Here is a 113524-nt window from a genome sequence, read left to right as displayed (position 1 = left end):
ACCGCGCGCATCTTCATCCGCAGCGGCACGCCGTTCGAGGGCTACACCGACGGCAGGCACAAGCAGATCATCGACGGCTACATGTCCAGCGGCGATGTGGGCCACTTCGACGAGCACGGTCTGCTGATGGTCGACGGCCGCGACGACGACATGATCGTCTCCGGCGGCGAGAACGTCTTCCCGCAGGAGGTGGAGAACCTGCTGCTGGAGCGCGAGGACATCTTCGACGCGGCGGTCGTAGGGGTGGACGACGTCGAGTTCGGCAAGCGGTTGCGCGCGTTCGTCGTGCCCGAGCCGGGGCACCAGCCCGACGAGGAAGAGATCAAGGCCTACGTCAAGAACAACCTGGCCCGCTACAAGGTGCCGCGCGAGGTGGTCTTCCTCGACGATCTGCCGCGCAACCCGACCGGCAAGTTGCTGCGTCGAGTGCTGGTGGAATACGACGTCCCGGCCTGATCGGCGAGGGAGACGACCCCAACTGGTTACCCATCGGTAGCTGCTGTTGAGATACGTGACACACCGGGTTACAGATGGTTGCTATTGTTAGCGATAGCACTGGATCCCGAAGCTGCGGTCCGCACCACCCATAGGCTCGCACCGGGTGGGACCGCCGGAAGGTTGTTGTCGAATGGTTGTCTCCTTCCCCGCGTTGAGTGGCACTGCCCGTAAGGCCGGCGATCTCGCCCTCGGCGTGAACGTCATGGTCAAGCGGCGGCTGTTCAATCCGCTCCGTCTCGACCACGCCGCGCGTTCCGCGTTCAACGTGGTCAAGTTCGGCCCGTTCGCCGGTGTCGCCATGCACGCCGCCCAGACCAGGCCGGAAGCAGGCGCCATCGTCGACGAGCGCGGTGAGCTGACCTTCGGCCAGCTGAACGAGCAGTCGAACGCGCTGGCCCGCGGCCTCGCGGCACACGGCATCAAGCCCGGCGACGTGGTGGCGGTGCTGGCCCGTGACCACCGCGGCATGGTGCTGAGCCTGCTCGCGACGGGCAAGCTCGGTGTGCGCACGGTGCTGATGAACACCGGATTCGCGAAGCCGCAGTTCGCCGACGTGGCCGCGCGCGAAAAAGTGAAGGCGGTGCTGCACGACAGCGAGTTCGTCGACCTGATGAGCGCCATCCCGGCCGAGATCCCGCGGGTGCTCACCTGGGTCGACGAGAAGGACAACGTCGATCCGGCGGCGGCCACCATCGAGTCGATCGCCGCGGGTCAATCCACCGGCGCGCTGCCCGCCCCCGCGAAGGCCGGCGGCATGGTCATCCTGACCAGCGGCACCACCGGAACGCCCAAGGGCGCACCCCGGGACAAGGTGAGCCCGTTCGCCTCGGCCCAGTTCGTCGACCGGGTGCCGCTGCCGCACAACGGCACCATGATCATGGCCGCGCCGATCTTCCACGGCACCGGGCTCTCCCAGTTCACCATCGGTGTCGCCCTCGGCAACCGGGTCGTCTTCCAGCAGCGGCGCTTCGATCCGGAGCAGACGCTGGCCAATATCGTGAAGTACCGGGCCGATTCGCTGGTGGTCGTGCCGACCATGTTGCAGCGCATCCTCGACCTGGACGAAGAGGTGCTGGCCAAGTACGACCCCAGCACCATCAAGGTGATCTTCGCGGCGGGCTCGGCCATCGCGCCCGACGTGGTCACCCGCACCCTCGACTACTTCGGCGACAGCCTCTACAACCTGTACGGCTCGACCGAGTGCGCGGTCATGACCGTCGCCACCCCCGCGGATCTGCGCAAGGCGCCGACCACCGCGGGCAAGGCCCCGGTCGGGATCCGGATCGTGCTGCTCGACGAGAACCGCAAGGCGATCACCCAGCCGGGGGTCACCGGCACCATCTTCGTGGACAACGGCTTCGCGTTCAGCGGATACACCGACGGCCGGACCAAGGAGATCGTGGACGGCATGATGAACAGCGGCGATGTCGGGCACTTCGACGCCGACGGCCTGCTGTTCATCGACGGCCGCGACGACGACATGATCGTCTCCGGCGGCGAGAATGTCTTCCCGCTCGAGGTGGAGAACCTGATCGCGGGCCGCGAGGACATCTTCGAGGCCGCCGTGGTGGGCGTGGACGATCGCGAATTCGGCAAGCGGCTGCGCGCGTTCGTCGTGCCCGGCCCGGATTCCAAGCGCGACCCGCAGGAGATCAAGGACTACGTCAAGGCGAACCTGGCCCGCTACAAGGTGCCGCGCGAGGTGATCTTCCTCGACGAGCTCCCGCGCAACGCCACCGGCAAGCTCCTGCGCAAGCCGTTGATCGAGATGGACATCGAAGCGAGCTGACCGCACCCGCACGCCTCTTGATTCGTCGCACCGAGAATCGCCTGCCATTTCCGGTGCGGCAGATCAGGAGGCGTGCGTTGGTGATTTCTGCCGTTCTCCGGGCGTTCTGCACTGGGGAAATTGCGCGCAATTCGTCGGCTACTATCAGCGCGTGAGTATCGAGTTCGGCCGTTCGTTCGCGGGGCACCGCGGCGCTGTCGCGCGGGTGCGCGGCGGTTCGGCCGGGGCGATCTCGGGGGCCGTTTCGGTTGCCGCACACGGCTGGGCGTCCGGGGGGATGTCGCTGGACAGCACGACGCTCGCGCTGCTGGTGGCCGCCGCCGCCCTGGTCGGTGCGCTGGTGGCGGGGCTCGCGCCGCTGCGGGAAACGTCCGTCGGGCTGATCACCGCGCTCGTCGCCGGGCAGCTGCTCGGGCATCTGACCATGGGGTTCGGTTCCGGGCATCTGCATCACGGCGATGCGCAGCTGACGCCGGCGATGCTCGGCGCACACGTTGTCGCGGCCATTCTCGCCGCCCTTGTCATCCGCGGTACCGAAACCGCTTATCGGACCGGCACCGCGGTGCTCTTCCGAGTATTGCGGTCATATCGGCCCGCGCCTATTCGCGCCGATCCGGCGTCGCTGCGGACCGCCTATCGGGACCGCGTGATTCTGCGAGTTTTCGCCGCGGAATCGCTGCGGACACGCGGCCCACCCTTCGCCGTCGCCAGCTGACTTCGCCATAGCGCGCAACCCATGCAGCGCGTGTTCCGGTGTACGCATCGCGTCACCGGCATCGCCGACGCGCCGACTTCGTCGTCTCGCCGACCCGACCGTACGCCGACTTCGTTGTCGCCGTACGTGATTCCCCGACCTGCGTGGTCGACCCATCGATGCCGCTGCCGTGCGCCGCACCCGGAACACAGATCCCGACCGCTTATTCGGGAACGCCCTCCCGAGCCGCAGAAACGAAATGACCGTGAGCACAACAGAAATCATCACCCCCGACGCCGAATTACCCCCGCAGGCATCGGAACCGACGCCGAACCCGGCACGTGCCAAACCGGCGGCGCGAAATGGGTTGTACGCGTTGGCCATGCGCCTGCATTTCTATGCGGGCATCTTCGTCGCCCCGTTCATTCTCATCGCCGCCGTCACCGGCGCCCTCTATGCCATCTCGCCCACCCTCGAATCGATCGTGTCGCGCGACCTGCTGACCGTCGCCGCCGGCGAAATGCCGAAACCTCTGTCCGAGCAGGTCAGCGCCGCCGTCGCCACCCAGCCGAAGCTCGCGCTGGCCGCAGTCGCGCCCGCGGCGGGCGCCGAGGACACCACCCGCGTGCTGTTCAACGATCCGTCGCTGGGCGAATCCGAGCGCCGCGCGGTGTTCGTCAACCCGTACACCGCCCAGCCGGTCGGCGACTCCGTCGTCTACGGCAGTTCCGGCGCGCTACCCCTGCGCACCTGGATCGACCGCCTGCATCGCGACCTGCACCTGGGCGAGCCCGGCCGCCTCTACAGCGAGCTGGCCGCCTCCTGGCTGTGGGTCATCGCGCTGGCCGGCCTGATCGTCTGGGTCCGCCGGGTACGCGCCCGGCGCAACCGCAACTCCGCGCGTTGGCTGTTCGCACCGGATCGCACGCAGAACGGCCGCGGCCGCACGGTGAACTGGCACGGCTCGGTCGGCATGTGGGTGCTGCCGATCATCCTGTTGCTGTCCGCGACCGGCATGACCTGGTCGACCTACGCGGGCGCGAACATCACCGAGCTGCGCCAGCAACTGAGCTGGACCACACCGTCGGTCACCACGGCGCTGCCGGGAATCGCCGCGCCCGAACACGTTTCGGGCGGCGAGCACGCCGGTCACGTCATGACACCCGCCACATCGGCAGACCCGAGCATTCGAATCGCCCAGCTCGACCGGGTATTCGCGGCCGCCCGCGCCAACGGGGTGGACCAGGCCGCCGAGATCACCATCCCGGCCGAACTGAATCAGGCGGTCACGGTGAAGGAACGCCGGATGCCGGGCACCTACACCGTCGACGCGGTCGCGGTCGACGGCACCACCGGCGCGATCACCGACCGGCTGGCCTACGCCGACTGGCCGCTGATGGCCAAACTGACCAACTGGGGAATCCAATTCCACATGGGCTTGCTGTTCGGTCTGCTCAACCAGCTGCTGTTGCTCGCCGTCATGATCGGGCTGATCACCGTGCTGGTGCGCGGCTATCTGATGTGGTGGCGCAGGCGGCCGACCCGGCGGACCGGGCGACCCGCGCTGGGCCGGGCGCCGAAGCGGGGTGCGCTGCGCCGGACCTCGCCATGGCTGGCGGTGCCGGTGCTGGCGGCGGCCCTGGTGGTCGGCTGGTTCGTCCCGCTGGTCGGGTTGAGCCTGCTCGCCTTCCTCGCCATCGACGTGCTGGTGGGTCTCCAGGCAAGGCTGCGCGCCGCGTAATCGGTGGGCGGTTCCTCTCCGGATGAGGCGGTCTGGTTACTGGCGCTCTGTGCGGCGACCAGGCCGTCTCGACCGGAGAGGAACCTCGCGCACCCCGAGTGTGCTTGCGCGGTCGCGGAACTCGGGGTGCGGGTTCGGCGAGCGGAGTGTCAAGTGTCGGCGCATGGCATCTACCTCCATTTCCATAGTTCTTGCTCGGTCAGCCGGTGATCAGCTGTAGAGCCTGGCGACGAACGCCTGCATATTGGCGAGCATCCGCTCGACCTTCTGCTCCGGGTTCAGATTCTCCCGGTACCGGTTGCCCAGTGCGGGTGTCTTCTTGCCGCGCGCGTACAACGAACAGGCGAGATCGGTGCACATGTAGGTGCCGACCGTGTTGCCCTTGCGGCCGGACGGACCCGCCTTGGCCGCCGTCAGCAGGGATACCCCGGAGCCGGTGTGCGTGGTCAGGCAGATCGAGCACATCTGGGCCCGACCCGTGCCGCCGGTCTCGTAGCGCAGCGCGACACCGATCAGTTCGTCGTTGTCGTTCGGGATGACCAGGTAGGCCCGGCCGGGCAGCGACGGGTCGCTCCAGCCGAGAAAGTCGAGATCGTCCCAGGGCCGCTCGTCGAGGTCCTTCGGCACCGGCAGCTTCTTGGCCTCGGTCTTGGAACAGTTGATGAACGACGACCTGATGTCGCGCTCAGTCACTGGTTTCATTGCGTTGCACTCCATTCCTGATTGTTAGCTGACCAAACCGTATTGACGGTACGGGTCGCATAGGCATCGAACAAACGCATTTCGCCCAGGAATACCTGCTGGTCAGGAACGTGTGCCACGAGTCACCAGACCGTATGGTCTGTAATTGATCGATCCCGCGACAGCGAAAAGCCCCCGCCTGATGTACCTGACGGGGGCTTCGAACGCTCGCACTAGTGCTCGGCCGGCGGCTCTTCCTCGATCTCCGCGGCCGGCGCCTTCTCCGGCAGCGCGATCGGGCGCAGGACGACCCAGGCGATGAAGAGCAGGGAGACCACGCACATCCCCGCCCCCGCCCACAGGTTGATGTTGATGTTGCCGGTTTTGGCCTGATCAGCGGCGGTATTGCTGACCAAGCCGGTGATGACCAGGACCACCCCGTAGCAGCCGAGCAGGGCGCCGACGATGGTGCGGATGTCGAAAAGCATTGCGGCTCCTTATCCGACGATGATGTTGAGGGCGATGACCAGGACCAGCGCGATGCCCGCGAGCAGCACCGGGCGCTGATACCAGGGCAGGGATGCCTGATCCGGATCGGTGCGCACGTCCTTCGGGGTTTCCGAGTAGACCAGCCCGACTAGTTCGGCGACGGGTTTCGGCGTGGTCACCTGGGTGACGAGCACGCTCACCACGATGTCGACCACGAACGCGGTGCCCGCGGCCACGAAGCTCGACCCCTGCCCGGACAGGTGGAACACCTCGGTCTGATGCAGGATGAAAATCACCACCGCGGAACCGGTTCCGAAGACCAGGCCCATCCAGCCCGCGGTCGGGGTCATCCGTTTCCAGAACATGCCGAGGATGAACGTCGCGAACAGCGGCGCGTTGAAGAAGCTGAACAGAGTCTGCAGGTAGTCCATCATGTTGCTGAAGCTCGACGCGATGAAGGCGGTGAAGATCGCCGTCACCGTCGCGCCGACCGTGGCCAGGCGCCCGACCGTCAGGTAGTACCCGTCCGGGCGTTCCTTGCGCACGTACTGCTGCCAGAGGTCGTAGCTGAACACCGTGTTGAACGCGGAGATATTGGCCGCCATGCCCGCCATGAACGCGGCGAGCAGGCCGGCGATGCCGACGCCGAGCAGGCCGTTGGGCAGCACGTCCTTCATCAGATAGAGCAGCGCCTGGTTGTAGGTGGTGTCGCCGGTGAAGTCCGGATCCGCCACCTTCGCCGCCTTGTACTCGCTCATCTGCGGCACCAGCACCGCGCTGATCATGCCGGGAATGATCACGATCAGCGGGATGAACATCTTCGGATAGGCGCCGAGGATCGGGGTGCGGCGCGCCGCCGAGATGGAGTGTGTCGCCAGCGCGCGCTGCACCTCGACGAAGTTGGTGGTCCAGTAGCCGAACGAGAGCACGAACCCGAGCCCGAACACGATGCCGATCACCGACAGGATGTTGTTGCTGAATCCGCTCAGCTCGTTACCGGGCCACGATTGCAGTTGCGCACTGCCGCCGGGCGACGCGGACACCTTATCCCGCAGGCCGTCCCAGCCGCCGACCTTGTGCAGGCCGACCAGGGTGAGCGGCAGCAGCGCGGCCACGATGACGAAGAATTGCAGCACCTCGTTGTAGATCGCGGCCGAGAGCCCGCCGAGGGTGATGTAGGACAGCACGATCACCGCCGCGACCACCACCGACACCCACAACGGCCAGCCGAGCAGCACGTTCAGGATGGTGCCGAGCAGGTACAGGTTGACGCCGGCGATCAGCACCTGGGCGAGGGCGAAGCTCAGCGCGTTCACCAGGTGCGCGCCGGTGCCGAAGCGCCTGCGCATGAACTCGGGCACGCTGCGCACCTTGGAGCCGTAGTAGAACGGCATCATCACCACGCCGAGGAACAGCATGGCCGGGATCGCGCCGATCCAGAAGTAGTGGAAGGTCGGGAAGCCGAACTGGGCGCCGTTGGCCGACATACCCATGATCTCGACGGCGCCGAGGTTCGCCGAGATGAACGCGAGGCCGGTCACCCAGGCGGGCAGCGACCGTCCGGACAGGAAGAAGTCGATGCTGGACGAGACGCGCTGCCTGGCCAGCAGGCCGATGCCGAGCACGAACACGAAGTACAGGGCGACCAGGGCGAAGTCGACCGGCGCCGCGTCCAGCCGCAGCGTCGATGAGGCGTCTACATAGGTCGAGACCGACCGCGGTTCGGCGGCGAGCAGCGACAGAACAGGTGAATCGGCAAGCGGCACAGCGTCCCTCCTGGCGTGAAACAGGCGTCGAGCGAGATCTTCCTGGGTACGAGATCGTGCGTCTTCGGGTGGTACTGCGTGGCGCGCGACTCACTCGTCGCCGGCCGAATGGGTGTCGGCCGACACCTACTCTGCGTGATTGTGCCTCACTCGCGGGCCACAATCGGGGACAAAAACCTGGACGGTCGGTCAGTCTCGGCGGTGCGCGCCCGCCGCCGGGCCGACGACGAAGGTGCGCGGCGCGGCAAAGCCCGCGTCGGCGAACCGATTCCGCACGGCCGCCACCACCGCGTCGGTCTGTGCGCGATCGACGAGCGCGAGGACGCTGCCGCCGAATCCGCCGCCGACCATCCGCGCGCCGTGCGCCCCGGCGGCGAGTGCCGCGTCGACGGCGGCATCCAGCGCGGGCGTCGACACCTCGAAATCGTCGCGCAGCGAGGCGTGCCCCGCCGTGAGGATCGGCCCGACCACGCGCGGATCCGCGCCGTCTCGCAATCTTTGGGCAACTGTCAGCACGCGCGCGTTCTCGGTCACCACGTGCCGGGCCCGGCGCAGCAGCACGTCGTCGGAAAGCCGGTCGAGTGCGTCCACCGAGTCGACATCGCGCAGCGCGGGCACACCGAGTTCCGCGGCGGCAGCCTCACATTGGGCACGCCGCTCCGCGTACCCGCCATCCACATGCTCGTGCGGCTGGCCGGTATCGATCACCAACAGCTCCAGCCCGAATCGGGCCAGATCGAACGGAATCTGTTCGTGTGCAACAGCATTCGTGTCGGAATCGACACCGTCCTCGACAAACCTCCGCACATCGAGAAACAGCGCGTGCCCCGCCGTACACAGGATCGAGGCCGACTGATCCAGCAAACCGGTCGGCGCACCCACGTAATCGTTTTCCGCGGCCCGCGCGAGCTCGATCAACTCCCGATCGGTCACCGTGGGCGCGAACAGATCCCGCAGCGCGATCGCCACCGCACAGGACAGCGCCGCCGACGACGACAACCCCGCGCCGATCGGCACCGCCCCGTCCAACTCCAGATCGACCCCACCCACGGCGTGCCCCCGCCGCACGAATTCGGCGACCACGCCGAGCGGATACCGCGACCACCCCGGCACCCGATCCCGCCGGTCCGCGAGATCGGCCACCCCGACCAGCACCGATTCGTCCGGCCGCTGCCGCGAGACCACCCGCACCTGCCCGTCCGTACGCACCCCGGCCCGGCACTCGACCACCAGCGGGAGCGCGATAGGCAGAACGAAGCCGTCGTTGTAATCGGTGTGCTCCCCGATGATGTTGACCCTGCCCGGCGCAACCCACATCCGCACTCGTTCTCCTGGTCTGTCGTGTCCACTGGCCCTGCCACACGTTACGAGACACGCCACGGGAACACTGCTTTCAGCTGGCGGAGGTGCGCGATTCGCGTTCGTGCCGCACAGTCGATTTTGATGTATTACCGGCCTGCAAAATGAGGCCGGGCGTTCTGGGAGGCACTATGATTCACACCACCCCGCGCAGCGGTCTAGTGGGGCCACGCGGTCGCCTGCTCGGGCTGCCGTGGATAGATCGACTTCGACCTCCCTCGGGCAGGCAGATCTACGGGTCACCGCTGACAATTGAGATAGGCGCCGCAACAGGAGTGGGACCGACGGCCATGTCGGCCTTCGATGCGGCACTGCGCGAACTTGGAGTGGGTGATGCCAACTTGATTCGACTGTCGTCGGTCATCCCGCCACGCTCCACCCTGGAACACACCGAGCGGGTCCGCAAGCCGATCCTGTGGGGCGACCGTCTCTATTGCGTGTACGCGGTGCAGCACGCGAACGAACCAGGTCAGACGGCCGCGGCCGGCATCGGCTGGGTCCTGCGTGACGACGGTTCCGGGGCCGGTCTTTTCGTCGAGCACGAAGCGGAAACCGCCGACGAGGTGTCCGCCCTGATCCGATCCAGCCTGAACGATATGACCCGCAACCGACCGGGGAGCTTCGGACCGGTCCACCTGCGCACGACCGAAACCCGCTCGAACGGTGGTCCCGCCTGCGCGCTCGTGCTCGCCGCGTACCGCACTACGCCGTGGGGGCGACAACGATGAGCCTCGATTCGACCGACGCTCGCCCGTCCGGAATCGCCCGTATCGATTCCCCCTACGCGGGGGGATTCGAGCCCGGCGAGGAGACACAGCCGGGGTTGCACATCACCATTGAGGGCAAGATCCCAGACGACCGGATAGACCAGTTCCACCTACTCTACGAGGAGGCGTTCGGTCCACTGCGCGCTCAGGCCATTGCCAGGCAGGTTTTGCACCCGGACGAGTTTCACGCGGTGATGACCGATCCCCGGGTGGACAAGCATGTGGCCAGGCTCGGCTCCGGCGAACCCATAGGCGTGACCACGGTGACCAAGCATCTCGACACGGTCCCGTGGATCAGCCCGGACTACTTCGCCGCACGATATCCGGAACACGCGGCCCGCGGCGCGATTTACTACGCAGGTTTCACCCTGGTTGCGCCAAGTGCCCGACACGGAGCGGCATTTCATGCCATGATCAAATCAATTGTCCAGGTTCTGGTTGCCGATCGCGCTGCGGTCGGTTGGGACATTTGCTCGTACAACAACACTCGGTACTCGTTCGCCGACAGCATTCGAGTGATGCTCGAGGAACAAGCGAACGTCGAGGTCGTGGTGGCGGACTCACAAACCTACTACGCGGCTCGGTTCACCGGGGATGGAGCGACCGAGGGGGGCTGATGACAGTCAGCGGAGAGCGGAAAGATCAGCACCGTCCATTCCGAACATGGTGCTACACACTGCTTCTGGGGGGAAGCGCGGCCGTGATCGCGGTGCATGCCACGGTCGATTCCAAGCTCCTGTCGTTCCTGACGCTCGCGACCATCCTCGTGGGCACGGTCGCGATGATCACCGTCGGCCTGCGAACGTATCGCCCGGCCCGCCCCCTGCCGTGGTACCTGCTGTGCGCTTCAGCCGTGCTGTCCGGCGCCGGAGTCGGGCTGCGCAACGCATTCGAGCAGGGGCTGCATCCGCTGGATGACGTGTGCACGCTGCTCGCCTATCTCGCGGTCGGCCTCGCCGCCCTGATCTGGTTGCGCCCGCGCCAGGTTCGCTCGAACTATGACCTCCTGCTCGACTCCGGATTGATCGGCCTCGGCGCCCTGCTCGCGTCCTGGACCTTTCTGATCTCACCGATCCTGCACAATCACGACACCACCGTGAACACGATGGTGGCAGCGACATACCCGGTGCTGGACGCACTGCTGCTGACGTTGATCGCGCATTCGGTGGCCACCTCGGCCCGCTCGGAGTCCTCGCTGCGGTTCGTGCATGTCGGGCTGATCGCGGCCCTGCTCGGCGATCTCGGCTACAGCCTCGATACCGCCGGTGCCGCGACGTTCGGCCGCGAGGTGATGATGATTCCGCTGCTCGCGGCCTACGCGATAGTCGGTGTCTCGGCCTTGCACCCGACCATGACCGGTCTCGGCGCACCGCGCCAGATCCATCCGCATCAATCGCGCCAGCGCGCCAGTTTCATCGCGGTCGCGCTGATCGTCGCCTCGCTGGTACCCGTGGTCGGCTCATCGCTGGGCACCGTTGACCGCGTGGTCGTCTCGTCACTGTTCGCCCTCCTGCTCATCGGGGTGCTGGTGCGCAGTGAGCGGGCTATTGTGCGGAGTTCGCGGAGTGAGCGGCGGGCGCAGTATCAGGCCGATCACGACATGCTCACGGGGTTGTTGAATCGGTCGGCTCTGTTGCGGGCGCTGAATCTGAACAGTGAGCGGTGGGCCGAGCTGCCGTTGTGTTTGCTGTTCATCGACCTCGACGGGTTCAAGATGGTCAACGACAGCTATGGGCATGCGGTCGGGGACGAGTTGATCGCCAATGCCGCCTCGCGGATTCGGCGGGTGGTGCTGCGGGATGACGTGGTCGCGCGGTACGGCGGCGACGAATTCGTGGTGTTGTCCCCACTCGACCGGCAAGCGGCCGCGACGCTGGCCGAGCGACTGCTCGGCGCGTTCGTCCGGCCGTTCGAACTGAGCGCGGGCGAGATTCCGATCACCGCGAGCATCGGCATCGCCTGCGGCTCACCGCGCAGCACCGAGTCGACCGTCTACGACCTCATCCGCGACGCGGACTCGGCGATGTACCACGCGAAGGAATACTCGCTCGGCTACGCGTTCCACGACGACGCGCGGCACGCGCCCGATTCCGTGCGGCACATGGCGAACGACCCGGCGCGGCACGGCGCGAACGAGTCGGGCCGGCGGATCTGGCGCGCGAGCCCCAGATCCACCAGCACCGCGGTCTGACCTAGTCGACCAGCTCGTCGAGCAGCCGCCGCGCGGCCTCCAGCTCGGCCTGCAGGGCCTGCACCTTGGCCTCCTGGGCCTCCCTGGCCGCGTCGAGGATGCCCGCCACCACATCGGCCACCTCGGGGTGCAGAATCTTGGCGGCCTGCGCCACCGCGGAACTCGGCACCGCGAGCCCGCGCACGGCGCGCTTCTTGCCGCTGACCACGTCGACGGACCATTCGCCGTCGGCGGTGCCGGTCAGCGTGACGGTGACCTCGGGGGTCTTCGCCTTCGGCCGGGCCGGGGCCTTGGCCGCCTTGGCCGGCGTCGCCGGCTTGGCCGCGGGCTTGCCCGCGCCGCCGTCGTGTTCGTCCGATTCCGGGGCGCTCGCAACGGGTTTCGGGACGACCGGCGGCGGGACGGAACTGGGAGTGGTCGGTGTCGCAGCGCTCGTCAAGGTCGACGGCTGGGTCACGGGTGATTCCTTCCTGGTTGTCGACTTCGGCTGGGCAGTGGAAACAGTCGCCGCCCCTCGGGGCGGCTTGGTCAACGTCACTTCTGTCGGAGAAAAGGACAGTACATCCTTCGATCCGGTGGGCCGGACCTGCAGGAAGTCTCCGTCGGCCGGATCACCGAGGGAGATCACCTTTCCCGACCGTCCTTCCGGCACGCCCACCGCGGCGGCGGTGAACCACACCATGGGCGGGCGGCCACCGGCGATATCCGTGGCGATCCGCTGAATCTCGCTGTCCGACAATGGCTTGGGCTTGGTTTTAGGCGACGGCATGGTGACTCCGAGCAATATTCGTGGATGGCTGCGTGCACAGATGATGCCGCACCGCACCGACAGATTTACAGGCCGCTACGAAATCGAGTCCCAGAACACGATTCCCGCACGGCCAGCGAATATCGAGCTACGCCCGGTGAACCCGCGAATCGCGGTGCCGATCAACCCCGATCGGCGGGCGCCTGGAGTGCGGGGAACCATATATCGGCGAGCACCTCGGCGGCCCGCTCGGCGGACACATTGATGGTGCCCTGCACCGCCCAGCGGGTGAAGAACCGCTCGAGTTGGGCGACAAGCAGTTCCACGCGCAGCCGCGCCTCGTCGGCGCGCTCGGCGGGCCAGCGGGCCAGATAGGACGTCATCGCGTTGGGCAGCGCGAGGATTCCGTTGCGGGCGATCTCGCGGAACTCCGGCTCCAGCGCGGTCGCCTCGTCCCAGGCGGGCAGCAGCGCGCGGTATTCGTGGAACCACTCGATGGCCCGGCCCATCCACGCGACCAGCTCGTCCCGCGAGCCGGTGTCGAGCACCCGGTCCAGATCCTCGTAGAAATGCAGCGCGCTGGGTGCGGTGCTCTGCTCGGCGATCGCGCGCAGCAGCTCGAGCTTGCCGGTGAAGTGCAGATAGAAGGTGGCCCGGCTACAGCCGACCGCGGCGGCGATGTCGTCGACCCGCACCGCCGCGTAGCCGCGGGTGCTGAACAGCTCCTTGGCCTCGGCCATCAGCCGGGTCCTGGTCTGCTGCTTCTGCTCGTCCCGCAGGCTGCCGCCCGCCGGATTCGGGTTGGAACGCAACGGTTACCCCATGTCGGTCGAAAGTTCTGCTGACGTGCGACTTTCGGTGAGCAAGTGTACTGCGGGCACGCGGTCCACGCCGCCTTTACTAGACAATACGTCATTCACTAGACACGCTGTCTAGCCAGTGTTACCTTGTTGCCTACGTCACTCCGCGAGCCGCACGGCTACGGACGGATTCGGCGCCGGGCGCGCCGCCGCAGGCAGGCGACCGCCCGCCCAGCACGAGGACACGTGAATTGACTCAACCCACTCTGCCCAGGGTCTGCCTCATCGGCGCGGGCCCCTCCGGGATCACCACCGCGAAACGGCTGCAGGACTTCGCTATTCCGTTCGACCTGTTCGAGGCGTCCGACGAGGTCGGCGGCAACTGGTATTTCAAGAATCCCAACGGGATGTCGGCCTGCTACCAGTCGCTGCACATCGATACCAGCAAGTTCCGGCTGGCCTTCGAGGACTATCCGGCACCGGCGGATTGGCCGGATTTCCCGCACCATTCCCAGCTGTTCCAGTACTTCAAGGATTACGTCGACCATTTCGGTTTCCGGGACAAGATCCGGTTCGGCACGAAAGTCACCGCCGCCGAACGGCAGACCGACGGTCGCTGGCTGGTCACCGCGAGCGACGGCCGCACCCGCGACTACGACGTATTGATCGTCTGCAACGGCCACCACTGGGACCCGAACATCCCCGACTATCCCGGCGAATTCGACGGCGTGCTGATCCACAGCCACGCCTACAACGATCCGTTCGACCCGATCGACATGCGCGGCAAGCGGGTTGTGGTGGTCGGCATGGGCAATTCCGGCCTGGACATCGCCTCGGAGCTGTCGCAGCGCTTCGTCGCGGAGAAGCTCACCGTGTCCGCGCGGCGCGGTGTGTGGGTGTTGCCGAAGTACGTGAACGGCAAGGTCGGTGACAAACAGAGTGTGCCGCCGTGGATTCCGCGCAAGGTGAGCTTGAAGCTCAAGCAGCGCTTCGTGCGCAAGTTCCGCGGCGAGATGGAGTTCTACGGGCTGCCCAAGCCCGATCACCTGCCGTTCGAGGCGCATCCGTCGGCCAGCGAGGAATTCCTGCACCGCGCGGGCTGCGGTGACATCGCGTTCAAGCCGGCCATCACGGCGCTCGACGGGCCACGCGTGCGCTTCGCCGACGGCAGTACCGAGGAGGTGGACGTGATCGTCTGCGCCACCGGCTATCGCATCAGTTTCCCGTTCTTCACCGATCCGGACCTGGTGCCGGACGAGCAGAACCGCATCCCGCTGTTCAAACAGATGATGAAGCCGGGCGTAAACAACCTGTTCTTCATGGGCTTGGCGCAACCGCTGCCGACGCTGGTGAATTTCGCCGAGCAGCAAAGCAAATTGGTCGCCGCCTATCTCACCGGCAAGTACCTGCCGCCGCCCGAATCGGAGATGCACGAGGCGATTCGGGCCGCGGAGGAACGCCGGAGCGGGCGCTACTACGACTCGCCGCGGCACACGATCCAGATCGAGTTCGAGCCGTACGTGCGCGACCTGAACAAGGAACTGGCCAGGGGCGCAAAGCGAGCCGCCGCGCAGGGTTACGCGCTGCCGGTGCCGGCCAGCACCCTCGAGCGCGCGTGATGACCACCTCGGGCCACTGCACCGCTCAATTCGCCGGTGTCCGTGCGGAATTGGCCAACCGGCTCGCCTCCGGCGACGAACTCGGCGCGGCGATCTGTGTGACCGTCGACGGCGAACCCGTCGTCGACCTCTGGGGCGGGCACCGCGATCCCGGCCGCACCGTGCCGTGGACCGCGGACACCCTGGTCAACGTCTTCTCGGTCACCAAGACGATGACCGCGCTGTGCGCCCTGCTGCTGGTCGATCGCGGCGAGCTGGACGTGCGGCAGCGGGTCGCCCACTACTGGCCGGAGTTCGCGGCGAACGGCAAGGGCGACATCGAGATCCGGCAGCTGCTCGGGCACACCTCGGGGGTCTCCGGCTGGGAGCGGCCGATCGAGCTGGCCGACATCTACGACACCGAGGCGGCGGCCGCCCGGCTCGCGGCGCAGCCGCCGTGGTGGGCGCCGGGTACGGCGTCCGGTTATCACGCGCTGAATTACGGGCACCTGGTCGGCGAGGTGATCCGCCGGATCACCGGCCGCGGCCTCGGGCGGTTCTTCGCCGAGGAGCTCGCCGGTCCGCTCGACGCGGACTTCCACATCGGCATCGGGCCCGAACACCAGCACCGGATCGCGTCGTTGGTCCCGCCGCCGCAGTTGACGTTCGACCTGGCCACGCTCGATCAGGACAGCATCCTGGTCAAGACGCTCACCAGTCCCCTGCTCGATCTGCACGAGGTCAACGGCGCCGCCTGGCGGCAGGCCGAGATCGGCGCGGTGAACGGACACGGGAACGCTCGCTCGGTGGCGCGGATCCAGTCCCTCGTCTCCTGCGCCGGCCTGCTCGGCGGGCGAAAAGTGCTGTCGGAGAAGACGATCGACTTGATCTTCGAACCGCAGTCGGACGGCGCCGATCTGGCGTTGCTGCTGCCGCTGCGCTTCGGCATCGGATACGGACTGCCCCAGTCGCAGACCGCGCCGGAGGTTCCCGACGGCAAGGTCTGCTGGTGGGCCGGGCTGGGCGGGGCCATCGTCGTCAACGATCTCGATCGCCGAATCACCTTCGCCTACACCATGAACAAGATGGCGCCGGGGCTGATCGGCTCACCCCGCGCCGACGCCTATCTGCGCGCGGTCTACACCGCGGTGGGAGTCCACGCATGATGCGAGCGCTGCAACTCACCGAGCCGGGCGTGCTGGAACTGCGCAAGGTCCCGATTCCCGAGATCGGCCCGACCGACCTGCTGCTGCGCGTCGGCGCGGCCGGGATCTGCCATTCCGACCTGCACGTGCTGCACATCCCGTTCCGCATGCGCGACGAGCCGCTCACCCTCGGACACGAGGTCGCGGGCACCATAGAGGCCGTCGGCGCCGCGGTCGACGGCCGGCTGGCCGGCGAACGCGGCGTGGTCTACCTGTGCTGGTCGTGCGGCGTATGCCGAGAATGCGTGCGCGGCAACGAGAATGTCTGCCTGGCCGCGGGCCGCACCGCCATGCCGCCGTGCCCCGGGCTCGGCCCGGACGGCGGCATGGCCGAGTACATCCGGATCCCGGCAAGCTCTTTCGTGCCGATCGGCGACCTCGATTTCGCGCAGGCGGCCCCGCTGGCCGACGCCGCGCTGTCGAGCTATCACGCGATTCGTGGCGCCCGCGAACACCTTCGACCCGACTCGGTCGCGGTGGTGATCGGCATCGGCGGTCTCGGCCACGTCGCGGTGCAGATCCTCGCCGCGACCAGCGCGACCCGGGTGATCGCCGTCGACATCGGCACGGACAAGCTCGAACTGGCCGCCCGCTGCGGCGCGGCCGAGGGCCTGTCGGCCGGCCCGGACACCGCGCGCGAGATCCTCGACCGCACCGGCGGTCGAGGCGCCGACGCGGTGTTCGACTTCGTCGGCGTCGACCAGACCGCCACCCTCGCGGTGGAATCGGTGGCGCCCAACGGCGCCTATCGGATGATCGGCCTCGGCGGCGGCGCACCGGAGATCACCTCCGCTCCGGCAGGCGGACCCGGCTGGCCGTGGGGCGCCTCCGTGCGAAAGTCATACGGCGGCACCAAATCCGACCTGATCGAGTCCGTCGCGCTGGCCCGCTCGGGCAAGCTCACGGTAGCGGTCGAGCGCTACGACCTGGCGGCAGGCCGCGACGCGCTCGACCGTCTGGAGCGCGGCCTGGTGACCGGCCGCGCGGTACTGGTTCCGTAGAAAAGGAAGTGCGCTGGATGACGAAGCCTTTCGACGCGCAGGCGTTCGCCGCGGCGGCGGCCGCCCGGCTGACCGGTCCCGGCGGGCGGTTCGAGATGGTGGTCGAGGACGTGCTCGGCGCACCGGTGCCGGTGCTGCGCCACCGGGACAGGTCGCTCGGCGAGCTGGTGGCCGCGTCGGCCAGTTGGGGCGAGCGCGACTACCTCGTCACCGAGGACAGCCGGCTGTCGTTCGCCGAGCACGCGGCGGCGGTCGGTGCGCTGGCGACGGCGCTGCGTGAGCGGTACGGCATCGAAAAGGGTGACCGGATCGGCATTCTGGCCGCGAACACCCCCGAATGGGTGGTGACGTTCTGGGCGGCGCAGTGCCTCGGCGCGATCGCCGTGGGCTACAACGCGTGGTGGACGCCGCGCGAAATCGCCTACGGCGTCGGGCACACCGCCCCCTCCGTCCTGGTCGTCGACGCGAAACGCGCGGCGCTGCTGGCGGAGCTGGACATCCGCGTGCCGGTGCTCACCATGGAGCTCGACGTGCCCACGCTGATCGCCGAATATGCCGGCCGCACAACGCCGCTCGCCGAGGTGGCCGAGGACGATCCGGCGGTCGTCCTGTACACCAGCGGCACCAGCGGACGGCCGAAGGGCGCGGTGCACTCGCAGCGAAACGTGCTGGCGGTCATCGGATATCACCGGTTCAACGACGCGCTGGCCGCCGAGTTCAGCGGCGCCACCGAGCCGCCGAGCGGCCGCAGGTTCCTGCTCACCTCCCCGCTGTTCCACATCGCCAGCCTGCACAACCTGGTGGTGCCGCGCCTGGTGACCGGCGATACCTCGGTGCTGTATCAGGGTTCGTTCGACGCGGACCGGGTGTTGCGGCTGATCGAACGCGAACGCATCACCAACTGGGGCGCCATGCCGACCATGGCCACCCGGCTGCTCGAACGGGACCTGTCCGGCTACGACCTGTCCTCGCTTGCCTCGTTCTCGCTCAACTCCGCGCCGTCCTCGGCCGCGCTGCAACATCAACTGCGCGAGCAACTTCCGGTGGCCAAGACGGCACTGGTGACCAGCTACGGCCTCACCGAGTGCAGCACCGCCGCCACCCTGGCCAGCCCCGCCGAGCTCGCCGCGTTCCCGGATACGGTGGGCCGCCCGGTCATCGGGGTCGAGGTGCAGATTCGCGACCGCGCGGGCGCTCCGGTGCCCGACGGGACCGAAGGCGAGATCTGTGTGCGCAGCCAGTACGTGATGCTCGGCTATTGGGACGACGAGGCGGCGACCGCGGCCGCGATCACCGCGGACCGCTGGCTGCGCACCGGCGATATCGGCGTGCTCACCGAGGGCAGGCTCCGATTGTCCGGTCGCCGTTCGGATCTCATCCTGCGCGGCGGCGAGAACGTCTACCCCACCGAGATCGAACAGTGCCTGGAGGAACATCCGGCGGTCCGCGAATGCGCCGTCGTCGGCGTGCCGGACGCCGACCTCGGGCAGCGGGTCGCCGCGCTGGTGGTGGTCGAAAACCTCTCGGCGACAACCGAAGCGGAGCTGCGCGCGTTCGCCGCGGAACGGATGGCCTACTACAAGGTGCCTGCCCGCTGGCGGCTCACCACCACCGCGCTGACCCGCAACGCGACCGGCAAGGTCGTGCGCACCGGCATCGAGGTGTAGTCACCCCTGCGCGAGAACCGGCGAAGTCCCAGCTCATCGCTTGACAACAACGTAAAATTGCCGTGGATCGGGCGACGTGTTCGCCCGGCCGCTCGCGAGGAGTCAGTGTGGACGTTTTCGAGCATCAGGGCAGGGCCGTGGCCTTCGAGCGCTCCGGTAGCGGCGCGCCGGTGGTCTTCCTGCACAACGCGGGCACCCAGCGCCGCATCTGGGACGACCAGGTGGCGGCGCTGCGCCGCGACCACGAGGTCTTCGCCCTCGACCTGCCCGGTTACGGCGACTCCGAGCAGCCAGCGGACGGCTATCGCCTCGCCGACTACGTGCGGATGCTGGGCGCCTTCCTCGACGCCTACCGGCTCTCCGACGTGGTTCTGGTCGGCAACTGCCTCGGCAGCGCCACCTCGCTGCGCTATACGATCGGACGTCCGGACCGGGTGCGGGCGCTCGTCCTGATCAACCCGCTCACCTGGGACACCGTCAGCTCCGGGCAGTCGGCGGCGATGGCCTGGGCGGATGCCCGGCTGCCGCTCGGGCCGCTGGCCCGCAGGCTCGCGCTGCCCGGCCGCGCCGTCTCGCTGATCGTCGGCAATCAGCTCGGCGCCCGCGGTAAGCGACAAGGCCTGCAGAACTCCCCGCGCCTGCGCGCGCACTGGTCCGATCGCGGCCGCTTGCACGCCCTGCACGAGCTGGTCCAGGACTTCCCCGCCTACGCCGCGCTCGACCGTTTCGACCCGCCGACGGATTTTCCGCCGATCTGCACGATCTGGGGCAGGCAGAACCGCATTCTCTCGGCCCGCGCGGGAACCCGGCTCAATCGGAGCCTGCACGCCCAGACCGCGGTCGAGCTGCCGGACTGCGGCCACCTGCCCATGGTGGAGGATCCGGACCGGGTCACCTCGATCATCACCGAGTTCCTGGCGACCACGGGTCGATCCGCCGTCCCGAAGGTCGTCGGCGGTTCCTGACCGCCCGGCTCACAGCGGCGCCGCGGTCGGATAGAGCTCGCTGAAGCTGTCCGATCGCACACCGCAACCGGCGCACTCGAATTCGACGCCGATGGTCAGCAACCAGTGGATCCGGGTGTGACACGTGTCGCACATGAAGTCGACGCCCTCGGCGTGGCAGCACGGCCGCTTGCGGATGAACCATTCGGCGCGATGCCGGCAGGGCACGGTATCGAACCGGAAGGTGCAGCCCGGCGCGGCCGGGAGCGGAGCGACGATCGACTCGAAAGTCGTTGCGGCCGTGGTGGAGTTCATCGGCGGTACCTTCCGGCGGGGCATCTCGGTCGCGGACCGGCGGATCGGCTCGGATCCGCACCATGGTGATCGTTCGCTCAATATTTGCCGTTACCGGGTGTAGATTCTGTGTCCGATACGCCCGCTACTCCCCGCCCACCGGGTTTGATGCGACACCTTCCGGGAACCCGGTCGAATAGAGCCGTCGAGGAAAGGGATCCGTCATGTTGTTACGCCGACTTGCCCGCCCGCTTTTGGCCACTGTCTTCGTCGTGGAGGGTGTCGATACGTTGCGGCACCCGGAATCACGCGTGAAGGCGGCGACCGAGCTGGTGCAGCGAGGCCAGCGTCAGCTTCCGGAGGAATATGCCGCGAAGTTGCCGAACGATCCGGGCACCGTTGTCCGGATCAATGCGGGTGCCCAGGTAGCTGGCGGTGTGCTGCTCGCCCTCGGGAAGGCGCCACGCCTGGCCGCGCTGGTCTTGGCCGCGACCGTCATCCCCGCCACGGTCACCGAGCAGGATTTCTGGAACGAACCGGACCCCGCGCAGAAGTCGGTCAAGCGGAACGCGTTCCTCAAGGATCTCGGCCTGCTCGGCGGCCTGATGATCGCCGCGGCCGATACCGAGGGCAAGCCCTCGCTCGGCTGGCGGGGAAAGCGGGCGGCCAGGGACGCGGCCGCGACGGTCACCGCCGCACTGCCGTTCACCGGCTCCTCGGACGGTGCGACCGCGGAGATGCTGAAGCGCCGGGCGCACGAGGTCGCCACGGCGGCAGGCAGTTTGGGTAGTGCCGCGGCGAGCAAGGGCGCTGAGCTCGCCGAGACCGTGCAGCACCACGGCCCCGAATGGGCCTCGGCCGCAAAGGAACACGCCGTCCCGCTGGCCGCCGCCGCGAAGGAACACGCCGCACCGCTGGCGGAGACCGCCAAGGAGCGCGGCGCGGAACTCGCCGATGTCGCCAAGCACCGCGGCGCCGAATGGGCCGAACTGGCGCGCGAGCGCGGCCCGAAGTGGGTCGAGTTCGCCAAGGAACGCGGCGCCGAGCTGGCGGAACTGGCCAGGGAGCGCGGCGCGGAACTGGCCGACGTGGCCAAGCATCGCGGCGCCGAATGGGCCGAGCTCGCCAGGGAGCGCGGCGCGGAGTTCGCCGAGGTCGCCAAAGAGCGCAGCGCCGAGCTGGCCGAGGTCGCCAAAGAACGCAGCGCCGAGCTGGCCGAGGTCGCCAAAGAACGCAGCGCCGAGCTGGCCGAGGTCGCCAAAGAACGCAGCGCCGAGCTGGCCGATACCGCGCGCGAGCGCGCCCCGGAACTCGCCGACACCGCCCGCAAGCGCGGCGGCAAGTTCGCCGACAGCGCTCGGCACCGGGTGGAGAAGAAGCTGAACTGAGCCGAAACCTACGCCGTCTCTTCGTATCCGACGCCGTGGTGAGCCAGCGCGGCGTCCAGCGACCGCACCCTGTGGAAGCTGGGCGCCAAGCCGGTCACCTCCAGTGCGCGATCGACACAGCGCACCGCGGTGATCAATACCATTCGGCGCCTGGACTTTTCGGCCTGCGTCTGCGCATCCACCAGTACCCGGAGCCCGGCGGCGGCCAGGAAGGTGACCGGCGACAGGTCGAGTACGACCAGGACCGGTCCGGCGCCGAACAAGCGGCAGAGCTGGTCACGGAAGCTCGGCGCGGTGCGCAGATCGATCTCGCCGTCCACCAGCATCATCACGATGTCGTGGCGCGGACAGCACACCGAAAAACGAAGAACGTCAGCGACTTCCAGTACCGACCGGTCCAGAGGTGAGGCAGCGAACCGGTTGTCGTCGTTGAGGGACATATGCCGACTCCTCGGCCTGCCACCACACGGGACAGACCTGTCTACCTAGTGAAGCATGGCCGGTCAGGTCTGTACAGCGTTATGGTTAGAGGGTGACGGCAAGCGACGACACGATTGTCGGTGCCCGCGAACGGATACTGTCCACTGCTTACGAGTTGTTCACTCGCCGGGGTATCCGGGCGGTCGGCATCGATGAGGTGATCGCCAGGGCCGGCATCGCGAAGGCGACGCTGTATCGGCACTTTCGCACCAAGGACGAGTTGATCCTCGCGGTCCTGGCCCGCCGCGAGCTCGTGTGGACCTTCGACATGGTCGAGCAGCAGTCCAGCCTGCGCGGCACCACCGCGGAGGAACGGTTGCTCGCCATCTTCGACGTATTCGACGACTGGTTCGGCACCGAGGAATTCGAGTCGTGCACGTTTATCAACGTGCTGCTGGAGATGGGCCCGGAGCACCCGGCCGGACGGGCCAGCATCGAACACCTGGCCACCATCCGCGGCATCGTCCGGGCACGCGCCGAGCAGGCGGGTCTGCGCGATCCGGACGACTTCGCCAGGTCCTGGCACATCCTGATGAAGGGTTCCATCGTCTCGGCCACCGAGGGCGACCGGCAGGCGGCGCGGCGAGCCCAGTCCATGGGCCGGGCGCTCATCGACAGCCATCGCACCGAGCCCGCCGCCTGAGCGCTCAGCTCGTCGCCTGCTTGCCCAGCGCGCCCGCGAACAGCAGCCCCCCGATGACCGCGGCGGGCACGCCGAGCGCGATGGTGCCGATGATCGCGCCGATCGGGGCCGCGGCGGCGCCGGTGACCAGGCAGCCGCCGAGGAATCCGGGAACCGCCAGCACGCCGATCGTCGGGACCGCGGCCGCCGCGCCCACCAGGGCTCCGCCCGCGACACAGCCGATACCGGCGCCGATCGCGGTACCGATCAGCGTGCCGAGCGCGACGCCGAGACCGGTGACCGTGGCGAAGTTCATCACGGCGGTATTGAAGTCGGTGGACTGCGGGTCGATGGCGATGTCGCGCAGTTCGGGCGGCGCGGGCCGGGCGGCGGCCGGATCGGTGCCCGGGGTCAGGGTGGCGGAGTTCCCGTCGATCGTCGCCGTGATCGGCCACACCGCGTTGTCGCGCTGATAGCTGAGCGGCAGCGAAACGACCAGGCGTCCGGTGCGATCGCTGAGCCGGAACTGCCCGTCGGCCGCGGTCAGCACGCCCGCGTCGGTGCTCAGCACCACCGAGGTGCCGACCACGCGTGCGGTGTAGTGAATTTCGGCTGCCCCCGGGCCGGCCTGCGCGGCGCTTGCCGATCCGACCAACGCGGCAACCGTGCACGCGGCCAGGGTCATGAGTGTTGTTCTGCCCATGGGGATTCCTCATCTTCTCGCCTCGGCGCAATCCGGGCGCATGGTCGCCGGTACGCCGAGGGCGCACCGATGATTACGAAAAATGTTGCAGAGAAGCACTATTGGCGAATCAGCCGAGAATGGTCGGATCGCCGTGGCCGGCGGTGGTCGTCACCGCGAGAGGACGCTAGCCCCAGTCGGGTTCGCGGTGCAACCGCTGTTCGCCGAGTGTCGCCCAGCTCACAACGAGCGCGGCGGCGCGGGAAAATCACTCGATATTGCCGGGAACTACACGGCGTAGTGGGCCGACTTAGTGGCTATGCAGCGAACAGCCATGCGGATCAGCCCGCAGGGAGACTTCGGTGTGGTGGTCGAGGACTTCGACCCCACATCGCTCGATGACATCCGCGCGGTCAAGCGTGCCGTGTACCGCGAGCGGATCGCGGTGATCCGGGGCATCGACCTTGATCCGCACCAATTCGTCGCGCTGGCAAGCGGTTTCGGCGAACCGGTGCGGTACTACGAGCCGATCTATCACCATCCGGAGGTGCCGGAGGTGTTCGTGTCGTCGAATGTGGACACCGGTGAGCAGCGGGTCGGCGTGCCGAAGACCGGGAAGTTCTGGCATTCGGACTATCAGTTCATGGCGCGTCCGTTCGACCTGACCTTCACCCACACCCGGGTGGTGCCGACGCACAGTCGCGGCACCTACTTCATCGACCTGGCCCGCGCGTATCAGCAGCTCAGCCCCGCACTGCGGGAATCGGTGGCCGATACGACGGCGACGCACAGCGTCCGCCGCTACTTCAAGATCCGGCCGAGCGACGTCTACCGGCCGATCTCGGAACTGCTCGCCGAGATCGATCGCAAGACGCCGCCGGTGACGCTGCCCACGGTGCACCCGCACCCGCACACCGGCGAGCCGATCGTCTACGTCAGCGAGGGTCTCACCGAGTCGATCACCGCCGCCGACGGCACCGACCGGCCCGACCTGCTGCACGAATTGCTCACTGCCACCGGTCAACTCGATGAAGCCTTCGAACATCCGGCGATCCGGCTACAGACCTTCGAACGCGGCGACCTGCTCATCTGGGACAACCGCAGCCTGGTGCATCGGGCACTGCACAACTCCACCTGCGAGCCGGCCGTCTCGCATCGGGTCACCGTGTACGACGACGAGGGCATCCCGGCATGACCGATGAGGTGTTCCCGAACGATCCGCTGTTGCTGGCGCAGGTGCTGCGCTGCTATAAGCCGCACTGCCGGTATCTGCGTGAGCTGACGGTCCGGGCGCAGGGCGAACAGGCCGCCGCCACCGGCACATTCGAGATTCCCGAGTCCTGCTACATCGACGCGACCGGGCACCTCAATTCGGTCGAGATGAACATCTGCTACAACCAGATGCTCTATCAGACCATCGCGGTGCTGGTGCGGCACGGCGTCGGGCCGCTGTTCGGCGATTGGTCCATGGACGACTACTGGCGGCGTCAGCTGCCCGACATCTTGATCACCCGGCTGGACAGCGAGTTTCGACGGCCGATCGATCCGCGACGGTTCTACGGCGAGTTCGTTCTCGGCGGCAGCCGGGAACGCACGCGCGCGAGCGACGGCGCGCCGTTCACCGCGCTGGACACGTCGTTCCGGTGCTGGGACGACAACGGCGGGCAGTGCGCGGGCACCGTCCGCTTGGCCATCGTGCACGCGGCGCGACCGCTGGGCGCCGCGCGGTGAGCGCACCCACCGTGACCTCGATCCTGGCCGGGCACGCGCGCGACCGGCCGGACACGCTCGCCATCGCCTGCGCCGGAGTGGGACTCGACTACGCGCGACTGCACGCCGACAGCATCCGGCTGTCCCGCGCGCTGCGGGCCCTCGGCATCGGCACCGGCAGCCGGGTGGCCTATCTGGGCCTGGAATCCGTCTACTACTACGGCCTGTTCTTCGCCTGCGCGCGGCTCGGCGCGGTGCTGGTGCCGATCAACTTCCGGCTGACCGCGCCCGAGGTCGAGCACATCATGCGCGATTCGGGCAGCGCGCTGGTGCTGGTCGACGCCGATTCCGCCGGCATCGCCCGGTCCGCGGCACCGCACGTGCCCGCGGTCCGGCTGGACGGCGACGAGTTCGCCCACTGGCTGGCCGGTATCGCCGACCCGGATCTCGACGAACGACCGTCGGGTCGCGACGACGCGGTGATCCAGCTGTACACCAGCGGGACCACCGGGCTGCCCAAAGGTGTTGTGCTGGCGCAGCGCAGCTTCTTCGCCATCGCGGAGGCGCTCGCCGCGGCCGGGCTGGATTGGCTCGGCTTCCGCGAGGGGGATCGCAATCTCATCGGCATACCCGGCTTCCACGTCGGTGGAATCTGGTGGGCCATGCAGGGTTTCGCGGCGGGAATCAGCAATGTGGCGATGCCCCGATTCGACAGCGGCACCGCGGTGGCGATCATCGAGGAGGCCAGGATCACCACGATGTGCGTCGTCCCGTCGATGCTGCGGTTGATCCTCGGCGAGCCGCGGGTGACGCCGGAGGCACTCGGCTCGGTGCGCAAGGTCGTCTATGGCGGATCGCCCATTTCGGCGACGCTGCTGCGCGAAGCGTTGGAGCTCTTCGGCGCCGAGTTCGCGCAGATCTACGGGCTCACCGAGACCGGGAACACCGCGATCTGCCTGCCGCCCGGGGAACACACGGCGGGCAATCCGCGGTTGGCCGCCGCCGGCCGGCCGTATCCCGGTGTGTCCGTGCGGATCATCGACACATCCGGCGCGGAGCGGCCGGTCGGGGAGGTCGGGGAGATCTGCCTGCGCTCGCCGGCCGCCATGCTCGGGTATTGGAATCTCCCACAGGCGACCGCCGAAACCCTTGTCGACGGCTGGATTCACACCGGAGACGCCGGATACGTCGACGCCGACGGCTACCTGTACATCCGGGACCGGTTGACGGACATGATCATCGTCGGCGGCGAGAACATCTATCCCGCCGAGATCGAGAACGCGCTCGCCCGCCATCCGGCCGTGGCGGACACGGCGGTGATCGGCGTGCCGGACGACGTGCTCGGCGAATCGGTGCACGCGTTCGTCGCGTGCCGACCGGGCGAGCAGGTCCGGGTGCGCGAGTTGATGACGTTCTGCCGGGAACACCTGGCGTGGTTCAAGATTCCGGTGCGCTTCGAGTTCGTCGAACGCATTCCGCGCAATCCGAGCGGCAAGATCCTGCGCTGGCAGCTGCGCGACCGGTTCTGGGCCGAGCGAGAGAGACAGGTCAACTGAACGCGATGGAACCACTCACCTACGACACCGTCCGGGCGGATATCGCCGATCTGCTGTATCTGGAGCCGGACGAGCTGGACGACACCGACGACCTGTTCGCCGCGGGACTGGATTCGGTGCGGCTGATCGGGTTGATCGAACGCTGGAAAGCTCGCGGTGCCGCAGCAACTTTCGTGGATCTGGCGGAGAATCCGACGCTCGCCGGATGGTGGGCACTGCTCGCGCCGCGGTCCACGCCGTGAGTGCGGCCCGGCCGCTGACCGCCGCGCAGCTGGGCGTCTGGCTCGGGCAGCAGCTCGACCCGACCGCCACGGTCTTCAATATCGCCGAGTACGTGGAGATTTCCGGACCGGTCGCGGTGGACGCGCTGGTGACGGCGATTCACACGGCGGTCGACGAGGCCGCGGCGCTGCATGTCCGGTTCCTCGACGACGGGCCGCGGCAGGTTGCGCGGTCACCCGTATGGGAGGTCCAGGTGGCCGACGTGTCGGCGGAGCCGGATCCGCTGCGGGCCGCGCTGGACCTGATGACCCGGGATGTCGCGCGGCCGGTGTCATTGACCGACGATCTGCTGTTCGCGCACATCGTGTTTCGGGTCGATGCGCGACGGACGCTCTGGTACCACCGGGTGCATCACATCCTGCTCGACGGCTACGGCATGGCGTTGATCGCGCACCGCGTCGCCGCGCTGTACTCGGCGACCGTGGCCGGAACCGCCCCGCCTGCCTACGCGTTCGGGTCCTGGGATGCGGTCATGGCGGCGGACGCCGCCTATGCCGATTCCGCGGATATCGACCGTGACCGCCGGTTCTGGCTCGACTATCTGCGTGATCGACCGGCGCCCGTGACCCTGTCCGGCGCGACACCGCGCTCGACATCGGTTGCGGGCCGGCCACTTCGGGAGTTCACCACCCTGGATGCCGAGACGGTCGCGCTGCTGCGCGGGGTCGCGGAGGCCGCGCGGGCCAACTGGACCGATGTGCTCACCGCCGCGATCGCCGCGTACGTGCATCGGATGACCGGGGCCGACGCGGTGTGCCTCGCGCTGCCGGTCATGCTGCGCACCGGCACGCCCGCGCTGCGGGTGCCCTGCATGACGCTCAACGGTGTCGCCCTGTGGGCCGACTTCGCGGACGATCCGACGCTGCTCGAGCTGACCGGACGGGTCGCCCGTCACCTGATCCGCAGCCGGCGCCATCAGCGCTACCGCAGCGAACAGGTGCGCCGCGACCTCGGCCTGGTCGGCAGCGATCGCAGCATGTACGGACCGTCGGTCAACATCATGCTGTTCGACTACGACCTGCGCTTCGGCGAGTGCGCCGCCGCGGTGCACAACGTCACCGCGGGCATGATCGACGACCTGGTGTTCAACCTCTACGACCGGATCGACGGGACCGGGCCCACGTTGTACCTGGACGGGCACCCGGACGCGTATACGGCGGCCGAGCTGGCCACCCACCTGCGGCGCTTCACCACCTTCCTCCGGCGCGTCCTGGACCGACCGGAGCAGCGGCTCGACGCGGCCGATCTGTTCCTGCCGGGCGAGCGAGAGTTGGTGCACACCAACAGCTATGGAATTGATCGTCCTCTAGACCACAGCACCGTCCACGACCTACTTGCCGCGCAAGTGACGCGCACCTCGACGGCAACCGCGCTCGTCGCCACCGATGCCCAGGGTGCGCGGCACGCACTCACATATGCCGAGCTGGCCGCGCGGGCACGAGAAACGAGCGCCGCGCTCACCACAGCGGGTACCCGTCGCGGCGCCGCCGTAGCGGTACTGCTTCCGCGCACCAGCGACGCGATCGCCACGTTGTTCGGTGTACTCGCCTGTGGTGCAACGTATGTGCCGCTGGACCCCGGTCAACCGGCGCCGCGTGTAGCGCTGCTCCTCGACGGACTGGCGGGCAGCGGAGCAGGACTCGGCGCCATCATCACGACAGCCGCGCTGACCGTGCTGGTACCGGACGCGTTGCGAGACCGCATCGTCCGGGCCGACGAAATGGCCTTCACCCCAGCGCAATCGGTAAGAACCGGAGCTGAACCGCTCCGCGATCCGACGAATGCGGTCCGATCCGCAGCGAGCACCGTGCCCGTGCGCATACCTGCTCCGGCGCGGTTGCATCCCGAGTCTCCGGCATGGATCGTCCATACGTCGGGCACCACCGGAACTCCCAAGGCTGTGGTGATTTCGCATCGCTCGGTGGTGAATCTGTACCACCACCATCGGGAGAATCTGATCGAGCCCGCGGTGGCGGCGCGGGGTGGGCGGCGGATGCGGGCGGCGCTGACCGCGTCGGTGACGTTCGATACCGCGTGGGAGGGGCTGCTCTGGCTGCTCGCCGGGCACGAGTTGCACTTCATCGATGACGACCTACGGCGCGACCCAGATCTTCTGGTCCGCTACCTCCGGGAGCAGCGGATCGATTTCCTCGACGTCACACCAACTTTCGCGCGGGAACTGCTCAACGCGGGCCTGCTCACCGGCGCGCATCGTCCGGCGGTGATCGCGCTCGGGGGCGAGGCGGCCGATCCCGCGCTGTGGACCGCGCTCCGGGCCGAGCCGGGGCTCTCGGTCTACAACCTGTACGGCCCCACGGAATGCACGGTCGACGCGACCTGGGCAGGCATGGCGGCGCATCCCCAGCCGTCGATCGGTGCTCCCGTCACCAACGGCCGCTGTTACGTACTCGACCCGGCCCTGCGGCCGGTGCCGCCGGGTGTCCCCGGCGAGCTCTATGTCGGCGGAATACCCGTCGGGCACGGGTATCTCGGTCAGTCGGCGGCTACGGCGGCGCGATTCGTGGCGGATCCGTTCGACGCTCGCGGCAGCCGGCTCTACCGCACCGGCGATCTGGCGCGCTGGCACCGGGACGGTCACCTCGAGTACCTGGGCCGCGGCGACAGCCAGATGTCGTTGCGCGGCTATCGGATCGAGGTCGGTGAGGTCGAGGCAGCACTCGCCGCACATGCGCAGGTGGACGCCGCCGCGGTGCGCATGCACGCGGAGGTCCTCGTCGCCTACATCGTCCCGGTCCCCGGCGCGGGCGAACCCGGGGCACAGCCGCTACGGATGCACATGGCCGAGCGGCTACCGGACTACATGGTGCCGTCGGTGTACGTCACGCTGGATCGCCTGCCGCACACCGCCAACGGGAAGCTGGACCGCGCGGCCCTCCCCGAACCGCCGGATGCCTGCTTCGCCGAACGCCCCCCGCGTACCCCTACCGAACGCGCGCTGGCCCGGCTCTTCGCCGAGGCATTAGCGGTCGAGTCGGTCGGCATCGATGACGACTTCTTCGCCCGCGGTGGGCATTCGCTGCGCGCGGCACGGGTGCTGAACGGAATCAGGGCGGCCTTCGGCGTCCGCTGGGACCTGCGCGCCATGTTCGACACCCCCACCGTCGCCGGGCTGGCCGAACGCCTCGACTCGGGCCACGACGGGAGCGAACCGGCGTGGACCGCAGCGGATCTCGAGGCAGACACCCAGCTCGCGGGCACCATCCAGGCGACGGTCGAAGCCTCGCGGACGCCGCACACGGTATTCCTCACCGGCGTAACCGGTTTCCTCGGCGCCTTCTTGCTCGCAGCCCTGCTCGAACGTACCGACCTGCACGTGTACTGCCTGGTCCGAGCAGACGACGATCGCGCGGCACTGGATCGAATCGAATCCGCCTTCGCCCGTTATCGTCTCGACGACGCACTGCTCGAGCACCGGGTAATCGCGGTCGCCGGCGACCTCGCCCGCCCCCGGCTCGGCCTCACCCCCGAGCGCTACCGGCACCTGGCCGACACCGTCGACGCCATCGTTCACAACGGCGCCCGAGTCCATCACTTCGAGCCGTACTCTCGCCTGCGCCCGGCGAATGTCGGCGGCACCGAACGCATCCTGCGGCTCGCGACCACCGGCACACCGAAGCCGGTCCACTTCGTCTCCTCCATCGACACCGCCTTCGCCGTCGACGGCAATCCGCCGATCCTCACCGAGGACCGGCGGGTGGCCGCGACTTCGTTGCCGCACAACGGATACGTGGCCAGCAAGTGGGTCGCGGAAGGCCTGATCCACGCCGCGGCCGAGCGCGGCATTCCGGTCACGGTGTACCGCCCCGGCCGCATCGGCGGCCACTCCGCGACCGGCGTCTCCGGCCCCGATGACGCGTTCTGGAGCCTGATCCGCGCGATGGTCGTCCTCGCCGCCGTACCGGCGGAGATCTACGGCGCGGGCACCATCGACCTGGTGCCGGTGGACTGGGTCGCCGCCGTCATCAGTCACACGGTCGGGCATCGACCTACCGCCCGGACCCTCCACCTGACCAGCCGACGCCCGCTGACGTTCGCCACCGTCGTCGACGCGCTGCGCGATCGCGGCTACCCGGTCGACACCATCCCCGCGCCGGTCTGGCACGCCCGATTGACCGCGATGGCGGATCGCGCGTCCGCAGACAACGACCACTCCTTGACCATCGCCCTGGCCCACACCGCCCACCTGGTCCCGGCCGGCGACGCCGTCGCCTACGGCCGCAGCACACTCATCGATTCGGTTATCCCCCCACCGGATTCCGCCTCCGCACTGTCCGCCGGGATCGACTACCTGATCGAGACCCGCTTTCTCCCCGCGCCGCCCGCCATGGCGCACCGATCGAAAAGGCAGCCATGCTGATGAAACGCGCGCTCCTCCTGGCACTCGCGGCAAGCACCCTCGCCGTCACCGGCTGTACCACCTCGGTGCCCGACCCGACCGGCGACAAGCCGGCCGCCGCGACCGAGGGCGTGACCGAATACCCGGTGTCCCTGGAGAATTGCGGCAAGTCCTACACGTTCACCGAGGCCCCGAAGCGGGTCGTCGTGATGAACGGCGGTTCCGTCGGCGAGATCTCCTCGCTCATCGCGCTGGGCGTCGCCGACCGCGTGGTCGCCAACGCGCAGTCCTACGGCACCTCCGACGTGCCGGGCCGCGCCGCGGCCATCGACGCTCTCCCGACCGGCAACATCACCCCGAACAGCCTCCAGGACATCCCGCGCGAGGCGATGCTGAACCAGCACCCCGACCTGGTGATCTCCACCGGCGGTGGCGGATTCGCCGCCGACCAGGGCTTCGCGACCCGCGACGAACTGGCCGCCGCTGGCGCCAATACCTATGTGCCCCGGGCGAACTGCGGTGTGACCGGCGCCGTCACCGGCACACCGACGATCGAGGACAGCTACGCACTGCTGCGCGATCTCGGCACCATCTTCGACGTCCCGGGCCGCGCCGAGCGCCTCATCGCCGACTCCCGGAAAGCGGTCGCGGAGACCGCGGCTCGGGTCGGCGGGCAGCCGAAGAAGAACGTGCTGCTCGTCTTTCCCGGCATGGGTATGGGCGGCGACTCGGACTTCTCCGCGATCGCGGCGGGCGGCATCTGGAACGACGTGATCGACAAGGCCGGCGGGGTGAACCCGTTCAACCGCGACGACGGCACCACCTTCGTGACGATCAGCAAGGAGCAACTGGCGGTGACCCCGATCGACGGGCTCGTCGTGATCAACTACCGCAGCCCCGGCATCGACGCCGTCGCCGAGCGGATTCTCGCCCAATTCCCGCAGTGGACCGCCACCAAGACCAACAACTATGCGGTGCTGTCGGATTCGATCTACCTCGGCCCCACCAATGACCTCGCCGTGCAGCGCATCGCGAAACTGGTGCACCCCGAGCGGTTCCGGTGACCCGCGGCGCGACCCGGCCGCCGCTCGCGGCGACGCCCTTGCCGATCGCGCTCGCCGCGTCGGCGGCGGTGCTGCTGGCGGTCATGCTGCTGTCGATCGCGGCGGGCTCGGTCACCGTGTCCGCCGCTGACACCGGTCGGGTGATCGCGGCCCACTTGTCCGGCAAGACAGCCGATGTCGGTTTCACCGTCGATCAGATCGTCTGGAACTACCGGCTGCCCCGGGTCATTCTGGCCGCGCTCTGCGGCTGCGGTCTGGCGGTGGCGGGCGTGATTCTGCAAGCGCTGGTGAACAATCCGCTGGCCGACCCGTACGTGCTCGGGCTGTCCTCCGGCGCGTCGCTCGGCGCGGTGACCGTGATCGTGACGGCGGGCGGCGTGCTGGGCGGCATCGGGGTGTCGGCCGCCGCCTTCTGCGGCGCGATCGCGACGATCGCGGTGGTGTTCCTGCTCGGGCAGCAGCGCGGCAGGCTGGTGCCCATCCGGTTGGTGCTGGCCGGCGTCGCGGTCGGCTATCTGCTCCTGGCCGCGACGAACTATCTACAGCTGCGTGCCACGCCGAACGAGCTACGCGCGGTGATGTTCTGGACGATGGGCAGCGTCGCCGGCGCGAGCTGGGATCGCCTCGGTCCGGTCACCGCGGTGGTGCTGGTGACCGTCGCGGTGGTGCTCGCCTTCGGCCGCAGGCTCAACGTGCTCGGCACCGGCGACGAACAGGCCACCGCGCTCGGCGTCGACGTGCGCACGCTGCGGATCGTCCTGCTGGTGCTGGCCTCGCTGCTGACCGGCGTGCTGATCGCGGTGGCCGGCGGAATCGGCTTCGTCGGCCTGATGATTCCGCATCTGGTCCGCCTCGCCTTCGGGCAGGACCACCGGCGGGTGCTACCGCTGTCCGCCCTGATCGGTGCGGCGTATCTGGTTGCGGTGGACCTGCTTTCGCGCACCATCGACGCGCCGAACGAGTTGCCGCTCGGCATCTTCACCGCCGCGTTCGGCGCGCCGTTCTTCCTCTGGCTGCTGCGCCGCAACGGGAGCCTCGCATGAGCGAATCCGCCGAATTGTCCGTCGCCGGAGTGAGTGTCACATTCGGCGACGCTCCCGTGCTCGACCAGGTGACCCTGCACGCACCGCCGGGCACGGTCGTCGGCATCGTCGGCCCCAACGGCAGCGGCAAGACCACACTGCTGCGCACCATCTATCGCTCGCTGCAACCCAGTGCGGGCATCGTCACGATCGACGGCGCCGACCTCGCCGGGCTATCGATCCGCGCCGCGGCCCGTACCACCGCGGCGGTGCTCCAGAACGGTTCCGGTTCCACCGAACTCACCGTCGCCGAGGCGGTCGGGCTCGGCCGCAACCCGCATCACGGACTGTTCAGCCGGGACACCGCGGCCGATCACGATGCCGTCGCCGACGCCATGGACCGCACCGGCGTCACCGGCTACGCCGGCCGCGCCATCGGCTCCCTGTCCGGCGGCGAACGCCAGCGCGTGCTGCTCGCGCGGGCACTCGCGCAACAGCCACGTCTGCTCGTGCTCGACGAGCTGACCAACCACCTCGACGTCCGGGCCCGCTTCGAACTGCTCGACCTGATCCGCTCGACCGGCATCACCACCCTCGCGGTGCTGCACGAACTCGACCTCGCCGTGCGCTGCTGCGACCGGCTGGTCGTGCTCGACCACGGCGGCGTCGTCGCGGCGGGCGAGGTGCTGGAGGTGATGACGCCCGAGCTACTCCGGACGGTGTTCGGCGTACGCGCCACGGCCAGCAGGCACGACGACGGCATCATCCGATTGCACTACGCCGCAGAGCCTTTGGCGGACCCCTGAGCTACTCAGGCGCGCATGCCGCCGTCGACGCGCAGCACGGTGCCGGTCACGTAGGACGCGCGGTCGCTGAGCAACCAGGCGGCCGCCTGGGCGATCTCGTCCGGGTCCGCCGCACGGCGCAGCGGCGTGACCGCGTTGAGCCGCTCGATGACGCCGGGCGAGCCCGCTTCCCAGTCCCGGATCATCTCGGTCAACGTGGTGCCGGGTGCGATCGCGTTCACCCGGATGCCCTCCGGGCCGTAGGTGACCGCCGCCGATTCGGTGAGGCTGTTGAGCGCCCGCTTCACCGCGCCGTAGGCGGGCAGTTCCGGGTTGCCCATCAGACTGCCGACGCTGGAGGTGTTGACGATCGCGCCGGTGCCCGCGCTCGCCCGGATGGCGGCGATCTCGGCCACCATGGCCAGCCACGGGCCCTTGAGGTTCACGGCGTAGACGTAATCGAAATCCGCCGCCCGCACCTGGTCCATCGGGCCGGGCGGCACCCCGGCCGCGCCGTTGTTGAAGGCGACGTCGAGCCTGCCGTACCGATCGACGGTGTAGTCGACGGCGGCCCGCACACCCGCCGGGTCGGCCAGGTCGCACACCACGTAGTCCGCTATACCGCCCGCTGCCCTGACCTCCTCGGTCACCGCTTTCAGCTGCGCCTCCGTCCGGGCCGCGAGCACTACCCTGGCCCCCTCTCGGGCGAACAGCCGCGCGGCGGCGGCGCCGATGCCGCGGCCGGCACCGGTGATGAAGGCGACCTTGCCGGCCAGGAGGCCGGTGGTGGTGAGTGTGTTGTCCATGGCGTCGAGCCTCGGCCCGCACGTCGAGCCCAGCCAGGTACCGGCGGTACCTGGCTGGGCTCCGCGGCGTCCGCGCACACTGGAGCGGTGGACAGACGAGAACTGGCGGATTTCCTGCGCAGCAGGCGGGAGCGGATCACCCCGGCCGACGTGGGTCTGCCCGCCGGACCGCGCCGCCGCACCCCGGGCCTGCGCCGGGAGGAAGTGGCCCAGCTGGCCTTCATCTCGACCGAGTACTACACCCGGTTGGAGCAGGCTCGTGGCCCGCGCGCGTCCCGCGAGGTGCTGAGTGGTCTGGCCCGCGCGTTGCGGATGTCCGACGCCGAACGCGACCACCTGCATCACCTCGCCGGGACACCGCCGGGCCCGCCGGCCGGTCCGTCGCGCGAGGTCCGGCCGAGCATCGTCGACCTGCTGCACCGGCTGCCGCTGGCCGCGGCGGTCGTGCTGTCCGCGACGTACGAGGTGATCGCCTGGAACGAGCTGGCGGCCGCGTTGCTGGAGGACTTCTCCGCGCTGTCGCGACGCGACCGGAACCTGGTGCGGCGGGCCTTCCTCGGGCCGAGCCCGCACGGGCGGCGGTTGTACGGAGTGTCGGACGCGGACGCGTTCGCCCGCAGCGCCGCCCAGGAACTCCGCGCCACCGCCGCCCGCTACCCCGGCGATCCCGAGGTGACCGAGCTGATCGCCGAACTCCGCGCCGGCAGTACGGAATTCGCGCGGCTGTGGGCCGCGCACGACATCCGGGCCGAGCCGACGCTGTGCAAGATCTTCGAGCATCCGCTGGTCGGCCCGATCGCGGTCAACTGCGATGTGCTCGACATCGCCGACCGGGATCAGCGCGTCGTGATCTACACCGCCGCCCCCGGCTCACCGGCCGAGCAGGCGCTGCAGCTGCTGTCGGTCATCGGCACGCAGCGGATGGACGCCACGCCGTGAACGCTCAGCCGTTGGCGCTGCGCCGCGTGCCGAAACGCGTTGCGGCAACCAGATCTTCGCGGCCGCGAGCGACCCGGGAGCGGACCGTGCCGACCGGGCAGCCGCAGACCGCCGCGGCCTCGGCGTAGGACAGCCCGAGCACCTGGGTGAGCACCAGCGCCTCCCGCCGCTCCGGCGCGAGATCGTCGAGCAGCAGGTTGAGTTCGACGATCTCGGTCAGCCCGTCCCGCCGCCCCACCTGCCGGTCGGCGGCCGCGACCCAGTCGACGCCGTGCGCGATCTTCGGCCGCGCCACCGCCATCCGCACCTGATCGACCACGACCCGGCGCGCGATGGACAGCAGCCAGGTGCGCGCACTGGCGCGGCCCTCGAAACGTTTGATGCTGCCGAGCGCCCGCAGGTAGGTCTCCTGGGTCAGGTCGTCGGCCCGGCCGACCTCGGTCAGATGGGCGAGCAGCCGCCACACATCCTTCTGGGTGGCCCGGATGAAGCCCTCGAGTGCCCGCCGGTCGCCACGCGCCGCCGCCAGAGCCAGGCGGGTCGTCTCGTCATCCTCGGCGGGCGTCGGCATGGTGTCGACAATAACCCTCGCTCACCGGGGCGCCGGACCGGCCCGGCGGAGGTAACGCAGGTCACCGCGGGCTCGCAGTGAGCGGCGCCACCAATACCGACCGCCGGGAACTTCGGGGTCCGGATGGACGACAATCTGGACGTGGAGTGCAAAGTGTGCCGGACGGCGCTGTCGGCCCGGATCGACGGCGAGCGCGAAACCGTTCCCGCCGCCCGGGTGGACGAGCATCTGGAGCGGTGCGCCGACTGCTGCTCCTGGTACGTCGCCGCGGTGGAGACCTCGAAGCAGTTGCGCGGCGCCTCGTCTTACGCGCCCGATCTGACCGACGCGATCTTCGCCGCCGCCGAATTGGAGCGCCCGCAACCGTCGCCGCTGGCCAGACTGCGGGCCGCGGTGCCGACCTCGCGCATCGCGGTGTCCCGGGTCCTGCTCGGCCTGCTCGGCGTCCTGCAATGCGCGTTGGCGCTGGCCCAGCTGGCCGGGCTCGACTTCGGCATGAGCCATCATCACGGCGCCGAGATGACCCGGCACCTGCTCAACGAGAGCACCGCGTGGAGCCTGGCGATCGGCGTCGGGTTCGTCTACTGCGCGCTGCGGCCGCACGCCGCCGCGGGTGTGCTGCCGGTGCTCGGGGTGCTGGTCGCCGCGTTGAGCGCGTTCGTCGTGTCCGATCTGTACTCCGGTGTGGTTCCGGTCTCCCGGGTCCTCTCGCACGGCCTGCTGGTCGTCGCCCTGGCCCTGGTCGTGGTCGTGCACCGGACGCGCCGCCCGGAAACCTCCCCGCCGACCAGCGACCGCGTCCCGGTCGACCTGGTGCTGCCGCCGGGCGCCCAGCTCGGCCGCCGCACCCGCCACCTCCGCTCGACCCAAGATCCCGCCGCCTGAACGGAATTTCATGACCATCGAGCTCGAACCGATCGTTCGAACCGAATCCGCTGAACCGAACCGCATCTCGCTGGCCGTCACCGGGATGAGCTGTGCGGCCTGTTCCACGCGGGTGGAGCGCAAGCTCAACAAGATCGACGGGGTCACCGCGTCGGTGAACTACGCGACCGGGGTCGCGACGATCGACGCGGTCGGGGAGATCACCGCCGAGCAGCTGTGTGCCGAGGTCGATGCCACCGGCTTCGGGGCGTCGCCGATCACCGATCGCACCGAGCCGGTCGGGTCGGCGCCCGAGGACGCGGCGGTCGGCGACCTGCTGCGCCGGTTGGTCGTCGCGCTGATGGCGTTCTTCCCGCTGGCCGATCTGTCGGTCATGTTCGCCACCATTCCCAGCACCCGGTTCACCGGCTGGCAACTCGTTCTCACGGTGCTCGCGCTGCCCGTGGTGGTCTGGTCCGCGGCGCCGTTCCACCGCAAGGCTTTCGCCAACGCGAAGGCGGGCGCGGCGAGCATGGACACGCTGGTCTCGGTCGGCGTCATCACCGCAACGCTGTGGTCACTGGACACGATGTTCCTGCACCCCAACCGGTCCGGGCCCGCACCCGACGGAGTCTGGGCGGCGATCTGGGCCAGCGACGCGATCTACCTGGAGGTGGCGGCGGGGGTCACCGCATTCGTCCTGGCCGGAAGGTATTTCGAGGCGAAGGCGAAGCGCTCGGCCGGGAGCGCGTTGCGGGCGCTCGCCGCGCTCGGCGCCCGCGAGGTCACCGTGCTCACCCGCGACGATCGCGAAATGCGGGTGCCCATCGGCGAACTCGTGGAGGGGCAGCGCTTCGTAGTGCGACCGGGCGAGACGATCGCGGCGGACGGCCTGGTCGTGTCCGGTGAATCGAGCGTCGACGCCAGCGCGATGACCGGGGAATCCATCCCGGTGGATGTGCACGCGGGCATGGCGGTGATCGGCGGCACCACCGCGCTCACCGGGCGGCTGATCGTGGAAGCCGCTGCGGTCGGCGCGGATACGAAGCTGTCCGGGATGATCCGCCTGGTCGAGCAGGCGCAGACCGGCAAGGCGCGGATGCAGCGGATCGCCGATCGGGTGTCGGCGGTGTTCGTTCCGATCGTCTTCCTGATCACCGCCTCGACGTTCGCGATCTGGTTGAGCACCGGCTCCGGCGCGGGCCGGGCGGGCGCCGCCGCGCTGGCGGTGCTGGTCGTGGCCTGCCCGTGTGCGCTGGGCCTGGCCATTCCCACCGCGCTGATGGTGGCCTCGGGGCGTGGTGCGCAGCTCGGCATCTTCATCAAGGGCCATCAGGCGCTGGAAGCCACGCGCGACGTGGACACCGTGGTGCTGGACAAGACCGGGACCGTCACCAATGGCGCGATGAGCGTGGTCGCGGTGATCGAGCACGCGTCGTTCGACCCCGCCGAGGTATTGCGGCTGGCCGGCGCGGTGGAAGCGGCGTCCGAACACGCGGTGGCGGCGGCGATCACCCGGCACGCCCGCGACCTGATCGACCCGCTGCCCGCCGTCGAATCCTTCGAGGCGCTACCGGGATTGGGCGCACGCGGCGTGGTGGACGGCCGCCGGGTGCTGGTCGGCCGGTCGCGGCTGTTCGACGATCAGGGCATCGGCATCCCGCCGGAGCTGAATCGTGCGGTCCGGCAACAGGAACGGTCCGGTCGCACCGTCGTGCTGGTCGCCGTCGACGGCGCCGTCGTCGCGGTGATCGCGGTGGCGGACACGGTCAAGGCGACCGCGGCCGCCGCGATCGCCCGGCTGCACCGACTCGGCCTGCGGGTCATGATGTTCACCGGCGACAACGCCTACGCGGCGCAGTCGGTGGCCGACGAGATCGGCATCGATGAGGTGGTCGCCGAGCTGCTGCCGGAGGGCAAGGTCGAGCTGATCGCCCGCATGCAGGAGCAGGGACGGCGCGTCGTGATGGTCGGCGACGGCATCAACGACGGTGCCGCGCTGGCCACCGCCGACCTCGGCATGGCGATCGGCGCGGGCACCGATGTGGCCATCGCGGCCGCCGACGTCATCCTGGTGCGAGAGGATCTGGGCGCGGTCGCCGACGCGATCGAGCTGGCGCACGCCACGCTGCGCACGATCAAGGGAAACCTGGTGTGGGCGTTCGGCTACAACGTGATCGCCATTCCGATCGCCGCACTCGGCTTGCTGAATCCGTTGATCGCCGGCGCGGCCATGGCGTTCTCGTCGTTCTTCGTGGTCTCGAACAGCTTGCGGCTGCGGCGCGTTCGCTTCGACCGCTGAGCAGCCTCAGCGGCGGGTCCGGGCCAGTTGCTCCAGCATCGCGTTGTAGGCGGCGAGATCGGAGTCGCCGTAGTCGTCGTCCTTACGGTCGGTGCGCACCGCGGTGCGCCGGTCCTGGGCCACCCACTGGGTGAGTAGCGCGCCGACCACCAGGAGGATGGGGATTTCGCCGGAGACCCAGGCGATTCCGCCGCCGACCCGCTGGTCGGCGAGCAGGTCGATGTTCCAGGGCAGTTGCAGGTTGGTGTAGAAACGCGAGCCGATGACGGTGTTCATCGACATCACCGCGACGCCGAAGAAGGCGTGAAACGGCATGACCGCGAACAGGACTCCGAGCCGGCCGAGGTGCGGCAGCCGGCGCGGGCCCGGGTCGATGCCGATGATGCCCCAGTAGTACAGGTAACCGACGATGAGAAAGTGCACGTTCATCAGCACGTGCCCCCAGTGGTATCGGATCAGGTTCTCGAACAGCGGCGTGAAATACAGTCCGTAGAGCGAGATCACGAACAGCGACAGCGCCGTGGCGGGATGCGCGATCACCGCGGTGGGCCGCGAATGCAGCACGGACAGCACCCATTCCCGCACGCCGTGCACCTCGCCGCGCTTCGCCGCCGGAACGGCGCGCAGCAGCAGGGTCACCGGTGCGCCGAGCACCAGCAGCACCGGCACGAACATGTTCAGCGCCATGTGCGTGATCATGTGCATGCTGAACATCGCGAATCCGTAGGTGCCGATGCCGGACGAGGTCGCGACCAGCAGCGCGAGGCAGCCGCCGATCCACGACAGGGTGCGCCAGCGCGACCATTCGTCGCCCCGCCGCCGCAACCGCAGCACGCCGAGCACGTACAGCACGATCGCGGCCACGGCGGCGGTGCCGAGCACGAGGTCGAAGCGCCACAGCGTGATCAGCCGCAGCAGGTTCGGCCGGTCGGGCAGGTCGAAGCCGAGGAACACCTCCTGCGCGGTGAACGAGCGATCGGCGAAGGCCGGGGCGGGCTGCACCGCCATGGCCACGGTCGCGGCGAGCGCGACCGCGGAAAGCGCTGCGCCGCAGGCGATCAGGAAGGCCGTGCGGGCGCCGGGTCCCCGGTTCAGCACCGCGCGCATGGTCAGCGCGAGACCGACGCCGACGGCGACCACCACCAGCGCGAGCCGCCCGTAGCCGGTGGTGAACACCGACGACCAGGGCAGCAGGATCGCCCACAGCACGAGCCCGCTGAGGGTGGCGCCCGCCACGCACAGCAGGGCGATCAGCGCGCCGCGCCGGACCGCGGTCCGCGCGTGTGACCCATTGCGGCGCAGATGATCCGCGACGCACCACAGCAGGCCGGGCAGCACCGAGATCGCGAGCTGGAAGACGATCATCGCGCCGGTGCCGTAGTCGTGATTCGGCCCCTCCCCCGCGTTGCCGACCATCGCGGGCGGCAGCACGCCGATGGCGGCCACCAGCAGCAGCACCACTGCCCCGTTCCAGGACAACAACATTCGCGCGCCGAGCGTCACCACGGCGGCCAGCACGGCGACCACGATCCACGCCTTCGGCTTCTCGCTGGCGTCGATCAGCGCACCGAGCGCACCGATCCGGAACAGCCCGGAGAAGGTCAGGCCGCCGACGTTCGCCGCGGTCATCGGGATGAGCGCGAGCGCCGACACCAGCCACACCAGCCCGGCCCGCTCGGCGAGCCGCAGCCCGGAGTAGCCGTCGACGTCGAGGCGGCCGCCACCGGTGACGGCGGTGCCGCACACCGAGTAGACCAGCGCACCGAGCGCGGCCGCACCGGCCAGCGCGGCGACGACGCGCAGCAGCACGTAGGCCAGTACGTCGGCCAGACCGGGATAGGCGGTGCCAGCGGCCCGATACGGGGCATCCCCGGCTTCGATCACCGACCCGATGACGAGGGCGAGCAGAACTGCCGCCGCGACGAGCCAAACCAGGTGGACTGTCGAGCGTTTCCCCTGCACGTTGCCGTCCACCGTCCTCGAGAGCGAAGTTTGCACCTGAACCAGGTCTCGCTGATCGGTCGGATCCGGCAGCGGGAAAGTTCCGGCGCCGCGACCACTGCGACGCGGGTCACATTCGCTCACGGGTGGCGCGCCCGCTCAGATGGTGTTGGCGCTCATCCCGCCGGAGATGGTCAGGGCCTCGCCGTTGAAATGCCTGCCCCGCTCGGACACCAGCATCAGCAGCGCGTCGGCGATCTCGTCCGGCGCGATCAGATCGGAATTCGGCGGACCGGCCGCGAACATCGCCGCCACGTCCTCCTTGGTGGGATTCTCCAGGTTCGGCAGCATCATTCGATACATCGCCGGATTCTGGATCATCGGGGTGTCCACGCCGCCGGGCAGCAGCGCGTTGACCGAGATGCCGTACTCGACCACCTCCAGCGACAGCGACTTGACCAGCCCGATCACGCCCCACTTCGCCGCCGCGTAGTGGCCGGCGTTGCGCACGCCCATCCGGGCGACGATGGACGAGGTGGCGACGATGCGGCCCCAGCGGCGTTCGATCATGTGCGGCACCACCGCGCGGAAGCTGTGGAAGACGCCGGTGAGATTGATGTCGATCATGTCCTGCCACACCTCGTCGTCCATCTCGGCGATCACCGAGTTGGAGGCGATGCCCGCGTTGGCGACCAGGATGTCGATGCGGCCGAAGTCGTCGATGGCGCGCTGGGCCACCGCGTGCATCTCCGTCTGACTGCGCACGTCGGCGATGAGCGGCACGCAGCGGCGGCCGGTCTCCTCGACCAGCTTCGCCGTCTCGGCCAGATCGGCTTCCGAACTCATCGGATACGGCACGCTCGCCACCTGCTCGGCGATATCGCAGAGCACGATGTCCGCGCCGGCCGCCGCCAGCGCCACCGCGTGCGCGCGGCCCTGACCTCGGGCGCCGCCGGTGATCACCGCCACCCTGTCGTCGAGATTCCCCATATCGGGCCCCTCACCAGATCGGTATTTGTTCGGCCGAACCCATGCTTGCACGCGGGAATGACGTGAAGCTGTCGTTTACGTTCGTATTGTCCAGAACTACACACGAAACGTTCCGGGCCGATCCAGCGACGAAGGGAGTGCGCAGGCGCGCGTCCCAGCGCGCCCACAATGGTCCCAGGGGGCCAGATGACCGATTGTGAGTACTTCGCCGTGGATCTCGACCAGCTCGTTCGACCTCTCGACCACACATCGACCGACTACGACGCGACCGTGGCCCGCTCGATCGACAGCCCGCGATTGCGCAGGCTGCTGTACACCGCGGTCGGGCTCTCGAACGACTCGATCGACCTCCTGTCCACCATGAGCGATCGACTGCGGGCGGTCGAGGGCATGCTCATCCGCGATCCGCTCGATTTCTGACCGGGTTCAGGCGGTCCGGCTGGTAGCCGTGGCCCGCCCGAGCGTGGCCGGAATCCGTTGATAGCCACGGAGATTGACCAGCCCGCGCCGCTCCGGGCGGCCGGTGAGGCGCAGTTCGGGGAACCGCTCGTACAACGCCGACAACGCGACAACGCCCTCCATCCTGGCCAGGCTGGCGCCGAGGCAGGAGTGCACCCCGCTGCTGAACGACAGGTGCTCGCGGGCGTTGGCCCTGGTGACGTCGAAGACGCCGGGGTCGGCGAAGACGGCCGGATCGCGGTTGGCCGCGCCGAGCAGCAGCGAGACCAGCTCGCCCCTGGCGATCGCCCGACCGGCGATCTCCGTGTCGCACAACGCGGTTCGGGCGGTCATCTGCACGGGGCTGTCGTAGCGCAGGATCTCCTCGATCGCGCCGGGCCACCGGTCCGGTTCGGCGCGCAGCAGGTCGAGCTGATCCGGGTACTGGTGCAGGGCCATCATGCCGTTGCCGATGAGGTTGACGGTGGTTTCGAAGCCGGCCCCGGCGACCAGTGCGACGGTCGACTTCAGTTCGGGCATGGTCAGGTTGTCGCTGGCGGCGAGCTTGCTCAGGATGTTGTCGCCGGGGTCGGCGCGCAGCCGGGCGATGTGCCCCTCGGCGAAGTCCTCGCTCGCCCGCAGGGCCGCGGTGGCGCGACGGAACGCGCGCCAGGTGATGCCGACATCGAGCAGCGGCGCGCCCGCGTGCCCCATGTCGAGCATGTGGAACTGGTCTTCGCTTGGCACACCGAGGATTTCGCAGATGATCGCGACCGGCAGGCGGCCGGCGAAGTCCTCGATCAGGTCGGCGTCCCGGCGGGTGGCCAGGCCGGTGAGCAGTTCGCCGGTCACCTCGACGATGCGGTCGTGCAGGCGGCCGACCGCGCGCGGGGTGAATTCCTGCGCGACGAGCTTGCGATATCGGGTGTGTTCCGGCGGGTCGACCATCAGCATCGACGGTGGTTCGACCGGGCTGGCCAGCTTCGGGTCGGTCGCGCGCAGCAAGCGCCGCATCGGGCCCGGGAGGTCCAGGGTCTCCGGCGGCGCGACGCCGAAGTTTTTGTCGCGCAGGATCTTCCGGCACACTTCGTGATCGGCGGTCACCCAGCCGAGCGTGGTGCGCACGATCGGGCCCTGCGCGCGGATTCGATCGCCGAACGGGTACGGGTTCGCGCCGGCCCGGTAGCCGGTGAGGATCTCGGCGAACGGATCACCGCGGCGCGCCCGCGTTCTGAGGTAGGCGCGCGGTGCGGCGTGCAATATCGCCCAGCGAATCCAGCTCTTCATTTTCGGCCCCCGCCTGTGGTCTCGAGCACTTCACGTTACGCATCGAGGGGTCGCGGCGCAGCGGCCCTCGGTCGCAGACACTCCTGATACCCAGGGCGCATCATTACGGCGGTGAGCGTTCGGCCGCAGAAGCCCAGTTGGCGAACCATATTCGGCGCGCCGGGGCTAACCTTCGGCAAAGTCGATCTAGGGGTGGCGTGAGACCGCTGTCACATGGTTTGGTTGATGCAGGCCGGTGGCGCCGGCCTTCAGCTGGACGGCGGTTCGGAAGGTGGCGGCGGCTGTGAGTGTGACGCAGACCGAACAACTTCAGGCGGTACGACCGTATCCGCGGCGGATGGGGCCGAAGGGCTCCTACATCTGGAAGATGATCACGACCACCGATCCGAAGGTGCTCGGGATCATGTACCTGGTCACCGCGATGTCGTTCTTCTTCATCGGCGGCCTGATGGCGCTGCTGATGCGCGGCGAGCTGGCCAGGCCGGGAATGCAGTTCCTGTCCACCGAACAGTTCAATCAGCTGTTCACCATGCACGGCACGCTGATGCTGCTGTTCTACGCGACGCCCATCGTGTTCGGTTTCGCGAATGCCGTGCTGCCCTTGCAGATCGGGGCGCCGGACGTGGCGTTCCCGCGGCTCAACGCGTTCAGCTACTGGCTGTACCTGTTCGGCGCGACCATCGCGACCGCTGGCTTCATCACCCCCGGCGGCGCCGCCGACTTCGGCTGGACCGGATACACGCCGCTGAGCACCTTCGAGCACGCCCCCGGCGCGGGCGCCGACCTGTGGATCATGGGCCTGATCCTGTCCGGGCTCGGCACCATCCTCGGCGGGGTCAACATGATCACCACGATCATCTGCCTGCGCGCGCCCGGCATGATCATGTTCCGGATGCCGATCTTCACCTGGAACATCCTGATCACCAGTATCCTTGTGCTGCTTGCATTTCCGATCCTGACCGCGGCGCTGTTCGCGCTGGCGATCGACCGGCATCTCGGTGCGCACATCTACGACACGGCCAACGGTGGTGTGCTGCTGTGGCAGCATCTGTTCTGGTTCTTCGGGCATCCCGAGGTGTACATCGTCGCGCTGCCGTTCTTCGGCATCGTCACCGAGATCTTCCCGGTGTTCTCCCGCAAGCCGCTGTTCGGTTACAGCGCGCTGGTGTACGCGACCATCTCGATCGGCGCGCTGTCGGTGGCGGTGTGGGCGCATCACATGTATGCGACGGGAGCGGTTCTGCTGCCGTTCTTTTCGCTGATGACGTTCCTGATCGCGGTGCCGACCGGGGTGAAGTTCTTCAACTGGATCTTCACCATGTGGCGCGGGCAGTTGACCTTCGAGACGCCGATGCTGTTCTCCCTCGGGTTCCTGACCACCTTCCTGTTCGGTGGGCTGTCCGGGGTGATCCTGGCCAGCCCGCCGCTGGACTTCCACGTGACCGACTCGTATTTCGTTGTGGCGCACTTCCATTACGTGTTGTTCGGGACCATCGTGTTCGCGACGTTCGCCGGGATCTACTTCTGGTTCCCGAAGATGACCGGCCGGATGATGGACGAGCGGCTGGGCAAGTGGCACTTCTGGACGACCTTCGTCGGCTTCCACACCACGTTCCTGGTGCAGCACTGGGTCGGGGCCGAAGGGATGCCGCGTCGCTACGCGGACTACCTGCCGAGTGACGGTTTCACCACGCTGAACACGATCTCCACCATCGGCGCGTTCATTCTCGGCGGCTCGATGCTGCCGTTCATCTGGAACGTCTTCAAGAGTTACCGCTACGGGGAGGTGGTCACCGTGGACGATCCCTGGGGTTACGGCAACTCGCTCGAATGGGCGACCACCTGCCCGCCGCCGCGACACAACTTCTACGAGCTGCCGCGGATCCGGTCCGAGCGGCCTGCGTTCGAGCTGCACTACCCGCACATGGTCGAGCGGATGCGGACCGAGGCGTACGCAGGCTGGGGGTCCGGCCATCGGTCGGCGATGCTCATCGAGGATCGCGCGGCGGCCGAGGAGCGGGACGGCGCGGTCGACGAGACCACGCCGTCGCTGGAGAAACCCAGCGGGGCCGAGCCCAGCGCCGAGTAGTTGTTGCCGAACCGGCAAAGAAGTTTGCCGTTATGGTTGCGGTCGAGGCATCGTGGTTTCCATGACCGAGACACATACCCACGGCGGTGGCGGCAAGCACACTCAGGCCGGTAGCGGCGATACGGTGGAGTTCTGGGAGAACTTCTACCAGGAGCGGGAACAGGTCTGGTCGGGTTCGCCCAACTTCCTGCTGGTCCGCGAAATGGAGTCGGCCCCGGCGGGTTCCGCGCTCGACCTCGGGTGCGCCGAGGGCGCCGACGCGATCTGGCTGGCCGAGCGCGGCTGGAAGGTCACCGCGGTCGATGTCTCCGAGACGGCCCTCGCCCGCGCCCGAGCCCGCGCCGCCGAGCAGGGCATCACCGACATCGACTGGCAGCGACACAACCTCTACGAAACCTTCCCCACCGGCACGTACGACCTCGTCACGGCCCAATACCTGCACTCCCCCGTCGCCGAGATCGACGAGCGCGAGGAAATCCTCCGCCGCGCCGCCGCGGCCGTGGCCCCCGGCGGACAACTCCTGATCGTCGGCCACGCCGAATGGCCCTCCTGGGTCGAAACCCCGCCCCACGACGTCCACTTCCCCACCACCGCCGAGGTCCTCGCCACCCTCGCCCTCACCCCCACCGAATGGACCGTCGAAACCGACGCCCTCGCCGAACGCGACCACACCGGCCCCGAGGGCCAACCCGGCGTCCGCCGAGACAACGTCCTCCGCATCCGCCGCCACTGACCCCACACCACAACCGAACCCCACCCGGCCGCGCGATCACACCATCCCCAAACCCCCGATTCGCGGATCGTTGGGTAGGTGGGGTCAGTGGAGGAGGCTGTAGACGGCGGAGAGGATGAAGCCGTGGGGGCCGGTTTCGCAGTGGACGGTGCCTTGGTAGCCGACGCCGCAGGTGGTGTTGGCGAAGGTTACTTTGTGGCCTTCGGGAAGGATTTTGGCGCCGTCGGGGTGGGTGAAGGTGGGGTGGTCGGCGGTGACGAAGTGGGCGGGTTCGAAGACGGAGGCGCGGATCTGGTTGGTGCCCGCGGGTGCGTCGAGGGAGACCGCGTCGCAGCCTACGGGGCCGCTGTTCCAGTGGAAGCCGCAGTTGCGGCCGTCGGGGGTGCGGAAGTAGAGGCCGCCGCTGTGTTCGGCGTCGGTGGCCAGGTATTCGGTGTAGTCGACCGGGGTCCAGTCGTCCAGGCCGCCGGTTTGCGCGGCGGCGGGGCCCGCGGTGATGGCCACGGCCGCGGCAAGGGTCGGTAGTACGAGCAGGTGCGCGCGCTTGAACATGATGGTCCTCCCTGGTCGGCGTCCTGCGGTCGTTGCAGTGCAGCGCGGATGCGGCGCCGGTTGATAAGACTTTCGCGGGCGCGGACCGCGGCGTTAACCGCGTTGCCGAACGCGCACCGGCGACACCGGCGGCCACACCACGGATATGCGGAGGACGTGGCGGATCACCGATGGAAGGATGGTGCGGCGGACGCACGCTACACCGAGCGCTGAGCTGGCGACGCATCCCCACGACCGCCCGAGGAGGGCCACGATGACCCGGATCGCACTCGCGGCGCTGCTGAGCTTGACCGTCTTGGGAACGGTGTCGGTCGGCGCCACCACCGCTGTCGCACAACAGCTTCGGCCCGAACGATTCTCACTCACCGTGCGCCCCACCGTGCGCGACGCCGGCACCACCTACACCATCGACGGCAGCGGCTGGGCGCACGACGCCACCGTGCACGTCTACGTCGACGGCTGGACCCGCGCGCCGAGCACCCGGAGCTGGGGCCAGGCCTACACCGACGCCAGGGGCAGCTTCCACCTCAGCCGCTTCGAACCGTTCGACCCTGGCGAACAGGGCAAACTCCAACTGTCCGTGGTGGATCCGGACACCGGCCACCGCAGCACCACCCCGATCAGCCTGCGCTGACCTCGTCCAGGCGGAACACCCGGCGCGCGTTGCCGGACAGGAACAGCTCGCGCACCTCGTTGTCCAGCGCCAGATCATCGAGACCGGCGAGCGCGCGATCCGGCGTGATCATCGGGAAGTTGGTGCCGAACAACACCTTCTCCCGGCCGTGTTCGCGCAGATAGGCCACCAGTTCCGGCGGATACCGGCGCACGGTGTAGGCCGAGGTGTCGATGTGCACGTTCGGGTATTTCGTTGCGACCGCGATCATTTCGGTGGTCCACGGGTAGCCGATGTGGCCGCCGACGATGACCAGGTCGGGAAAGTCGAGGGCCACGTCGTCGAGGTACGGGATCGGCCGCCCGGTCTCCGAGCCGCGCAGCGGCCCGGTGTGGCCGACCTGGGTGCAGAACGGGATGCCGAGTTCGACGCACTCGGCGTAGAGCGGATAGTAGCGCCGGTCGTTGGGCGGCAGACCCCACAACCACGGCACGATGCGCAGCGCCTTCATCCCCAATTCGCCGACCGCGCGGCGTAACTCGCGCACCGCGGCGACCGGCTTGCGCAGATCCACCGAGGCCACACCGGCGAACCGGCCGCCGGATTCCGCGACGAACGAGGCGACCTCGTCGTTGGAGATCAGCACCCCCTCGGGCCCGTACCAGGCGCTGATCAGCGCGATATCCACGCCCCCGGCGTCCATCGCGGCCACGGTCGCGGCGACCGGCGGCTGCTCGGTCGGCAGCGGCGCACCCCACCGCCGCAGCGAATCGAACATGTCGTGCTCGACCATCCGCATGGTCGGATGCTGCGCCCACGCATCGATGATCGTCATCGCCACTCCCGCCGATCGGTCGGTCAACACAGCTCACGCTAGCCAGGCCGGCGGCACGGCCTGCCGGGTTCCGCCGAATTCACGGGCGCGATCGAATTCGCCGAGAATTCCTGGGTGACCGGCGCACCGAATGGGTACTTGTTCTCTACGCCGGATCAGCGCCGACCGGCCCGAGCCAACTGGCCCGGGTGTCCGCAGCGCAACGGCGCGGTGCGGACACCCCTGGCCGGCCCCACGCTCACAGCAGATACCCAGCTCGCTCGCAGCTCGGCCAGCGGTAGCGCGGCGATCATGGGCGCATGATCGGCACACCTCTCGCGCGACCCGCGCGGCAATCGAGCCGGCCATGAACGCGCGCGCCAGGCTGTCGCGCCGGGTGGCGTCCGTTCCACTGCGGATCGGGCTGGTGATCGCGCTGCTCGTGCTCACCGCGTCGGCGCTCATCGCCTCGGGAGCCGCGGTGACGTCTGCCTTGAGTCAGTCGCTGACCCAGCGGACCGACGAGCAGCTGTTCGACGCGGCCCGCGGCTGGGCGCAGCCGCGGCAGATGAAGCAGGTGCGGACGAACGATGGCACACTGCAATGGGTTCCGGCCGATCTGCCCGGCCCGCCGCCGCAGACCCGCTCGGCCGCCGAGCAGCCGCGCCGCTTCTTCGAGTTGCACCGGAGTGCGAGCGGCCAGGTGCTCTTCGAGGTGCCCGGCGGCGGAAGTGCCTCGGGTATACCGGATCTCAGTGCGCAGTCCGGTGACGCGCCGACGACGGTCGGGTCGGCCGACGACTCGTCCCTGCACTGGCGGGTACTGACCACCTCGAACCAATTCGGCTCGACCACCATCGCCTTGCCGCTGACCGACAATCAGGAGACGGTCTCGCGCCTGATCTTCTTCGAGATCGCCACCGGCACTATCGCTTTGGTCGCCTTGGGGGTGGTCGGTTACCTGGTGATCCAGCGCAGCCTGCGGCCGCTGCGCGAGGTGGAGGACACCGCGGCCGCCATCGCGGGCGGCGACCTGCATCGCCGGGTTCCGGTGCGGGGCGTGGACACCGAGGTCGATCATCTCGCCCGCTCGTTGAACGAGATGCTCGCCCAGATCCAGTACGGCGTCGCGGCCACCGAGGCGTCGGAGGAGGCGGCGCGCCGCTCCGAGGCCAAGATGCGCCGGTTCGTCGCCGACGCCAGCCACGAGCTGCGCACGCCGCTGACCACGATCCGCGGCTTCGCCGAGCTCTACCGGCAGGGCGCGAGCACCGACGCCGCCATGGTGGTCGGGCGGATCGAGTCCGAGGCCGAACGGATGGGCTTGCTGGTCGAGGACCTGCTGCTGCTGGCGCGACTGGACGAGAAGCGCCCGCTGGAGCGCAAACCGGTGGATCTGCTGACCTTGGCCGGCGACGTCGTGCACAGCGCGCAAGCCATGGCCGCCCGGCACCGGCCGACGCCCGGCGCACCCGAACGCCGCATCGGCGTGGTGGTGGACCCGGGCGAGGGGACGATGGACGTGATCGGCGACGAGCCGCGGTTGCGTCAGGTGCTCACCAACCTGCTCGGCAACGCCGTCGCCCATACGCCGCCCGAGGCCGCGGTCATGGTGCGGCTCAAGCCCTTTCGCGACGAGGTCCGCGTCGACGTGATCGACTCCGGCCCGGGTTTGTCCCCGGATGCCGCCGCTCGCGTGTTCGAGCGCTTCTATCGCACGGACAGCTCCAGGACGAGGGCGAGCGGCGGCAGCGGGCTAGGTCTGTCGATCGTGCACGCGCTGGTCGCCGCGCACGGCGGGCGGGTCACGGTGCAGAGCACACCGGGCGAGGGCGCCGTCTTCACCGTCGTGCTGCCCCGCGGGTCTGCCGTCGAGACCGTGAACTGACTGTCGCACAAACGATCTCACTTCGTGACGGCACGGTCGCCGCACCGGCACGTCCGGCGGTCAACGCCGGGCAGGCACGAAGATGTCGCCGAGTGGGTCGCCGGTCGGCACGGCCCCCTCTTCGATGTACCACTCCCAGTGCATCATTCGGCCCAGGATCGGGGTCGGCAGCCGGAGCAGGATCTTGGCGAGCGCGGCGAAGGTACCCGGTCCCTCGACCATCGAGCGGTGCGCGGCGACAGCGGCTTTGCGCTGCGCCGCGTACCTGCGCACATCGATACGGTGGGTGATCTCGGAACCCGAACTGTACAGCGAATCCAGGGTGGAGGGGCCGACGCGGACCCGCAGCATCCGGAGGAAACGCACGGCGCGAGCGGCGTTTTCGCGTGGCATGGTGGCGTCGAGCACCCGCGGCACCCCGGCCAGTTCGGCGGCCCGCGAACCGACCTCGTGCACCCGCACGTGATCGCGATGCCCGTAGCCACCGTTGCGGTCGTAGCTCAGCAAGATCTCCGCGTTCTCTTCGCGCAGGATGGCGGCAAGCCGCTCGGCCGCCTCGTCCACCTCGGCCCGCAGGAAGCGCACCCGGTCGGGCGGATCCGCGAACAGCACGGCGCCGTGGCCGCTGTCGGCGTAACCGAGGTGCGCCACCCTGGCGACGCCCAACTCCGCCGCACTGGCCGCCAACTCGGTCAGCCGCAAGGCTTTTCGACCGTCGAGCGCCGCCATGTGCCCGTCGGTGGCCACGACGATCACCGTCCGATGCCCTGCCGCGGCCGCCGCCGCCAATGTCCCTCCGGTGAGCAGGGTTTCGTCGTCCGGGTGCGCATGAAAGGCCACAACGGTCACCATCGCCCCAGTCTGGCAGCAGGTCGCCCGCTCGGCCAGGCGAGCGCCACGCGGCGGTCGGCGCGTCGCGCACCGCTGTGCCGGCCGGTCCGGCGCGGCGAACCGATGCCCGCGCGGGACGGGGGTCAGCCGCGCAGGATCAGCAGGAACAGCGCTTTCTGCAATGTGTCGAAGATCCGACCGACGGTGATCACGAAGTCGACAGTGCCCATCATCACGGCCTCTTTCCTGGAGCACGGCAAGCCCCGATGCATCGATTCAAGACCCGGTGCCAGGAATTAGGAAGGGCAACGCTTCATCTGCGGCGAAATCGGTGCGCTACATCCCGACACATTCGATGATCGGCGCGGGATAGTCGGCGGGATCGATGTTCTCGCGCCACGGCGTGTGCACCGCGGCACCGGGAATGTGCGCCAGTTCGGGCAGCCAGCGGCGCACGTACTCGCCCTCCGGGTCGTAGCGCTTGGCCTGGCGCAGCGGGTTGAGCACCCGGTTCGGCCGGGTATCGGTGCCGGTGCCCGCCGCCCACTGCCAGTTGAGCTGGTTGTTCGCCAGATCGGCGTCGACCAGCCAGCGCAGGAAGTGCTCGGCGCCGATCCGCCAGTCGACCTGCAGCGACTTGGCCAGGAAGCTGGCGGCGATCAGCCTGGCGCGCCCCGGCATCCAGCCCTCGGCGAGCAGTTGCCGCATGGCCGCGTCGATCACCGGGTAGCCGGTGCGTCCTTCCTTCCATGCCTCGGCGGCTTGCGGATCGTCGCGCCAGGCGCTCGGCCGGGGCCGGTAGTCCGACCACGCGGCCTCCGGCCGGGCGGCCAGCAGTTGATGATGGAAGTCGCGCCAGGCCAGCTGCCGGGCGAAGGCATGACCGCCGGGCGTCGACATGTCGACCCGGCGCACCAGGTCCACCGGCGACACGCAACCGAAGTGCAGATACGCCGACAGGTGCGAGGTGGCGTCGGCGGCGAGATCGTCGTTGCGCTCCTCGTACTCCTCGATCGGCCCGGAAAGCCAGTCCCGCAGCACCTTTCGCCCTGTGGTCTCGCCGCCGACCGCGAGCTGCGGCGAGGTCGGGCCCGCGCACATCTCGTCGGCTTCCGGTAGCGGATCGCTCGCCACCGGCGGCATCGTGAGTTCGCGCGGCTTCCCGAGCGTCTTGCGTTGATGCGTCTCCGCCCAGCGCCGGAAGTACGGGGTGAAGACGGCGAAATGGTCGCGTCCGGTGGACGGGACGAGTTCCGCCGGGTCGGCCGCCGTGATCGTGGACGCGTGCACGTGCAACAGGCAGCCGCGCTGGTCCAACCGTGCGCGCAACGCCCGCTCCCGCCGCTGGGCGTACCTGCTCACATCCGCGGCGATGTGCACACTGTCGGCATGCACCTCGGCCGCCACCCGCTCGACTTCGGCGACCACATCGCCGCGCCGCACCACCAACCGGCCACCGATCGCGCGTAGCTCGTCATCCAGCTCGCTCAGGGCCGCGGCCAGGAAGCGCGCGCGGTTCGGCGCGGCGAAACGACCGGCCGCGATGGCCTCGTCGACGACGAAAAGCGGTACCACCGAGGCGCCTTCGCGATGCGCCGCGGTGAGCACGGGATTGTCGTGCACCCGCAGATCACGGGTGAACAGGGCGATGGTGACGGTCATCTACTCCTCTTCGCGGGGTGAAGTGGCACCGCCGGCGTCCATGAGGGTGGCGCCACGGCGACGTGGGCGGCTCAATGCCCGGCACCGTAGACGCGACCCTCGCGGGCGCCGGGGCAGGGGTCAGAGCGTGCAGAGCGGGGCGATGTCCGACCGGCCGCCGGTGGTCGGCGAAATCAGGTACAGGCACGGATCCTGGCCTGCCGCAACGATTTCCGCGCGCACCCGCGACCATTCGGCCGCGTCGAGCATCGGCGCGCGGGCGAGCACGAAGCCGGAGGTGCGGCCGGGATCGGTGACCAGCGCCCACGAGTAGTCCGGGCCGAGGGCGGTCACGATGTAATTGGTCGGCCCGTCGATCCGGTCCTGCGTCGGCACGCCGGGGAAGCTGACGTGCAACTGCGCGCCGGTCATCCGGTCGTTGATCGTTGCGGTGCCGGTGATTTCGTTGTTCATGTTCGACCAGGTGGTGCAGGTGTTGCGCACCGAGACGTTGCCTTGCGGGTCGAGCGCGTAGTTCGCCTGGGTGTCCCGGGCGCAGACGAGGTTGAAGTACTGCGGCACCGCCGCGAGCTGATTCCAGGTACCGAGATACCGGTTCAGGTCGAGCGAGGGCACCGGCGCGGGCGCGGCGATCGGGGTGGGTGCTGCCTGAGCGCTGCCCGGTGCCAGCACCGCGACCGCGGATGCGGCCAGGGCAACCAGCAGGCGAACAGGGAACCGCTTCGTTCGAGATGTCACGCGAACTCCTCGGAAATCGACGATAGTGGTAATGCTAGCGGATAACGATGCACGATTGATGCATACCCTCGATTTCCAGGAGGAAACGGTGACACTGCCTTGGCTGCCCAGGCTCGCGGGCGCGCTGACCGCGGGATACGGCGTAGCGGTCGCGGCCCGGCCCGCGGTGCTGCTCGGACCGTGCGGCTGGTCCGACGACGATCCGGCCCTGCGCGCGGTCGCCAGAATGGTGGCACTGCGTGACGTCGCGTCCGGGCTGGCCATGCTGGCGGCGCCGACCACGAACGCGCTCCGGCTGGCCATCGCCGCCCGGGTCATGGCCGATCTGTCCGATGCCACGGTGCTCGGCCTGGCGCTGCGCGGGCGGCCACAGCGCGGCAAGGCGATCACCGTCGCGGCAGGCTGGGGCCTGCTGTGCGGCGCGACCGCGGCCACCACCCGGCGGAGCTGACCGGCGCCGGACACCCGGCGCGACGCGCAATCGCCCGGGCATAGTGAAACGGGCGGACCGGAACAGGCAGAATAGGACGATGTCCGCCGGTTCCGCTCCTGTTTCCGACGCGGCCGGCTACACGGTCCGCGCGGTTGCCGAGCGCCTGGGCATCCCCACCGCGACGCTGCGCAGCTGGAACCGCCGCTATAACATCGGCCCGCCGCAGCACCGACCTGGCAAGCACCGGCTCTACACCGAGGCCGACATCGCGCTGCTCGGCCGGATGCTGACCTTGATTCAGGACGGCGCGAGCCCGGCGGGCGCGGCGGCCGCGCTGCGCGGACCCACGCCGCGGCTCGGCGACCGGTTCCCGCTGCTGGCGGCGGCGTTCACGCTAGAGACGCGCGCGGTCTCCGACTATCTGGAGGCGCACTTCCGCGCCTACGGCGTGGTGGACACGTGGGATCGGTTGTGCCGCCCCGCGTTCGGCGACATCGTCGCGCGCCAAGGCGCGGGCGAGAGCTGCATCGACGTGGAGCACCTGCTGTCCTGGTGCATCACCTCGGTGCTGCACCGCACCAATCCGCCGCCCGACGCGCCGGCGCCGCGTCCGGTGGTGCTGGCCTGCACCAGCGGCGAGACACACGCGCTGCCGCTCGAGGTGCTGCGCGCGGCGCTGGCCGAGCGCGACGTCGGCGCGCACATGCTCGGCGCGGACGTACCGACCAGCGCATTGACCGACAGTCTCGGGCGCCACGATCAGCCCGCCACGGTGATGCTGTGGTCACAGCAGGAATCGACCGCGCTGAGCTCGGCGGTGCGGGTCTGTCTCGACGCGGGGTCGCGGGTGCTGGTCGGCGGACCCGGCTGGGATTCGGTGATCCTGCCCGACGCGGCCGAACGGGTCGCGAGCCTGCCGGACGCCGTCGATCAGCTGAGCTGACCGCGCGGATCCACGCCGGATCCGTTTTCTCGCCGCGCGAGCAATCCGCCGACGCCACCTAGGCGAAATCCTTCCCGAGGTCGACGACACCTGACGTCCGGCAATCCGGCCGGCGCTGCCTACCCGACGGATCGCGCGTTGCCCTCGTCATAAAACGATGCATAATCGACGCAACACACGGAACCGCACGGCGTGTCGGGACGGCACCGCCGCCCGGTCGCTCGACCGCGGTGGCAAACCGCCGGCCACTCCACTTTCGGGTGGCCGGCGACGAGGAGGAACAGATGGGCGAGCACACCGAGCCGGCCGCGGATGGAGTCCGGCGGGTCGCGGTGATCGGCAGCGGCGTGGCCGGGTTGACCGCGGCCTGGGTGCTGTCGGGGTCCACCGAGGTGACGCTCTACGAGGCCGACCACCGACTCGGCGGTCATGCCGACACCCACGAGGTCGCGGGCCGGGACGGCGCATCGATCGGCGTGGACACCGGGTTCATCGTGCACAACGACCGCACCTATCCGACGCTGCTGCGGCTGTTCGGCGAGCTGGGCATCGCGACCCAGGAATCGGATATGAGCATGTCGGTGCGCTGCGACGGCTGCGGCCTCGAATACGCGGGCGCACGCGGGGCCGGCGGATTGTTCGCCACACCGCGATCCCTGGTGCGTGGCCGCTACCTGCGCCTGCTCAGCGAGGTGCCCCGATTCCACCGCCTGGCCCGTGCCGAACTGACCCACACTGCCGAAACCGGCCGCACACTGGCGGAATTCGTGTTCGCGAACGGCTTCTCCGACTACTTCGTCACGCACTTCCTCACCCCGCTCGTCGCGGCGGTGTGGTCGTGCGATCCGGGCACCGCACTGCGATATCCGGCGCGGTACCTGTTCACCTTCCTCGACCATCACGGCATGCTGACCGTGTTCGGCTCCCCCACCTGGCGCACCGTGACCGGCGGTTCGGCCACCTACGTCCGCGCGGTCGCCGAGCGTCTGCACACCGTGCGGACCGGCACACCGGTGCGGGCGGTGCACCGGCTCCCCGACGGTGTCGCGGTGCGCGATGACGCGGACGAGGTAACGATGTTCGACGCCGTGGTCATCGCCACCCACCCGGATCAGGCCTTGCGGATGCTCGCCGAGCCGACCGGCGCGGAGGCCGAAATCCTCTCCGCCATGCCGTACTCGGTCAATCACACGGTGCTGCACACCGACGCTTCGGTGCTGCCGCGCGCCGCACGGGCGCGGGCGTCCTGGAACTACCGGCTGCCGTCCTGCACGGCACGGACGGATCGGGTGCTGGTCAGCTACGACCTGACCCGGCTGCAGCGGCTCGGCGCCGAGCCGCGCTACCTGGTCACCCTGGGCGACGAGGATCGCGTCGATCCGGGGCTGATCATCGATCGGATGGTCTATCAACACCCCCGCTACACCCCGGATTCGGTCGCGGCGCAGCGCAGGCTCGGCGAGATCGGCTGTGCGCGAGTGGCGTTCGCCGGCGCCTATCACGGCTGGGGGTTCCACGAGGACGGCGCGCTTTCCGGGTTGCGCGCCGCCGAGCGGCTCGGTGCGCGCTGGACGGCCACACCCGTCGCGGCAGTGCGCACGTCGTGAACACGACCGCACAGATCGTGCGCACGCGGATCCACCACGTGCGCCTCGCCCCGTTACGGCACGAGTTCAGCTATCGCAGCTACAGCTGGCTGGTCGATCTCGACGACCTGCCGAAGCTGCCGCGCTGGTTGCGCCCGCTCGCCGGTTTCCGCGCCGCCGATCACCTCGGCGACCCGGGCCGCACCCTGCGCGCGAACGTCGACGACTATCTCGCCGAACAGGGCATCGATCTGCGTGGCGGCCGCGTCCTGATGCTCGCCAACGCGCGGGTGCTCGGGTACGTGTTCAACCCGCTGACCCTGTTCTGGTGCCGGGACGACACCGGCGACCTGGTCTGCGTCATCGCGGAAGTGCACAACACCTACGGCGGGCGGCACCGCTACCTGGTCCGCACCGACGACCACGGCGTCGCGACCGCCGCGAAGAGCTTCTACGTCTCCCCGTTCAACGAGGTCCGCGGCGAATACCGGATGCGCCTGCCCGAACCCGCCGACCGGCTGCGGGTGGCCATCACCCTCGTCGATGACCAGCCGATTTTCGCCGCCTCGATGACCGGGCGTTGCCATTCGGCCACCGTCCGTACCATCCTGCGCGCGACAGTGGCGGTACCCCTTGCCCCACTTGTGGTCTCGGCGCTCATTCGCTGGCACGGCGTGCAGCTCTGGGCGCGCGGCCTGCCTCTCGTTCCCCGCCCTGCCCAGCACTTCGAGGAGTATTCGCGGTGAGTATTCAAACGCATGTCACAGAATCACCCTCGGCGTACTGGCCCGACGTCGAGCGGGTGCCGACCGGTGCCCGCGCCGCGATCGCCGCGGCGGTGGCGGACCGGCTGTTCCGGCGGGCCGTCCGCACGCTGCCGCTGCGGGTGGAGTATCCGGACGCAACGGTGCTCGGTAGCGGCGGGGCGGACGCGCCGCGGCTGATCCTGCACCGTCCGGCCGAGTTCGCCGCCCGGCTCGGGGTGGGCGGGCTGATCGGCTTCGGCGAGTCCTACATGGCGGGTGACTGGTCGGCGCCGGACCCGGCCGCGACGCTCACGGTGTTCGCCGCGCACATCGACACGCTCGTTCCGGCGCCGCTGCGCGCGCTGCGCCGGCTCTACGTCTCGAAGCACCCGGCCGCCGAGCGCAACAGCGAGTCGAACAGCCGGAGCAACATCGCCAGGCACTACGACCTGTCGAACAATCTCTTCGAGCTGTTCCTGGACGAGACGCTGACCTATTCCAGCGCGTTGTTCCCGGCCACCGCGCCGCCGCCGCGCTGGGCCGATCTGGCCGCCGCGCAGCAGGCCAAGATCGATCGGATACTCGACCGCGCCGGTGTGGGTCCGGGCACCCGGCTGCTCGAAATCGGCACCGGCTGGGGCGAATTGGCGTTGCGCGCGGCCGCCCGCGGCGCGACGGTGCGGTCGGTGACGCTGTCCACGGAGCAGCGCGCGCTCGCGCTGAATCGCATTGCCGCCGCAGGGCTTTCCGAGCGCGTCAGCATCGATCTGCTCGACTATCGGCAGGTGCGTGGCGAATTCGACGCGGTGGTCTCGGTGGAGATGATCGAGGCGGTCGGCTACGAGTACCTGGAGACGTTCTTCGAGACCATCGACCGGGTGCTGGCGCCCGGCGGGCGTGCGGTGATCCAGGCCATCACCATGCCGCACCACCGCATGCTGGCCACCCGCAACACCTACACCTGGGTGCAGAAGTACATCTTCCCCGGCGGCTTCCTGCCGTCCACCCGGCTGCTCGCCGATGTGGCCGGGCGGCGCACCGAACTCGTTGTCCGCGAACAACTGTCGATGGGCGAGCACTACGCGCACACGCTGCGGCTGTGGCAGCAGCGGTTCAACGCGCGGGCCGACCGGGTCGCGGAACTGGGCTTCGATCCGATCTTCCGGCGGATGTGGCGGCTGTATCTGGCGCACGCCGAGGCCGGATTCCGGTGCGGCTACCTCGATGTGCACCAGATCCTGCTCACCCGCTGACCGTCCGGGTCAGCGGCGGGCGCGGCCGAGCAGATGACGCAGCGCCGAGCCGAGATCCGGTGTGCGGAAACGATGTCCGGCCCGGTCCAGGACGGCGGGCACGACACGCTGGCTCGCCGCGGCGAGTTCGCGCGCACCCTGCTCGCCGAGCAGCAACGCCGGACCGAACTCGGGCACCGGGACCAGCGCGGGCCTGCGCAGCACGCCGGCCAGGATGTGGGTGTATTCGCTGTTGCGCACGGGTTGCGGGGCAACGGCATTCACCGGGCCGGACAGGGCGCCGTCCCACAGCGCGCGATGGTAGATGTCCACCAGATCGTCGATGGCGATCCAGGACAGCCACTGCTCGCCGTCCCCGATCCGGCCGCCCAGGCCGGTGGCGAACAACGGCCGCAGCAGGCGCAGGGTGCCGCCGCGCGGCGATTGCACGATGCCGGTGCGGATCTTGACGACCCGGACCCCGGTGGCGGCGTCGGCGGCGGACTCCCACGCGTCGACCACGTCGGCGAGGAAACCGTCACCGCGCGATGCGTCCTCGGGCAGGCGCTCGTCGCCGCGGTCGTAGCCGTAATAGCCGACGGCGGACGCGCTGACGAAGGTGGGCACTCCGGCGCGAGCGGCCAGCGCCGCGAGCCGCTCGGTCGGTCCGACGCGGCTGTCGAGGACGGCCTGTTTGTGTTCGTCGGTGAAGCGGCCGGCGATCGACGCGCCCGCCAGGTGCACCACCGCGTCCACCCCGTCGAGCAGGTCGGGCGCGGGATCGTCCGGGTTCCATTGCCGCTCACCGGATTTCGGCGCGTGCCGGACCAGGGAGAGCACCGTGTGCCCGCCGGTGGTCAGGAACGCGGTCAAGGCCGAGCCGACCAGTCCGGACGCCCCGGTGACCGCGATGGTCTTGGCCGTGAAGCCCGCTCGGGCCGCGTCGGCGTGCGCGGCCAGATCGTCGGCGAGCTGGCGATAGCGGTAGTCGAACATCGGGCGCAGCACGAAGCCGGGGACCGGCGTCTCGACCCGGTCCAGCACCCGGGTGTGCGTGTCGTCGACGACCTCGAAATCGTGGATGTGCCGCCAGCGCAGCAGCAGGCCGGCGGGCAGCGAGCCGAGACCGTCGACGGCGATCCGGTCGACGAATCGTTGCGGCGGGTCGTAGCCGCTCGGATCGTGCTTCGCCACCCAGCGCAAGCCACCGGGCAGGCCGAGCACGGCCTTGCCGTCGGCCAGCGAAGTGGCCTCGGTGAGCACCGCCGCGGGCTGCCATGGCGGCGCGAGCCGCGCGAACGCGCCCGGCCGGGTGTGCCAATCGAAGACCTCGGACCGGGGTGCCGCGACGACGCTCGAACACTCGATGCCCATGCCTCGACTCTAGCGAGGTACCGGGCCAATGCAACGTTCATGCATCGTTATTGCTCTGCGATGCGGACAGACAGGAGAATTGCTCCATGACCGATGCGTCCGGCGCGCCCACCTTTCTCGACACCCTGCTCGACCGGACGATCGTGCCGGGCTACAGCCGTCTCGGCCTCCTCCTGCGCCGCCGCGGCTGGCCCGCGGACGACCCGCGGCCGGACGCGCTGCGCGGGCGCACGGCAGTGGTGACCGGCTCGAATTCCGGTATCGGCAAGGCCATCGCGGCCGGGTTGGCCGGGCTCGGCGGCACCGTGCTGCTTGCCGTGCGCGACCGTGAGCGGGGCGAGCAGGCCTGCCGGGATATCCGGAAAGCCGATCCGGCGGCCGACGTCTCGGTCACGGTGTGCGATGTGTCCGACCCGAGTTCGGTGCGGGCCTGCGCGACCGAACTCACCGATCGGCTCCCGAGCCTGGATGTGCTGATCCACAACGCGGGCGTGCTGCCGCCCCGGCGGCTCGAAACCGCCGAGGGACACGAGATCACCCTGGCCACGCACGTCCTCGGGCCGCTGCTGCTCACCGAGCGGCTCGTCCCGCTGCTCGGCGCCGCCGACGGATCGCGCGTCATCCTGATGTCCTCGGGCGGCATGTACGCACAGCCGCTCGCGGTCGAGGATCCCGAATACCGGCGGGGCCGATACTCCGGCACCACCGCGTACGCACGCACCAAACGCATGCAGGTCGCATTGACCCCACTGCTCGCCGAACACTATGCGCCGCAGCATATCTCGGTGCACAGCATGCATCCCGGCTGGGCCGACACTCCCGGCGTCACCTCGTCGCTGCCCGGCTTCCATCGACTGATGCGGCCATTGCTGCGCACTCCCGAAGAGGGCGCCGACACCGCGATCTGGCTCGCCGCGACCTCGGCCACACTGCCCTCCGGCCGGTTCTGGGCCGACCGCAAACAGCGCCCGGAGCACTACCTGCGCCGCACCCGGTACCGCCAGGACGAGGCCTGGCGGCTCTGGCGATACTGCCGGGACGCCGCCGGAATCGCCGTCGGCTAGGCCGATCGGGCGGTCGCGGCCGCGATCCGGCAATTGAAACTTGTTCTACCATGGGACGAGTCATCGTCGACATCGGAGGATTTGCCATGCCGCTGGAACCCTCGGCCGCCGAGCTACTGACGGCCGTCCAGGCGTCCCCGCGCGCGGTCGCCGTGCACGACAAGTCCGCGTGGGTCGACCTGTTCACCGCAGACGCCGAGGTCAACGATCCGGTCGGCGCCCGCCCGCACGTCGGCCGCACCGCCATCGAGGCCTTCTACGACACCTTCATCGGCCCCAACGGCATCGTCTTCCGGGTCGAGCGGGACATCGTGGCGCCGCCGACGGTGGTGCGCGATCTGACCATCGAGACGACCATGTCGACCGGCGCGCGGGTCTCGGTCCCGATGCACCTGCGCTACCAACTGACCGAGCAGAACGGCGACTGGAAGATCGCGCGCCTGGCGGCACACTGGGAACTGGGCCCGATGATCGTGCAGTTGTTGCGCACCGGCCCCAGCGGACTCGGCGCCGCGCTGCGCCTCGGACCGCAGCTGATCAGCAACCAGGGCTTCGACGGCGCGCTCGGCATGCTGCGCGCGCTCGGCGGGATCGGACGAACCGGTCGCCGGGTGACCTCCCGGCTGTTCGCCGCCGCGGGCAGCACGGACATCGTCCGCGTGCGCGGGCTGCTCGGCCATTACGCCGTTGTCGAATTGCCGGCCGGCACACCGGTTTCGGTGGAGGAGTTCACCAATCGGGCCCGGAACATGCGCTGGGGCAAGCTGATCGCCGCCGGGCGCACGGTCACCGCTTCGGTCCGGTTCGGCGACACCCGCGGCGTCGCGTTCGTCGAATTCGCCGAGGGCTCGCCGAATATCGCCGCCCTCCGCTTCTTCCTCGACAACGGCTGAGCGGCTGCCGGACAGGCGAATCCGGGCGATGCTCGAGCATCGCCCGGTCACGCTCAGGTGAGCTGTACCGACTTGATCTGCGCGGCCGGTTCCGGCGCGAGTTCCCGGTGTTCGGACCAGCCGGGCGGGCCGAACACGTAGCCGAGGCGGCCACGCCAGGTGTCTGCGCCGCGGACGTCGCGGACGAGCCCGGCCAGTTCGTGGTAGTTGACCTTCAGCGGGTTGTCGGTGCCGATGTTCTTGGTGAGGCCGTAGCGGATGGGTTCGGATTCCGCGGCGAAGCTGCCGAACATCCGATCCCAGATGATCAGGATGCCGCCGTAGTTGCGGTCGATGTAGGGCTGGTTAGAGCCGTGATGGACGCGGTGGTGGGCGGGGGTGTTGAACAGGAACTCGATCGGGCGGCCCAGCGTGCCGACCCGCTGGGTGTGGATCGGGAACTGGTAGAGCAGGCCGACGCTCTGCAACAGGAAGATCATCCACACCGGGAAGCCGAGCAAAGCCGCAGGCACCCAAGCCATTCCGCGCAGGACGTTGGCCACCGGATGCACCCAGGGCAGGCGGATCGCGGTGGACAGATTGAAGTGCTCGCTGGAATGGTGCACGCTGTGCGCGGTCCACAGCAGCCGGACCCGATGGTCGGCGCGATGCGCCCAGTAGTAGCAGAAATCGGTGACCACCAGGCCGAGCACCCACACCCACCAGGACCTCGCGGACAGGTGCAGCGGGGTGATCGCGGCGGCCGCGACCACGGCGGAGAACGGAATCAGATACTGGGTCAACGGTTTCGCGAGCCGGCCCAGGGTGAAGGTCGCGATGTTGGACGCGGTGTCGCGCGCCGATCCGCCGTTCGCGGGCCGGTCCGGATCGCGGCGATACGCGATCCACTCCACCAGCATGAACAACGCGAAGGCGGGCAACGCATAGGTCAGCAGTTCCACTCGGTCCACGTGATCTCCTCGGATCGTCCGGCGTCGGATGTCGACGCTACGGGCGATGGCCTGGGTAAACATCGCGCCGCCGAGGGATTCGGCGTCCCCCGCGCGGGGGACGCGATCGGGCCCGGCGGCGGGCAGAGTTGGCGGCAGCCCGGTGGCCGATCTGGCTAGGATCGCCCGCGACGGCTCCGACAATCCGAAGGCGGTGGCGAACTGTTGGATGTGAGCAGGTCGCTGGCCCGCCAGTCGCTGGTGGTCGCGACGGTGGCGGCGCTGATCGACGCCGTCGCGATCGGCGTGTGCGGCATCTTCGGCGTCGCGCCGTGGTCGACGGTGGCGGTGCTGGCGGGCATCGTGGTCGTCGATCTGGCCCTGGCCGCGCCGCCGCGCACGGCCGGCCCGGTCGCGGTGGCGCAGGTGCTGGTCCGGCTGCTGGTCACCGGGCTGTTGCAACGGCACGGCTTCGACGGGCAGTTCGCCGGCGTCGGCCTGCTGGTCGCCGGCTACCGGACCGGCGCGTGGCTGGCCGGCCCGAAATCGGTGCTGACCATGCTCGCGCTGTGCGGCGGAGTCGCGGCGGCGCATCTGTTCTCGCGCGATCACGCCGGGCACGACTGGCGGCTGCTGATCGCCTCGACGACGGCGGCGGGCTGTGTGCCGTGGCTGGTCGGCCGGTACACCGCGGCGCGCGGCGCCTACATCGCCGACCTGGAGCAGCGCGAGCGGCTGCGCAGGCAGGAGCATCAGGTCGCGGTGGAGCGGGCGGTGACCGACGAGCGGGCGGCGATCGCGCGGGACCTGCACGATGTCATCTCCCATCACGTCAGCGCCATCGGCATCCACGCGGGTGCGGCGCGAATGGCCATGGCGGACAGCGCGAATGACGCGGCGACCCGATCGCTGGCGGCGGTGGAGTCGAGCAGCCGGGCCGCGATGGTGGATCTGCGGCGACAGCTCGATCTGCTGCACGGCCGCGACGACGAGGGGCAGCGCCAGCCCGGGCTGGCCGATATCGACGGGCTGGTCGAGCACGTGCGCGCTGCCGGATTGAATGTCGAAGTGGCCGTTTCCGGTTCGGTGGTCGAGTTGCCGGAGTCGTTGGACGTCACGGTGTATCGGATCGTGCAGGAGATGCTGACCAACGCGCTGCGGCACGGGGACGGCGAGCATGCGCGGCTCGCGGTGGTGTATCAGCCGAACCGGGTGGTGTTGCGGGCGACCAATCCGATTCCGCCGAGACCGTCGGTCAGCGATACCGCGGTCCCGCGGGGACTCGGCGGGATCCGGCGGCGCACCGAGCTCTTCGACGGCGATCTCGACTACGGTCCCGACGCGTCCGGAACCTCCTGGCACACCACGGTTTCCGTGCCGATCGGCGGGTCCTGACCATGCCGATCCGGGTGCTGATCGCCGACGACCACAGCATGTTCCGCTCCGGCCTGCGGGCGGTGCTCGACAGTCAGGCCGATCTCGACTGTGTCGCCGAGGTCAGCGACGGACGGACGGCGATCGCCGAAACCGCGAGGCTGCGACCGGATGTCGCGATTCTCGACGTGCGCATGCCCAAGCTGGACGGGCTCGCCGCGACCGAGGCCATTGTCGCGGCGGGCGGCACGCACGTCCTGGTGCTCACCACCTACGACAGCGACGCCAATCTGTATCGCGCGTTGCAGGCGGGCGCGAGTGGGTTCCTGCTCAAGAGCCTGCCGCCGGAGGAACTCGTCGCCGCCATTCGCATCGCGGCGCGCGGCGACGCGCTGATCGATCCGTCGATGACCCGCCGGCTGGCCGCGCGCTTCGCCGCCACCCTCGCACCGCCGCACACCCCGCCCGAGGTCGGGCAGCTCACCGCGCGTGAGCTGGAGGTGCTGCTCCTGCTCGCCGACGCGCGCAGCAATGCCGAGATCGCCGCGCAGCTCGGGGTCGGGGAGGAAACCGTGAAGACCCACGTCTCGCGGGTCCTCGCCAAACTGGGTGTGCGTGATCGCATCCACGCGGTCGTCTACGCCCACCAGCACGGCCTGGTGGCCCGGAGGCCGCCCGGATATCGCTGATCAGCGGCCTGCCGCGCGGGCGGGGACGGAACGCGGCACGCCAGGCCGGGGTCGCACCGAATCCGGCTGATCGGACGTACGGTTAACCAGACTGGCTGGTCTTCTTCCATGGATGGAGCGCTTATGCGTAGGGATCGCCCCCGAGTCGTTGTCCTGGTTGCCGCCTGCGCGGCGCTGGTTTTGTCCGGAGCCGGCGTCGCGGGCGCTCAGGACATCGGCGATCAGGCGCCCGGCGCTCGGGCGATCGAGAAGCCCGTTACCCGTGCGCTGATCCAGCAGGCACGGCAGCGAGCCGCGAGCGCTCGTGCGCGGGCCGCGGCCGCCGACCGCGCCGCAGCCCCCGGCGCGAAAACCGATCGCAAGGCGAAGGCAGGCAGCCCGCGCGCGACCATCCACACCGGAATCGACAGCGCGACGAAGGCCGCCGAGGCCGCCTCGACCGCCGCCACCGCCGCACAGGCCGCCGCCGACGCGGCCAAGGCCGCCCTGGCCGCCGTGCTCGCCACCGAGGAGGCGACCAACAGCTTCCTCGGCGCGTTCGAGGCCGATCGGGCCGCTCGGGCCGCCGACCAGGCCGCCGCCGCTCCTGAGAATGTCGAACTGGCCAATGCCGCCGCGGCGGCGGAGAACAAGGCGGTCAAGATGACCACGCGACGAACCGATCTGGCCGTCCCGCCGATCAAGCAGAGATAGGAAGGGCCGGCGCCGAAACGCCGGCCCTTCCTTCACCTTTCGGGTACCTCCGACTACGCGCCTGCCTGCGGTTCGGCGACGGTCGACGGGTCGATGACGCCGAACGCCTCACCCTGCGGGCCTTGCAGCACGCTCATCCGGCCGAATGGGCTGTCGTGCACTCCCATCAGGACCGTGGCACCCAGCTCGGTGGCCTTGGCGACGGACGCGTCGGCGTTGTCCACCTGGAACCAGGTCAGCCAGAACGACGGCGCGTCGCCGGGCGTCTTGCTCGCGTCGTTGACGCCGCCGACCGGAGCACCGTCCTGGGTCAGGCCGAAGGTGGAGTAGACGAAGTTCTGTCCGTCACCGATTTCGGTGTAGTGCCAACCGAATACGGCGGAATAGAACTCCTGCGCCTGCTTGTACCGATCGGTGTGCAGTTCGTTCCAGCAGTACGCGCCGTCCTCGTTGTAGATGCCGGCACCGGTGTGCGCCTTGGCTTCCCACACACCGAAGATCGCGCCGATCGGGTCGGCGGCGACGCACATGCGGCCGACGTCGAGCACGTCGAACGGCGCCATCAGCACCGAACCACCTGCCGCCGTGACCTTCTCGGCGATCGCGTCGGCGCTGTCGGCGGCGAAGTAGGTGGTCCACACCGAGGGCATGGTCATGCCGTCGGGCTTGGGCCCGATCCCCGCTGCAGGCCTGCCGTGGCGTAGCGCCATCAGATAGCCGCCCGCGTCCGGCGGGCTATCCACGATTTCCCAGCCGAACAGCTCCGCGTAGAACTCACGGGCCCGCGCGGTGTCGTCGACCTGACTGTCGACCCAGCAGGGCGTTCCCTGCGACCAGCTTCCGTCGTGCGTAGGCATATCCGTGGCCTCCTGACCTCGGTGTACTGAAGTGCGGCCGGACGCGGCCTGCACGCGGCCAAGTCAACCACCGGGGCCCGCCGGACAGGCCGGAATCGGCGTTCCGGACAGGCACGTTCCGGCAACGGCCGGGCAAGCGACGCGAACCGGACACACCACGCTGATGTGTTGCCGGAAGGGGGCTTGATCAGGAGTATGGCGGGATGACCACAACATCCGACGTCGGCCGGGAACGGCTGCGGCTGGACGAACTTCCGGTTCGCCCCATTCATCGCAAGCTGGTCGCGCTGGTCGGTGCCGGACTGTTCTTCGATCTCTACGAATTGTTCCTCGCCGGGACGATCACCGGGGTGCTGAAGCAGGAGATGCACCTGTCCACATTCCAGCTCAGCGGGATCCTCGCCTCGGCGTTCGCCGGGCAGTTCCTCGGCGCGCTGGTGATCGGCCGGTTGTCGGATGTGTTCGGGCGGCGCCGCATGTTCATGGTGAATATCGCGTTGTACTCCGGATTCACCCTGCTCGGCGCGTTCAGCCCGAACGTCGCCTTCCTGATGGCGACGCGATTCCTGGCCGGACTCGGGATCGGCGCCGAGATGACGGTGTCGGACACCTATCTCTCGGAAGTGGTTCCGCCGCAGGTGCGCGGGCGGATGATCGCGATGGCGTACACGATCGGCTTCTGCGCGGTGCCCACCGTCGGATTCCTCGCCAAGTGGCTGGTTCCGTTGCAGCCCTTCGGCATCGACGGCTGGCGCTGGCTGTTCGTGATCGGCGGACTCGGCGCCGCGGTGGTGGTCGTCGCGCGCCGGGACATGCCCGAATCGCCGCATTGGCTTGCGCGGCAGGCGGACAAGACGAAGGGCCTGCCGTTCAGCGCGATCGTCAAACCGCCGTACCGGGCCAGGACGACGCTGTTCTCCGCGGTGATGATCTTGCAGGTGTTCGGCTACTACGGGTTCGGCACCCTGGCGGTACTCGTGTTGGACCGCAAGGGATTCGAGGTGGTCACCTCGCTGAGTTACCTGGCCATCACCTATCTCGGATATCCGCTGGGCTCGCTGCTGGCGATCCCGTTGATGGAGCGGATAGAGCGCAAGTATCTGGTCATGGGGACCGCGACCCTGATGGCGTTGTTCGGGCTGACCTTCGGCTTCGCCACCAGCGTGCCGCTCATCCTGCTGTCGGGCGGATTGTTCACCATCGCCAGCAATGTCTTCTCCGACGCCATCCACGCGTATCTACCGGAGTCGTTCCCGACCGCGGTGCGCGGCACGGCGTCCGGCGCGACCTATTCGCTGTCCAAGGTGAGCACCGCGCTGCTGCCGTTCCTGCTGCTGCCGCTGCTCGACCGGGCGAACGGGCCGGGGCTGGTGTTCTCGGTGATCACCGTCGCGCTGCTCACCATGGTCGCGCTGGTCTGGGTGTGGGGGCCGGTGACCGGCCGGCGTGCGCTGGACGAGGTGTGACGTTACCGCGCGAGCGTCGGCGCGGCGCGTGACCAGCGGTGGCCGTCCAGTTCCTCGACGATGAAGCGGGCCACGTCGAGGACGGGCACTTTCCAACCGCCGCGCGGGGTTTCGCCGTCTTGGACCCGGTAGGTCGCGGTCGGCGGGTCGTCGGTCAGGCGGGTGGGGCGGACGAAGGTCCAGTCCACGGCGGATTCGCTGATGATGGATTCCATCAGGCGCATGTCGCCGTAGAGCTCGTTCATCAGGGTTCGGGCGAGGCAGCGGTACCAGAGTGCGTGATTCGGGTCGTCGCGGCGGACACCGCTGGAGGTGATGGCGATCAGGCGGGACGCCCCGGTCGTCCGCATCGCGGGCACGATCGCGCGGGCGGCGTCGGAGTAGAGGCCGTGCGCGTGGCGGCCGGCGGGGCCGATCGCGCTGATCACCACCTCGTGCCCCGCGACGGCCGCGCGCACGCTGTCCGGGTCGCGGACATCGGCGCGGGTCACGGCCGGCAGGCCGGCCGCTGACAGCTTTGCCGGATCGCGGACCGCGGCGGTGACATCGTGGCCTGCGGCCAGCGCCTCGGTCACGATGGCTCGACCCGCCCGCCCGGCGGCACCGAAGACGATCACCTTCATGCCAACTCCTCTGCTCAAGATTCACGATCAGCGATCGTAACGATCACTGATCGTTCCGAACGATGCTCGCTCCGAGCACTGTTTGTCAAGCTAGGATTCGGCACATGCCCGGCTCCCCTCGCCCCAATCCCCGCACCAGTCCCGCGAAGGCTCCGCTGAGCCTCGACGCGATCGTGGCCGCGTCCCTCGACCTGGTCGACGAGCTGGGCTGCGCGGCGGTGAGCATGCGCCGCGTGGCGCAGGCGCTCGATACCGGGTCGGCATCGCTCTATGTCTATGTGCACGACCGACGCGAGCTGATGCTGCTGACCCACGACCGGGCCGTGGCCGCGGTCGAGCTGCCCGCCGACACGGACGGCGACTGGCGCGCCCGGCTGGAACTGCTCGTCGAACGCACCGTCGCCGCCCTCGCCGCGCACCGCGATCTCGCCGCCGTCGCCTTCACCGAGGCCCCCACCGGACCGCACATCCTGCGACTGGTCGAAGAGATGCTGCGCCTGCTGCGTCTCGGCGGGGTCAGGGACGCCGCCTGCGCCTGGGCCGTCGACCTGCTGGGCCAATACATCGCCTCGGCCGCCCTGGAGGCCGCCGCCCGGGCGGTCACCGAGGAACCCGCCGAATCCGTGGCCGACACGGCCGCCCGCCTCGACGCCGTCTACCGCGCCCTCCCCGCAGAGGACTATCCGACGATCCACGAACTCGCCCCGCTGCTGACGGCAGGCGGCGGCGCACGCGAGACATGGAAGCTGCGGGTGATCCTCGACGGGATTCTCATCCACGATGCCGAGAACGCCGCCCGGCAACCCATCTGAGCACCGGCCGTAGGCCCGTGACCCGACCGCGCCCAGGAGAAAAGAAGAATGGCCCGGAACTGTGCGTTCCGGGCCATTCTTCGTTGTAGCGGGGACAGGATTTGAACCTGCGACCTCTGGGTTATGAGCCCAGCGAGCTACCGAGCTGCTCCACCCCGCGTCGGTAAACACAACATTACACACGGGTTCACGCGCACGCCAAATCGCCTGGTAAACGGCGTATTCATCGCCCTGAAAGGCAGACGCGGGCATGGCGCGCGAGAGCCGGAATCGGGGGGCGGAGAGCAGCGTCACGCCGGCCCTGCGGTGGCGACCCGAGCGGTAGTCGTCGAGATCCGCGATGCGGATGGGCCTATCACCGACCACGGCAACCGGTTAAACGTGATCCGGATCACAATATCGTGGTGATATCGAACACATAACCTTGCTATAACAGACCGTCCAGAATGCGTGTCGACGGCATTTGCGACCTGCATAAAGGGTCATATTCGGGTTATTCGCATCAGGTAATGCGGGTGTTATCAAGACGTGATCTGCCGAGATTTCTTCGTTACCGTGCGTTCACGGCCCGGATCATCCCGTGAAGGGCTCGAACTCGAACCGCTCGAATACCGGCAACCCTGCCCCGCGGCTCGAGGATCCCCGACAACCTGGGGGCAGGGACCGGCGGCTTTATCGCCGAGTCGGTAGGCGCAGGGAGGGAAATGCACTTATGACTGAGAACCGGAAGTTCAACGCTCGCGCCCTCGGCTTTGCCGCTGTTACCGGCGCCCTTGTTGCCGTCCCGTTCGCACTCTCCACCGCGACCGCATCGGCCGCGCCTGCCCACAACTGGGACGGCGTCGCGCAGTGCGAGAGCGGCGGCAACTGGGGGATCGCCACCGGCAACGGCTACTACGGCGGCCTGCAGTTCTCGCAGAGCACCTGGGCGGCCAACGGCGGCCACGGCTCTGCCAACAATGCCAGCAAGGAGGAGCAGATCCGGGTCGCGGAGAACGTGCTCGCCACGCAGGGCCAGGGCGCCTGGCCGGTGTGCGGCCAGTACCTGCGGCCGGGCACCTCCGAGCCGGAGCCCCAGGCCGTGCAGGAGCCGGAGCCGGCCCCGGAGGCCGCCGCACCCGCCCTGCCCGCCGTCCCCGGCAGCCCCAAGGCCCTGGTCGAGCAGGCCAAGTCGCTGGGCAGTGACCTGGCCAAGCAGCACGGCCTGGAGAACCAGTTCCAGCAGATCTTGGACCAGAACGGCTCGCTGATCGAGTCGATCGCCGGCCGCTGAGTCTCGGCTGATCTCGAATCGGCGCTGCTCTCTCCTTGGCGAGAGCAGCGCCGATTCTTTTAGGCAAACCGCCGTATAGCGATACCGGTCTCCACGACAATCCGAATATGTCGCCTGAATGCTGATAAGTCGCTGATCGCATTCGAGACCGGAAAACTCTTTACCGTAACGAAATACGCCGCCATCTCCGTGATGGCGGCGTATTCGTTCCGTTGCCGACGGTGGCTAGCGCCCTGCGTCCTGGTACGCCTTGACCGCCGCGTCCAGCTCGTCGAGTGCTCGGCCGAAGTCCTGGAAGTTGCCCGTGCGCATGGCATTACGCACGTTCTCGATCTTCTGGTTCAGCGCCGCGGCCGCGGCATCCTTGGCCGCCGACGAACCGGTCTGCGGCGGGGTGCCCGGGTTCGGCGGCGGAGTACCGGTGTTCGGCGGCGGGGTGCTGGTCTCCGCCGGCGGCGGCGGAACCGAACCCGGACGCGGACGCGTGCCCGAGTCGCCACCGAAAGGCGTTGCCAGCGCGCCACTTCCGGGCAGTACCTGGTTCAGCGCCTCGGCCAGGGTCGAGGCGTAACCCACCTTCACGCTGCCTGCGTCGTCCCGATAACTCACCAGTACGCGCAGCAGCTGCGGGAAGGTCGCGGTATTCGCCCCGGTATTGCGTTCGTTGTAGAACGGCTCCACGTAGAGGATGCCGCCGTCGGCGATCGGCAGGGTCAGCAGATTGCCGTATTTGATCTTGTTCGAGTTGGACAGCAGCGTCTTCTCCCGCGAGACCTCCGGCGCGGTCGTCATCCGGTTCTGTGTCTGCTGCGGGCCGAGCGTCTGCGTATCGGTCGGCAGGCGCAGGATGGTGAACTTGCCGTAGTCGTCCGGATCCGACCGCACCGAGATGTAGGCCGACAGGAACTGGCGGTTGTAGCCGACCATCGCGCTGGTCAGATTGAAGACCGGCTTGTTCCCGCCCTTCGGATCGCCGAGCAGCACGTAGTACGGCGGCTGGTTGGCCGGCGCCCCGCCGTCGATCGTCGGATCGGCGGCCACCGACCAGAAGGCGTTGTTGGTGAAGAACTCACGCGGATCGTCGACGTGGTACTTGGTCAACATCTCGCGCTGCACCTTGAACAGGTCTTCCGGATAACGGAAGTGCGCGCGCAGCTCCGGGGTGATCGCGCTCTCCGGCTCGACCGCCCCGGGGAACACCCCGCGCCAGGCCTTCAGCACCGGATCCTTCGAGTCCACCTCGTACAGCTTCACCGTGCCGTCGTAGGCGTCCACGGTGGCCTTGACCGAGTTGCGGATGTAGCTGACCTGCTTGCGTGGCAGCAGCCTGCCGGTCTTCTTGTCGATGCTGTCCTCGACCCCGTCCAGCGAGGTCTTCTGCGCGTACGGGTAGTCGTCCAGCGTGGTGTACGCGTCGACGATCCACTGGATCCGCCCGTTCACCACCGCCGGGTAGGCGTTGCCGTCGGTGGTCAGCCACGGCGCGACCTTCTGCACCCGGTCGCGCGGATCGCGATTGAAGATGATCTTGGAGTCGTCGCCGATGGCCGAGGAGAACAGGATGTTGCGCTCGGCGTACTTGGCGGCGAAGGCGAGCCGGTTGAACCAGTTGCCGATCGGCACGCCGCCCTTGCCGTCATAGGTGAATTGCGCGGTGTCGGAATCGTATTCGCGCGGCCGCTGGGCCGCCTTCGCACCGACGATCGCGTAGTCCGGGCTGGCCTGCGAGATCACCTCGCCGAAGTAGATGCGCGGCTGGTCGACCTTGATCCGCTGCTTGTCCGGCGGGGTGAACAGGTCGCTGACCATGAAGATCGGGTAGCCGCTGTCGCTGCTGCCCCCGGTCGCGTTCGGGTCGTCGGACTGCGGCTTGTTCACCCGGTTCGCGGGCGCGGCGACGAAACCGTTGCCGTGGGTGTAGACCGTGTGCTGGTTGATCCAGTCCTTCTGGTTACCGCTCAACGCGGCCGGCGAGAGCTCGCGGGCCGCCACGATGTAGTCCTGCACATCGCCGTCGAGGTTGTAGCGGTCGATGTCCAGCGACTCCGGGAAGCCGTAGAAGTTCTTCAGCTGGCGCAGCTGAGTGAAGGTGGGCGACAGGATGTTCGGGTCGAGCAGCCGGGCGTTGCCGATGGTCTGCGCGTCGACCGGAACCTGCAGCGGGCTCTTGTTGCTCTCGCCCTTGTAGTCCTGATACGTGATCTTGTCGTCGGTGATGCCGAACGCCTGCCTGGTGGCGGCGATATTGCGCTGGATGTACTCGCTTTCCTTGTCCGCGGCGTTCGGGCGCACGGAGAACTGCTCGACCACCAGCGGCCACACCGCGCCGACCAGGATCGAGGACAGCACCAGCAGCGCGGCGGCCATGGCGGGCACCCGCAGATCGCGCAGCACGATGCCGGCGAAGAAGGCGAGCGCGCAGATCACCGCGATGGACAACAGGATCAGCTTGGCCGGCAGCACCGCGTTGATGTCGGTGAACGAACCACCGGTGAAGGTGGGCTCCTTGCGGCTGCTCATCAGCAACTCGTAGCGGTCGAACCAGTAGGCGATCGCCTTGAGCAGCACGAAAAGCCCGGCGATGACGGCCAACTGGATGCGCGCGGCGCGGGTCAGCGTGCCCTCGCGGCCACTGAGCCGCAGCCCGCCGAAGACGTAGTGCGTCACCAGGCTGGCGAAGAACGCGATGACCACCGCGACGAACAACCAGTTCAGGATCGTCCGATAGAACGGCAGCTCGAACGCGTAGAAGCTGACGTCGAGATGGAACTGCGGGTCCTGCTCGCCGAACGAGCTGCTGTTCAGGAACAGGTTGACGGTGACCCAATTCGATTGCGCCACCAGGCCGGAGAGCAGACCGAGCAGCACCGGGATGCCGACGCCGAACAACCGCAGCCGACTCATCACGGTGGTGCGGTAGCGCGCGATCGGATCGTTCGGACCGGCCACCGGCACGAACACCGGCCGGGAGCGATAGGCCAGCAGCAGCGCCAGCCACACCACCACACCGACGAAAATGGCGACGCCGAGGAACAGCAGGATCCGGGTCCGCAACACCGTGAGATAGACGTTGCGGAAACCGACCTCGCCGAACCACAACCAGTTGGTATAGGTGTCGGTCAGCCGTGGACCGAGTAGCAGCAACGCCGCGAGGGCGATCGCCGCCAGCAGCAGTACGCGGCTGCGTCGGGAAAGCGAAGGTAAGCCGGTGGGGGGCCGCATGCCCACGATGCCACTCTCCAAGGTCCGGCGGCACTCGCGCCGATACGTCCGGCCGAGATGCCGCAGTCCGATGTTGCGGGTGGTCCTTTCGGACCGTCCCGGCCCACTCTACGGAATCGGACACCGATGACATGCTCTGCCTATTGTTCGACGCTCACGAAACTCGCGCGCGATGGTCAGCGGAGTGTGAAGCAGCGGGTTTGTGGATTGCTCGCGCGGTTCGTTTGATTGGATGTTCACCGTGACCCCCGCAGATCTGCACGCCGAACTCGTCCTCGCCCGCTCCGTCCGCGAGGTCGCCGAATTCGTCGACGCCGAAGGGTGGGGCAGACCGCCGCAGATGTTCGCGCTGGTGCCCACCGCCGACCTGATCGCGGCCCAGCCCGAACTGGTCGACGAGGTCGATGAGGCGGCCGAGCTGACTCCCGTTGCCCAGGAACTGTTTCCGGACGACATCACCGGCGGCTCGGTGGCGCTCGACGACTTCCTCGCGACCACCAGCTGGCCGCCCGCCGTGCAGGGCTGCGTGCTGGTGCAGGAGATCGTGGTGCTGCCGCCGGACGCCGAATCCACCCTGGACGAGGCGCTGGTGCCGCTGCTCGCCGACCACGAGGCGGCCGACGCCGCCGCGCGCGCCGCCGCCGAGGCGCACCCGGATCGGCGCGAGGCCCGCCTGTTCGCCGCGGTGCTGCGCGCGGGCGCGTCGCTGTGCCTGCTGCAACTGCGGCCCGAGGAGGACGCCGACGACTTCGGCGACCTGGACCTGCGCACCTACCCGAACCTGGCGCCCAACCTCATCGACGCGCTGCACGCGACGCTGGAGTGGTCCGGGCTCGACTGACCCGCGTCAGCCGCAGCCGACGGGTTCCTTGCCCGCGTTGATGTCGTTGAGCGATTGCACGGCACCGGTGAGGTTTTCGACCTTCACCAGGCGCAGGCCGGTGGGCGTACGCTGCCTGGCCTCGTTGCAGTTGGCGGCGGGGACCATGAAGGTCTCCGCGCCGGCCTCGCGCGCGGCCATCATCTTGTACTGGATGCCGCCGATCGGCCCGACCTTGCCGTCCTGATCGATGGTGCCGGTGCCCGCGACGAACTTGCCGCCGTCCAGCTCGCCGGGGGTGAGCTTGTCGATCAGCGCGAGGCTGAACATCAGCCCGGCCGACGGGCCGCCGATGTCGGCGAGGTTGAAGTCCACCTGCAACGGCGGGCGCGCGCCCTCCCCCGGGGTCACGCCGAGGTAGCCCTTGTCCTTGTCGTCGGGGCGGGCGCCGAGGGTCACCTGCACGGTCTGCTCGGCGCTCTCCCGGCGCACCTGCAGGGTCAGCTGCGCGCCGGGCGGCTGCGCGGACACGGCCGTCACCACATCCTTCGGCGCGGCGATCGGCGCGCCGTTGATGCTGATGATCTCGTCGCCGGGTTTCAGCGCGTCCTTGGCCGGGCCGTCCTCGGCCACCTTGCGCAGCAGCACGACGGTGGGCATGTTCAGGTAGTGCAGCGAGGCGACCTCGGCGTTGCTCTCGGAATCCTTGAAGTCCTGCTGGTTGGACTTGTCGATCTCGTCCCGCGACACCCCGGGCGGGTAGACCTCGGCGCGCGGCACCAGGCCGTGCTTGCCGCTCACCCAGAAGCCGAACGCCTCGAAGATGCTCAGCCCGTCGCGCACCGACACGGTGGTCATGTTGAGGTGGCCGGTGGTCTGGTCCACCTCGGCGCCGCGGACGTCGACGACCTCCTTGCCGTCGACCTTGCCGAGCGTGTTGAAGGTGGGGCCGGGGCCGAGTGCGACGAACGGCACAGTGAGCACCGTGCCGAGCGCGCCGAGCACGAGCACCGGGATCAGAGCGGCCACCAGGGTGAGGATCCGACGATTCACCTGGACCACAGTAGTGATGGCCGCCGTGCGCGGACGGCGGAGGCGGACATTCGGCGCTCCCGCGCGTCCCCGATTTCGCGCCGCGCGAACATCAACTGCCTGCACTACACGCGTAACGTGAAGCATATGAGTGACGTCCCCTTCGGATTTTCGAACCGCGACGACGACGACCGCAAGCGCGGTGACGAGCCGGGCGGTCCCGAGTCGAACAACCCGTTCGGAGTGGGTGGACCCGGCGGCGGTTTCGATCCGTCCCAGCTCGGCCAGATGCTGACCTCGCTCGGTCAGATGCTCAGCGGCATCGGGCAGCCGGGCTCGGCACAGTCCGGCCCGGTGAACTACGACGTCGCCAAGCGACTGGCCCGCCAGCAGCTCGGTGCGAGCGTGACCCCGGTGTCGGCGAAGACCGCGAGCGCGGTCGCCGACGCCGCGCACCTCGCCGAGCTGTGGCTCGACGGCGCGACCACGTTGCCCGCGGGCGCGAGCAAGACCGTCGCGTGGACCGCCAACGACTGGATCGAAGAGACCCTGTCCACCTGGCAGCGGCTGTGTGACCCGGTGGCCCAGCAGATCTCGGGCATGTGGACCGCGTCGCTGCCCGAGGAGGCCAAGGAGTTCGCGGCGCCGATGGTCGGCATGCTCGGCCAGATGGGCGGGCTCGCCTTCGGTTCGCAGCTCGGCCAGGCGCTCGGCCAGCTGGCCAAGGAGGTGCTGACCTCCACCGACATCGGCCTGCCGCTCGGTCCGTCCGGCACCGCCGCCCTGCTGCCCGCGGCGATCGCGGACTTCAGCGCGGGCCTGGAGCAGCCGGAGAGCGAGATCATGGTGTTCCTCGCGGCCAGGGAGGCCGCGCATCAGCGCCTGTTCGGGCACGTGCCGTGGCTGCGCCAGCAGGTGCTGGCCGCGGTCGAGGACTACGCGCGCGGCATCCGGATGGACTTCTCCGCGCTGGAGGAGGCCGCCCAGGGCATCGATCCGTCGGCGTTGACCGACCCGGGCAAGCTCGAGGAGATCCTGTCCCAGGGCGCGTTCGAGCCGCAGACCACGCCGGAGCAGAAGCAGGCGCTGGAGCGACTGGAGACTTTGCTCGCGCTGATCGAGGGCTGGGTGGAGGTCGTGGTCACCGACGCCGTCGGCGATCGGCTGCCCGGCGCGGGCGCGCTGGCCGAGACGCTGCGCCGGCGGCGCGCCACCGGCGGCCCGGCGGAGCAGACCTTCGCCACCCTGGTCGGGCTGGAGCTGCGGCCGCGCAAGCTGCGCGAGGCGGCGGCGCTGTGGCGCAGGCTCACCGGCGACGCGGGCATGGAGAAGCGGGACGGCGTCTGGGCGCACCCGGACCTGCTGCCCGACTCCAACGACCTGGACTCCCCCGCCGGTTTCATCGATTCGGTGATCGGCGGCGGCACCACCGCGTTCGACGATCCGCTGGCGCAACTGGCGGAGACCGAGGCGCGGGAAAAGGCCGAGCGCGACCGGGCCGGCGAGGCGGGCGGCGAGCAGTCCGGTCCCGACCTGGGCAAGGACAGCGGCACGTCCGCCTGATTGTCCTGTTGGTAGCGACGAATCCCTGTGGATAACCACGGGATTCGTCGCTTTCTGCGCTTTGCGGCTTGCGCATACTGCCGGGCATGACATCCCTGTGTCGCGGTCCCATGCTGCGCCCGCAGCTCACCGTGCTGGTGCGCCCGTCCGGCGTCGTGCAGCTCGGCTGGCATCCCGAAACCGCGGTGCTGCTCGACGCCGCCGGGCTCGACGCCGACACCGTGCTCGCCTTCCTGCGCCTGCTGGACGGAACCCAGTCCCGACCCCAGATCGTCTGGCGCGCAGGCGAATGCGGCATCGAGCCGGACCACGCGATGGCGCTGCTCGACGTGCTCGACGAGGCCGGAATGCTCGACCACCCCGACGATCGCGGCGGGCGGATCCGGTCGGTGCGGGTGCACGGGCTCGGTCCGCTGTCCGACGCGATCACCACCGGTCTGCGCAGGCTCGGTGTCCGCCCGAGCCGTTCGCGCGACTACCGGCCGCACGCGGCGCCGGTGTCCGGCTGGCGGGCCGACCTGGTGGTGCTGGCCGACACGATGGTCGCCGATCCGCGCCTGATCGAGGACCTGGTGCAGCACCGGGTCGCGCACCTGCCGGTGCGGATCCGCGACGGTCGCGGCGTGATCGGCCCGCTCGTGCTGCCCGGCGCGACCAGCTGCCTGCGCTGCGCCGATCTGCTGCGCACGGACAACGACGCGGACTGGCCGCATATGGCCGCGCAGCTGCTGGGCCGGGTCGGGCATGCGTCGCCGGCGAAGATCGCCGCGATCGCCGCCCTCGCGGTCAGCGAGGTGGACGACATCCTCGCGCTGTCCACCCGCCGGTCACTGGCGACCTTGGACACCACGCTCGAGTTCGACCCGGCCGCGCACCGGCTCGGCCGACGGCCGTGGCCGCGGCACGCGGACTGTGGTTGCCGGCGAATTCCGGCCGGGCTCACCGCATGTCGGGCACCCCGGCGAACCCCGGCGCCGGCTCGGGACACGTGACCGGGGTCACTCCCGCCGACGGCGCCTATTCAAGATTGCCATGGCTAAGAACCGGCTTCTTCCGCCATGATGGGTACGTGTCTGAGATTGTGCGCCGCCGCTCATCCCGTAACGCCAAGTTGGCCAAGATTCCGCTCGGCATCGCCGGTCGGGCCGCCGTGGGGTTCGGGAAGAAGCTGGCCGGCGGCGACAAGTCCGAGATCAACGCACAGCTGAACCAAAAGGCCGCTGAGCAGCTGTTCACCGTGCTCGGCGAGCTCAAGGGCGGCGCGATGAAGTTCGGGCAGGCGCTCAGCGTGATGGAGGCCGCGGTTCCGGAGGAGTTCGGCGAGCACTACCGCGAGGCGCTGACCAAGTTGCAGGCCGCCGCGCCGCCGATGCCCGCCGAGACCGTGCACCGGGTGCTGGACCAGCAGCTCGGCACCCAGTGGCGACAGCGGTTCCAGGAGTTCGACGACACACCGGCCGCGTCGGCCAGCATCGGGCAGGTGCACAAGGCGGTGTGGTCGGACGGGCGCACGGTCGCGGTGAAGGTGCAGTACCCCGGCGCGGACGAGGCGTTGCGCGCCGATCTCAAGACGCTGAACCGGATGACCGGGCTGCTCGCGTCGGTCATCCCGGGCGCCGACGTGAAGCCGATCCTCGCCGAGATCACCGAGCGCACCGAGGAGGAGCTGGACTACCGCAACGAGGCGGCCAACCAGCGCGCCTTCGCCAAGGGTTTCGACGGGCACCAGGAGATCGTGGTGCCCAAGGTGGTGGCCAGCGCGCCGAAGGTGATCGTCACCGAATGGCTGGACGGCACCGCGGTGTCCTCGATCATCAAGGCCGGCGCCGAAGACCCCGAGGGCACCCGCGAGCTGCGCAACCGCGTCGCGGGGCTGATGGGCCGCTTCCACTTCTCCTCCCCGGAGACCGTGGGCTTGCTGCACGCCGACCCGCACCCGGGCAATTTCATGATGCTGCCCGACGGCAAGCTCGCCGTCATCGACTTCGGCGCCTGTGCGCCCATGCCGAACGGTTTCCCCGTGGTGCTCGGCCGGATGCTCGCGCTCGCGGTCGAGGAGCGGTTCGAGGAACTCACCGAGCTGATGTACGACAACGGCTGGGTCATCCCCGGCCGCACGGTCACGCACCAGGAGATCGCCGACTACCTGCGGCCGTTCACCGATCCGATCAAGTCCGACTCGTTCCACTTCACCCGCCGGTGGATGCAGCGGGTCGCGGGCAAGGCCTCCGACATCTCCAGCCAGGAGATGAAAACCGCGCGCGCCCTGCAACTCCCGGCCGAATACGTGATGATCTTCCGGGTGCTCGGCGGCTCCGTCGGCATCCTCGCCCAGCTCGACGCCGAGCTCCCGTTCATGGAATTGGTCCGCACCTGGATGCCGGGCTTCCGCGAGGAGCGCACCGCAAGCTGACCGGCGACCTTTTCTGACCGAGCCGCGTGACCCCAATTGCGGAGGGCGCGGTGCTCGGTCGGCTAGCCTCGGCTCAGGTCGGCTCGGCTCCGTCTACGAAGGGTGGTGGCCATGTCCTGCACCGGTCGGGTTGTCGGTGTTTCGATCAGTGCGGCGGTTGCGTTCGGGGCGTCGATGATCGCGCCGGTCGGCGCGACCGCAGGGGTGGACGGGCAGTCGGTGGTGTCGCTGTCGGTGGGGCCGGGGATATCGGTCGAGGTGGTGGACAAGCGGACCGTCAGCCTGATCTGCGCGCCCGCGGTCGGCGGGACGCATCCGAAAGCCGAGGAGGCCTGTAAGAACCTGGTCGCGGCGGACGGCAATATCCGGGCGCTGGCCGATTTCACCGTGCCGCCGCTCTGTTCGGACGAGTTCGATCCGGTGGTCGCGACCATCGACGGCGTCTGGCGCGGCAAGCCGGTCTCCGATCACGGCTTCTTCTCCAATGTTTGCGTGTTGCGGGCCACGACGGTGTCGGTGTTCGACTTCTGACGCCCGCGGGCGGCGAACACGAGGTGCACGAGCACGCCGACGACGGCGGTCATGGTCACTCCGCTGCCGAGCAGCAGGCGCAGATCGGTGGGAAATCCGCGGTAGATACCGGGAATCAGGATCGGCAGCAGCCCGGCGGTCAAAGCCGCTGTGGCAGTGAGGATTACAGGGTCGGAGGTGAGGTCGACCTCGCGAAACAGGCCGAGGCCGGCGGTGATGATCATGGCGAAGGTGATCGCCGCGGTGCCGCCGATGACCGGGCCGGGAAGGGAATTCACCAGGCGGCCGATCGGGGCGAGAAACGCGGCGACGATCAGCAGCACGCCGGTGCCGGCGGTGACGTAGCGGCTGCGGATGTTGGTGAACCGGATCAGGCCGATGTTCTCGCCGCTGGTGACCATGGTCGGACCGCCGAACAGGCCGGACAGCAGTGAGGTCACGGCGTCCCCGCGAATGGTGCGGCCCACGGTGACCGGGGTGTCGATCCGCTTGCCGACGATCTTCGCGTTGAGCACGGTTTGACCGGTGGCCTCCGCCATCGAACCGATGCTGAACACCAGCAACGGAATTGCCGCGAGCAGATCGAAATGCGGTGTGCCGAACAGGAACAGCTCGGGCGCCTGGCCCAGCCCGGAACCCGATCGCAGCTGGAACTGCCCCAGGCTCGCCGCGACGGCGCCGCCGACCGCCATGCCGAGCAGCACGGACAGCCGGCGCCAGCCGGTCGGCAGCACCCGGTAGGCGAGCACCGTCGCCGCAATGGTGATGGCGGCCAAGACAATCGAACGCACCGGCGCCGGATCGTCGGGCGTGGTGATCAGGTTGCCCGCGACCTTCACCAGGTTGATCCCGATGACCACGATCATGCTGGCGATGACCACGGCGGGCAGCCGCGTGACCAGCCGCCGGGCCAGCGGCACCAGCACGATCCCGGCCAGCGCGGTGATGATCACCGCGCCGCTCGCGGTGGCCGGATCCGATTCCTGCGCGATCTGGATGAACAGCACGACGGCCGCACCCCCGGGCAGCATGACGAACGGCAGCCCGGCGCCGAGCCCGAACCGCCCACCGGATTGCAGAATGGTCCCGATCCCGCTGAAAAGCAAAGTGGCGCACAGCAATGCCCGCGACTGCGCGTCATCCAGGTGCAGACTGCGACCGATCAGCAGGACCGAGGTGATCGGCGTCGCGACCATCACGACCAGATGCTGCACCGCCGACGCGAGGGCGCGGCCGAGCGGCGGCACCTCGTCGACCGGATGCACGGCCGGGCCATCCGTCACAGCCATGGAACGTCCGCATAGCGATAGGCGCGGAAGATGGCATTGGAGATTCCCGGAAAGACCTGCGCGGTATCGGAATCCGGGTACTCGGTGAACGAAGGCACCACGTATTCCCAGCAGATCCGGTGCGCCGGAGTCACTTCGAAGATGCGGCCGAACGCGGCCTCGGTGATCAGCGTGTTGCCGTTGGGCAGCCGCTGCGCGCCGCCCATGAACGGGGTGAAGAACGCCTCCCGCGGCGAATCCTGGTAGCTCCAGGCGATTTCGCCGGTGGCACGGTCGATTTCGACGATCCGGCTGTAGGTGACCGACTCGCCGGTGCGGAACGTACCGTTGTCGAACAGCAGGATATTGCCGTCGCCGACCGGTGTCGCGTGATGCTGCTGCGCGACGGTCGAACGGTCGGCGAGGGTCGTGATCGCGCCGGTACGTCGATCGATGGTGATCACCGCGGACACGCTGCGCAGGCTCGCGACAACGGTGTCGTCGTCGAGCGGATGCACGCTGTTGATCAGCGGCCAATGTTCCCGCCAGTAATGCGGTTGCAGCGCGAAGTCGTTCGGATCCAAGTGCTCGGCGGCGCGCCACTCCCAGCGCAGGCTGCCGTCCGGCGCGACCTCCCGGATGACGTCCGACCAGACGATCCCGTCGGCCTCGGTGCCCGGCACCCCGCCCTGAACGCGCGCCGCGGCCGCGCCGGTCAACGGCTCGACCCCGGTGTAGAGGATGCGCCCGTCGTCGTAATGATGCGCGTCGTGATGCTGGAAGTCGTCGCGATGCTCCGACAGCAGGGCGCCGTCCTCGGCATAGCGGCCCATCGATCCGCCGCTGTATTTGCGCCACATCGCGAACAGCGGCGGCCGGGCCAGCGTCGCGCCGTTGTAGGCGAGCGATCCGTCGGCGAGCAGCCGCGCGTGCCGGCCCGGCCGGTACGGCAGATTCCAGCGGTGCACCACCTCGCCCGCGAGGTCGACCAACTCGACGAGTCCGCGCCCCGCCAACGGCGCGTACAGCGTGTAACCGGGCGACGCCGCCGCCGCATCGATGCCGATCAGCCCGGTACCCCGGCGCTTGAGGGTGTTCTGTTCCACCGATCCTCCTGAATATTCAGCTCCACTGAATATTCAGTAGGCTAGGAGGCCCTGGAAGCATTGCGATCACCGTGATGTAAACACGAGGATTCAGGGCCCGGCTGCTGAGAAGGTGCTGAAGCAACAAGAGAGGTTTTGGTTAGGTGCATCAGAACGGAAGCGACGACCAGGCGCGCTGGCCCGGGCTCGGCAACATCGTGCACGACCGCAGGCGGGCGGCGCGGCTGACGCTGGCTCAGCTGGCCGCGAAGACCGAATTGTCGCAGTCGTTTCTGAGCCAACTGGAAAACGGGCGGACCAACACCAGCCTGCGCTCCCTGCAACGCATCGCCGACGCGCTCAGCACCACGGCGACCGAGCTCTTGGCCGCGGCGGACAGCACGCCGGGCTCGGTGATCGTGCGGGCCGGCGAGGGTGTGCTCGAACAGGCCGAGCGGAACGGCGACGGTTCGGTGCGCTCGCTGGTCCACGGACCGCGGGATCTACGCGCGCTCGAGTTCACCGGGGGAACCGAGCGGAGCGAGCGCGAATTCACGCATCAGAACGATGAATTGATCTACGTGGTCTCCGGGACCATCACGGTCGCCGCCAACGGCGAGCAGGTGACGCTGTCCACCGGAGACTCCTATTACTGCCCGTCGGGCGTGCGCCACCGCTGGTGGGCGCACGCCGACGACACCAGAACACTCTTGCTCGCCGTTGCCGACGGGCTGACGGTCCGCCGGGCACCCCACGGGCCACGGCGAACCTGATACTTCCTGCACGACAACGCAAACGAGCCGCTCACCGAGCGTCGGCGAGCGGTTCGTCTGCTTTCTCGTTCGTTGGCTCGGCCCGTGTCAGGACCAACCGAATCGAGCACATCGTCCGGAGGGAGGGAGGTCATTGCTGCGGCGTGAGTCAGCCCCAGCTTCATGCCGGGACCGCGACCTTGCGCGGACGTCCGCGCGGGCGCTTACGGGCGATGACGACCCCCTGATCGAAGATCTCGCCACCCCAGACACCCCACGGCTCGCGCCGATCCATGGCCGCGGTCAAGCAGCCCTTCCGGATGGGGCAGCTGGCGCACAGCGCCTTGGCCTGCTCCAACTGGTTGGGGCTCTCGGCGAACCAGAGATCGGGATCTCCGGCTCGACAAGGCACGGACTTGTTGCCCTCCCGGGTCCGAGTGGTCGGCGCCACGGTTCCGCATGTCACGTCAGTAGTGGCCTGAGGCCATTCCTGGGCGGTGAACACGTCGTTCTCCTTCAGCTCGTTGCAGCGGTTCGTTGTGTTGTCCGCGAAACCGGGGCCGGCTGGCTGAAGGGCCGAAAAAGATTGGCCACGGTTTCGCGTCGTGCGATCCGTGGCCAGGAGGTCTGGGAGGGAAGTTCCCTACCTAGGTATTCGACATCTCTGTCGAGTCCTGATCACGATCGCTTGGTGTGCGGGACGGAGGCGTGTTGCCTGCAGGTCCGCCGGCTCATAACCGGCTGCTGCGGCGACGTTGACGTCTGCCGTATCGACGACAGACGGGTGCCAGCCACCCACGCTGGGCTTGTCCGTAATGACGGTGCACATCGGGGCATGCATGGGCGCGAGCTGCGCATGCGTGCCGTACACACCGATTTCGGACAGACCGATCCCCTGCAAGGCGAGGATCCCCCGGGAGGCCGACATGGGTGAATTCACCGCAACGTCGATCGCATTGAAGAATTTGATGTTCACGTCTGCCTCCCTCCTAACTCGTTGTGTGTGTTTGAACTCTGCGCGCCGGGATAACCTCCCGGTGCGTAAAACCCACCATAGGCAAGTTCGCCGGGTGGTACAACCTATTTTCTACCTGCGGTTTTGGGGTCTTGCGCGCAACCGCGAAGCGATGATCGCGAGCACCTCGCCGCCGTACTGTTCGAGCTTCTTCTGGCCGATGCCCGCGATGGACCCCAGCGCGGCGTCGTCACCTGGGAGTTGTTCGGCGATCGCGGTCAACGTGGTGTCGGTGAACACCACGAATTCGCGCACCCGCAACGCCTCCGCCTTCTCCGCGCGCCACTCCTGCAACGCGAGCAGGAGTTCGGCATCGAGCTCGGCCGGGCAACGACGACAGCGGCCAAGCATAGTCGCATAGGTACCGATCAGTGGCTTCGCACACACTCGGCAGGTCGGCCGCATGCCTTTCGCCTCGACGACCGGCGTCGCGATCCTGGACGCGGGCGAATCGTCGGGGACAAGCCCGTTGAGGAACCGGGACCGGCGGCGGGTGCGGCGCTTGCCCTCGGCACGAGCCAGCGCCCAGGACAGTTGTAGATGTTCGCGTGCCCGGGTCACGCCGACGTAGAGCAGCCGCCGCTCCTCCTCCAGCTTCGCCTCGTCGCCGACCGAGCCGTCGTCGGCCAGCACGTGCTGGATCGGCAGCGTGCCGTCGGCCACACCGACCAGGAAGACCGCGTCCCACTCCAGACCCTTGGCGGCGTGCAGCGACGCGAGCGTGACACCCTGCACGGTCGGTGGATGCCGCGCCTCGGTGCGGGCGGCCAGCTCACGCAGCAGGCCGGGCAGGTCGAGTGCTTCGTCGTGCGCGACCAGGTCTTCGGTCAGCGTGACCAGCGCGACGAGCGAGGCCCATTTCTCCCGGGCCTGCGCGCCGGCCGGTTCCTCCTTGGTCAGCCCGACCGGCGCCAGCACCGCGCGGACCAGGGTGACCAGGGCGGCGCCGCTGCGGGCCTCGCCGGGCAGGTCGTCCCTGGCCGCGGCCTGCCGCAGCGCCGACACGGCCTGCCTGACCTCCGCGCGTGAGAAGAAGCCCTCGCCGCCGCGCACCTGATAAGGAATGCCCCGCTCGGTCAGTGCCTGTTCGTAGCTCTCGGACTGGGCGTTGATCCGATAGAGCACGGCGATCTCGGCGGGCGGCGTGCCTGCCTCGATCAGCCGCTTGATCGACTTGGCCACCGCGGCCGCCTCGGCGGGGGCGTCGTCGTATTCGGCGAACACCGGCTCCGGCCCGTCCGGGCGCTGGCCGATGAGCTGCAACCGGGTGCCAGCGATGCGGCCGCGCGCCACCCCGATCACCCGATTGGCCAGCGAGACCACCTGCGGGGTGGAGCGATAGTCGCGTTCCAGCCGGATCACCGTGGCGTCCGGGAAGCGGCGGGAGAAGTCGAGCAGGTAACCGGGGGTCGCGCCGGTGAACGAGTAGATCGTCTGGTTGGCGTCGCCGACCACGGTCAGGTCGTCGCGCTCGCCGAGCCAGGCGTCGAGCACGCGCTGCTGCAACGGCGTGACGTCCTGGTACTCGTCGACCACGAAGCTGCGGTAGCGGCCGCGGAATTCGTCGGCCACCGCCGGATAGTCCTCCAGCGCCGCGGCGGTGTGCAGCAACAGGTCGTCGAAGTCGAGCAGCAGGCCGTCCGGCGTGGCCTTGAGTTTCTCGTAGCCCGCGTACACCTCGGCCACCCGCAGCGCGTCGTACGGCGTCTCGCGATGCTGCTTGGCCACCGCCGCCGGGTAGTCCTCGGGGGCGATGAGCGAGGCCTTCGCCCACTCGATCTCGCTGAGCAGGTCGCGCACGCTGTCGGTGGCCGAGGAGAGCCCGGCCCGGTTCGCCGCCTGCGCGACGAGCGGGAACTTGCCGTCGATCAATCGCCACGGCACGTCGCCGACGACCTGCGGCCAGAAGTATTTGAGCTGCCGCAGCGCGGCCGCGTGGAAGGTGCGCGCCTGCACCTGGTTCGCGTCACCGCCGAGGCCGAGCGCGCGCAACCGGTTGCGCAGTTCCCCCGCGGCGCGCGCGGTGAACGTGACCGCGAGCACCTGGTCGGCCTTCACGTGCCCGGTGGACACCAGATGCGCGATGCGATGGGTGATCGTCCTGGTCTTGCCGGTGCCCGCCCCCGCGAGTACACACACCGGACCCCGCGGCGCGCGCACGGCGGCGGCCTGCTCGGGGTCGAGCGAATCCAGCTCGAGGCCGGCCGGGCGGTGTGTACTGGTTGACGACACGGCACCCATCATGACAGTGCCCGCCGACAACTCTCGCCGCGCGCGCAATACTGTCCCCTCGTGGCACACGACACGCCGTCAACCGACGCTAGACCCGCCGACCGGCACGCGACCTGGATGGAGTTGTTCTTCGACCTCGTCGCGGTGGCAGGCATCGGCCAGCTCACCCACCTGCTGCACCGCGGCCCCTCGCTCGGCGACTTCGCCCTCTATATCCTGCTCTACCTGGCTTTTTGGACGGTCTGGGCGTGCATGATGCTGTACGGCAACATCGCCCGCGACCACACCAGGATCTACCTGATGCTCGGCGCGATGCTCGGCCTCGGCGTGATGGCCGCCGCGGTGGCCGGGATCCCGGACCGGCACGCGACCACGTTCGCCGCGGTCTATGTGCTGGTGCGCATGGTCGCCGCGCAGGTGTGGGGGCGCGGCAGACTGGTGGTCGATTGGCCGATCGCCCAACTCTCCCTCGGCGTGCTGCCCTGGATCGTGTCGCTCTGGGTGCCCGAACCGTGGAAGTACTACCTGTGGACGCTCGGCCTGGTCATCGATCTATGGCTGATGTTCGCGGTGAGCGGCGACAAGATGATGATCGGCGCGCAGGAGGCGGTGAACCGCCGGATCCGCGGCTCGCGCCGGTTCAAGGACATCGAGCCGCCGAAAGTCATGGCGCTGCACGCGGATTCGGCGCATCTCGGGGAGCGGCTCGGGCTGTACGTGATCATCGTGCTCGGCGAGGGGGTCATCGCGGTGATCACCGCGGTGGGCGGGGTGGTCTGGCACCCGAAGGTGCTCGCCCTCGGCTTCGGCGCGTTCGTCGTGCTGGCGAGCCTGTGGGCGTTGACCCTGATGTACGGCTTCGTGCCGCGCCTGATGACCGGCGACGATCCGGACGGCGCGCTGCCGCGGCAATACGTGATGGCGATGCACTGCTGGGTCACCGCCGCGATCGCCACCATCACCGCGGGCCTCGGCCTGGCCGTCGAACACGCGGAGGGGCACGTGTCCACCGGCATCGGCTGGGCGCTCGGCGGCGGCGCCGCGGCGTATTTCGTCATCACCGGACTCGGTGGCGCGCGCAGCGAGGCGGGCTGGCGCTGGCTGCTGTCCTGGCCGCTACCGTGCGCGGTGCTCGCGGTGGCGCTGGGCGCCGCCGGGCCGTACATCGGCGCGCTCGGACTCGTGTACGGCGTTGTCGCCCTGTGTGTCTGGGCACTGCTGTGCCAGACGCACGCCGCAGGTCAGTGGGGCGCCGGGGCGGGCCCCGATCGGCCACGCCGGTGGCGGCGGCACGGCCTCGGGATCGACGAGGTGCTATAGCCGCCGCAGGCTGCGCAGGTCGGTAGCGAACTGCTCGGCCCGCACGCCGAGCGGTCCGAAGAACTCGCGATCGCAGGCCTCGACCGCGACCACTGCCCGATTCGCCAGCGCCGCACCGGCTTCGGTGGGCACCAGCGATTTCGCCCGCCGGTCACTCGGGTGATCGCGCCGCTCGACCAGGCCTTTCTGCTCGAGCGCGCGCACCACCTGCGAGGTCATCATCGGATCGGTGGCGGCCTGCGCGGCCAGGTCGCGCTGCATCACCGGGTCGCCGGCCACCGCCAGGTAGGTCAGCGAGGCGAGCAGCACGAACTGCACGTGGGTCAGATCGAACGGGGCGAGCGCCGCGCGCTGCGCCGCCTGCCACCGGTTGGTCACCTGCCAGAGCAGCAATCCGGGACTTTCGTCGGCCTGCTCGAATTCGGTATGTAGCCCTGCATTGCTCATCGGCCTCCCTCACTCGCCCGACATCGCTTTCGCGATCACCGCATGGTCGTGTGCGGTGAGTTCTATCAGGCCGCGCCGCAATACCATTCCCCAGTTCGGTGAGCTGGTCAGATCGAGCCGATCGCGCAGGTCGTCGATCGCGGTCTGCTGCGCGCCGGTCCGATAACTGACCGCCCGGCGCCACGGCTGGAAGCAGCCGCCGCCGGGCAGATCGACCGGGTCGGCCTGCCAGACGGGGCGGTCGTCGATGGTCCCGATCGCGGTGAACGCGCGGACCCACGCGCCGGAGCGGATGCCCTCGCGCGGCGAGTAGTAGATGAGCGTGTCGCCGGGCCGCATGCGTTCGACGGGTGCGCGCGTGCCGTGATTGGCCTGTGCGACGCCGAGTGCGACGCCGCGCAGCACGTGTTCCTTGGACACGACGCCCAGCCAATACCTGGTCATGCCGCCGGCACCCCCTCGGCGACGGCGATCAGGGCGTCCAGGTCGGGGCGCACGGACCTGGCGAGATCGCCGCCCATGATCTTGGTCCACAGCCAGCGCAGTGGGCCGTCGATCGAGACGGTGACGGTGATCGTCGTGCGGTCGTCGGCCGCGGCGATCTGGTGATCGAAGGTGAGCCGGGCGCCGATGAGCTTGGAGACATCGACGAATTCGGTGTCGCCGAGCCGCTCGATGACGAACGGCACCTTCGGTCCGCCGTTCGGCTTCAGGACGCCGGTCGCGCCCTGGACGAACGGGCCGTCGAGCCGGACCCATTCGGTGTCGGCGTTCCACTCCGGCCAGGTGGCCATGTCCGCCCACCTGGCGAAGAAGGCGGCGGGAGCGGCGGTCGAGGTGGCTTGCGCGGTGGCGATGATCGTCATGCAGTTAGTATGCGCGCTTACTAAATGCGGCGCAAGGGGTGCCGAAAATGACTTGACTGGAACACGCACGGCCTGATCGACGTTGCACAATCCGTGACTGACGTAACGCCCGACCTGACGATGTACTCGACCACCTGGTGCGGCTACTGCCGCAGGCTGAAGAAGCAGCTGGACGAGTCCGGTATCAGCTATGTCGAGATCGACATCGAGCAAGATCCGGCATCGGCCGAGTTCGTCGGCAGCGTGAACGGCGGCAACCATGTGGTGCCGACCGTGAAATTCGCCGACGGCTCCACCGCGACCAATCCGACGCTGGTGGCCGTCAAGCAGGCCCTCGCCGCGCTGGCCTGATCACCGACCGAATCCGCGCGGGCCGCACCGGCCCGCGCCGATTTCTGCTGCGCTCAGTCGAGCGCGGCCCAGGATTCCATGATCGTGCGGGCGATGGAGATCGAACCCGGCAGCAACAGCCGCGCGCCCGTCCCCTGCGCCGACCAGTCGCCGGCCGACAGCGCCTCCCGCACCTCCGCGCGGGTGAACCAGTGCGCCTCGGCGATCTCGCCGTCGGAGAAGACCAGCGGCTGCGCCGGATCGCCGAGCGCGGAGAACCCGAGCATCAGCGAGCGCGGGAACGGCCATGGCTGGCTGCCGAGGTAGCTGATGTCGCGGACATCGACGCCGACCTCCTCCTTCACCTCGCGCTCGACGCACCGCTCCAGCGACTCGCCCGCCTCGACGAACCCGGCGAGCAGCGAGAACAACGTCTCCGGCCAGGTGTGCTGACGGGCGAGCAGCACCCGGTCGCCGCCGTCGTGGATCAGGCAGATGACCGCGGGATCGATCCGCGGGAACTCCTCGTAACCGCTCTCGGTCGTGCGCGACCAGCCTGCCTTGCTCGACCTGGTCACGGTGCCGTCCGCACTGTTGAATCCGGCCTTGTCGTGCCAGTTCAGCAGGGCGACCGCGGTGGAGAGCACGCCGGCGGTGAGATCGTCGACCGTGTTCGACATGCCGCGCAGGTCAGTCAGCGAGCCCTCGATGTCCCGATCCCGCACCGCCCACAGGTGCACGCCGCCGTCGATGCCGAGGAACACCGCCTCGGGGCTCGGCTCCGGCGACAGCTCGATCGCCTTGTCCAGCACGAGCGCGCCCTGTTCGAATCGGACCTGGCCGCGGGCGTTCACCCGGAGCAGCTTGGCCTCGCTCCACCCCTCCTGTAAGGCCTGCGCATCGCCGCGCGTCTCCTCGGCGCGATCGAGCACGGAACGGGACAGCAGGGGAACACCATTGAGCTGAAAGACCGGCACCCGTCGAGACTATCGCGCCGACCGGCCGGGTCCCCGCACGCGGCCTTACTTGGCCGCGCGGCGGATGTAGAGCAGCTTGTCCCCCGCCTCCAGCGAATCCACCTCCGGCTCGCCGACCCTGGCCAGCACGCCGTTGCGCACCACGCCGAGCACGATGTCGCCCAGGTGCCGCGGCGAGCCGCCGATCTCCGCGGACTCCACCTCGCGCTCGGCGATCGCGAACCCCTCCTCCGGGGTGAGCAGGTCTTCCATCATCTCCACCACCGACGGGGTGGTGGTCGCGATGCCGAGCAGCCGGCCCGCGGTCTCCGAGGACACCACCACCGAGTCGGCGCCGGACTGGCGAACCAGGTGGGTGTTCTCCGCCTCGCGGATCGAGACCACGATCTTGGCGCTCTTGGTCAGCTCGCGGGCGGTCAGGGTGACCAGCACCGCGGTGTCGTCCCGGTTGGTCGCGACCACCACCGAGGCCGCGTTCTGCACGCCGGCCAGCCGCTGCACATCGGACTGGGTCGCCGAACCGTGCACCGTCACCAGGCCCGAGTTCGCGGCGGCCTCCAGCGCGACCATGTCGGTGTCCACCACCACGATGTCGGCGGGCTGCACGTTGTCGCCCAGCATGGCGTCGATCGCCGTGCGCCCCTTCGTGCCGTAACCGACGACCACGGTGTGATTGCGCACGCTGTGCCTCCATCGCTGAATCTTGAACGCCTGCCGGGACCGTTCCGTCAGCACGCCGAGGGTGGTACCGACGAGAACGATGAGGAAGAGGATGCGCAGCGGGGTGATGATGACGATGTTCACCAGCCGCGCCTCGGCCGTCACCGGGGCGATATCGCCATAGCCGGTGGTGGACAGCGACACCGTCGCGTAATAGAACGCGTCCAGGAAGCCGAGCGGGTCGCCCGCGTTGTCGTGGTAGCCGTCCCGGCCCACATAGACCACCAGGGCCGCGGCGAACAGCAGCCCGATCGCGAACAGCACCCGGCGCGCGAGCGAAATCCACGGGCTGGTCTGTACTTCCGGAATGCGCAGCACCCCGACCAGCGCGAAATGCGGCCGATTCGACAACCCCAGCGAGCGCGCGCGATCACCGAACATGAGACGCACCCGCCCTGCTATACCTCGCGTCGGATGTCTCCGGCACTGCTTGTCCCTCCGGCACAGCACGGGAGCCTACCCGCTGCCCGCGCTACCGCCCGGCCTCGACGCGAACACCCGGCGGATGCAAAGGTGCCTCATGGCAGAAAACGCACTCGCCCCCGATCGCACCTCCGCGCGCAGGCCGGCGCTGGCCCTGGCCGCCCTGCTGTTCCCCATGGGGGTGCTGCATTTCGTGATGCCGAAGCCCTTCGACGCGATCGTGCCCAAGGCGCTCCCCGGTGAACCGCGCAATTACACCTACGCCTCGGGCGTGGCCGAACTCGGCGTCGCCGCGGCGCTGGTGATCCCGCGCACCCGCGGCCTCGGCGGGCGGCTGGCCGCGCTGCTGTTCATCGCGGTGCTCCCGGCGAACGTGCAGATGACCGCGGACGCGCTCGGCAACAAGAAGGCGTCGCAGGTGTTCAAGGTCGGCACCGTGCTGCGGCTGCCGTTGCAGATCCCGCTGATCAGGCAGGCGCTGAAGGTGAGCCGGTTGGCGCGGAATTCCGGATGAGCTCGGCCAGTTCGGCGGGCCCGGCCAGGTCGGCGGGCGCGATGGTGCGCCCGGTGCGCACGTAATGGAAGGCGGCGCCGACGCGTTCGAGCATCTCCTGCTCGGTCCTGCCTGCTCTGGACGCCATCAGCCGGGCCCAGGCCAGCCGGTAGACGGCCAGCTGCATGGCGACCGCGGGCTCCTCCGCGGGGGTCGGCTCGGCGCCGGTCTTCCAGTCGACCACGATCCAGCCGCCGCCCGGCTCGGCGAACACCGCGTCCATCCGGCCGCGAATCACGGTGCCCGCCAACGATGTTTCGAACGGAACCTCCACGTCGAGCGGGCTGCGGTTGGCCCAGGGAGAATTGAGGAAGGCGTTCTGCATCGCGGTCAGCTCGTCGTCGACGCCCGCGTCGGCGGTGGTGGTGTCGGCCGCGCCCGGGAGTTCGTCGAGGCCGAGCAGCCGGGTCGAGCCGAACCAGCGCTGCACCCAGGCGTGGAACGCGGTGCCGCGGCGGGCCAGCGGGCTCGGCGGGAACGGGAGCGGACGACGCAGGCGCGCGGCGAGTTTCGCCGGATCGGCGCGCATCTCGACCAGCGCGGTCGCGGCGATCTGGCCGGGGAGTTCGACCTCCTCGGCGGCGGCCTGTTCGGATTCGAATTCGGCAAGTAGGGCGTCCACGTCGGCGGCCCAGCCGTCCGGGTCGTCGGGGTCGACGGGCGGGGTGAGCGGGTCGAGCTCGGCGAATTCCGCTGCGGCGAAGGCGATGTCTTCGTCGGAGACGAACTCGTGCAGGGGGTCGGGCGGGATGTCGGTGACGTGCGGGGCGGCGGGCGGCGGCGGATCGTGAGGGACGAAGTCCATGGGATCCGGTGGCAGGTCGTCGAATTCGGCCGGCGGCTCGAAGGCGTCGTCCGGGGGCTCGGCGGCGAGGGCGGCATCGACGCGGCCCTCGGGTTCCGGGACGGGCGCGGCGTCCGGTCGCGCGTTCGCTCGGGTTGCCTTGGCGGCGCGCGGTTCCGGTGGCTGCGCGCGGAGTTCGGCCAGGGCGGCGCGGACCAGCGCGGCACCCTGTTCGATGGGATCGCGGCGGTCGCCGAGGGGGTCGCGCGGCCATTCGGCGGTGGCCGGGTTGTCCGTGAACGGGTTCACCGCGTCCGGCTCGGGCGGGTCGTCCCAGCGGGCGATGTCGACGACGCCGTTGGCGGGGCTGTCGGCGGCTTCGCTGGCCTGCTTCAGTTCGAGCAGGAAGTCGGAGGGGCCCTTGGGCGAGGTTCCGGTTTCGGCCCAGTGGTGCGACGAAACCAGCAGCACGCGTTCGGTTCTGGTGAGGGCGACGTAGAACAGGCGGCGCTCTTCGTCGATGCGGCGGCGCTCCAGTGCCTCCTTGTGCGCCTTGATCGCGCGTTCCAGATCGGCGCGGTCGTACAGGTCGGTGAGTTCGAGGACGGGCACGCCCTCGGTCGAGTCGTCCTGTTGGCGGTCGCCGCGCAGTTTCGTCGGCAGTTCGGCGAGGGCGCCGAGCCAGGTTCCCGACGCGGTGCCGGACGGGAACACGCCGCGCACCACGTGCGGCACCGCGACGATCTCCCATTCCAGGCCCTTCGCCGCGTGCACGGTCAGCACCTGCACCCGGTCCTTGGCGACCTCGACTTCGCCTGGCTCCAAGCCGTTTTCGACCGATTCGGCGGCGGCGAGGAAGGACAGCAGCCCGCTCAGCGCCGCGCCGGAGTCGGCGGCGTAACCGGCGACCACCTCGGCGAAGGCGTCCAGGTGCTCGCGGCCCGCGCCGGTACCCGACATGGCGCGGCGGGCCTGGGTTTCAACTCCGACACCGATGGTGCGCTCCACGTCGGCGACCAGTTCGGTGAGCAACTGGCCGCTGCGTTCGCGCAGGGCGGCCAGTTCCCGGCCCAGTGCCTCGATGCGGGCGAAGCCGGACTCCGAATACTGTTCGCGCGGGCCGGGATCGGCGATCGCGTCGGCTAGGCCCGCCTGCTCGGCGGGCTCCGGTGCCACGTCCCTGAGTGCCGCGGCCAGCGTGCTCCCGTCGGTGATCTCCGGCGCGTCACCGCTGGTGAAGCGGCTGATCGACAGGGTGCGGGCGCGCCGGGCCAGCGCCGCGATGTCGGCGACGCCGATGCGCCAGCGGGCGCCGGTGAGCACGCGCATCGCCGCGCTGCCCGAGCCCGGCTCGGCGATCAGGCGCAGGGTGGCGACGATATCGGCGACCTCGGGCGTGGCCAGCAGGCCGCCGAGCCCGACGATCTCGACCGGTAGTCCTTGCGCGCGGAGCGCCTCCGCGAGCGGCGACGCGTCGGCGTTGCGACGGACCAGCACCGCCGAGGTCGGCGGCGGCTCGCCCGCGGCGCGACGGGCCGCCCATTCCTCGGCGATCCGGACGGCCAGCCAGTCGCGTTCCTCGGCAACGGTCTCGGTCAGCGCCAGCGCGACCACGCCAGGTCCCGCGTTCGGCTTCGCGCGCAAGGCGTCCACCGTCACGCCGCCACCCTCGATGGCCTTGCGGCGCAACGGATCCGCGACCAGATTCGCCAGCGCCAAGGCCTCGGGCGGATTGCGCCAACTGGTCAGCAACGGCAGCGTCGGCGCGGGAATGCCGGGCGCGGCGGGGAAGTCGGTGGCGAAGCGGGGCAGGTTCGCGGCGGACGCGCCGCGCCAACCGTAGATCGATTGCATCGGATCACCGACCGCCGTCACCGCCAATCGTTGGCGGCCGCGCGATTCATCCTCCCCCGCACCGGCATTCGCGGGCCCGGCCGTCCGCTGCCTGCTCGATCGCTGCCGCCCGGACTCCTCGTTCGCCGGCCGCACGTACCGCGGCTCCTGGGCACGGGGCGCCGGGCCGGTCGGCTGTGCACCCGCTGGCTGCTCGTCCTTCGAAGGCCGCGCTGACGTCGGTTCGGCGCGGGGAACCGAATCGGCCTCGGACGCACCGCCGAACAACGCGGCGAGCAGGACCCGCTGGGCGTGGCCGGTGTCCTGATACTCGTCGAGCAGGACGAGGCGGAAGCGGGCGCGTTCGGCGGCGGCGACCTCGGGGTGCTCGGCGGCCAGGCGCGCCGCCAGGGACATCTGCGCGCCGAAATCCAAGGCGCCGCGGCGGCGTAACGCCTCGGCCAGCTGCTGCACGAGCGGGAGCAGGGCGATCCGTTCGCGCTGGACCTGGAGGATGCCGAGCAGGGTTTGGCTCGGCCCGCCGCGCTGGCGCGGGCCGGGCGGCAGGGTGTGCACCAGCTTTTCCAGGTCGGTGTGCGCCTCGGCCAGCTGTTCGGGCTCGACCAGATGCTCGGCGAGCTGGCCGGACAGGGCGAGGATCGCCTCGGTGACCGAGACCGGCGTGCGATCGGTGTCCAGGTCGCCGTCCCAGGTGCGCACCACCTGGTGGGCGAGCTGCCAGAGCTGGGTCTGGGTGAGCAGCGTCGCCGAGGGTTCCACCGGCAGCAGCAGGCCGTGCTCGGTGAGCAGCCTGCCCGCGTACGAGTGGTAGGTGCTGATCTCCGGCTCGGCGCCGGACAGTTGGGCGCGCAGGTGGCCGGACGGGTCGAGCTCGCGCAGCAGCGGCGCGCCGGCCAATCGGGCCAGCCGGGTGCGGATGCGAGCGGTCAACTGCTGCGCGGCTTTTCGGGTGAAGGTCAGCCCGAGCACCTCGTCGGGCAGCACGAGCCGATTGGCCACCATCCACACCACGCGGGCGGCCATCGTCTCGGTCTTGCCCGCGCCCGCGCCCGCGACCACCAGCGTCGGGCCCGGCGGTGCGGCGATCACCGCCGCCTGTTCGTCGGTCGGCGGCGGCAGGCCGAGCGCGTCGGCCAGCTGATGCGGCGTCACCCGTGCGACGGTCACGGCTGTGCCTCGTCGGTGTCGGGCGCGGGCTTGCCCGCCGGCCTCGGTCGCGCGCGCACCGCGCGGTGCCTGCCGACCGGCGAATGCACCGCACCATCGACCGCCCGCTCCGGAATGACCCCGCAGCACAGGCATTCGGGGCCGCAGATCGGCAGCGGCACCCGGAAACGCTTGTCGCTCACTCGTCGGTCACCTGCCTGCCGGTGTCCTGGACGGGACAGCTGCCGGAGACCGGGCAGTGCCGGCAGCCGTCGTTGCGCATGGCGAGGTAGCTCGGGCCCTGGGTGGCGGCGGCCGCGTCGTGAATGGTGTTGCGCCACTTGTCCAGAGCTTCGGGGTCCAGCGGCGGTTGCATGCGCTGGGTCGCGCCCTCCTTGGCGCTCGGCTTGGCGACGTACACCAGGCGAGCGCCGCCGGGTTCGCCGAGTTCCCCCGGGCCCGAGCCGGGTTCACCGGTAACGGATCGCGCCGCGCCCGATCCGTCGTCTTCCGGTTCGGGTCCGTCGTCGTCCGCGTCCGGCTCCTCCGCGTCCGGCCGATGGTCGCCCGGCGCGACCGATTCCCCGCGGACCGGACCCGGATCGTGCGATCCGTCTTCGGCGGAACCCGATTCGCCCGGCTCGGCACGCGCTTCCTCGGTGGCCGCGTCCAGCGCACCCATCGCCGCCGCCACCTGGTACGTCGCCAGCTGCGCGTGATCGACCGCCGCCTGCTTGGTCACCGGCGACTTCCCGGTCTTCACATCCACGATCACGAAGCGGCCGAGCGCGTCCCGCTCCAGCCGATCCACCCGGCCGCGAATCCGCACGGCCCGTTCGTCTTCCGTGCGTGGCGGCAGCACGCAGTCGACCGGTACCTCGACCCCGGCCTGGGTGAGTTCGCCGCGGGTGTTGCGCACCCAGGCCATGAACGTCTCCAGCATGGCCTCGGTGCGGCGCAGCTCCTGCCGGGAATGCCAGCCGGTCCCTGGATCGACCGACTGCCAGGCCTTATCCAGCGCGGCCCGCACCTGCGCCTCCGGCACCTGCCCTGCCAGCGCCTGCACCAGCGTGTGCACCAGATTGCCCTTGACCGCGTGCGGGTTGTCGCCGTCGGTGCCGCCGTGCCGTTCCAGCGCCCAGCGCAGCGGGCAGGTGCGCAGCAGCTCCACGGTGGACGGCGAGAGCCCGACCGCGCTGTCGTCCTCCTCCCACAGCGTCCGCTGCGAGCTCAATTCCGCTGTGCCGTACCAGTCGTCGGGATGTGTGCCGGGCACCCCCGCCCTGGCCAACCGCGCCAGCTGGTGTGCGGCGCGCTGCCTGCGGTCCGGGTCGGACTCGGGATCGCAGACGGCGCCGCGCAATTCGGCCACCAGCGAATGCATCACCAGCGCGCGGCCCGGATCGGCGATCGGCAACGCGCCGGGCTCACCGTCCTCGTCGTGCCCGAGCAATTCGGCCAGGAACCGGGAGGGCACCAGATCCCGTTCGCCCGACACCGATTCCACCGCGGTGACCAGCAGCGAACGCCGCGCCCGGCTGCACGCGACCAGCAGCAGCCTGCGCTCCTCCGCGAGAATCGGCGCCGCCCGGCTCACCTGCTCGCCGCCGTCGATCACACCCGCGGTCAAGTCCACCAGGTCCTCGGTGTTCAGCAGCGTGCCGCGCGCCCGCGGGTTCGGCCAAATCCCTTCCTGCACAGCGGCGACCGCGACGACATCCCACTCCCGGCCCGCGGCAGCGTGCGCGCTGAGCAGCGCGACCGCCTCCTTGGGCGCGGTGCGCGGCGCCGAACTGTTCGGAATCTCCTGCTGGGTCAGGTATTCCACGAAGCCCTCGATGCTCGCGCGCGGCAGGCGATCCACGTAACCCGCTGCGGCGTCGAACAATCCGACGGCCGCGTCGAGGTCGCGGTCGGCCTGCATGCCGACCGCGCCACCGCGTTCGGACTGCCCGACCCAGCGGCGCTCCAACCGCGACGCGGTCCACAGCGCCCACAGCACGTCCTCGAGCCCCGCCCCACGCCGGCGCGCCTTGCGCGCCCGCTCCAATGCGTCGAGGACGCGGCGCAAGGGGGCCGCCTCCACATCGGTCAGCCGATCCAGCAGACGCGGGTCCCCGGCCCCGATCAGTAGATCCCGCAACACCTCCGCGGAGGACTGATCGATGCCGTGCAGCAGTTCTACCGACTCGCCGCCCGCCGCGGAACTCCCGGCGGGCTGCTCGGAATCCCGTTCGGCATCGGCCGAGCCGTCGGTCCGTGCCGCGGCCTGTTCGCTGTCCTCCGCCTCGCTCGTCCGCTCGGCCGCGCTGCCCCGCCACTCCGAGTCCGCCGGCGTCCATTCCGGTTCCACGCCATACCAATCGGCATCGTCGGCCGCCCGCTCTAGGCTCCCGACGGACGGCTCGGGCAGCCCCGAACTCCGTTCCGAACTCTCGATGACCCGATCGGGCTCCGCCGCGGCCCGCTCGGAATACTCGCTCTCCGGAACCTCCCGGCCCGATCGCGCCCGGCTCCGCTCGGACTCCAGCACGCTGCGCCGCACCCCGCGCCGCAACCGCCGCAGCGTGATCTGATCCGCACCGCCGAGCGGGCCGGCCAGCAGGTCGAGCGCGTCCTCCGGCTCGAAGGCGGACCCCTTCTCGCCGGCCAGCAGCGCCCGCAGGGACAGCAGCATCCAGGCCGCACCCCGCCGCCGCGCCAGCGGCGTATCCAGCGCGGGCTGCTGCACCGGCACCCCCGCCGCCAGCAGCGCCCGGCGCAGCGGCGGCAACGACAGCGGCACCGAACGGACGATCACCGCCATCCGCGACCACGGCACTCCCCCGGTCAAATGCGCGCGGCGCAGATGATCGGCGATGAGCGCGGCCTCCTTGGCCGGCGTGGCCAGCACCCGCACCCGTACCTCGGTGCCGTCGTCCGCCGGTGGGTCGGTCCGTTTGGGCAGCGAAAAGCGTTGCGGCGCACTGCCGGGCAACTTGGCCGCGACCCTGGCGACCGCCAGTTGCACCGGCCCACCGGTCCGGTGGTTGTCCCGCAGCACGATGCGCTGCCCGTCCGGCGCGGGCAGGTCGGCGACGAACCTGGCGTCCGCGCCGCGGAAGGCGAAGATGCCCTGATCCGGATCGCCGGCGATCACCGTGGTGTGCGCGCTGTGCCCGATCGCCCTGACCAGGATCGCGGCCTGCGGATCGAGATGCTGCGCGTCGTCGACCAGCAGGTACCGAATCCGCGCCCGCTCGGCGGCGAGTAACTCGGCGTCACCGGCCAGCGCGTCCAGCGCGGCGCCGATCAACTCGGCGGCGTCGAGCGCGGGCGCGGTCGCCTCCGGCGCCTCCACGCCCACCGACCAGCGCAGCAGCATGGTCTGCTCGTACCGCACCGCGAACTTGCCCGCCGCCACCCACTCCGGTTTACCGTGCTCGCGGCCGAGGTGCACCAGATCCTCCGGCCCGAGCCCACGTTCGGTGGCGCGCAGCATCAGGTCGCGCAACTGTTCGGCGAACCCGCCGAGCGCCAGCGCGGGTTGCAGGCGTTCCGGCCACAGCCCGTCCGCGCCCGCGGCGATGTCGGTGAGGTCGCCGCGCAGCATTTCGCGCAGCACCGCATCCTGCTCGGCACCGGTCAGCAAACGCGGCGGCGGGTTGCCGTGCGCGGTGGCGTGCCTGCGCAGCACCGAGAAGGCGTAGGAGTGCAGGGTGCGGGCCAGTGGTTCCCTGGTCGCGCCCGGTACGCCGCCTTCCGCGTCCGGACCGGGCACGGGGACGGCAGGAGACGAAGCCGATGGGGTGGGTGAGCTCAGCCGGGCGGTGATCGCGTCTCTGGCGGCGCTGGCCGCCTGCTTCGAATGGGCAAGGACCAGCACGGATTCGGGATCGTCGCCCGCCGCGATGCGCTCGGCGGCGAGATCGACGAGCAGGGCGGTCTTGCCCGTGCCCGGTCCGCCGAGCACCTGCCAGGGCCGCCAGCCCGGCCGCGTCGGCCCCGCCGCGGCCGCGGCGTCGAACAGCGCGCGAACGTCGGCGCCCCAGCCGCGCGGCCGGGGCGCCACCACGTTCCGGCGAACAAGTCGCACCGCGCTATCCGATCGCACCACGCGGGCTATTGCAACAGACACGACCGACACGCCGACGACCCCCTCGCGCGACTCGCCCAACCGCGCTTGCGCGCACCGGTCAGAATGGACCGGTGTCTGCTCTGAATGTCTATCGATTCGGCCCCGCCACCGGACCGGCCGTGCTGGCCCTGCACGGCGTGACCGGCCACGGCAAACGGTGGGAAGACCTGGCGGTCAACCATCTCCCCGAGGTCCGGATCATCGCGCCTGACCTGCGTGGACACGGACGGTCGAGCACCTTGCCGCCGTGGACCTTCGAGGCCGTCGTGGACGATCTGATCGAACTGCTCACCGCCGAGACCACCGAACCGGTGACCGTGGTCGGGCACTCGTTCGGCGGCGCGTGTGCGTTGCATCTCGCCCGCCGCCGCCCGGACCTGGTCCGGCAGCTGGTGCTGCTGGATCCCGCCCTCGGGCTGGCGCCGGACCTGGTCGGCGAGGTCGCCGATTCGCTGCTGGCCGAGCCGGACTACGAGTCCGTCGCGCGAGCCAGGGCAGACAAGCTCGGCTCGGCCTGGGCCGAAGTGGCGCCGGAGATCCTGGCGGCCGAGCTCGCCGAGCACCTGGTGCCGACCGCGCACGGCCGCTTCGCCTGGCGGATGAGCCTGGCCGCGATCACCTCGTACTGGGGTCAGCTGGCCCGGCCGTTCGTGCTGCCGCCGCAGGGGCTGCCGACGGTGCTCGTGCAGGCGATGAAGGTACAGCCACCGTTCGTCACGCCCGCGTTCCGGGCCGCGCTCGCCGAGCACCTCGGCGAGCGCCTCACCGTGCACGAGTGGGACTGCGATCACATGATCCCGCAGGCCCTTCCGGCCGAGACCGCCGCGCTGCTGCGCTCGGTCCGCTGATCCGGTGCCGACCACAGACGATCAGGTCGAACGGGTCCGGGCCCTCGTCGCGTCCATCCCGCCCGGCAAGGTGGCGACCTACGGCGACATCGCCGCGGCCGCCGGACTGTCCACCCCGCGCACGGTCGGCTGGATCATGCGCACCGACGCCGCCGACCTGCCGTGGCACCGGGTGATCGGCGCGAGCGGCAAGCCGGCCGCACACCTGGCCGACCGGCAGCTGCGACTGCTCGCGACCGAGGGCGTGCCGATCAACGACGGGCGAGTGAACCTGCGCGCGGCGCGATTTCCGTTTCCGTAAACAAGCACCCGGCGGGCCGCGCGACGGTTACCGTTGAAACATGTCCACCCGCCTGGCGTGTGTCGTGTTCGATGCAGACCGGCCGCGGTTCATCGCGGACTTCTGGGCCGAGCTGCTCGGTTGGGGCGTGACCATCGATCGCCCCGAGGAAGTAGACGTCGCGGCGCCCGATCCCGACGGCGCCGAGGTCGCCCTCGCGTTCCTGCCCGCCGTGCGAGCCAAGCACGGCAAGAACCGCATTCACCTCGATCTGGCCAGCCGTTCGCTCGACCATCAGCGGGTGCAGGTGGACCGCGCACTCTCGCTCGGCGCTCGCCGCGTCGACATCGGGCAGGGCACGGTGCCGTGGGTGGTACTGGCCGATCCCGAGGGCAACGAGTTCTGTGTGCTGGAGCCGCGCGAGGAATACGTGGACACCGGCGCGGTCGCGGCCATCGTGATGGACACCCGAGATCCGCTGCGGCTGGCCGAATTCTGGGCCGCCGCGTCCGGTTGGCCGGTCACGCACGGCGGCGAGCAGGTGGCCGGGCTGCGATCGGCCACCGGGCTCGGGTCGTGGCTGGAGTTCGTCCGCACGCCCGAGGTGAAGTCGAGCCGGAACCTGCTGCGGCTGAATCTGGCCTCGTTCGACGAACAGTCCGTCGAGCTGGACCGGCTGCGCGCGGCCGGTGCCACGCCGATCGAGCGCGACGGCGGGCAGCCGGCGACGAGCCTGGCCCTGGCCGACCCGGAGACCAACGAGTTCTGCCTGCTCCGGCGGGTGCGCGACTGCTCCACCGTCTAGGCCGTCCACCTCCCGGGTTCGCGGCGGCGACGAATTAGCATGTCCGCCATGGTGTACCTAGCTCGAGGTCGCGCTCGGTGACCGCTGCCGACGCGATCGTGCTCGCCGGTGGGCGGGCCAGCCGGATGGGCGGCGTGGACAAACCCGCGATCGTCATCGGTGGCCGCTCCATGCTCGACGCCGCCCTGGCCGCCGTCGCCACGTGTGCGCAGACGGTCGTGGTCGGCCCGCATCGGCCCGAGCTGGCGCCGGGGATCAAACAGACCAGGGAGGTTCCGCCGGGCGCTGGGCCGGTGGCGGCGATCGGGGCCGGCCTGGACACCCTCGGCTCGGCGGCGCCGCTGGTGGTGGTGCTTGCGGCCGATCTGCCGTTCCTGTCGCCCTGGTCGATCACCGAATTGATCAGGCACACCTGCGAATCCGGCGCCGACGCGGTGTTCGCGGCGGACGAGTCGGGGCGGCCGCAGTATCTGATCGGGGTCTGGCGGCGCACCGCACTGCTCGCCGCGCTCGACCGGCTGGACTCGCTGGTCAATCAGCCGATGAAGGCGCTCGTCCCGGCCGATTCGGCGATCATCGCGCTGCCCGGGATCGCCGACTGCGACACCGAGGAGGAGGTGCGGCTGGCCCGCGCGTCGGTCGCCGCACCGGCGCCGGCGCTCTCGCTGGACGACGCACGGAAAGCACTGCGGGACAACCTTTCCCGGCTCACGTCCTATTCGGCCGACCTGCGTTCGGTGCGCGGCGCCGCGCTCGCGGCCGCGCTGGTGGCCCGTGGGCCGCTGCCGCGCTTCGATGTTTCCGCGATGGACGGTTACGCGGTGGCGGGCGAGGGACCGTGGCGGTTGCGCCGCGATATCGGTTTCGCCGGCGGCCACCGGCCGGTCGGGCTGCTGTCCGGTGAGGCCGTGCGCATCGCCACCGGCGCGCACGTGCCGGACGGCACCACCGGTGTGCTGCGCGACGAGTTCGTCCAGGTGTCCGCCGACGACCGCCTGCATCGGCTGCCGGACACCCCGATCCGGGACGACGTCCGCCGCCGCGGCGAGGACCGGCAGCCCGGGGATCTCGTTGCGCCGCAAGGGACTCCGGTCACCGCCGCGCTGATCTCGGCGGCGGCGAGCGTCGAGGTGACCGCGGCGCCAGTGCGCGGGCCGGTCCGGGCCAGGATCGTGATGACCGGCGACGAGATCCGCAGCGACGGGCCGCTGCACGCGGGGCAGACCCGCGACTCGATCGGGCCGATCCTGCCGGAACTGCTGTCCTGGTGCGGAATTCACACCACCGACCGGGTACATCTGCGCGACACCCCGACCGGATTCGACGAGGTGCTCGCCGAGGCGCCCGGGTGCGACCTGCTGGTGATCGTCGGCGCGACCGGCGGCGGCGCGGCCGATCAACTGCGTGCCGCGGTGGACCGCGCCCGGGCCAGAATCCTGGTGCACCGGCTACGACTACGGCCGGGCGGCTCCACCCTCGTCGCCGAACTGGCCACGGGCACCACGGTTCTCGGCCTGCCCGGCAATCCGTTCGCCGCGGTGGCCACCCTGATGGCGCTGGCGCCCGCCCTCGTCGCCGGCCGTACCGGCGCCGCCGCCCGCCGCCCCCTGCTCGGCCCGCTGCACAACGCCGCCGAGATCTCCGGCCCGGTCGCCCGCGTCGTCCCCGCCCGCTTCGCCCCGCAGGGCGGCTGGCTCGGCGACCCGGACATCCGCACCGCGCACCTCGGCGGCCTCGTCGACCGGGACGGGCTGGTGATCGTCCCCGCCGAGGCCGCCGACGGCGCGTCCGTCGAGTTCCTGCCGCTGCCCAGGTAGAAACTCGGTTGCCCCGTGGCTACCGCTCGGCAACAATCGAGGGCATGGGACGCAGCTATGAGGATCTGGTGGCCGAGGCCGACGCGGTCTCGGTGGCCGGTTGGGATTTCGGATGGCTCGACGGCCGGGCCAGCGAGCAGCGGCCCTCGTGGGGGTATCAGCGGGTGCTGGGTGAGCGGCTGGGGAAAGTCGCTGCGGCGCTGGACATTCAGACCGGCGGGGGCGAGGTGCTGGCCGGCGCCGGGAACCTGCCGCCGCTGATGGTGGCGACCGAGTCGTGGCCGCCGAACATCGACAAGGCCACCCGGCTGCTGCATCCACTGGGCGTGGCCTTGGTCGCCGATCCCGACGAACCGCCGCTGCCCTTCGGGGACAATGCCTTTGATCTGGTCAGCAGCAGGCACCCGGTCACCGTGTGGTGGTCCGAGATCACCCGGGTATTGCGGCCGTCCGGCACCTATTTGGCGCAACACGTCGGCGATGCAAGTGTTTTCGAACTCGTCGAGTATTTCATCGGCGCGCAAACGGAGGAAATTCGTCGGCGCCGTAATCCGGATGACGATCGGGCCGCGGCAATCGCCGCCGGACTGGAAATCGTCGATCTGCGATACGAACGGTTGCGCGTCGAGTTCGGCGATATCGGCGCGGTCGTGTACTTCCTGCGGAAGGTGCCGTGGATGGTCCCCGACTTCACCGTGGAGCGGTATCAGGACAAGCTCCGCGCGATGCACGACGAGATCGAAGCACAGGGTCCATTCGTCGCCCACTCGACCAGGTTTCTCATCGAAGCACGCAAGCCCTGAGCGATTTATATCGCTTCTACCTGCGAAAACAAGCCGGATCGCCGGTGTGACAGCCTTTTTTCACTTTCCCTTCCGGAATTGGACAATGCTCGCTATCGTGAGTGTCGTTAGGCGAATATCAATCCCCGGAAAGGACCGAGTGGAGATGGCTGAAAAGTCGAAGAAAACGCCTAAGAAAATGCCGAGGCAGATGGATCGGCAGCAGCAACAGCAGCGCCAGGATCAAAACCAGAACCAGGGCATGAATCGCCCTGGCGCCCCCTCGGACGGCCAGCGCATGCCGAACCAGCGCCAGTCGGACGACGATCGGCGTAACGCCGATCAGCGCCGGATGGGCCACAACTAACTGATCTGCACCGCGTGCCGCCGGTTCACAGTCGAACCGGCGGCCGCGGCTGTGGGCGGTGCCCCCGTTCCGCACACCGTGCGCCAAACGCTGGTGAGCGGGGCGGCCTCCGACGTTTACTGAAACAATGCCTGTTCCCTCCCATGCGCGCGGTTACGAGTCGTTTGCCGGCACCATCGGCCGCACCACCGCCGATTCGACCCCCGAGTGGACCTACCCGCCGACCGCGCCGACCGGCGCACCGAACATCATCGTGGTGCTGGTCGACGACATGGGATACAGCGACATCGGGCCGTTCGGCTCGGAAATCGACACGCCGACCCTGGATCGCCTTGCCGCGCGCGGTGTTCGGCTGACCAACTACCACACCACCCCGCTGTGCTCGCCGTCGCGGGCCGCGCTGCTGACCGGAATCAACTCCCACCGTGCGGGTTTCGGCTTCGTCGCCAACGCCGACCCCGGATATCCGGGCCTGCGCCTGGAACTGGCCGACGATGTGCTGACGCTGCCGGAGATCCTGCGCGCCAACGGTTACGCGACCTACGCCGTCGGTAAGTGGCATCTGGTCCGCGATGCCACGATGAACCCTGCGGCGCACCGGGATTCGTGGCCGACCCAGCGTGGTTTCGATCGCTACTACGGCTCGCTGGAGGGCCTCAACTCGTTCTACTACCCGAATCAGCTGGTGTCGGACAGCTCCGTGGTGGACGTCGAGGAGTACCCGGAGGGCTACTACCTGACCGACGACCTGACCGACAAGGCGATCTCCTACCTCAAGGAGCTGCGCGCGCACGACGCGGCCAAGCCGTTCTTCCTCTACTTCGCGCACGTGGCCATGCACGGCCCCTTGCAGGCCAAGCCGGACGACCTGGCGAAGTATCGCGGTCGCTATGCCGAGGGCTGGGACAAGTTGCGGCAGAACAGGTTCGCCGCACAGCTCGCGCAGGGCCTGTTCCCGCCGGGCACCGAGCAGAAGCCGCGCAATACCGAGCCGGGGTACGAAGCGGCGGAATGGGATTCGCTCACCGAGGCGCAGCAGCGCCGGTTCGCCCGGTACATGGAGGTGTACGCGGGCATGGTGGACAGCATCGACCAGAGCCTCGGCCGGATCCTCGACACCGTCGAACAGCTCGGCGAGCTGGACAACACCATCGTGGTGTTCACCTCCGACAACGGCGGCACCGCCGAGGGTGGACCGGAGGGAACCCGCACCTACTTCGCCGAATTCGCGCACATCGACGACCCGGACTGGGTCGGCGACGTCCCGCTCGACGAGGAATTGATCGGTACCGCACGGCTCGGGGTGCACTACCCGCGCGGGTGGGGGCAGGCGTCGAACACGCCGTTCCGCTTCTACAAGGGACAGACCTTCGCCGGCGGTGTGCGGGTGCCGTTGCTCGTCTCCTGGCCGAACGGCCTGCCGCGCCACGGCGACGACAACGGCATTCGCCACGAGTACGCCTACGTCACCGATCTCGCGCCGACGCTGCTCGAGCTGGCCGGGCTGCAGCGGCCGAGTGTGCGTAACGGCCTGCCGGCCAAGGACTTCGACGGCGTCTCCGCCGCCGAGCTGCTGCGCGACCCGCACGCGCGCACGACGCACACCGAGCAGTATTCCGAGATGACCGGGCATCGCGGCTTCTATCGCGACGGCTGGAAGCTGTTGTCCCTGCACGAACGCGGCGCCGACGTGGACGCGCCGAACTGGCAGCTGTTCGACGTGCGCGCCGATCCTACCGAGCTGCACGACCTTTCGGCGCAGTTCCCGGACAAGGCCGCCGAGCTGGCCGCCGCCTGGGACGAATCCGCCTGGGCGAATACCGTTTTCCCGCTGCTCACCCGGCAGGACCTGGCCCGCAGGCGGCCGGAGGAGCGCCGGTTCGGCGAGCCGCTGCGGCTGCTGCCCGGCACCCCCACCTTGGAGCGCTACCGCTCGCAGCGGCTGATCGCCTACCGGGACTTCACCATCACCGCGGAGCTGGGCGACTATCTGCCGGGCCAGGAGGGAGTTCTCGTCGCGCACGGCGATCCGCTCGGCGGCTATCTGCTGTACCTCGAGGACGGCTGGCTCACATTCGGCGTGAACAGCTATGGCAGATACGACTCGGTGTCCGTCGGCCCGCTCGCGCCAGGCGCTCGGCGGATCTCGGTGATCGCGACGGTACGCCCGCGGCTGCGCTGGGATTTCGGCATCGAGGTCGACGGTGCGCGCGTCGCCGAACTCCGCGATCAGGTGCAGCTGGTCGGCATGTCGCCGTGGACCGGCATCTCCGTCGGGGTCGACGCCCGCGGACCGGTCTCGTGGGACCTGCGGGAGCGGCGCGGCGCCTTCCGCTACTCCGGCACGCTGCGCGCGATCACCTACTCGCCCGGACCGATCCGGGTGCCCGCCGGCATCATCGAGGCGGTGGAGCGGGAGGCGGAATTCGTTGCGGAATAGGCGGATACACCCTTACCCCCGAGGTAATTGTCCGGGCCCGGGCCGCGGCTTACGTTCGGATCGGCGTCGCGCACCGGCGGTGCCATCGAACGAGGGAACCGCTCATGTCCGCCTATGGCTTCGCCCACCTGCGCGTCCGCAGGCCGCACGCCGACATCCTGGAGTACCTGGAGCGCATCCAGGACACCCTGGATCCGTTTCACGGCCGCTTCGTCATCCACGGCCCGCCCACCGAGCTCGTGGAGGGCGACTGGCCGGGCAGCATGGTGTTGCTCGAATTCCCCGATCTGGACAGCGCGCGGGCCTGGTACCGCTCCCCGGCCTACCAGGCGATCATCCGCCTGCGCACCGACCACATCGACGGCGATCTGCTGCTGATCGAGGGCGTCGGGCCCGATTACGACCCGCGCGAACGGGCCGCGAAGCTGCGCGCCCGGTCCGCCGCCGGGTAGCCGGGGCGTTCGGCCGACTTTCTCCGGGCCGCTCCCGTCCGATACCGTTGACCAGGCACAACACGGCTCCACGCGATAAAGGATGCGCCTGATGGACGACAGTTCCCTGATCTGGGACGACGGTGAGCTGGTCACCATCGACCAGCGCGGGCTGCCGCACGAGGTCCGCGAACTGCGGCTCGGCACGGTCGACGAGGTCATCGACGCGATCCGGGTGCTGGCCATCCGCGGCGCGCCCGCCATCGGCATCGCCGGGGCGTTCGGCGTGGTCATCGCCACCGCGGCGCACACGGTGGACGGCGTGGTCGACGAGGTCCGGGTGCAGGCCGACGCCGATCGCCTGGCGGCCGCCCGGCCGACCGCGGTGAATCTCGCCTGGGCGGTGCGGCGGGTGCGGGCCAGGGTCGCGCAGGGCGCGGACGCGGTGCTCGCCGAGACCCTGGACATGCTGGCCGAGGACGGCCGGGTGAACCGGGCCGCCGCCACACACGCCGCCGATCTGGTGCAGCGGCTCTGCCCGGACCGGCCGCTGCGGGTGCTCACCCACTGCAATACCGGGCGCCTCGCGACGAGCGCCTTCGGCACCGCGATCGGCGCGCTCCGGGTGCTGTCCGAGCGCGGCGCGATCGAGAACGTCCTGGTCGACGAGACCAGGCCGCTGCTCCAGGGGGCACGGCTGACCACCTGGGAGCTGGCCGAGGCCGGCATCCCGCATCGGCTGACCATAGATTCCGCGGCGGCCTGGGCGATGGCGACCGGGCAGGTCGACTGTGTGCTGGTCGGCGCGGACCGGGTGACCGCGAACGGCGACGTGGCGAACAAGATCGGCACCTACGCGCTGGCGCTCGCGGCGCGCCACCACGGCATCCCGTTCATCGTGGTGGCGCCGGAGTCGACTCGCGATCCGCACATGGCGACCGGGCGCGACATCGTGGTGGAGGAGCGGGCCGCCGCCGAGGTGACCGGATTCGGCGGTGTGGCAACGGCTCCCGACGGGACCGAGGTGTTCAACCCGGCCTTCGATGTGACGCCGGGCGACTTGGTGACGACGGTCGTCACCGAGCTCGGGGTGGTGCACGATTCGGCGGTGACCCGAGCGGATCCGCTGCCCGGCAAGGTGATTGCCGACATCGCGCGCGGCCTGTATCAGCGCGGGTGGATGCCGGGCACCGCGGGCAACATCTCGGTGCGCACCGGCGAGACCGCGGTGATCACCGGCAGCGGTCTGGCCAAAGGTGAACTGACCGAACACGATATGGTGACCGTCCGGGTGGCGGATTCGACGATGACGGCAGGCAGCCGGAAACCCTCGGCGGAGACCACGATTCACACCGCGGCGTACCGGACCACGTCCGCGCACGCGGTGGTGCACATCCATCCGCCGTTCGCGACCGCGCTGGCGACCCGCCTCGGCACGGCCGACGCGGTGCGCACCGTGCGCATCACCGACTACGAGCTGATCAAGGGGCTGGGCGGCACCGATCCCGCGAGCGTCGATATCCCGGTCTTCCCCAACTGGGCGGACGTGCCGCGGATCGGCGCCGATATCGAGCGCTACCTGGCCGAACATCCCGCCGCGCCGCCGATCCTGCTCATCACGGGGCACGGGATCACCGCGTGGGGGGACAATATCTCCCAGGCGCGCGATCGCGCCGAATGCCTGGAGGCCCTGTGCGAGCTGGTATTCCGCACCGGGCGGCTGCACGCCTTCGGTGCGCGCGACGAGACTCTCGAGATTGGACTGACATGACCCTGCTTCAGGTGATGGCCGCCGACAACGCGGCCGACGTGCGCGTGCGGACCACCGACGACGCGGTGATCGGCACCGAATTGGCCAGGCACGGTATCACTTTCGGTCGCTGGCCGGTGGTGGACAACGCCACCGCCGTCGACTCCGACGAGCTGCTCGCGCACTACCGCGACCAGGTGGCCGAGCTGAACGAGTCCGGGCGCTACAAGCACATCGACATCGCCCGCATCCATCCGGACGACGCCGACCCGGAGTGGCCCAAGACCGCCGAGGGCGCACGGGCGAAGTTCCTCAACGAGCACCGGCACGCCGAGGACGAGGTGCGCTACTTCGCCGCCGGGCGCGGCTGCTTCTACCTGCATCTCGGGCACGAGGTGCTGGCCGTCGTCTGCGAGGGCGGCGATCTGCTCTCGGTGCCCGCGGGCACGCTGCACTGGTTCGACATGGGCAGCAGGCCCGACTTCATCGCCATCCGGTTCTTCGAGGAGGAGGACGGCTGGGTGGGCGATTTCAGCGGTGACCGGATCAGCGAAGGGTTCCCGACCCTCGACGAATTGCTCACCAGCTCGTGATCACCGCGGTCGTCCTCGACATCGAAGGGACCACCAGCCCGACCAGTTCGGTGCGGGAGGACCTGTACGGCTATACCCGGGAACGACTTCCGGCGTGGCTGGCCGAAAACCGAACGGGCGCGGCGGATCCGATCATCGCCGCCGTTCGGGCGCAGGCGGGGCGGCCCGAGGCCGATGCCGGCGAGGTCGCGGAGATCCTGCGCGAGTGGCTCGATACCGACGTCAAGGCGGAGTCGCTGAAGGCGGCGCAGGGGCTGATCTGTGCAGAGGGGTTCCGCAACGGCGCGCTGCACGGGGAGTTCTTCGCCGACGTACCGCCCGCGCTGCGGGCCTGGCATGCGGATGGGCTCGCGCTGTACGTGTATTCGTCGGGATCCGTCCGCAACCAACAGGATTGGTTCGCGTTCGCGCGCGGCGGCGAATTGGCCTCGCTGATCAGCGGCCATTTCGACCTGTCCACGGCGGGCGGCAAGCGGGAGCCGTCGTCGTACGAGAAGATCGCCAGTGCCATCGGGGTGGCCGGGGAGCGCATCCTGTTCCTGTCCGATCACCCGGACGAGGTCGACGCGGCGGTCGCGGCCGGCTGGCAGGCCATCGGGCTCGCCCGGCCGGGCGAGCCCAACCCGCCACGGCCACCACATCATTGGGTCGATACGTTCGCCGATATCGACCCCCGGACGCTCTAGCGGGTCAGTTCAGCGACTCGACCACCTTGGTGATCCGCCGGGCGCGCGTCTCCGCGCGTTTGGCGTCGGTGACCGACGTGACGTGTTCGCGTCGTCGCGAATAGGACAGTTCGGCGAAGACGGCCGCCAGGCCGGCGGTGCGCAACGCGGCGGCCAGGTCATCGGGGACCTCGACGGTTCGTTCAGCGTCGTCGCGCGCGACGGTCACCACGACCCGGTCGCCCGGCTGCTTGCCCAACTCGGCGCGGATCGCCTTGCGTACGCCCAGGCAGGGACCGGAACCCATGTCCGCGATGGAGCCGCGGTACTTGATGCCGTCGAACGCCGCGGCGACCGGGATGCGGCCACCGCCGCCCAGCGCTGCGACCACCTCGCCCGGCACGGCGACATAGGCGCCGCCGCCCGCACCGGCCTCGATGGTCGCTTCGAATTGCTGCATGGGATCGACCCTAGCCTGGTCAGGCGTTGTCGTAGGCGTCCTGGAGGGTCTTGATGTCGAGCTTGGACATGCCGCGCAATGCGGTGCCGACGGCGATGGTTTTGGCCGGATCGTCGCTGCCCAGCAGTGTCGGCAGGGCCGCGGGCACGATCTGCCAGGCCAGCCCGAAGCTGTCGGTCAGCCACCCGCACGGCCCGCCCTCGCCCCCGCCATCGGTCAGGGCCGCCCACAGCCGATCGATCTCCTCCTGCGTCTCGACCACAACCTGCAACGAGGCCGAGTCGGTCAACGCGTGCCCCGGCCCGCCGTTCATCAGCGTCACCGCGTGCCCGTCGAGATCGAGCGAAACCACGAACGCCGACCCATCCGAGCCACGGGAGATATCGGTAATCCGCGAATTGGCCACCACCTCTGTGTACAGCGTCGCCGCCTCCTCGGCCGCGTTGTCGAACCAGAAGAATGTATTGACGGACATGTTGTGCTCCTTACCAATGGCGTGACTTGCTGTCACCCCCTGGTCGGAGCCACCAACCCTGCTTCGACCTATCTCACCGAATTTCCTGAAACTTTTTCCGACCCTCGTCGATCCATCAACTCCGCCCGCTGGTCAGCCCAGCGCAGATGATCGCTCATAGCGGCCCTCCCTCGCTGGGGTCACCCAGGGGGACATCCAACGCGTGGAATGCGCGCGCGAACATCTCGGTGTGAACCGGCTAGGCGCAGGGTGGGGCGGGGGCGTCTTGGAAGAGGGGTTTGGTGGTGGGTGGGGCGTAGACGACGTCCAGGATGAGGGGGTCGGGGCCGAGGTTGCGGCCGATGTGGACGTTCCAGTCGCCTTCGGGTTCGTAGATGAAATCGCCGGCGTGGAAGACGGGGGCGACACAGTCAGGGCCGGGGTGGGTGAGGGTGCCTGCCCGGATGATGCCGAAGACGGGACCGTCGTGGTAGTGCCAGCCGGTGGAGCCGCCCGGGGCGATGGTGATTTCGCGGACCACGAGGTCGGTGCCCGCGACGAACGGCAGCAGGCCGGCGGGGATCTGGGCCTGGGCGAGGGTGACGGCGGTGATGTCCGTGCCGGGGGTCGCGCCGGCGGGGATGCCCGCGCAGAGGGCGGCGCCGAGCATGATCGCGACGGCGGTTCCGCGGGTGAATGGCGTCATCGCGGGAGCATATCCGGGGGACGTTCGGGTCGGCAGAGTTCACCTAGTGTTCGTCCACGGCTCGCGGTGTCGAGTTGCCGTGCGCGCCCGACCGGCGCAGCATCGGTCGGTATGGCGTCGAATCCGCTGAATCCCGCAGGCGACATTCCGGAAACCGGAATCCCGGGCGGGCGCTCCGCCGAGATGACCATGGCCGAGCAGCACGAATGGCATCGCGACTATCTACGCCGGCATCCGGTGTCGCGCCGCAATATCCTGCGCGGTGCGGCGGCGGCCGCGGCCGTGGCGGCGGTCGGCACGTCGCCGTTCGGCAAGCGCGCCTACGCCGAGGAAGCGCAGCTCGCCGTCGGCGGCAGGCACGTCGGCTTCGGCCCGGACTCGACCAGCCAGCTCCGCTTCGCGGCGCAGCTGTCCAGGCAGCCCGCGGGCAC

Annotated in this window: 105 protein-coding genes and 1 tRNA gene (2 of these 106 cut by a window edge); 64 read left to right on the top strand and 42 right to left on the bottom strand. The window is 69.4% G+C overall.

The window, feature by feature from the left end; translation table 11 throughout:
• From ACFQ9K_RS28260 to ACFQ9K_RS28245, 4 genes are all read left to right on the top strand, one after another.
• Positions 1-456 carry the final stretch of an acyl-CoA synthetase gene (locus ACFQ9K_RS28260; RefSeq protein ID WP_378723341.1) on the top strand. The gene continues 1170 nt to the left of window position 1, outside the view, so the window shows 456 of its 1626 coding nt (coding positions 1171-1626); the start codon falls outside the window, past its left edge; it ends in the stop codon at positions 454-456.
• Positions 457-628: 172 nt separating this feature from the next.
• Entirely contained in the window at positions 629-2287 is a 1659-nt protein-coding gene (locus ACFQ9K_RS28255; protein WP_378723342.1) for an acyl-CoA synthetase, read from the top strand.
• Positions 2288-2438: 151 nt separating this feature from the next.
• Positions 2439-3002 carry a hypothetical protein gene (locus ACFQ9K_RS28250; protein ID WP_378723343.1) on the top strand — a complete coding sequence of 188 codons (564 nt, stop codon included), beginning with the start codon at positions 2439-2441 and terminating at the stop codon, positions 3000-3002.
• Positions 3003-3240: 238 nt separating this feature from the next.
• Positions 3241-4722, top strand: a complete 1482-nt coding sequence (locus ACFQ9K_RS28245) for a PepSY-associated TM helix domain-containing protein (RefSeq protein WP_378723344.1) — start codon at positions 3241-3243, stop codon at positions 4720-4722.
• Between the two features lie 210 nt (positions 4723-4932).
• Here ACFQ9K_RS28245 and ACFQ9K_RS28240 read toward each other — a convergent pair whose 3' ends face one another.
• From ACFQ9K_RS28240 to galK, 4 genes are all read right to left on the bottom strand, one after another.
• Positions 4933-5424 (bottom strand): FBP domain-containing protein, encoded by a 492-nt coding sequence (locus ACFQ9K_RS28240; protein WP_378723345.1) that lies wholly within the window; start codon positions 5422-5424, stop codon positions 4933-4935.
• Positions 5425-5636: 212 nt separating this feature from the next.
• The gene (locus tag ACFQ9K_RS28235; protein ID WP_378723346.1) at positions 5637-5891 is read right to left on the bottom strand and encodes a hypothetical protein; all 255 of its coding nucleotides are present in this window, start codon (positions 5889-5891) and stop codon (positions 5637-5639) included.
• Positions 5892-5900: 9 nt separating this feature from the next.
• On the bottom strand, positions 5901-7628 hold the full coding sequence (locus ACFQ9K_RS28230) for a sodium:solute symporter family protein (RefSeq protein ID WP_378723355.1): 1728 nt from the start codon (positions 7626-7628) through the stop codon (positions 5901-5903).
• 219 nt (positions 7629-7847) lie between these two features.
• Positions 7848-8975 carry a galactokinase gene (gene galK / locus ACFQ9K_RS28225; RefSeq protein ID WP_378723356.1) on the bottom strand — a complete coding sequence of 376 codons (1128 nt, stop codon included), beginning with the start codon at positions 8973-8975 and terminating at the stop codon, positions 7848-7850.
• Positions 8976-9205: 230 nt separating this feature from the next.
• Between galK and ACFQ9K_RS28220 the strand changes: the two genes are divergently transcribed.
• The 3 genes from ACFQ9K_RS28220 to ACFQ9K_RS28210 all read left to right on the top strand — a co-directional run bounded on the left by ACFQ9K_RS28220 (position 9206) and on the right by ACFQ9K_RS28210 (position 11975).
• Entirely contained in the window at positions 9206-9745 is a 540-nt protein-coding gene (locus ACFQ9K_RS28220; RefSeq protein WP_378983806.1) for a pyruvoyl-dependent arginine decarboxylase, read from the top strand.
• A complete protein-coding gene (locus ACFQ9K_RS28215; RefSeq protein WP_378723347.1) occupies positions 9742-10401 on the top strand; it encodes a hypothetical protein in 660 nt (219 codons plus the stop codon). Before ACFQ9K_RS28220 ends, ACFQ9K_RS28215 begins: the two co-directional genes overlap by 4 nt.
• A gap of 83 nt (positions 10402-10484) precedes the next feature.
• On the top strand, positions 10485-11975 hold the full coding sequence (locus ACFQ9K_RS28210) for a diguanylate cyclase domain-containing protein (RefSeq protein ID WP_378723349.1): 1491 nt from the start codon (positions 10485-10487) through the stop codon (positions 11973-11975).
• 1 nt (position 11976) lies between these two features.
• On the opposite strand, the gene ACFQ9K_RS28205 is transcribed toward ACFQ9K_RS28210, so the two are convergent.
• A complete protein-coding gene (locus tag ACFQ9K_RS28205) occupies positions 11977-12744 on the bottom strand; it encodes a DUF6319 family protein (protein WP_378723350.1) in 768 nt (255 codons plus the stop codon).
• Positions 12745-12905: 161 nt separating this feature from the next.
• Positions 12906-13535 (bottom strand): TetR/AcrR family transcriptional regulator, encoded by a 630-nt coding sequence (locus tag ACFQ9K_RS28200; RefSeq protein WP_378723352.1) that lies wholly within the window; start codon positions 13533-13535, stop codon positions 12906-12908.
• Between the two features lie 239 nt (positions 13536-13774).
• Between ACFQ9K_RS28200 and ACFQ9K_RS28195 the strand changes: the two genes are divergently transcribed.
• The 5 genes from ACFQ9K_RS28195 to ACFQ9K_RS28175 all read left to right on the top strand — a co-directional run bounded on the left by ACFQ9K_RS28195 (position 13775) and on the right by ACFQ9K_RS28175 (position 19959).
• Positions 13775-15142, top strand: coding sequence for a flavin-containing monooxygenase (locus ACFQ9K_RS28195; RefSeq protein WP_378723353.1), 1368 nt, complete (start codon positions 13775-13777; stop codon positions 15140-15142).
• Positions 15139-16287 carry a serine hydrolase domain-containing protein gene (locus ACFQ9K_RS28190; RefSeq protein WP_378723354.1) on the top strand — a complete coding sequence of 383 codons (1149 nt, stop codon included), beginning with the start codon at positions 15139-15141 and terminating at the stop codon, positions 16285-16287. The genes ACFQ9K_RS28195 and ACFQ9K_RS28190 overlap by 4 nt, the downstream gene beginning before the upstream one ends.
• Positions 16287-17327 (top strand): NAD(P)-dependent alcohol dehydrogenase, encoded by a 1041-nt coding sequence (locus ACFQ9K_RS28185; RefSeq protein ID WP_378983803.1) that lies wholly within the window; start codon positions 16287-16289, stop codon positions 17325-17327. Before ACFQ9K_RS28190 ends, ACFQ9K_RS28185 begins: the two co-directional genes overlap by 1 nt.
• Positions 17328-17344: 17 nt before the next feature.
• Positions 17345-18994, top strand: a complete 1650-nt coding sequence (locus ACFQ9K_RS28180; RefSeq protein ID WP_378723464.1) for a class I adenylate-forming enzyme family protein — start codon at positions 17345-17347, stop codon at positions 18992-18994.
• A gap of 107 nt (positions 18995-19101) precedes the next feature.
• Positions 19102-19959, top strand: coding sequence for an alpha/beta fold hydrolase (locus tag ACFQ9K_RS28175; RefSeq protein ID WP_378723463.1), 858 nt, complete (start codon positions 19102-19104; stop codon positions 19957-19959).
• Between the two features lie 9 nt (positions 19960-19968).
• Here ACFQ9K_RS28175 and ACFQ9K_RS28170 read toward each other — a convergent pair whose 3' ends face one another.
• Entirely contained in the window at positions 19969-20253 is a 285-nt protein-coding gene (locus tag ACFQ9K_RS28170; RefSeq protein ID WP_378723462.1) for a hypothetical protein, read from the bottom strand.
• A 203-nt stretch (positions 20254-20456) separates the two neighbouring features.
• Between ACFQ9K_RS28170 and ACFQ9K_RS28165 the strand changes: the two genes are divergently transcribed.
• Positions 20457-21620, top strand: a complete 1164-nt coding sequence (locus ACFQ9K_RS28165; protein ID WP_378723461.1) for a DoxX family membrane protein — start codon at positions 20457-20459, stop codon at positions 21618-21620.
• Between the two features lie 8 nt (positions 21621-21628).
• Here the strand turns inward: ACFQ9K_RS28165 and ACFQ9K_RS28160 are convergent, their stop codons facing one another.
• On the bottom strand, positions 21629-22060 hold the full coding sequence (locus tag ACFQ9K_RS28160; protein ID WP_378723460.1) for an STAS domain-containing protein: 432 nt from the start codon (positions 22058-22060) through the stop codon (positions 21629-21631).
• Between the two features lie 92 nt (positions 22061-22152).
• On the opposite strand from ACFQ9K_RS28160, the gene ACFQ9K_RS28155 reads away from it, so the two are divergent.
• Positions 22153-22743 (top strand): TetR/AcrR family transcriptional regulator, encoded by a 591-nt coding sequence (locus ACFQ9K_RS28155; protein ID WP_378723458.1) that lies wholly within the window; start codon positions 22153-22155, stop codon positions 22741-22743.
• A 4-nt stretch (positions 22744-22747) separates the two neighbouring features.
• On the opposite strand, the gene ACFQ9K_RS28150 is transcribed toward ACFQ9K_RS28155, so the two are convergent.
• Positions 22748-23425: a hypothetical protein gene (locus tag ACFQ9K_RS28150; protein WP_378723457.1), complete on the bottom strand. Its 678-nt coding sequence runs from the start codon at positions 23423-23425 to the stop codon at positions 22748-22750.
• 298 nt (positions 23426-23723) lie between these two features.
• Between ACFQ9K_RS28150 and ACFQ9K_RS28145 the strand changes: the two genes are divergently transcribed.
• From ACFQ9K_RS28145 to ACFQ9K_RS28110, 8 genes are read left to right on the top strand one after another with little or no spacing between them, the layout of a single operon-like run.
• Positions 23724-24599, top strand: a complete 876-nt coding sequence (locus ACFQ9K_RS28145; protein WP_378723455.1) for a TauD/TfdA dioxygenase family protein — start codon at positions 23724-23726, stop codon at positions 24597-24599.
• Positions 24596-25135, top strand: a complete 540-nt coding sequence (locus tag ACFQ9K_RS28140) for an FcoT family thioesterase (RefSeq protein WP_378723454.1) — start codon at positions 24596-24598, stop codon at positions 25133-25135. The genes ACFQ9K_RS28145 and ACFQ9K_RS28140 overlap by 4 nt, the downstream gene beginning before the upstream one ends.
• The gene (locus ACFQ9K_RS28135) at positions 25132-26670 is read left to right on the top strand and encodes a long-chain-fatty-acid--CoA ligase (RefSeq protein WP_378723453.1); all 1539 of its coding nucleotides are present in this window, start codon (positions 25132-25134) and stop codon (positions 26668-26670) included. The genes ACFQ9K_RS28140 and ACFQ9K_RS28135 overlap by 4 nt, the downstream gene beginning before the upstream one ends.
• Positions 26671-26675: 5 nt before the next feature.
• Positions 26676-26912, top strand: coding sequence for a phosphopantetheine-binding protein (locus tag ACFQ9K_RS28130; RefSeq protein ID WP_378723452.1), 237 nt, complete (start codon positions 26676-26678; stop codon positions 26910-26912).
• Positions 26876-31330: an amino acid adenylation domain-containing protein gene (locus ACFQ9K_RS28125; protein WP_378723451.1), complete on the top strand. Its 4455-nt coding sequence runs from the start codon at positions 26876-26878 to the stop codon at positions 31328-31330. The genes ACFQ9K_RS28130 and ACFQ9K_RS28125 overlap by 37 nt, the downstream gene beginning before the upstream one ends.
• Complete coding sequence (locus ACFQ9K_RS28120; RefSeq protein WP_378723449.1) at positions 31330-32373, top strand: ABC transporter substrate-binding protein; 1044 nt, start codon at positions 31330-31332, stop codon at positions 32371-32373. The genes ACFQ9K_RS28125 and ACFQ9K_RS28120 overlap by 1 nt, the downstream gene beginning before the upstream one ends.
• A complete protein-coding gene (locus ACFQ9K_RS28115; RefSeq protein ID WP_378723448.1) occupies positions 32370-33416 on the top strand; it encodes a FecCD family ABC transporter permease in 1047 nt (348 codons plus the stop codon). The genes ACFQ9K_RS28120 and ACFQ9K_RS28115 overlap by 4 nt, the downstream gene beginning before the upstream one ends.
• The gene (locus ACFQ9K_RS28110; protein ID WP_378723446.1) at positions 33413-34201 is read left to right on the top strand and encodes an ABC transporter ATP-binding protein; all 789 of its coding nucleotides are present in this window, start codon (positions 33413-33415) and stop codon (positions 34199-34201) included. The genes ACFQ9K_RS28115 and ACFQ9K_RS28110 overlap by 4 nt, the downstream gene beginning before the upstream one ends.
• A 5-nt stretch (positions 34202-34206) precedes the next feature.
• On the opposite strand, the gene ACFQ9K_RS28105 is transcribed toward ACFQ9K_RS28110, so the two are convergent.
• A complete protein-coding gene (locus tag ACFQ9K_RS28105) occupies positions 34207-34986 on the bottom strand; it encodes an SDR family NAD(P)-dependent oxidoreductase (RefSeq protein WP_378723465.1) in 780 nt (259 codons plus the stop codon).
• Between the two features lie 87 nt (positions 34987-35073).
• On the opposite strand from ACFQ9K_RS28105, the gene ACFQ9K_RS28100 reads away from it, so the two are divergent.
• Complete coding sequence (locus ACFQ9K_RS28100) at positions 35074-35925, top strand: helix-turn-helix transcriptional regulator (protein ID WP_378983794.1); 852 nt, start codon at positions 35074-35076, stop codon at positions 35923-35925.
• A 4-nt stretch (positions 35926-35929) separates the two neighbouring features.
• Here ACFQ9K_RS28100 and sigC read toward each other — a convergent pair whose 3' ends face one another.
• On the bottom strand, positions 35930-36496 hold the full coding sequence (sigC, locus tag ACFQ9K_RS28095; RefSeq protein WP_378723484.1) for an RNA polymerase sigma factor SigC: 567 nt from the start codon (positions 36494-36496) through the stop codon (positions 35930-35932).
• Positions 36497-36619: 123 nt separating this feature from the next.
• Here sigC and ACFQ9K_RS28090 point away from each other — a divergent pair, with 123 nt between their 5' ends.
• Positions 36620-37381, top strand: a complete 762-nt coding sequence (locus tag ACFQ9K_RS28090; RefSeq protein WP_378723482.1) for a zf-HC2 domain-containing protein — start codon at positions 36620-36622, stop codon at positions 37379-37381.
• A gap of 10 nt (positions 37382-37391) precedes the next feature.
• On the top strand, positions 37392-39662 hold the full coding sequence (locus ACFQ9K_RS28085) for a heavy metal translocating P-type ATPase (RefSeq protein ID WP_378723480.1): 2271 nt from the start codon (positions 37392-37394) through the stop codon (positions 39660-39662).
• 6 nt (positions 39663-39668) lie between these two features.
• On the opposite strand, the gene ACFQ9K_RS28080 is transcribed toward ACFQ9K_RS28085, so the two are convergent.
• Complete coding sequence (locus ACFQ9K_RS28080) at positions 39669-41660, bottom strand: cytochrome c oxidase assembly protein (protein WP_378723478.1); 1992 nt, start codon at positions 41658-41660, stop codon at positions 39669-39671.
• Positions 41661-41762: 102 nt separating this feature from the next.
• Positions 41763-42593, bottom strand: a complete 831-nt coding sequence (locus ACFQ9K_RS28075) for a mycofactocin-coupled SDR family oxidoreductase (protein WP_378723477.1) — start codon at positions 42591-42593, stop codon at positions 41763-41765.
• Positions 42594-42779: 186 nt separating this feature from the next.
• On the opposite strand from ACFQ9K_RS28075, the gene ACFQ9K_RS28070 reads away from it, so the two are divergent.
• Positions 42780-43013, top strand: coding sequence for a hypothetical protein (locus tag ACFQ9K_RS28070; protein WP_378723476.1), 234 nt, complete (start codon positions 42780-42782; stop codon positions 43011-43013).
• 6 nt (positions 43014-43019) lie between these two features.
• On the opposite strand, the gene ACFQ9K_RS28065 is transcribed toward ACFQ9K_RS28070, so the two are convergent.
• The gene (locus ACFQ9K_RS28065) at positions 43020-44318 is read right to left on the bottom strand and encodes a cytochrome P450 (RefSeq protein ID WP_378723475.1); all 1299 of its coding nucleotides are present in this window, start codon (positions 44316-44318) and stop codon (positions 43020-43022) included.
• 337 nt (positions 44319-44655) lie between these two features.
• Between ACFQ9K_RS28065 and ctaD the strand changes: the two genes are divergently transcribed.
• Both ctaD and ACFQ9K_RS28055 read left to right on the top strand, forming a co-directional pair.
• A complete protein-coding gene (gene ctaD, locus ACFQ9K_RS28060) occupies positions 44656-46407 on the top strand; it encodes a cytochrome c oxidase subunit I (RefSeq protein WP_378723487.1) in 1752 nt (583 codons plus the stop codon).
• 61 nt (positions 46408-46468) lie between these two features.
• On the top strand, positions 46469-47140 hold the full coding sequence (locus ACFQ9K_RS28055; protein WP_378723474.1) for a class I SAM-dependent methyltransferase: 672 nt from the start codon (positions 46469-46471) through the stop codon (positions 47138-47140).
• 84 nt (positions 47141-47224) lie between these two features.
• Here the strand turns inward: ACFQ9K_RS28055 and ACFQ9K_RS28050 are convergent, their stop codons facing one another.
• A complete protein-coding gene (locus ACFQ9K_RS28050) occupies positions 47225-47692 on the bottom strand; it encodes a hypothetical protein (RefSeq protein WP_378723472.1) in 468 nt (155 codons plus the stop codon).
• Positions 47693-47945: 253 nt separating this feature from the next.
• Between ACFQ9K_RS28050 and ACFQ9K_RS28045 the strand changes: the two genes are divergently transcribed.
• A complete protein-coding gene (locus ACFQ9K_RS28045) occupies positions 47946-48326 on the top strand; it encodes a hypothetical protein (protein WP_378723471.1) in 381 nt (126 codons plus the stop codon).
• Here ACFQ9K_RS28045 and ACFQ9K_RS28040 read toward each other — a convergent pair.
• Positions 48313-49140: an amidohydrolase family protein gene (locus ACFQ9K_RS28040; RefSeq protein WP_378723470.1), complete on the bottom strand. Its 828-nt coding sequence runs from the start codon at positions 49138-49140 to the stop codon at positions 48313-48315. The two genes, ACFQ9K_RS28045 and ACFQ9K_RS28040, sit on opposite strands and share 14 nt — an antisense overlap.
• 346 nt (positions 49141-49486) lie before the next feature.
• On the opposite strand from ACFQ9K_RS28040, the gene ACFQ9K_RS28035 reads away from it, so the two are divergent.
• Positions 49487-51007, top strand: coding sequence for an ATP-binding protein (locus ACFQ9K_RS28035; protein ID WP_378723469.1), 1521 nt, complete (start codon positions 49487-49489; stop codon positions 51005-51007).
• 60 nt (positions 51008-51067) lie between these two features.
• On the opposite strand, the gene ACFQ9K_RS28030 is transcribed toward ACFQ9K_RS28035, so the two are convergent.
• From ACFQ9K_RS28030 to ACFQ9K_RS28020, 3 genes are all read right to left on the bottom strand, one after another.
• Positions 51068-51859 carry a PIG-L family deacetylase gene (locus ACFQ9K_RS28030; protein ID WP_378723468.1) on the bottom strand — a complete coding sequence of 264 codons (792 nt, stop codon included), beginning with the start codon at positions 51857-51859 and terminating at the stop codon, positions 51068-51070.
• A gap of 315 nt (positions 51860-52174) precedes the next feature.
• Positions 52175-53500 carry a cryptochrome/photolyase family protein gene (locus tag ACFQ9K_RS28025; protein ID WP_378983791.1) on the bottom strand — a complete coding sequence of 442 codons (1326 nt, stop codon included), beginning with the start codon at positions 53498-53500 and terminating at the stop codon, positions 52175-52177.
• Between the two features lie 120 nt (positions 53501-53620).
• Complete coding sequence (locus ACFQ9K_RS28020) at positions 53621-54238, bottom strand: lipocalin family protein (RefSeq protein ID WP_378726926.1); 618 nt, start codon at positions 54236-54238, stop codon at positions 53621-53623.
• Between the two features lie 88 nt (positions 54239-54326).
• Here ACFQ9K_RS28020 and ACFQ9K_RS28015 point away from each other — a divergent pair, with 88 nt between their 5' ends.
• The 5 genes from ACFQ9K_RS28015 to ACFQ9K_RS27995 all read left to right on the top strand — a co-directional run bounded on the left by ACFQ9K_RS28015 (position 54327) and on the right by ACFQ9K_RS27995 (position 59199).
• Positions 54327-54689 carry a hypothetical protein gene (locus ACFQ9K_RS28015; protein WP_378726928.1) on the top strand — a complete coding sequence of 121 codons (363 nt, stop codon included), beginning with the start codon at positions 54327-54329 and terminating at the stop codon, positions 54687-54689.
• 79 nt (positions 54690-54768) lie between these two features.
• Positions 54769-55614, top strand: a complete 846-nt coding sequence (locus ACFQ9K_RS28010; protein ID WP_378726929.1) for a MerR family transcriptional regulator — start codon at positions 54769-54771, stop codon at positions 55612-55614.
• A 284-nt stretch (positions 55615-55898) separates the two neighbouring features.
• Positions 55899-57221, top strand: coding sequence for an NAD(P)/FAD-dependent oxidoreductase (locus ACFQ9K_RS28005; protein ID WP_378983788.1), 1323 nt, complete (start codon positions 55899-55901; stop codon positions 57219-57221).
• Positions 57218-57946 (top strand): DUF1365 domain-containing protein, encoded by a 729-nt coding sequence (locus ACFQ9K_RS28000; RefSeq protein ID WP_378726009.1) that lies wholly within the window; start codon positions 57218-57220, stop codon positions 57944-57946. The genes ACFQ9K_RS28005 and ACFQ9K_RS28000 overlap by 4 nt, the downstream gene beginning before the upstream one ends.
• Positions 57943-59199 carry a class I SAM-dependent methyltransferase gene (locus ACFQ9K_RS27995; RefSeq protein ID WP_378726011.1) on the top strand — a complete coding sequence of 419 codons (1257 nt, stop codon included), beginning with the start codon at positions 57943-57945 and terminating at the stop codon, positions 59197-59199. Before ACFQ9K_RS28000 ends, ACFQ9K_RS27995 begins: the two co-directional genes overlap by 4 nt.
• A gap of 9 nt (positions 59200-59208) precedes the next feature.
• Here ACFQ9K_RS27995 and ACFQ9K_RS27990 read toward each other — a convergent pair whose 3' ends face one another.
• A complete protein-coding gene (locus tag ACFQ9K_RS27990; RefSeq protein ID WP_378726013.1) occupies positions 59209-60552 on the bottom strand; it encodes a TIGR01777 family oxidoreductase in 1344 nt (447 codons plus the stop codon).
• Positions 60553-60638: 86 nt separating this feature from the next.
• On the opposite strand from ACFQ9K_RS27990, the gene ACFQ9K_RS27985 reads away from it, so the two are divergent.
• On the top strand, positions 60639-61616 hold the full coding sequence (locus ACFQ9K_RS27985; protein WP_378726016.1) for an SDR family NAD(P)-dependent oxidoreductase: 978 nt from the start codon (positions 60639-60641) through the stop codon (positions 61614-61616).
• Between the two features lie 86 nt (positions 61617-61702).
• Complete coding sequence (locus ACFQ9K_RS27980) at positions 61703-62509, top strand: nuclear transport factor 2 family protein (RefSeq protein WP_378726018.1); 807 nt, start codon at positions 61703-61705, stop codon at positions 62507-62509.
• Between the two features lie 53 nt (positions 62510-62562).
• On the opposite strand, the gene ACFQ9K_RS27975 is transcribed toward ACFQ9K_RS27980, so the two are convergent.
• Positions 62563-63450: a sterol desaturase family protein gene (locus ACFQ9K_RS27975; RefSeq protein ID WP_378726024.1), complete on the bottom strand. Its 888-nt coding sequence runs from the start codon at positions 63448-63450 to the stop codon at positions 62563-62565.
• Positions 63451-63669: 219 nt separating this feature from the next.
• On the opposite strand from ACFQ9K_RS27975, the gene ACFQ9K_RS27970 reads away from it, so the two are divergent.
• The 3 genes from ACFQ9K_RS27970 (at position 63670) to ACFQ9K_RS27960 (ending at position 66194) form a co-directional block, all read left to right on the top strand.
• The gene (locus ACFQ9K_RS27970; RefSeq protein ID WP_378726026.1) at positions 63670-64833 is read left to right on the top strand and encodes a sensor histidine kinase; all 1164 of its coding nucleotides are present in this window, start codon (positions 63670-63672) and stop codon (positions 64831-64833) included.
• 2 nt (positions 64834-64835) lie between these two features.
• The gene (locus ACFQ9K_RS27965) at positions 64836-65501 is read left to right on the top strand and encodes a response regulator (RefSeq protein WP_378726020.1); all 666 of its coding nucleotides are present in this window, start codon (positions 64836-64838) and stop codon (positions 65499-65501) included.
• A gap of 123 nt (positions 65502-65624) precedes the next feature.
• Positions 65625-66194, top strand: a complete 570-nt coding sequence (locus ACFQ9K_RS27960; protein ID WP_378726022.1) for a hypothetical protein — start codon at positions 65625-65627, stop codon at positions 66192-66194.
• Between the two features lie 53 nt (positions 66195-66247).
• Here ACFQ9K_RS27960 and ACFQ9K_RS27955 read toward each other — a convergent pair whose 3' ends face one another.
• The gene (locus ACFQ9K_RS27955) at positions 66248-67051 is read right to left on the bottom strand and encodes a VOC family protein (protein WP_378726805.1); all 804 of its coding nucleotides are present in this window, start codon (positions 67049-67051) and stop codon (positions 66248-66250) included.
• Positions 67052-67254: 203 nt separating this feature from the next.
• On the opposite strand from ACFQ9K_RS27955, the gene ACFQ9K_RS27950 reads away from it, so the two are divergent.
• Positions 67255-68517, top strand: coding sequence for an MFS transporter (locus ACFQ9K_RS27950; protein ID WP_378726803.1), 1263 nt, complete (start codon positions 67255-67257; stop codon positions 68515-68517).
• 2 nt (positions 68518-68519) lie between these two features.
• Here the strand turns inward: ACFQ9K_RS27950 and ACFQ9K_RS27945 are convergent, their stop codons facing one another.
• Positions 68520-69140 carry an NAD(P)-dependent oxidoreductase gene (locus ACFQ9K_RS27945; protein ID WP_378726801.1) on the bottom strand — a complete coding sequence of 207 codons (621 nt, stop codon included), beginning with the start codon at positions 69138-69140 and terminating at the stop codon, positions 68520-68522.
• Between the two features lie 104 nt (positions 69141-69244).
• Between ACFQ9K_RS27945 and ACFQ9K_RS27940 the strand changes: the two genes are divergently transcribed.
• Positions 69245-69952, top strand: coding sequence for a TetR/AcrR family transcriptional regulator (locus ACFQ9K_RS27940; protein ID WP_378726799.1), 708 nt, complete (start codon positions 69245-69247; stop codon positions 69950-69952).
• Between the two features lie 86 nt (positions 69953-70038).
• On the opposite strand, the gene ACFQ9K_RS27935 is transcribed toward ACFQ9K_RS27940, so the two are convergent.
• Positions 70039-70112, bottom strand: a tRNA-Met gene (locus tag ACFQ9K_RS27935).
• Between the two features lie 552 nt (positions 70113-70664).
• On the opposite strand from ACFQ9K_RS27935, the gene ACFQ9K_RS27930 reads away from it, so the two are divergent.
• A complete protein-coding gene (locus ACFQ9K_RS27930) occupies positions 70665-71225 on the top strand; it encodes a transglycosylase family protein (RefSeq protein ID WP_378726797.1) in 561 nt (186 codons plus the stop codon).
• A gap of 225 nt (positions 71226-71450) precedes the next feature.
• On the opposite strand, the gene ACFQ9K_RS27925 is transcribed toward ACFQ9K_RS27930, so the two are convergent.
• A complete protein-coding gene (locus ACFQ9K_RS27925; RefSeq protein WP_378725246.1) occupies positions 71451-74453 on the bottom strand; it encodes a UPF0182 family protein in 3003 nt (1000 codons plus the stop codon).
• A 226-nt stretch (positions 74454-74679) separates the two neighbouring features.
• On the opposite strand from ACFQ9K_RS27925, the gene ACFQ9K_RS27920 reads away from it, so the two are divergent.
• Positions 74680-75288, top strand: a complete 609-nt coding sequence (locus ACFQ9K_RS27920) for a PPA1309 family protein (RefSeq protein WP_378725248.1) — start codon at positions 74680-74682, stop codon at positions 75286-75288.
• 6 nt (positions 75289-75294) lie between these two features.
• Here the strand turns inward: ACFQ9K_RS27920 and ACFQ9K_RS27915 are convergent, their stop codons facing one another.
• On the bottom strand, positions 75295-76320 hold the full coding sequence (locus tag ACFQ9K_RS27915) for a PDZ domain-containing protein (RefSeq protein ID WP_378725250.1): 1026 nt from the start codon (positions 76318-76320) through the stop codon (positions 75295-75297).
• 126 nt (positions 76321-76446) lie between these two features.
• Here ACFQ9K_RS27915 and ACFQ9K_RS27910 point away from each other — a divergent pair, with 126 nt between their 5' ends.
• From ACFQ9K_RS27910 to ACFQ9K_RS27895, 4 genes are all read left to right on the top strand, one after another.
• Positions 76447-77862, top strand: a complete 1416-nt coding sequence (locus ACFQ9K_RS27910; RefSeq protein ID WP_378725252.1) for a zinc-dependent metalloprotease — start codon at positions 76447-76449, stop codon at positions 77860-77862.
• An 86-nt stretch (positions 77863-77948) separates the two neighbouring features.
• On the top strand, positions 77949-78854 hold the full coding sequence (locus ACFQ9K_RS27905) for a TOMM precursor leader peptide-binding protein (protein WP_378725255.1): 906 nt from the start codon (positions 77949-77951) through the stop codon (positions 78852-78854).
• A gap of 77 nt (positions 78855-78931) precedes the next feature.
• Positions 78932-80275 (top strand): ABC1 kinase family protein, encoded by a 1344-nt coding sequence (locus tag ACFQ9K_RS27900; protein ID WP_378725257.1) that lies wholly within the window; start codon positions 78932-78934, stop codon positions 80273-80275.
• Between the two features lie 111 nt (positions 80276-80386).
• Positions 80387-80806 carry an SSI family serine proteinase inhibitor gene (locus tag ACFQ9K_RS27895; protein WP_378725258.1) on the top strand — a complete coding sequence of 140 codons (420 nt, stop codon included), beginning with the start codon at positions 80387-80389 and terminating at the stop codon, positions 80804-80806.
• On the opposite strand, the gene ACFQ9K_RS27890 is transcribed toward ACFQ9K_RS27895, so the two are convergent.
• Both ACFQ9K_RS27890 and ACFQ9K_RS27885 read right to left on the bottom strand, forming a co-directional pair.
• Entirely contained in the window at positions 80743-82095 is a 1353-nt protein-coding gene (locus ACFQ9K_RS27890) for a uracil-xanthine permease family protein (protein WP_378725260.1), read from the bottom strand. The two genes, ACFQ9K_RS27895 and ACFQ9K_RS27890, sit on opposite strands and share 64 nt — an antisense overlap.
• A complete protein-coding gene (locus ACFQ9K_RS27885) occupies positions 82086-83180 on the bottom strand; it encodes an aryl-sulfate sulfotransferase (RefSeq protein ID WP_378725262.1) in 1095 nt (364 codons plus the stop codon). The genes ACFQ9K_RS27890 and ACFQ9K_RS27885 overlap by 10 nt, the downstream gene beginning before the upstream one ends.
• Before the next feature lie 143 nt (positions 83181-83323).
• Between ACFQ9K_RS27885 and ACFQ9K_RS27880 the strand changes: the two genes are divergently transcribed.
• Positions 83324-83932 carry a helix-turn-helix domain-containing protein gene (locus tag ACFQ9K_RS27880; protein WP_378983783.1) on the top strand — a complete coding sequence of 203 codons (609 nt, stop codon included), beginning with the start codon at positions 83324-83326 and terminating at the stop codon, positions 83930-83932.
• A 160-nt stretch (positions 83933-84092) separates the two neighbouring features.
• Here ACFQ9K_RS27880 and ACFQ9K_RS27875 read toward each other — a convergent pair whose 3' ends face one another.
• The 3 genes from ACFQ9K_RS27875 to ACFQ9K_RS27865 all read right to left on the bottom strand — a co-directional run bounded on the left by ACFQ9K_RS27875 (position 84093) and on the right by ACFQ9K_RS27865 (position 87170).
• Positions 84093-84377 (bottom strand): WhiB family transcriptional regulator, encoded by a 285-nt coding sequence (locus tag ACFQ9K_RS27875; RefSeq protein ID WP_317983923.1) that lies wholly within the window; start codon positions 84375-84377, stop codon positions 84093-84095.
• Positions 84378-84554: 177 nt separating this feature from the next.
• A complete protein-coding gene (locus tag ACFQ9K_RS27870; protein WP_378723863.1) occupies positions 84555-84887 on the bottom strand; it encodes a hypothetical protein in 333 nt (110 codons plus the stop codon).
• Positions 84888-84998: 111 nt separating this feature from the next.
• Entirely contained in the window at positions 84999-87170 is a 2172-nt protein-coding gene (locus ACFQ9K_RS27865; protein ID WP_378723861.1) for an ATP-dependent DNA helicase UvrD2, read from the bottom strand.
• Positions 87171-87218: 48 nt separating this feature from the next.
• Between ACFQ9K_RS27865 and ACFQ9K_RS27860 the strand changes: the two genes are divergently transcribed.
• The gene (locus ACFQ9K_RS27860) at positions 87219-88478 is read left to right on the top strand and encodes a low temperature requirement protein A (protein ID WP_378723859.1); all 1260 of its coding nucleotides are present in this window, start codon (positions 87219-87221) and stop codon (positions 88476-88478) included.
• Here ACFQ9K_RS27860 and ACFQ9K_RS27855 read toward each other — a convergent pair.
• From ACFQ9K_RS27855 to ACFQ9K_RS27845, 3 genes are read right to left on the bottom strand one after another with little or no spacing between them, the layout of a single operon-like run.
• On the bottom strand, positions 88473-88925 hold the full coding sequence (locus ACFQ9K_RS27855; RefSeq protein WP_378723857.1) for a MarR family winged helix-turn-helix transcriptional regulator: 453 nt from the start codon (positions 88923-88925) through the stop codon (positions 88473-88475). The genes ACFQ9K_RS27860 and ACFQ9K_RS27855 overlap by 6 nt on opposite strands.
• 9 nt (positions 88926-88934) lie before the next feature.
• Positions 88935-89369, bottom strand: a complete 435-nt coding sequence (locus ACFQ9K_RS27850; protein ID WP_378723855.1) for an EVE domain-containing protein — start codon at positions 89367-89369, stop codon at positions 88935-88937.
• Positions 89366-89791, bottom strand: coding sequence for a hypothetical protein (locus ACFQ9K_RS27845; protein ID WP_378723853.1), 426 nt, complete (start codon positions 89789-89791; stop codon positions 89366-89368). The genes ACFQ9K_RS27850 and ACFQ9K_RS27845 overlap by 4 nt, the downstream gene beginning before the upstream one ends.
• Before the next feature lie 120 nt (positions 89792-89911).
• Between ACFQ9K_RS27845 and ACFQ9K_RS27840 the strand changes: the two genes are divergently transcribed.
• Positions 89912-90142, top strand: a complete 231-nt coding sequence (locus tag ACFQ9K_RS27840) for a mycoredoxin (protein WP_378723867.1) — start codon at positions 89912-89914, stop codon at positions 90140-90142.
• 53 nt (positions 90143-90195) lie between these two features.
• Here ACFQ9K_RS27840 and nudC read toward each other — a convergent pair whose 3' ends face one another.
• Together nudC and ACFQ9K_RS27830 are read right to left on the bottom strand one after the other, a co-directional pair.
• Positions 90196-91098 carry an NAD(+) diphosphatase gene (gene nudC, locus ACFQ9K_RS27835; protein ID WP_378723850.1) on the bottom strand — a complete coding sequence of 301 codons (903 nt, stop codon included), beginning with the start codon at positions 91096-91098 and terminating at the stop codon, positions 90196-90198.
• Positions 91099-91143: 45 nt separating this feature from the next.
• Entirely contained in the window at positions 91144-92199 is a 1056-nt protein-coding gene (locus ACFQ9K_RS27830; RefSeq protein WP_378723846.1) for a potassium channel family protein, read from the bottom strand.
• Positions 92200-92338: 139 nt separating this feature from the next.
• Between ACFQ9K_RS27830 and ACFQ9K_RS27825 the strand changes: the two genes are divergently transcribed.
• Positions 92339-92755: a hypothetical protein gene (locus ACFQ9K_RS27825; protein ID WP_378723843.1), complete on the top strand. Its 417-nt coding sequence runs from the start codon at positions 92339-92341 to the stop codon at positions 92753-92755.
• On the opposite strand, the gene ACFQ9K_RS27820 is transcribed toward ACFQ9K_RS27825, so the two are convergent.
• The 3 genes from ACFQ9K_RS27820 to ACFQ9K_RS27810 are packed head-to-tail and all read right to left on the bottom strand — an operon-like array spanning position 92709 to position 100695.
• The gene (locus ACFQ9K_RS27820) at positions 92709-96599 is read right to left on the bottom strand and encodes an ATP-dependent helicase (protein WP_378723840.1); all 3891 of its coding nucleotides are present in this window, start codon (positions 96597-96599) and stop codon (positions 92709-92711) included. The genes ACFQ9K_RS27825 and ACFQ9K_RS27820 overlap by 47 nt on opposite strands.
• Positions 96596-96781 carry a hypothetical protein gene (locus ACFQ9K_RS27815; protein WP_378723837.1) on the bottom strand — a complete coding sequence of 62 codons (186 nt, stop codon included), beginning with the start codon at positions 96779-96781 and terminating at the stop codon, positions 96596-96598. Before ACFQ9K_RS27815 ends, ACFQ9K_RS27820 begins: the two co-directional genes overlap by 4 nt.
• Positions 96778-100695, bottom strand: coding sequence for an ATP-dependent helicase (locus ACFQ9K_RS27810; RefSeq protein ID WP_378983779.1), 3918 nt, complete (start codon positions 100693-100695; stop codon positions 96778-96780). The genes ACFQ9K_RS27815 and ACFQ9K_RS27810 overlap by 4 nt, the downstream gene beginning before the upstream one ends.
• 71 nt (positions 100696-100766) lie before the next feature.
• Here ACFQ9K_RS27810 and ACFQ9K_RS27805 point away from each other — a divergent pair, with 71 nt between their 5' ends.
• From ACFQ9K_RS27805 to mtnC, 11 genes are all read left to right on the top strand, one after another.
• Complete coding sequence (locus ACFQ9K_RS27805; RefSeq protein WP_378724903.1) at positions 100767-101543, top strand: alpha/beta fold hydrolase; 777 nt, start codon at positions 100767-100769, stop codon at positions 101541-101543.
• Positions 101544-101547: 4 nt separating this feature from the next.
• Complete coding sequence (locus tag ACFQ9K_RS27800) at positions 101548-101844, top strand: MGMT family protein (protein WP_378724901.1); 297 nt, start codon at positions 101548-101550, stop codon at positions 101842-101844.
• A gap of 40 nt (positions 101845-101884) precedes the next feature.
• Complete coding sequence (locus ACFQ9K_RS27795; RefSeq protein WP_378724899.1) at positions 101885-102628, top strand: VOC family protein; 744 nt, start codon at positions 101885-101887, stop codon at positions 102626-102628.
• A 77-nt stretch (positions 102629-102705) separates the two neighbouring features.
• On the top strand, positions 102706-104445 hold the full coding sequence (locus tag ACFQ9K_RS27790; protein WP_378724896.1) for an NTP transferase domain-containing protein: 1740 nt from the start codon (positions 102706-102708) through the stop codon (positions 104443-104445).
• 44 nt (positions 104446-104489) lie between these two features.
• Positions 104490-105248 (top strand): methyltransferase domain-containing protein, encoded by a 759-nt coding sequence (locus ACFQ9K_RS27785; protein WP_378724894.1) that lies wholly within the window; start codon positions 104490-104492, stop codon positions 105246-105248.
• A 145-nt stretch (positions 105249-105393) separates the two neighbouring features.
• Positions 105394-105594: a hypothetical protein gene (locus ACFQ9K_RS27780; protein WP_378724892.1), complete on the top strand. Its 201-nt coding sequence runs from the start codon at positions 105394-105396 to the stop codon at positions 105592-105594.
• 127 nt (positions 105595-105721) lie between these two features.
• On the top strand, positions 105722-108034 hold the full coding sequence (locus ACFQ9K_RS27775; RefSeq protein ID WP_378724890.1) for an arylsulfatase: 2313 nt from the start codon (positions 105722-105724) through the stop codon (positions 108032-108034).
• A 104-nt stretch (positions 108035-108138) separates the two neighbouring features.
• Entirely contained in the window at positions 108139-108486 is a 348-nt protein-coding gene (locus ACFQ9K_RS27770; RefSeq protein WP_378724889.1) for a DUF1330 domain-containing protein, read from the top strand.
• 91 nt (positions 108487-108577) lie between these two features.
• On the top strand, positions 108578-110236 hold the full coding sequence (gene mtnA, locus ACFQ9K_RS27765; RefSeq protein WP_378724888.1) for an S-methyl-5-thioribose-1-phosphate isomerase: 1659 nt from the start codon (positions 108578-108580) through the stop codon (positions 110234-110236).
• On the top strand, positions 110233-110808 hold the full coding sequence (locus tag ACFQ9K_RS27760) for an acireductone dioxygenase (RefSeq protein WP_378724887.1): 576 nt from the start codon (positions 110233-110235) through the stop codon (positions 110806-110808). The genes mtnA and ACFQ9K_RS27760 overlap by 4 nt, the downstream gene beginning before the upstream one ends.
• Positions 110805-111494 (top strand): acireductone synthase, encoded by a 690-nt coding sequence (gene mtnC, locus ACFQ9K_RS27755; RefSeq protein ID WP_378724885.1) that lies wholly within the window; start codon positions 110805-110807, stop codon positions 111492-111494. The genes ACFQ9K_RS27760 and mtnC overlap by 4 nt, the downstream gene beginning before the upstream one ends.
• 4 nt (positions 111495-111498) lie before the next feature.
• Here the strand turns inward: mtnC and ACFQ9K_RS27750 are convergent, their stop codons facing one another.
• The 3 genes from ACFQ9K_RS27750 to ACFQ9K_RS27740 all read right to left on the bottom strand — a co-directional run bounded on the left by ACFQ9K_RS27750 (position 111499) and on the right by ACFQ9K_RS27740 (position 113093).
• Positions 111499-111933 carry a DUF1905 domain-containing protein gene (locus ACFQ9K_RS27750; protein ID WP_378724883.1) on the bottom strand — a complete coding sequence of 145 codons (435 nt, stop codon included), beginning with the start codon at positions 111931-111933 and terminating at the stop codon, positions 111499-111501.
• 19 nt (positions 111934-111952) lie between these two features.
• Positions 111953-112408, bottom strand: a complete 456-nt coding sequence (locus tag ACFQ9K_RS27745; RefSeq protein WP_378724881.1) for a VOC family protein — start codon at positions 112406-112408, stop codon at positions 111953-111955.
• A gap of 238 nt (positions 112409-112646) precedes the next feature.
• Positions 112647-113093, bottom strand: a complete 447-nt coding sequence (locus ACFQ9K_RS27740; protein ID WP_378724878.1) for a cupin domain-containing protein — start codon at positions 113091-113093, stop codon at positions 112647-112649.
• A gap of 111 nt (positions 113094-113204) precedes the next feature.
• Here ACFQ9K_RS27740 and ACFQ9K_RS27735 point away from each other — a divergent pair, with 111 nt between their 5' ends.
• A protein-coding gene (locus ACFQ9K_RS27735; protein ID WP_378983775.1) for a metallophosphoesterase crosses the window boundary here: on the top strand, positions 113205-113524 show its beginning. The gene runs 1384 nt beyond the window's last position; 320 of the gene's 1704 nt are visible here — the first part of the coding sequence; it begins with the start codon at positions 113205-113207; its stop codon lies beyond the right edge, outside the window.

Source organism: Nocardia sp. NPDC056564 (assembly GCF_042793755.1).
GTDB lineage: Bacteria > Actinomycetota > Actinomycetes > Mycobacteriales > Mycobacteriaceae > Nocardia.
This window is presented reverse-complemented; position numbering and strand designations above follow the sequence as displayed.

Bases quoted from the DNA above. Each gene is read 5' to 3' on its own strand.
- ACFQ9K_RS27795 (WP_378724899.1), top strand. From the start codon at position 101,885: ATGTCCACCCGCCTGGCGTGTGTCGTGTTCGATGCAGACCGGCCGCGG.
- ACFQ9K_RS28170 (WP_378723462.1), bottom strand. From the start codon at position 20,253: ATGAACTCCACCACGGCCGCAACGACTTTCGAGTCGATCGTCGCTCCG.
- ACFQ9K_RS28070 (WP_378723476.1), top strand. From the start codon at position 42,780: ATGACCGATTGTGAGTACTTCGCCGTGGATCTCGACCAGCTCGTTCGA.
- ACFQ9K_RS28075 (WP_378723477.1), bottom strand. From the start codon at position 42,593: ATGGGGAATCTCGACGACAGGGTGGCGGTGATCACCGGCGGCGCCCGA.
- ACFQ9K_RS28130 (WP_378723452.1), top strand. From the start codon at position 26,676: ATGGAACCACTCACCTACGACACCGTCCGGGCGGATATCGCCGATCTG.
- ACFQ9K_RS28150 (WP_378723457.1), bottom strand. From the start codon at position 23,425: ATGGGCAGAACAACACTCATGACCCTGGCCGCGTGCACGGTTGCCGCG.
- ACFQ9K_RS28045 (WP_378723471.1), top strand. From the start codon at position 47,946: ATGACCCGGATCGCACTCGCGGCGCTGCTGAGCTTGACCGTCTTGGGA.
- ACFQ9K_RS27910 (WP_378725252.1), top strand. From the start codon at position 76,447: ATGAGTGACGTCCCCTTCGGATTTTCGAACCGCGACGACGACGACCGC.
- ACFQ9K_RS27945 (WP_378726801.1), bottom strand. From the start codon at position 69,140: ATGAAGGTGATCGTCTTCGGTGCCGCCGGGCGGGCGGGTCGAGCCATC.
- ACFQ9K_RS28235 (WP_378723346.1), bottom strand. From the start codon at position 5,891: ATGCTTTTCGACATCCGCACCATCGTCGGCGCCCTGCTCGGCTGCTAC.
- ACFQ9K_RS27980 (WP_378726018.1), top strand. From the start codon at position 61,703: ATGCCGCTGGAACCCTCGGCCGCCGAGCTACTGACGGCCGTCCAGGCG.
- ACFQ9K_RS27960 (WP_378726022.1), top strand. From the start codon at position 65,625: ATGCGTAGGGATCGCCCCCGAGTCGTTGTCCTGGTTGCCGCCTGCGCG.
- ACFQ9K_RS27905 (WP_378725255.1), top strand. From the start codon at position 77,949: ATGACATCCCTGTGTCGCGGTCCCATGCTGCGCCCGCAGCTCACCGTG.
- ACFQ9K_RS27780 (WP_378724892.1), top strand. From the start codon at position 105,394: ATGGCTGAAAAGTCGAAGAAAACGCCTAAGAAAATGCCGAGGCAGATG.
- ACFQ9K_RS27770 (WP_378724889.1), top strand. From the start codon at position 108,139: ATGTCCGCCTATGGCTTCGCCCACCTGCGCGTCCGCAGGCCGCACGCC.
- ACFQ9K_RS27785 (WP_378724894.1), top strand. From the start codon at position 104,490: ATGGGACGCAGCTATGAGGATCTGGTGGCCGAGGCCGACGCGGTCTCG.
- ACFQ9K_RS28205 (WP_378723350.1), bottom strand. From the start codon at position 12,744: ATGCCGTCGCCTAAAACCAAGCCCAAGCCATTGTCGGACAGCGAGATT.
- ACFQ9K_RS28240 (WP_378723345.1), bottom strand. From the start codon at position 5,424: ATGAAACCAGTGACTGAGCGCGACATCAGGTCGTCGTTCATCAACTGT.
- ACFQ9K_RS27865 (WP_378723861.1), bottom strand. From the start codon at position 87,170: ATGATGGGTGCCGTGTCGTCAACCAGTACACACCGCCCGGCCGGCCTC.
- ACFQ9K_RS28090 (WP_378723482.1), top strand. From the start codon at position 36,620: ATGGACGACAATCTGGACGTGGAGTGCAAAGTGTGCCGGACGGCGCTG.
- ACFQ9K_RS27850 (WP_378723855.1), bottom strand. From the start codon at position 89,369: ATGACCAGGTATTGGCTGGGCGTCGTGTCCAAGGAACACGTGCTGCGC.
- ACFQ9K_RS28160 (WP_378723460.1), bottom strand. From the start codon at position 22,060: ATGTCCCTCAACGACGACAACCGGTTCGCTGCCTCACCTCTGGACCGG.
- mtnA (WP_378724888.1), top strand. From the start codon at position 108,578: ATGGACGACAGTTCCCTGATCTGGGACGACGGTGAGCTGGTCACCATC.
- ACFQ9K_RS27775 (WP_378724890.1), top strand. From the start codon at position 105,722: ATGCCTGTTCCCTCCCATGCGCGCGGTTACGAGTCGTTTGCCGGCACC.
- ACFQ9K_RS28010 (WP_378726929.1), top strand. From the start codon at position 54,769: ATGTCCGCCGGTTCCGCTCCTGTTTCCGACGCGGCCGGCTACACGGTC.
- ACFQ9K_RS28055 (WP_378723474.1), top strand. From the start codon at position 46,469: ATGACCGAGACACATACCCACGGCGGTGGCGGCAAGCACACTCAGGCC.
- ACFQ9K_RS28125 (WP_378723451.1), top strand. From the start codon at position 26,876: ATGGTGGGCACTGCTCGCGCCGCGGTCCACGCCGTGAGTGCGGCCCGG.
- ACFQ9K_RS28120 (WP_378723449.1), top strand. From the start codon at position 31,330: ATGAAACGCGCGCTCCTCCTGGCACTCGCGGCAAGCACCCTCGCCGTC.
- ACFQ9K_RS28065 (WP_378723475.1), bottom strand. From the start codon at position 44,318: ATGAAGAGCTGGATTCGCTGGGCGATATTGCACGCCGCACCGCGCGCC.
- ACFQ9K_RS28035 (WP_378723469.1), top strand. From the start codon at position 49,487: ATGAACGCGCGCGCCAGGCTGTCGCGCCGGGTGGCGTCCGTTCCACTG.
- ACFQ9K_RS28165 (WP_378723461.1), top strand. From the start codon at position 20,457: ATGTTGTTACGCCGACTTGCCCGCCCGCTTTTGGCCACTGTCTTCGTC.
- ACFQ9K_RS27920 (WP_378725248.1), top strand. From the start codon at position 74,680: ATGTTCACCGTGACCCCCGCAGATCTGCACGCCGAACTCGTCCTCGCC.
- ctaD (WP_378723487.1), top strand. From the start codon at position 44,656: ATGGGGCCGAAGGGCTCCTACATCTGGAAGATGATCACGACCACCGAT.
- ACFQ9K_RS28085 (WP_378723480.1), top strand. From the start codon at position 37,392: ATGACCATCGAGCTCGAACCGATCGTTCGAACCGAATCCGCTGAACCG.
- ACFQ9K_RS28050 (WP_378723472.1), bottom strand. From the start codon at position 47,692: ATGTTCAAGCGCGCGCACCTGCTCGTACTACCGACCCTTGCCGCGGCC.
- ACFQ9K_RS27965 (WP_378726020.1), top strand. From the start codon at position 64,836: ATGCCGATCCGGGTGCTGATCGCCGACGACCACAGCATGTTCCGCTCC.
- ACFQ9K_RS27760 (WP_378724887.1), top strand. From the start codon at position 110,233: ATGACCCTGCTTCAGGTGATGGCCGCCGACAACGCGGCCGACGTGCGC.
- ACFQ9K_RS28040 (WP_378723470.1), bottom strand. From the start codon at position 49,140: ATGACGATCATCGATGCGTGGGCGCAGCATCCGACCATGCGGATGGTC.
- ACFQ9K_RS27940 (WP_378726799.1), top strand. From the start codon at position 69,245: ATGCCCGGCTCCCCTCGCCCCAATCCCCGCACCAGTCCCGCGAAGGCT.
- ACFQ9K_RS27845 (WP_378723853.1), bottom strand. From the start codon at position 89,791: ATGACGATCATCGCCACCGCGCAAGCCACCTCGACCGCCGCTCCCGCC.
- ACFQ9K_RS27930 (WP_378726797.1), top strand. From the start codon at position 70,665: ATGACTGAGAACCGGAAGTTCAACGCTCGCGCCCTCGGCTTTGCCGCT.
- ACFQ9K_RS28025 (WP_378983791.1), bottom strand. From the start codon at position 53,500: ATGACCGTCACCATCGCCCTGTTCACCCGTGATCTGCGGGTGCACGAC.
- ACFQ9K_RS28185 (WP_378983803.1), top strand. From the start codon at position 16,287: ATGCGAGCGCTGCAACTCACCGAGCCGGGCGTGCTGGAACTGCGCAAG.
- ACFQ9K_RS28255 (WP_378723342.1), top strand. From the start codon at position 629: ATGGTTGTCTCCTTCCCCGCGTTGAGTGGCACTGCCCGTAAGGCCGGC.
- ACFQ9K_RS27950 (WP_378726803.1), top strand. From the start codon at position 67,255: ATGACCACAACATCCGACGTCGGCCGGGAACGGCTGCGGCTGGACGAA.
- ACFQ9K_RS27830 (WP_378723846.1), bottom strand. From the start codon at position 92,199: ATGTTCGGTGATCGCGCGCGCTCGCTGGGGTTGTCGAATCGGCCGCAT.
- ACFQ9K_RS28110 (WP_378723446.1), top strand. From the start codon at position 33,413: ATGAGCGAATCCGCCGAATTGTCCGTCGCCGGAGTGAGTGTCACATTC.
- galK (WP_378723356.1), bottom strand. From the start codon at position 8,975: ATGTGGGTTGCGCCGGGCAGGGTCAACATCATCGGGGAGCACACCGAT.
- ACFQ9K_RS27750 (WP_378724883.1), bottom strand. From the start codon at position 111,933: ATGCAGCAATTCGAAGCGACCATCGAGGCCGGTGCGGGCGGCGGCGCC.
- ACFQ9K_RS28145 (WP_378723455.1), top strand. From the start codon at position 23,724: ATGCAGCGAACAGCCATGCGGATCAGCCCGCAGGGAGACTTCGGTGTG.
- ACFQ9K_RS27895 (WP_378725258.1), top strand. From the start codon at position 80,387: ATGTCCTGCACCGGTCGGGTTGTCGGTGTTTCGATCAGTGCGGCGGTT.
- ACFQ9K_RS27825 (WP_378723843.1), top strand. From the start codon at position 92,339: ATGGCAGAAAACGCACTCGCCCCCGATCGCACCTCCGCGCGCAGGCCG.
- ACFQ9K_RS27745 (WP_378724881.1), bottom strand. From the start codon at position 112,408: ATGTCCGTCAATACATTCTTCTGGTTCGACAACGCGGCCGAGGAGGCG.
- ACFQ9K_RS27990 (WP_378726013.1), bottom strand. From the start codon at position 60,552: ATGGGCATCGAGTGTTCGAGCGTCGTCGCGGCACCCCGGTCCGAGGTC.
- ACFQ9K_RS27890 (WP_378725260.1), bottom strand. From the start codon at position 82,095: ATGGCTGTGACGGATGGCCCGGCCGTGCATCCGGTCGACGAGGTGCCG.
- ACFQ9K_RS28245 (WP_378723344.1), top strand. From the start codon at position 3,241: ATGACCGTGAGCACAACAGAAATCATCACCCCCGACGCCGAATTACCC.
- ACFQ9K_RS28030 (WP_378723468.1), bottom strand. From the start codon at position 51,859: ATGGTGACCGTTGTGGCCTTTCATGCGCACCCGGACGACGAAACCCTG.
- ACFQ9K_RS28180 (WP_378723464.1), top strand. From the start codon at position 17,345: ATGACGAAGCCTTTCGACGCGCAGGCGTTCGCCGCGGCGGCGGCCGCC.
- sigC (WP_378723484.1), bottom strand. From the start codon at position 36,496: ATGCCGACGCCCGCCGAGGATGACGAGACGACCCGCCTGGCTCTGGCG.
- ACFQ9K_RS27855 (WP_378723857.1), bottom strand. From the start codon at position 88,925: ATGAGCAATGCAGGGCTACATACCGAATTCGAGCAGGCCGACGAAAGT.
- ACFQ9K_RS28005 (WP_378983788.1), top strand. From the start codon at position 55,899: ATGGGCGAGCACACCGAGCCGGCCGCGGATGGAGTCCGGCGGGTCGCG.
- ACFQ9K_RS28140 (WP_378723454.1), top strand. From the start codon at position 24,596: ATGACCGATGAGGTGTTCCCGAACGATCCGCTGTTGCTGGCGCAGGTG.
- ACFQ9K_RS27985 (WP_378726016.1), top strand. From the start codon at position 60,639: ATGACCGATGCGTCCGGCGCGCCCACCTTTCTCGACACCCTGCTCGAC.
- ACFQ9K_RS27955 (WP_378726805.1), bottom strand. From the start codon at position 67,051: ATGCCTACGCACGACGGAAGCTGGTCGCAGGGAACGCCCTGCTGGGTC.
- ACFQ9K_RS28105 (WP_378723465.1), bottom strand. From the start codon at position 34,986: ATGGACAACACACTCACCACCACCGGCCTCCTGGCCGGCAAGGTCGCC.
- ACFQ9K_RS28215 (WP_378723347.1), top strand. From the start codon at position 9,742: ATGAGCCTCGATTCGACCGACGCTCGCCCGTCCGGAATCGCCCGTATC.
- ACFQ9K_RS27740 (WP_378724878.1), bottom strand. From the start codon at position 113,093: ATGACGCCATTCACCCGCGGAACCGCCGTCGCGATCATGCTCGGCGCC.
- ACFQ9K_RS27840 (WP_378723867.1), top strand. From the start codon at position 89,912: ATGTACTCGACCACCTGGTGCGGCTACTGCCGCAGGCTGAAGAAGCAG.